Annotated in this window: 111 protein-coding genes and 2 riboswitches (2 of these 113 cut by a window edge); of the genes, 77 read left to right on the forward strand and 34 right to left on the reverse strand. The window is 38.1% G+C overall.

The window, feature by feature from the left end:
- The 7 genes in view from sbnC to sbnI are tightly spaced (each overlapping or abutting the next) and all read left to right on the forward strand, a layout consistent with a single transcriptional unit that may run on beyond the window.
- On the forward strand, positions 1-115 hold the 3' end of the coding sequence (gene sbnC / locus CD138_RS02260; RefSeq protein WP_019168771.1) for a staphyloferrin B biosynthesis protein SbnC. It extends 1,661 nt beyond the left edge of the window; only the last 115 of its 1,776 coding nucleotides appear in the window; the start codon falls outside the window, past its left edge; it ends in the stop codon at positions 113-115.
- Positions 87-1,349, forward strand: coding sequence for an MFS transporter (locus CD138_RS02265; RefSeq protein WP_019168770.1), 1,263 nt, complete (start codon positions 87-89; stop codon positions 1,347-1,349). The genes sbnC and CD138_RS02265 overlap by 29 nt, the downstream gene beginning before the upstream one ends.
- Complete coding sequence (locus CD138_RS02270) at positions 1,336-3,054, forward strand: IucA/IucC family protein (RefSeq protein WP_019168769.1); 1,719 nt, start codon at positions 1,336-1,338, stop codon at positions 3,052-3,054. The genes CD138_RS02265 and CD138_RS02270 overlap by 14 nt, the downstream gene beginning before the upstream one ends.
- Positions 3,038-4,792, forward strand: coding sequence for a staphyloferrin B biosynthesis protein SbnF (gene sbnF / locus CD138_RS02275; RefSeq protein WP_019168768.1), 1,755 nt, complete (start codon positions 3,038-3,040; stop codon positions 4,790-4,792). The genes CD138_RS02270 and sbnF overlap by 17 nt, the downstream gene beginning before the upstream one ends.
- Entirely contained in the window at positions 4,789-5,574 is a 786-nt protein-coding gene (locus CD138_RS02280) for an HpcH/HpaI aldolase family protein (protein ID WP_019168767.1), read from the forward strand. Before sbnF ends, CD138_RS02280 begins: the two co-directional genes overlap by 4 nt.
- Positions 5,558-6,760, forward strand: coding sequence for a type III PLP-dependent enzyme (locus CD138_RS02285; RefSeq protein ID WP_019168766.1), 1,203 nt, complete (start codon positions 5,558-5,560; stop codon positions 6,758-6,760). The genes CD138_RS02280 and CD138_RS02285 overlap by 17 nt, the downstream gene beginning before the upstream one ends.
- Positions 6,757-7,521: a bifunctional transcriptional regulator/O-phospho-L-serine synthase SbnI gene (sbnI, locus tag CD138_RS02290; RefSeq protein WP_019168765.1), complete on the forward strand. Its 765-nt coding sequence runs from the start codon at positions 6,757-6,759 to the stop codon at positions 7,519-7,521. Before CD138_RS02285 ends, sbnI begins: the two co-directional genes overlap by 4 nt.
- Before the next feature lie 464 nt (positions 7,522-7,985).
- Here sbnI and CD138_RS02295 read toward each other — a convergent pair whose 3' ends face one another.
- Together CD138_RS02295 and CD138_RS02300 are read right to left on the reverse strand one after the other, a co-directional pair.
- Entirely contained in the window at positions 7,986-8,762 is a 777-nt protein-coding gene (locus tag CD138_RS02295) for a M50 family metallopeptidase (protein WP_241522232.1), read from the reverse strand.
- A 39-nt stretch (positions 8,763-8,801) separates the two neighbouring features.
- Positions 8,802-9,359, reverse strand: coding sequence for a sugar O-acetyltransferase (locus CD138_RS02300; RefSeq protein ID WP_019168618.1), 558 nt, complete (start codon positions 9,357-9,359; stop codon positions 8,802-8,804).
- Positions 9,360-9,593: 234 nt separating this feature from the next.
- Between CD138_RS02300 and tarA the strand changes: the two genes are divergently transcribed.
- Positions 9,594-10,415, forward strand: coding sequence for an N-acetylglucosaminyldiphosphoundecaprenol N-acetyl-beta-D-mannosaminyltransferase TarA (gene tarA, locus CD138_RS02305; RefSeq protein ID WP_019168617.1), 822 nt, complete (start codon positions 9,594-9,596; stop codon positions 10,413-10,415).
- Between the two features lie 214 nt (positions 10,416-10,629).
- On the opposite strand, the gene tagH is transcribed toward tarA, so the two are convergent.
- Positions 10,630-11,424 (reverse strand): teichoic acids export ABC transporter ATP-binding subunit TagH, encoded by a 795-nt coding sequence (gene tagH, locus CD138_RS02310; protein ID WP_019168616.1) that lies wholly within the window; start codon positions 11,422-11,424, stop codon positions 10,630-10,632.
- Positions 11,425-11,700: 276 nt separating this feature from the next.
- On the opposite strand from tagH, the gene CD138_RS02315 reads away from it, so the two are divergent.
- From CD138_RS02315 to tagD, 3 genes are all read left to right on the forward strand, one after another.
- On the forward strand, positions 11,701-12,504 hold the full coding sequence (locus tag CD138_RS02315; protein WP_019168615.1) for an ABC transporter permease: 804 nt from the start codon (positions 11,701-11,703) through the stop codon (positions 12,502-12,504).
- 74 nt (positions 12,505-12,578) lie between these two features.
- The gene (gene tarB, locus CD138_RS02320; RefSeq protein ID WP_019168614.1) at positions 12,579-13,670 is read left to right on the forward strand and encodes a teichoic acid glycerol-phosphate primase TarB; all 1,092 of its coding nucleotides are present in this window, start codon (positions 12,579-12,581) and stop codon (positions 13,668-13,670) included.
- A gap of 94 nt (positions 13,671-13,764) precedes the next feature.
- The gene (gene tagD, locus CD138_RS02325) at positions 13,765-14,163 is read left to right on the forward strand and encodes a glycerol-3-phosphate cytidylyltransferase (protein ID WP_019168613.1); all 399 of its coding nucleotides are present in this window, start codon (positions 13,765-13,767) and stop codon (positions 14,161-14,163) included.
- 123 nt (positions 14,164-14,286) lie between these two features.
- On the opposite strand, the gene pbp4 is transcribed toward tagD, so the two are convergent.
- Entirely contained in the window at positions 14,287-15,564 is a 1,278-nt protein-coding gene (gene pbp4, locus CD138_RS02330; protein ID WP_019168612.1) for a penicillin-binding protein PBP4, read from the reverse strand.
- A gap of 273 nt (positions 15,565-15,837) precedes the next feature.
- Here pbp4 and CD138_RS02335 point away from each other — a divergent pair, with 273 nt between their 5' ends.
- Positions 15,838-17,568, forward strand: coding sequence for an ABC transporter ATP-binding protein (locus CD138_RS02335; RefSeq protein ID WP_019168611.1), 1,731 nt, complete (start codon positions 15,838-15,840; stop codon positions 17,566-17,568).
- A 302-nt stretch (positions 17,569-17,870) separates the two neighbouring features.
- Here CD138_RS02335 and CD138_RS02340 read toward each other — a convergent pair whose 3' ends face one another.
- From CD138_RS02340 to CD138_RS02350, 3 genes are read right to left on the reverse strand one after another with little or no spacing between them, the layout of a single operon-like run.
- The gene (locus tag CD138_RS02340; RefSeq protein WP_019168610.1) at positions 17,871-18,029 is read right to left on the reverse strand and encodes a FeoB-associated Cys-rich membrane protein; all 159 of its coding nucleotides are present in this window, start codon (positions 18,027-18,029) and stop codon (positions 17,871-17,873) included.
- Positions 18,030-18,041: 12 nt separating this feature from the next.
- Entirely contained in the window at positions 18,042-20,036 is a 1,995-nt protein-coding gene (gene feoB, locus CD138_RS02345; RefSeq protein ID WP_019168609.1) for a ferrous iron transport protein B, read from the reverse strand.
- A complete protein-coding gene (locus CD138_RS02350) occupies positions 20,029-20,265 on the reverse strand; it encodes a FeoA family protein (RefSeq protein ID WP_019168608.1) in 237 nt (78 codons plus the stop codon). The genes feoB and CD138_RS02350 overlap by 8 nt, the downstream gene beginning before the upstream one ends.
- A 277-nt stretch (positions 20,266-20,542) precedes the next feature.
- Here CD138_RS02350 and CD138_RS02355 point away from each other — a divergent pair, with 277 nt between their 5' ends.
- The 9 genes from CD138_RS02355 to CD138_RS02400 all read left to right on the forward strand — a co-directional run bounded on the left by CD138_RS02355 (position 20,543) and on the right by CD138_RS02400 (position 31,392).
- Complete coding sequence (locus CD138_RS02355) at positions 20,543-21,769, forward strand: NupC/NupG family nucleoside CNT transporter (protein ID WP_019168607.1); 1,227 nt, start codon at positions 20,543-20,545, stop codon at positions 21,767-21,769.
- A gap of 466 nt (positions 21,770-22,235) precedes the next feature.
- Positions 22,236-23,069, forward strand: coding sequence for a YitT family protein (locus CD138_RS02360; protein WP_019168606.1), 834 nt, complete (start codon positions 22,236-22,238; stop codon positions 23,067-23,069).
- A gap of 390 nt (positions 23,070-23,459) precedes the next feature.
- Positions 23,460-24,263, forward strand: coding sequence for an ABC transporter ATP-binding protein (locus CD138_RS02365; protein ID WP_019166215.1), 804 nt, complete (start codon positions 23,460-23,462; stop codon positions 24,261-24,263).
- 25 nt (positions 24,264-24,288) lie between these two features.
- A complete protein-coding gene (locus tag CD138_RS02370) occupies positions 24,289-25,293 on the forward strand; it encodes a FecCD family ABC transporter permease (RefSeq protein WP_019168605.1) in 1,005 nt (334 codons plus the stop codon).
- Positions 25,290-26,306 (forward strand): FecCD family ABC transporter permease, encoded by a 1,017-nt coding sequence (locus CD138_RS02375; RefSeq protein ID WP_019168604.1) that lies wholly within the window; start codon positions 25,290-25,292, stop codon positions 26,304-26,306. The genes CD138_RS02370 and CD138_RS02375 overlap by 4 nt, the downstream gene beginning before the upstream one ends.
- Positions 26,307-26,472: 166 nt before the next feature.
- Positions 26,473-26,970: a hypothetical protein gene (locus tag CD138_RS02380; RefSeq protein ID WP_019168603.1), complete on the forward strand. Its 498-nt coding sequence runs from the start codon at positions 26,473-26,475 to the stop codon at positions 26,968-26,970.
- 327 nt (positions 26,971-27,297) lie between these two features.
- Positions 27,298-28,746, forward strand: a complete 1,449-nt coding sequence (locus CD138_RS02390; protein ID WP_019168601.1) for an MDR family MFS transporter — start codon at positions 27,298-27,300, stop codon at positions 28,744-28,746.
- 510 nt (positions 28,747-29,256) lie between these two features.
- Entirely contained in the window at positions 29,257-30,324 is a 1,068-nt protein-coding gene (locus tag CD138_RS02395; protein ID WP_019168600.1) for a YkvI family membrane protein, read from the forward strand.
- 42 nt (positions 30,325-30,366) lie between these two features.
- The gene (locus CD138_RS02400; RefSeq protein ID WP_019168599.1) at positions 30,367-31,392 is read left to right on the forward strand and encodes an alpha/beta hydrolase; all 1,026 of its coding nucleotides are present in this window, start codon (positions 30,367-30,369) and stop codon (positions 31,390-31,392) included.
- Positions 31,393-31,550: 158 nt separating this feature from the next.
- Here CD138_RS02400 and CD138_RS02405 read toward each other — a convergent pair whose 3' ends face one another.
- Positions 31,551-32,072, reverse strand: a complete 522-nt coding sequence (locus CD138_RS02405) for a GNAT family N-acetyltransferase (protein WP_019168598.1) — start codon at positions 32,070-32,072, stop codon at positions 31,551-31,553.
- A gap of 160 nt (positions 32,073-32,232) precedes the next feature.
- Between CD138_RS02405 and CD138_RS02410 the strand changes: the two genes are divergently transcribed.
- The 7 genes from CD138_RS02410 (at position 32,233) to CD138_RS02440 (ending at position 40,073) form a co-directional block, all read left to right on the forward strand.
- Positions 32,233-33,153: an NAD(P)H-binding protein gene (locus CD138_RS02410; RefSeq protein ID WP_019168597.1), complete on the forward strand. Its 921-nt coding sequence runs from the start codon at positions 32,233-32,235 to the stop codon at positions 33,151-33,153.
- A 5-nt stretch (positions 33,154-33,158) separates the two neighbouring features.
- Positions 33,159-33,839, forward strand: a complete 681-nt coding sequence (locus tag CD138_RS02415) for a response regulator transcription factor (protein ID WP_019168596.1) — start codon at positions 33,159-33,161, stop codon at positions 33,837-33,839.
- Positions 33,840-33,882: 43 nt separating this feature from the next.
- Positions 33,883-34,848 carry a sensor histidine kinase gene (locus tag CD138_RS02420; protein ID WP_241522231.1) on the forward strand — a complete coding sequence of 322 codons (966 nt, stop codon included), beginning with the start codon at positions 33,883-33,885 and terminating at the stop codon, positions 34,846-34,848.
- A gap of 105 nt (positions 34,849-34,953) precedes the next feature.
- Entirely contained in the window at positions 34,954-35,715 is a 762-nt protein-coding gene (locus tag CD138_RS02425; protein WP_019168594.1) for an ABC transporter ATP-binding protein, read from the forward strand.
- A complete protein-coding gene (locus CD138_RS02430; protein ID WP_019168593.1) occupies positions 35,705-37,603 on the forward strand; it encodes an FtsX-like permease family protein in 1,899 nt (632 codons plus the stop codon). The genes CD138_RS02425 and CD138_RS02430 overlap by 11 nt, the downstream gene beginning before the upstream one ends.
- An 836-nt stretch (positions 37,604-38,439) precedes the next feature.
- A complete protein-coding gene (locus CD138_RS02435; protein WP_014614598.1) occupies positions 38,440-39,057 on the forward strand; it encodes a DUF47 domain-containing protein in 618 nt (205 codons plus the stop codon).
- Between the two features lie 14 nt (positions 39,058-39,071).
- Positions 39,072-40,073 (forward strand): inorganic phosphate transporter, encoded by a 1,002-nt coding sequence (locus tag CD138_RS02440; RefSeq protein WP_019168592.1) that lies wholly within the window; start codon positions 39,072-39,074, stop codon positions 40,071-40,073.
- A gap of 405 nt (positions 40,074-40,478) precedes the next feature.
- Here CD138_RS02440 and CD138_RS02450 read toward each other — a convergent pair whose 3' ends face one another.
- Positions 40,479-41,300: a LysM peptidoglycan-binding domain-containing protein gene (locus tag CD138_RS02450; RefSeq protein WP_019168590.1), complete on the reverse strand. Its 822-nt coding sequence runs from the start codon at positions 41,298-41,300 to the stop codon at positions 40,479-40,481.
- A gap of 340 nt (positions 41,301-41,640) precedes the next feature.
- Between CD138_RS02450 and CD138_RS02455 the strand changes: the two genes are divergently transcribed.
- The 11 genes from CD138_RS02455 (at position 41,641) to CD138_RS02505 (ending at position 50,238) form a co-directional block, all read left to right on the forward strand.
- A complete protein-coding gene (locus CD138_RS02455; protein WP_019168589.1) occupies positions 41,641-42,261 on the forward strand; it encodes a Bax inhibitor-1/YccA family protein in 621 nt (206 codons plus the stop codon).
- Between the two features lie 18 nt (positions 42,262-42,279).
- A riboswitch (TPP riboswitch) is annotated at positions 42,280-42,388 on the forward strand.
- 79 nt (positions 42,389-42,467) lie between these two features.
- On the forward strand, positions 42,468-43,058 hold the full coding sequence (locus CD138_RS02460) for a thiamine phosphate synthase (RefSeq protein ID WP_019168588.1): 591 nt from the start codon (positions 42,468-42,470) through the stop codon (positions 43,056-43,058).
- A complete protein-coding gene (thiS, locus tag CD138_RS02465) occupies positions 43,059-43,259 on the forward strand; it encodes a sulfur carrier protein ThiS (RefSeq protein WP_019168587.1) in 201 nt (66 codons plus the stop codon).
- Between the two features lie 3 nt (positions 43,260-43,262).
- Complete coding sequence (locus tag CD138_RS02470; RefSeq protein WP_019168586.1) at positions 43,263-44,030, forward strand: thiazole synthase; 768 nt, start codon at positions 43,263-43,265, stop codon at positions 44,028-44,030.
- Positions 44,030-45,034, forward strand: coding sequence for a ThiF family adenylyltransferase (locus tag CD138_RS02475; protein WP_019168585.1), 1,005 nt, complete (start codon positions 44,030-44,032; stop codon positions 45,032-45,034). Before CD138_RS02470 ends, CD138_RS02475 begins: the two co-directional genes overlap by 1 nt.
- A 75-nt stretch (positions 45,035-45,109) precedes the next feature.
- Positions 45,110-45,826 (forward strand): YebC/PmpR family DNA-binding transcriptional regulator, encoded by a 717-nt coding sequence (locus tag CD138_RS02480; protein ID WP_026066855.1) that lies wholly within the window; start codon positions 45,110-45,112, stop codon positions 45,824-45,826.
- Between the two features lie 18 nt (positions 45,827-45,844).
- On the forward strand, positions 45,845-46,327 hold the full coding sequence (locus CD138_RS02485; RefSeq protein WP_019168583.1) for a cupin domain-containing protein: 483 nt from the start codon (positions 45,845-45,847) through the stop codon (positions 46,325-46,327).
- A gap of 558 nt (positions 46,328-46,885) precedes the next feature.
- On the forward strand, positions 46,886-47,482 hold the full coding sequence (locus tag CD138_RS02490; RefSeq protein WP_026066854.1) for a ribonuclease FAU-1 family protein: 597 nt from the start codon (positions 46,886-46,888) through the stop codon (positions 47,480-47,482).
- 87 nt (positions 47,483-47,569) lie between these two features.
- Positions 47,570-48,439 carry a LysR family transcriptional regulator gene (locus CD138_RS02495; protein ID WP_019168581.1) on the forward strand — a complete coding sequence of 290 codons (870 nt, stop codon included), beginning with the start codon at positions 47,570-47,572 and terminating at the stop codon, positions 48,437-48,439.
- Between the two features lie 80 nt (positions 48,440-48,519).
- Complete coding sequence (locus CD138_RS02500; RefSeq protein WP_019168580.1) at positions 48,520-49,725, forward strand: sugar efflux transporter; 1,206 nt, start codon at positions 48,520-48,522, stop codon at positions 49,723-49,725.
- 21 nt (positions 49,726-49,746) lie between these two features.
- On the forward strand, positions 49,747-50,238 hold the full coding sequence (locus CD138_RS02505; protein WP_019168579.1) for a DUF456 domain-containing protein: 492 nt from the start codon (positions 49,747-49,749) through the stop codon (positions 50,236-50,238).
- A 96-nt stretch (positions 50,239-50,334) separates the two neighbouring features.
- Here the strand turns inward: CD138_RS02505 and CD138_RS02510 are convergent, their stop codons facing one another.
- Positions 50,335-51,018, reverse strand: coding sequence for a DUF1129 family protein (locus tag CD138_RS02510; protein WP_019168578.1), 684 nt, complete (start codon positions 51,016-51,018; stop codon positions 50,335-50,337).
- Positions 51,019-51,113: 95 nt separating this feature from the next.
- Here CD138_RS02510 and CD138_RS02515 point away from each other — a divergent pair, with 95 nt between their 5' ends.
- From CD138_RS02515 to CD138_RS02530, 4 genes are all read left to right on the forward strand, one after another.
- Positions 51,114-51,569 carry a GNAT family N-acetyltransferase gene (locus tag CD138_RS02515; RefSeq protein WP_019168577.1) on the forward strand — a complete coding sequence of 152 codons (456 nt, stop codon included), beginning with the start codon at positions 51,114-51,116 and terminating at the stop codon, positions 51,567-51,569.
- Positions 51,570-51,638: 69 nt separating this feature from the next.
- Entirely contained in the window at positions 51,639-51,965 is a 327-nt protein-coding gene (locus CD138_RS02520; protein ID WP_019168576.1) for an SA0632 family lipoprotein, read from the forward strand.
- Positions 51,966-52,096: 131 nt separating this feature from the next.
- Complete coding sequence (locus CD138_RS02525) at positions 52,097-52,396, forward strand: hypothetical protein (RefSeq protein WP_019168575.1); 300 nt, start codon at positions 52,097-52,099, stop codon at positions 52,394-52,396.
- 200 nt (positions 52,397-52,596) lie between these two features.
- Positions 52,597-53,145, forward strand: coding sequence for a GNAT family N-acetyltransferase (locus tag CD138_RS02530; protein ID WP_019168574.1), 549 nt, complete (start codon positions 52,597-52,599; stop codon positions 53,143-53,145).
- Between the two features lie 255 nt (positions 53,146-53,400).
- Here CD138_RS02530 and CD138_RS02535 read toward each other — a convergent pair whose 3' ends face one another.
- From CD138_RS02535 to CD138_RS02550, 4 genes are all read right to left on the reverse strand, one after another.
- Positions 53,401-53,967 (reverse strand): LOG family protein, encoded by a 567-nt coding sequence (locus CD138_RS02535; protein WP_026066853.1) that lies wholly within the window; start codon positions 53,965-53,967, stop codon positions 53,401-53,403.
- 101 nt (positions 53,968-54,068) lie between these two features.
- Positions 54,069-54,515: a YaiI/YqxD family protein gene (locus CD138_RS02540; RefSeq protein WP_019168572.1), complete on the reverse strand. Its 447-nt coding sequence runs from the start codon at positions 54,513-54,515 to the stop codon at positions 54,069-54,071.
- Positions 54,516-55,505, reverse strand: a complete 990-nt coding sequence (locus CD138_RS02545) for a hypothetical protein (RefSeq protein WP_019168571.1) — start codon at positions 55,503-55,505, stop codon at positions 54,516-54,518.
- Positions 55,506-55,890: 385 nt separating this feature from the next.
- Complete coding sequence (locus CD138_RS02550) at positions 55,891-56,745, reverse strand: undecaprenyl-diphosphate phosphatase (RefSeq protein ID WP_019168570.1); 855 nt, start codon at positions 56,743-56,745, stop codon at positions 55,891-55,893.
- A 277-nt stretch (positions 56,746-57,022) separates the two neighbouring features.
- On the opposite strand from CD138_RS02550, the gene CD138_RS02555 reads away from it, so the two are divergent.
- Complete coding sequence (locus tag CD138_RS02555; protein ID WP_019168569.1) at positions 57,023-58,660, forward strand: ABC transporter ATP-binding protein/permease; 1,638 nt, start codon at positions 57,023-57,025, stop codon at positions 58,658-58,660.
- On the forward strand, positions 58,661-60,322 hold the full coding sequence (locus CD138_RS02560) for an amino acid ABC transporter ATP-binding/permease protein (RefSeq protein WP_019168568.1): 1,662 nt from the start codon (positions 58,661-58,663) through the stop codon (positions 60,320-60,322).
- Between the two features lie 388 nt (positions 60,323-60,710).
- Here CD138_RS02560 and mgrA read toward each other — a convergent pair whose 3' ends face one another.
- A complete protein-coding gene (gene mgrA, locus CD138_RS02565; protein WP_019168567.1) occupies positions 60,711-61,148 on the reverse strand; it encodes a global transcriptional regulator MgrA in 438 nt (145 codons plus the stop codon).
- A gap of 226 nt (positions 61,149-61,374) precedes the next feature.
- Between mgrA and CD138_RS02570 the strand changes: the two genes are divergently transcribed.
- From CD138_RS02570 to mdh, 4 genes are all read left to right on the forward strand, one after another.
- Positions 61,375-62,304: a CobW family GTP-binding protein gene (locus CD138_RS02570; RefSeq protein WP_019168566.1), complete on the forward strand. Its 930-nt coding sequence runs from the start codon at positions 61,375-61,377 to the stop codon at positions 62,302-62,304.
- Between the two features lie 26 nt (positions 62,305-62,330).
- The gene (locus tag CD138_RS02575) at positions 62,331-63,239 is read left to right on the forward strand and encodes an aldo/keto reductase (RefSeq protein ID WP_019168565.1); all 909 of its coding nucleotides are present in this window, start codon (positions 62,331-62,333) and stop codon (positions 63,237-63,239) included.
- An 82-nt stretch (positions 63,240-63,321) separates the two neighbouring features.
- On the forward strand, positions 63,322-63,603 hold the full coding sequence (locus CD138_RS02580; protein WP_019168564.1) for a hypothetical protein: 282 nt from the start codon (positions 63,322-63,324) through the stop codon (positions 63,601-63,603).
- Between the two features lie 244 nt (positions 63,604-63,847).
- The gene (mdh, locus tag CD138_RS02585) at positions 63,848-64,786 is read left to right on the forward strand and encodes a malate dehydrogenase (protein ID WP_019168563.1); all 939 of its coding nucleotides are present in this window, start codon (positions 63,848-63,850) and stop codon (positions 64,784-64,786) included.
- 122 nt (positions 64,787-64,908) lie between these two features.
- Here the strand turns inward: mdh and CD138_RS02590 are convergent, their stop codons facing one another.
- Positions 64,909-65,613, reverse strand: coding sequence for a CPBP family intramembrane glutamic endopeptidase (locus CD138_RS02590; RefSeq protein ID WP_241520310.1), 705 nt, complete (start codon positions 65,611-65,613; stop codon positions 64,909-64,911).
- A gap of 309 nt (positions 65,614-65,922) precedes the next feature.
- Positions 65,923-66,540 carry a DUF1361 domain-containing protein gene (locus CD138_RS02600; RefSeq protein WP_019168560.1) on the reverse strand — a complete coding sequence of 206 codons (618 nt, stop codon included), beginning with the start codon at positions 66,538-66,540 and terminating at the stop codon, positions 65,923-65,925.
- Between the two features lie 305 nt (positions 66,541-66,845).
- On the opposite strand from CD138_RS02600, the gene norA reads away from it, so the two are divergent.
- From norA to CD138_RS02620, 4 genes are all read left to right on the forward strand, one after another.
- Positions 66,846-68,012, forward strand: coding sequence for a multidrug efflux MFS transporter NorA (gene norA / locus CD138_RS02605; RefSeq protein ID WP_019168559.1), 1,167 nt, complete (start codon positions 66,846-66,848; stop codon positions 68,010-68,012).
- A 138-nt stretch (positions 68,013-68,150) separates the two neighbouring features.
- Positions 68,151-70,475 carry a CDP-glycerol glycerophosphotransferase family protein gene (locus CD138_RS02610; RefSeq protein ID WP_019168558.1) on the forward strand — a complete coding sequence of 775 codons (2,325 nt, stop codon included), beginning with the start codon at positions 68,151-68,153 and terminating at the stop codon, positions 70,473-70,475.
- A 22-nt stretch (positions 70,476-70,497) separates the two neighbouring features.
- Positions 70,498-70,983: a Cys-tRNA(Pro) deacylase gene (gene ybaK / locus CD138_RS02615; protein WP_019168557.1), complete on the forward strand. Its 486-nt coding sequence runs from the start codon at positions 70,498-70,500 to the stop codon at positions 70,981-70,983.
- A 143-nt stretch (positions 70,984-71,126) separates the two neighbouring features.
- On the forward strand, positions 71,127-71,306 hold the full coding sequence (locus CD138_RS02620; RefSeq protein ID WP_026066852.1) for a VraH family peptide resistance protein: 180 nt from the start codon (positions 71,127-71,129) through the stop codon (positions 71,304-71,306).
- A 45-nt stretch (positions 71,307-71,351) separates the two neighbouring features.
- Here the strand turns inward: CD138_RS02620 and CD138_RS02625 are convergent, their stop codons facing one another.
- A complete protein-coding gene (locus tag CD138_RS02625; RefSeq protein WP_019168555.1) occupies positions 71,352-71,555 on the reverse strand; it encodes a hypothetical protein in 204 nt (67 codons plus the stop codon).
- 111 nt (positions 71,556-71,666) lie between these two features.
- Positions 71,667-71,876 (reverse strand): DUF6007 family protein, encoded by a 210-nt coding sequence (locus CD138_RS02630; protein WP_019168554.1) that lies wholly within the window; start codon positions 71,874-71,876, stop codon positions 71,667-71,669.
- A 267-nt stretch (positions 71,877-72,143) separates the two neighbouring features.
- Between CD138_RS02630 and CD138_RS02635 the strand changes: the two genes are divergently transcribed.
- The 5 genes from CD138_RS02635 to CD138_RS02655 all read left to right on the forward strand — a co-directional run bounded on the left by CD138_RS02635 (position 72,144) and on the right by CD138_RS02655 (position 78,703).
- Positions 72,144-72,896 carry a DeoR/GlpR family DNA-binding transcription regulator gene (locus tag CD138_RS02635; protein WP_019168553.1) on the forward strand — a complete coding sequence of 251 codons (753 nt, stop codon included), beginning with the start codon at positions 72,144-72,146 and terminating at the stop codon, positions 72,894-72,896.
- Complete coding sequence (gene pfkB / locus CD138_RS02640) at positions 72,896-73,819, forward strand: 1-phosphofructokinase (RefSeq protein WP_019168552.1); 924 nt, start codon at positions 72,896-72,898, stop codon at positions 73,817-73,819. The genes CD138_RS02635 and pfkB overlap by 1 nt, the downstream gene beginning before the upstream one ends.
- 1 nt (position 73,820) lies before the next feature.
- Positions 73,821-75,719: a PTS fructose transporter subunit IIABC gene (locus tag CD138_RS02645; protein ID WP_019168551.1), complete on the forward strand. Its 1,899-nt coding sequence runs from the start codon at positions 73,821-73,823 to the stop codon at positions 75,717-75,719.
- A gap of 319 nt (positions 75,720-76,038) precedes the next feature.
- Positions 76,039-77,394, forward strand: a complete 1,356-nt coding sequence (locus CD138_RS02650; protein WP_019168550.1) for a hemolysin family protein — start codon at positions 76,039-76,041, stop codon at positions 77,392-77,394.
- Positions 77,395-77,725: 331 nt separating this feature from the next.
- Positions 77,726-78,703 carry a glycosyltransferase family 2 protein gene (locus tag CD138_RS02655; RefSeq protein WP_019168549.1) on the forward strand — a complete coding sequence of 326 codons (978 nt, stop codon included), beginning with the start codon at positions 77,726-77,728 and terminating at the stop codon, positions 78,701-78,703.
- Positions 78,704-78,981: 278 nt separating this feature from the next.
- Here CD138_RS02655 and CD138_RS02660 read toward each other — a convergent pair whose 3' ends face one another.
- The 5 genes from CD138_RS02660 to queC all read right to left on the reverse strand — a co-directional run bounded on the left by CD138_RS02660 (position 78,982) and on the right by queC (position 81,859).
- On the reverse strand, positions 78,982-79,236 hold the full coding sequence (locus tag CD138_RS02660; RefSeq protein ID WP_019168548.1) for a GlsB/YeaQ/YmgE family stress response membrane protein: 255 nt from the start codon (positions 79,234-79,236) through the stop codon (positions 78,982-78,984).
- Positions 79,237-79,320: 84 nt separating this feature from the next.
- Positions 79,321-79,905 carry a hypothetical protein gene (locus CD138_RS02665; protein WP_019168547.1) on the reverse strand — a complete coding sequence of 195 codons (585 nt, stop codon included), beginning with the start codon at positions 79,903-79,905 and terminating at the stop codon, positions 79,321-79,323.
- 148 nt (positions 79,906-80,053) lie between these two features.
- The gene (gene queE / locus CD138_RS02670) at positions 80,054-80,767 is read right to left on the reverse strand and encodes a 7-carboxy-7-deazaguanine synthase QueE (RefSeq protein ID WP_019168546.1); all 714 of its coding nucleotides are present in this window, start codon (positions 80,765-80,767) and stop codon (positions 80,054-80,056) included.
- On the reverse strand, positions 80,760-81,191 hold the full coding sequence (queD, locus tag CD138_RS02675) for a 6-carboxytetrahydropterin synthase QueD (RefSeq protein WP_019168545.1): 432 nt from the start codon (positions 81,189-81,191) through the stop codon (positions 80,760-80,762). Before queD ends, queE begins: the two co-directional genes overlap by 8 nt.
- Positions 81,188-81,859 (reverse strand): 7-cyano-7-deazaguanine synthase QueC, encoded by a 672-nt coding sequence (queC, locus tag CD138_RS02680; protein WP_019168544.1) that lies wholly within the window; start codon positions 81,857-81,859, stop codon positions 81,188-81,190. The genes queD and queC overlap by 4 nt, the downstream gene beginning before the upstream one ends.
- 78 nt (positions 81,860-81,937) lie before the next feature.
- Positions 81,938-81,985, reverse strand: a riboswitch (PreQ1 riboswitch).
- Between the two features lie 134 nt (positions 81,986-82,119).
- Here queC and CD138_RS02685 point away from each other — a divergent pair.
- The 7 genes from CD138_RS02685 to ltaS all read left to right on the forward strand — a co-directional run bounded on the left by CD138_RS02685 (position 82,120) and on the right by ltaS (position 88,648).
- Positions 82,120-82,713: an anthranilate synthase component II gene (locus CD138_RS02685; protein ID WP_019168543.1), complete on the forward strand. Its 594-nt coding sequence runs from the start codon at positions 82,120-82,122 to the stop codon at positions 82,711-82,713.
- The gene (gene pabB / locus CD138_RS02690; RefSeq protein WP_019168542.1) at positions 82,697-83,848 is read left to right on the forward strand and encodes an aminodeoxychorismate synthase component I; all 1,152 of its coding nucleotides are present in this window, start codon (positions 82,697-82,699) and stop codon (positions 83,846-83,848) included. Before CD138_RS02685 ends, pabB begins: the two co-directional genes overlap by 17 nt.
- A complete protein-coding gene (locus CD138_RS02695; RefSeq protein WP_019168541.1) occupies positions 83,845-84,459 on the forward strand; it encodes an aminotransferase class IV in 615 nt (204 codons plus the stop codon). Before pabB ends, CD138_RS02695 begins: the two co-directional genes overlap by 4 nt.
- A gap of 8 nt (positions 84,460-84,467) precedes the next feature.
- Entirely contained in the window at positions 84,468-84,677 is a 210-nt protein-coding gene (locus CD138_RS02700; RefSeq protein WP_019168540.1) for a hypothetical protein, read from the forward strand.
- A gap of 10 nt (positions 84,678-84,687) precedes the next feature.
- Complete coding sequence (locus CD138_RS02705; protein WP_026066851.1) at positions 84,688-85,371, forward strand: 5-oxoprolinase subunit B family protein; 684 nt, start codon at positions 84,688-84,690, stop codon at positions 85,369-85,371.
- Positions 85,368-86,372 carry a 5-oxoprolinase subunit C family protein gene (locus tag CD138_RS02710; protein ID WP_019168538.1) on the forward strand — a complete coding sequence of 335 codons (1,005 nt, stop codon included), beginning with the start codon at positions 85,368-85,370 and terminating at the stop codon, positions 86,370-86,372. Before CD138_RS02705 ends, CD138_RS02710 begins: the two co-directional genes overlap by 4 nt.
- 338 nt (positions 86,373-86,710) lie before the next feature.
- Entirely contained in the window at positions 86,711-88,648 is a 1,938-nt protein-coding gene (gene ltaS / locus CD138_RS02715; protein ID WP_019168537.1) for a polyglycerol-phosphate lipoteichoic acid synthase LtaS, read from the forward strand.
- Between the two features lie 348 nt (positions 88,649-88,996).
- On the opposite strand, the gene CD138_RS02720 is transcribed toward ltaS, so the two are convergent.
- Entirely contained in the window at positions 88,997-89,812 is an 816-nt protein-coding gene (locus CD138_RS02720; RefSeq protein WP_019168536.1) for a ZIP family metal transporter, read from the reverse strand.
- A 111-nt stretch (positions 89,813-89,923) separates the two neighbouring features.
- Here CD138_RS02720 and CD138_RS02725 point away from each other — a divergent pair, with 111 nt between their 5' ends.
- The 6 genes from CD138_RS02725 (at position 89,924) to CD138_RS02750 (ending at position 98,330) form a co-directional block, all read left to right on the forward strand.
- Positions 89,924-91,801, forward strand: a complete 1,878-nt coding sequence (locus tag CD138_RS02725) for an ABC-F family ATP-binding cassette domain-containing protein (RefSeq protein ID WP_019168535.1) — start codon at positions 89,924-89,926, stop codon at positions 91,799-91,801.
- Between the two features lie 9 nt (positions 91,802-91,810).
- Positions 91,811-93,592 carry a DNA helicase RecQ gene (gene recQ, locus CD138_RS02730; protein ID WP_019168534.1) on the forward strand — a complete coding sequence of 594 codons (1,782 nt, stop codon included), beginning with the start codon at positions 91,811-91,813 and terminating at the stop codon, positions 93,590-93,592.
- 252 nt (positions 93,593-93,844) lie between these two features.
- Positions 93,845-94,804, forward strand: a complete 960-nt coding sequence (locus CD138_RS02735) for an ABC transporter ATP-binding protein (protein ID WP_019168533.1) — start codon at positions 93,845-93,847, stop codon at positions 94,802-94,804.
- On the forward strand, positions 94,801-96,318 hold the full coding sequence (locus tag CD138_RS02740; RefSeq protein ID WP_019168532.1) for an ABC transporter permease/substrate-binding protein: 1,518 nt from the start codon (positions 94,801-94,803) through the stop codon (positions 96,316-96,318). Before CD138_RS02735 ends, CD138_RS02740 begins: the two co-directional genes overlap by 4 nt.
- Before the next feature lie 324 nt (positions 96,319-96,642).
- Entirely contained in the window at positions 96,643-97,692 is a 1,050-nt protein-coding gene (hisC, locus tag CD138_RS02745) for a histidinol-phosphate transaminase (RefSeq protein WP_019168531.1), read from the forward strand.
- Between the two features lie 101 nt (positions 97,693-97,793).
- Positions 97,794-98,330, forward strand: a complete 537-nt coding sequence (locus tag CD138_RS02750; protein ID WP_019168530.1) for a 5' nucleotidase, NT5C type — start codon at positions 97,794-97,796, stop codon at positions 98,328-98,330.
- Positions 98,331-98,434: 104 nt separating this feature from the next.
- On the opposite strand, the gene CD138_RS02755 is transcribed toward CD138_RS02750, so the two are convergent.
- The 5 genes from CD138_RS02755 to CD138_RS02775 all read right to left on the reverse strand — a co-directional run bounded on the left by CD138_RS02755 (position 98,435) and on the right by CD138_RS02775 (position 104,893).
- A complete protein-coding gene (locus CD138_RS02755) occupies positions 98,435-99,367 on the reverse strand; it encodes a diacylglycerol/lipid kinase family protein (RefSeq protein WP_019168529.1) in 933 nt (310 codons plus the stop codon).
- 136 nt (positions 99,368-99,503) lie between these two features.
- Positions 99,504-101,006 carry a peptide MFS transporter gene (locus tag CD138_RS02760; protein WP_019168528.1) on the reverse strand — a complete coding sequence of 501 codons (1,503 nt, stop codon included), beginning with the start codon at positions 101,004-101,006 and terminating at the stop codon, positions 99,504-99,506.
- 468 nt (positions 101,007-101,474) lie between these two features.
- On the reverse strand, positions 101,475-102,980 hold the full coding sequence (locus CD138_RS02765) for a peptide MFS transporter (RefSeq protein ID WP_019168527.1): 1,506 nt from the start codon (positions 102,978-102,980) through the stop codon (positions 101,475-101,477).
- 511 nt (positions 102,981-103,491) lie between these two features.
- Positions 103,492-103,992, reverse strand: coding sequence for a preQ(1) synthase (queF, locus tag CD138_RS02770; protein ID WP_019168526.1), 501 nt, complete (start codon positions 103,990-103,992; stop codon positions 103,492-103,494).
- Between the two features lie 19 nt (positions 103,993-104,011).
- Complete coding sequence (locus CD138_RS02775; RefSeq protein WP_019168525.1) at positions 104,012-104,893, reverse strand: DMT family transporter; 882 nt, start codon at positions 104,891-104,893, stop codon at positions 104,012-104,014.
- Positions 104,894-105,517: 624 nt separating this feature from the next.
- On the opposite strand from CD138_RS02775, the gene nrdI reads away from it, so the two are divergent.
- The 3 genes from nrdI to nrdF all read left to right on the forward strand — a co-directional run bounded on the left by nrdI (position 105,518) and on the right by nrdF (position 109,516).
- Positions 105,518-105,916 carry a class Ib ribonucleoside-diphosphate reductase assembly flavoprotein NrdI gene (nrdI, locus tag CD138_RS02780; protein WP_019168524.1) on the forward strand — a complete coding sequence of 133 codons (399 nt, stop codon included), beginning with the start codon at positions 105,518-105,520 and terminating at the stop codon, positions 105,914-105,916.
- Positions 105,879-107,984: a class 1b ribonucleoside-diphosphate reductase subunit alpha gene (nrdE, locus tag CD138_RS02785; RefSeq protein ID WP_019168523.1), complete on the forward strand. Its 2,106-nt coding sequence runs from the start codon at positions 105,879-105,881 to the stop codon at positions 107,982-107,984. Before nrdI ends, nrdE begins: the two co-directional genes overlap by 38 nt.
- Positions 107,985-108,553: 569 nt before the next feature.
- A complete protein-coding gene (gene nrdF, locus CD138_RS02790) occupies positions 108,554-109,516 on the forward strand; it encodes a class 1b ribonucleoside-diphosphate reductase subunit beta (protein WP_019168522.1) in 963 nt (320 codons plus the stop codon).
- A 190-nt stretch (positions 109,517-109,706) separates the two neighbouring features.
- Here nrdF and CD138_RS02795 read toward each other — a convergent pair whose 3' ends face one another.
- The 3 genes from CD138_RS02795 to CD138_RS02805 all read right to left on the reverse strand — a co-directional run bounded on the left by CD138_RS02795 (position 109,707) and on the right by CD138_RS02805 (position 111,630).
- Positions 109,707-110,021: a CHY zinc finger protein gene (locus CD138_RS02795; RefSeq protein WP_019168521.1), complete on the reverse strand. Its 315-nt coding sequence runs from the start codon at positions 110,019-110,021 to the stop codon at positions 109,707-109,709.
- A gap of 24 nt (positions 110,022-110,045) precedes the next feature.
- Entirely contained in the window at positions 110,046-110,975 is a 930-nt protein-coding gene (murB, locus tag CD138_RS02800) for a UDP-N-acetylmuramate dehydrogenase (protein ID WP_019168520.1), read from the reverse strand.
- A 136-nt stretch (positions 110,976-111,111) separates the two neighbouring features.
- On the reverse strand, positions 111,112-111,630 hold the full coding sequence (locus CD138_RS02805) for a GrpB family protein (protein ID WP_019168519.1): 519 nt from the start codon (positions 111,628-111,630) through the stop codon (positions 111,112-111,114).
- 110 nt (positions 111,631-111,740) lie between these two features.
- On the opposite strand from CD138_RS02805, the gene CD138_RS02810 reads away from it, so the two are divergent.
- The 3 genes from CD138_RS02810 to CD138_RS02820 all read left to right on the forward strand — a co-directional run bounded on the left by CD138_RS02810 (position 111,741) and on the right by CD138_RS02820 (position 114,596).
- On the forward strand, positions 111,741-112,634 hold the full coding sequence (locus CD138_RS02810) for an EMYY motif lipoprotein (protein WP_019168518.1): 894 nt from the start codon (positions 111,741-111,743) through the stop codon (positions 112,632-112,634).
- A 164-nt stretch (positions 112,635-112,798) separates the two neighbouring features.
- The gene (gene ytxJ / locus CD138_RS02815) at positions 112,799-113,119 is read left to right on the forward strand and encodes a bacillithiol system redox-active protein YtxJ (protein WP_019168517.1); all 321 of its coding nucleotides are present in this window, start codon (positions 112,799-112,801) and stop codon (positions 113,117-113,119) included.
- Positions 113,120-113,480: 361 nt separating this feature from the next.
- Positions 113,481-114,596 (forward strand): glycerate kinase, encoded by a 1,116-nt coding sequence (locus CD138_RS02820; protein WP_019168516.1) that lies wholly within the window; start codon positions 113,481-113,483, stop codon positions 114,594-114,596.
- Positions 114,597-114,712: 116 nt separating this feature from the next.
- Here the strand turns inward: CD138_RS02820 and pepT are convergent, their stop codons facing one another.
- A protein-coding gene (gene pepT, locus CD138_RS02825) for a peptidase T (protein ID WP_019168515.1) crosses the window boundary here: on the reverse strand, positions 114,713-115,343 show its 3' portion. It continues 593 nt past the right edge of the window; the window shows 631 of its 1,224 coding nt (coding positions 594-1,224); its start codon lies off the right edge, out of view; it ends in the stop codon at positions 114,713-114,715.

Here is a 115,343-nt window from a genome sequence, read left to right on the forward strand (position 1 = left end):
ACTTCCATTATTACATCAACGTGGTGATGGTGGTGGCAGTATGCCGTCAAGTATCGGTCGTGTTCCAAATCCAATGAAATGGGCAGATGACTATTCAACAGACTTGGCGACGTAATTTTAGAACACTATGGCTCGGCCAGTTTATTGCCATAGCAGGCCTGACAGTTTTAGTTCCATTACTTCCAATCTATATGGCATCTTTGAAAAATTTGAACGTCATTGAAATTCAGTTGTGGAGTGGGGTCGCTATTGCGGCTCCGGCGATTACGACAATGCTCGCCTCTCCGTTATGGGGGAAGCTCGGTGATCGATTGAGCCGAAAATGGATGGTGTTGCGTGCATTATTTGGCTTAGGATTATGCCTTTTACTCATGTCTTTTTGTACGACACCGTTTCAATTTGTACTTGTACGGTTGTTACAAGGATTATTTGGAGGTGTAGTCGAAGCTTCAAGTGCCTTTGCAAGTGGTGAAGCACCTGAATCTGAGCGCGGTGCTGTACTCGGTAAATTACAAAGTGCTGTGAGTGCGGGCTCTCTCGTGGGTCCCCTCATCGGCGGTGTCCTTGCGACGATGCTCGGTTTTCAAGCGCTCTTGTTATTGATTGGCCTTGTCACTTTGTTCATGAGTATTCTCGGCATCTTTTTCTTAATTGAAACGACGCAGACACCTATCAATTCAGAGCAACCTCAAGTTAAAAAAAGTATTCGACAATCTATGAAATGTTTGTTGTGTACCCAACTCACTTGTCGCTTTATTATCGTCGGCGTATTAGCTAACTTTGCGATGTATGGCATGATGACCGCTTTGGCACCGTTAGTGAGCACAGTCAATCAACTCCAAATTGATGATCGTGCGGCAGTCGGTATTTTACAGTCAGCGTTTTGGACTGCTTCGATGATCAGTGCACCTTTTTGGGGTTACTTTAATGATAAAGCTTACGTCAAGAATGTCTACATTGTCGCAAGTGTTTTATGTGGTATGAGTGTCCTTTGGCAAGGCATGGCGACGGATCTTTGGATGCTTGGAATTGCACGTGTGTTACAAGGTTTGACATATAGTGCGCTTATTCAAAGTGTGATGTTTGTTGTCGTGAATGCGAGTCATCAACAACTTAAAGGCACGTTTGTAGGCTCGACAAATAGCTTTTTAGTTGTCGGTCAAATTGTCGGCAGTTTGAGTGGTGCGATGGTCACGAGTTATACCGAACCGGCGACAACCTTTATACTGATGGGCGTTATTTTTGCATTCAGTAGCACGCTATTATGGACTTCACATATTAAAAACCAAAAAATCAGCCCTGTATTGACGGGTTTCTGGGAGGTTAAAGAGCAACGTGCAAAATTTTAAGATGAATAAACGCGCTGAACATGCTGCGTTAGAACGACTTTTAAATATTTATTTTAGAGAAAAAGGCTGTCAACCGATGAAAGAAGGGACGTCTCAATGGCGTGTCATATTAAAAGATGATCTGACACTCCACGGAAAGTTGCGCTATATTTCGCCGATGGGGCATCACATGTATGATTCAGTCATTTACCTAGAAGGAATAGGGCACGTCTCACAACTGACACCCCTTCAGGCTATCCAATATTTGCTTAAAGCAATTGCGTATGATGAGACGTCACCAACTGAGACAACCGTTGTAGAAGCGGTCTATGAAGATATCTGTAACAGTATTTCGCGAACAACACGTTATCTCGATCAAGCGAGACGTCACGCACCGCCTCATCCGAATCATTATATCGCTTCAGAACAATCACTGTATCTTGGACATCCATTTCATCCGACGCCGAAAAGTGCAACTGGTTTTACTGATGAAGATATTGAACAGTACGCACCAGAATGTCATGTTGCGTTCCAACTCCATTACTTAGCGGTAGACCCGGCGTTATTAGTCGAACGGTATGTGCCGAATTACGAAGCGCGCGTTGATGAGACTATTCGTCAACTGGCACAAGTGGAAGATGGGGAATATACCGCAACGTATCACATACTGCCAGTTCATCCGTATCAAATTGAAGTGTTGAAGCAACAACCGACAATTCAGCAACATATCGCCAATGGTACTATTCAAGATTTAGGGCAACGGGGGCATTTTGTTTATCCGACGTCCTCTGTGCGAACAGTCTTTGTGAAAGCACTGAATATTTATTTGAAATTGCCGATCCAAGTTAAAATTACGAACTTTGTCAGAACGAATGACTTTGAACAAATTGAAAGAACATTGGATGCGGCGGAAATCGTTGCAGCCATCAAGCCCGATTATGAAACAGAGACATTTAAATTGATGTTCGAACAAGGTTATCGAGCGCTACAACCAGACAATCACGCGACCATCGATATTTTGGCGAATAGTGCGATGATTGTGCGTGAAGGAATCGAACAATATGAATCTCTTGAAGAAATACATGTCTTGGCGAGTTTGTTTGAAACGATGCCGGATGATCCAACTTCAAAATTAGGACAAGCATGGTTGCGCAGTGGATTGTCTAGTGAAGACTGGCTGGCACTGTACTTAAACCAAGTCATTTGGCCGATGTTAGAATTATTTGCGCATACAGGGATTAGTCTCGAAGCACACGTCCAAAATACACTCATTGCGCTAGAAGAAGGCCGTCCGACAGTATGTTATGTGCGCGATTTAGAAGGCATTTGTGTGTCTGAACGTATCGCAACTGAACAAGGCATGATTCCACATCAAATTAGCGCGGAAAGTCCTGTCGTGTACACCCATCATGAAGCATGGCACCGTTTTAAATATTATGTCATTGTGAATCATTTGGGCCATCTTGTTTCTACATTAGGAAAAGCAGCAGGCCACGAAGATCAGCTTTGGCAAACAGTCAATCGTACATTTGAAACGTGGCAGGAACGTGCACAAGGTCATGAAATTTTAATGCAATGTTTAGAAGATTTACGCTTCAATCCGACATTTGCAGCGAAAGCGAATTTGATGAGTAAATTACAAGAACGTGGTGAAGACCCGATTTATATTAAAATTCCTAACCCGATAAGTCAGGAGGAGGACAGCATTTATGAAACATCTGATTGAACAAGTGAGGCGACGTATCATGCAACAGTTGGTGACGTCACTCATTTATGAAGACGTGGTGCGTTATGATCGAAAGGCGCTGGATGATGAAGGTTGTTATACGTATGAGATTGAAGGTGAAGCGGCGACTTATCGTGTACAAGTACAACAGTCCGATAGTTTTGAGCGATTGACGTTGATCTCTCAAGTTTGGCGTATCGTTGGTGAAGATGAAGTGGAAACCCTCAATTATGTTCAACTTTTAAGAGATGTGCATTTTACTTTTGAAAAAGATGAACAAAAATTAGAAGACTTTATCATTGAATTGTTGCAAACCGAATTAAAAGACACACAAGCGCGACGCTATCGTGCTCAACAGTCGGACATCGCATTAACGACATTTGATGATTACGAATCTTATGCAATGGAAGGGCATATGTATCACCCGAGCTACAAGTCACGTCTCGGTTTTACCTTGACGGACAATGAACGATATGGTCCAGATTTCCGACCGTCATTTCAATTGCAGTGGATTGCAATTGCACCAGATTATGTAGAAACGACTGTATCTCATAGTGTCGACACGGTTGCATTGCTCAAGCGTCAACTCGGTTCAGCAACGTTGGCGGCTTTTGAAGAGACGCTCCAACAGCATGGGCATTCACTTGAAACGATGGTATTGATACCGGTACATCCGTGGCAATTTGAACATATCATTCAAGTCGAATTTGCTGAAGCGTGGATGCTTGGAGAGATGTTATGGCTTGGAACATGTGATGAAATGTATGTGCCACAACAGTCGATTCGCACACTTACACCTACCAATCGTGACAAATATTATTTAAAAACACCGATCAGCATTACGAATACATCAACCAAACGCGTTTTAGCCCCACATACGATTGAAAACGCAGCACAAATTACAGATTGGTTGAAGCATATTCAGTCAGAAGATACGTATCTTCAACATGATTTAAAGACGATATTTCTTGGCGAAGTGTTAGGACATGCTTATCATAATCCAACCTTGTCCGAGGCAAAACAACAGCGTATTTATGGCGCATTAGGTGTGATTTGGCGCGAAAACTTGCATCATTATTTAGCACCGAATGAGTCTGCGATCCCATTTAATGCGCTCTATTCAATGGGTGCTGACAGTCGACCACTGATTGATGCATGGATGACGAAATATGGTACGCAACAATGGATGGCGCAATTTTTAACTGTCGCAGTAACGCCAATGATTCATATGTTGTATTACCATGGTATTGCCTTTGAATCACATGCACAAAATATGATGCTCATTCATGAAGAAGGCTGGCCGACACGTATTGCATTGAAAGACTTTCATGATGGCATTCGCTTTAAGCCGAGTTTGTTAAGTGAAATCGCCCAGAATCCACAATTACGTGAGACACCTGAAGCCCATCGCAAAGTGAACCAAAACTCATTTATTGAAACAGAAGATGTGGCACTCGTCCGTGATTTTCTACATGATGCCTTTTTCTTTATTAATATTGCAGAAATCATTGACTTTGTTGCACGTCAATATGAGATGAAAGCATCCGAACAATGGGAAATCGTACGTGCTGTCATTTCACAGTATCAACAAACATTCCCAGATCTTCCGAATTATCGTCAATTTGATTTATTTGTTCCGACGATTCAAGTGGAAAAATTGACGACACGCCGTTTACGCGAAGATGTTGCGTTACGTCTTCACGAAGTAAGCAATCCATTAAGGAGGTCCGAACAATGAGACAACTTTCACTTAAACGCAACTTAGCAGAAGGAAAAGTGCAGTACGGATTGATGAATTCGATTCCAGATCCGCTCGTTATCGAAATTATCGCTGCAAGTGGCTATGATTTTGTCGTCATTGATACAGAACATGTCGCGATAAACGATGAAACGTTAGCGCATATGATTCGTGCTGCTGAGACGACCAATATTATTCCGATAGTCCGTGTGACTGCCGCAATTGAACGTGACATTATTAAAGTGTTAGACATGGGTGCAAGAGGTATTGTTGTTCCACATGTGAATGACCGTGAAACAGCAGAACGTATTGTGAAGTTGAGTCGTTATTATCCAGAAGGGTTGCGCAGTTTGAATGGCGGACGGATGGCGCGGTTTGGTGAGGTTCCTTTGAAAGAAGCGATGGCTGAAGCGAATGCGTCTATATGTGTGATCGCAATGATTGAAAATATGAAAGGCGTCCGTGCGATTGATGAAATTGTACAGGTGGATGGTTTGGATATGGTCATTGAAGGTGCGGCCGATTTATCACAATCACTTGGCATCCCTTGGGAAACACGTCATGACCAAGTGCAACAAGCGATTCAGCATGTGTTTACGACTACGAAAACAGCAGGTAAGCAATTTTGTGCTTTACCTCGAGATGACCAACAAGTTCAACGATGGCAACAACAAGGTGTCCAATGTTTTCTGATGGGAGATGACCGTGGCAAGCTGTATCGTCATTTAAAACACAATTTAGCACAGTTGAAAGAGGTGACGACACATGACGGCGATTCATAAATGCGTCCATCGACTGAAGCAACAAGGCCCACTCTGTCATTTTATTTATGATATGGATGCACTAGAGCAACATCTTGAGCGTGTGACATTACAGTTGCCTGACAATTGTGAGATGTATTATGCGATGAAAGCGAACAGTGAGCCCGCTATTTTAGCAGCCATTCAACCCCATGTCGCTGGATTCGAAGTCGCTTCAGAAGGCGAAATAGAAAAAGCTTTAGCGCATACAACAGCTGAACATGTCATTTTTGGTGGACCTGGAAAGACCGATGAATCTTTACAATATGCGATTCAACAAGAGATTCGACGCATTCATGTCGAAAGTTTGTATGAGTTAGAGCGCTTAAATCACTTACTTGAGCGTGAAAATGCAACGATGTCCATCTTGCTCAGAGTGAATTTAGCAGGACCATTTCCCGCTGCGACGTTACATATGGCAGGTCAACCGACGCAATTTGGTATTGATGAAACAGAGGTCGATACTGTGATTGAAGCAGCGAAAAATATGCCACGTATTCAATTGGAAGGCTTTCATTTCCATTCAATTTCCAACAATTTAGACGCAGCACTGCATTTACAAGTGATGGCACTCTATTTCCAAAAGGCAAAAGCATGGGCAGCACAACATGACTTTACGTTGCAACATCTCAATGTCGGCGGTGGCATCGGTGTCAATTATGCGGATTTAAATGAACAATTTGATTGGACGTATTTCACGACAGAACTGGCCGATTTGATAGAAGAAGAGCAGCTGCAACAGATGACTTTAAACTTTGAATGTGGTCGTTATATGGTCGCGCATATCGGCTATTACGTGACTGAAGTATTGGATATTAAACGTGTACATGGTGCATGGTTTGCCATTTTAAAAGGGGGCACACAACACTTTAGGCTGCCTGTTTCATGGCAACACAATCACCCGTTTGAAATACTGCCGATGTCTGAACAAGCGAATGAAGTTACATCTAGAACGATTGAACAACAAACTGTGACCCTCGTCGGACAATTGTGTACACCGAAAGATGTTTTTGCGAAAGACGTGGAGATACAGCAGTTGTCTACAGGTGATGCTGTCATGTTCACGTATGCCGGTGCGTATGGTTGGTCGATTTCACATCATGACTTTTTAAGCCATCCACATCCGCAATTCGTATATTGGTCAAGTGAAAAGGAGGGAGAATCATGAAACAGGTTTACGACACATTGCAACTCATTCCAGTCGACAAGATTGACCTCCACGAAGCATTTGAACCGAGTCGATTAGAAAAAACGAAAGAGAGCATTGAAAAAGAGCAGCATTTACGACACTCTGTCCTCGTCGTAAAAACGTTATTCGGACGCTACATGGTCATTGATGGCGTACACCGTTTCATGAGCTTGAAAGCATTAGGTTGTGAAGTCATTCCTGTACAGGTGATCCAACGTACGCAATACTCTATTGGCAGTTGGCATCATAAAATCCCTAATGGTGCGTGGTGTGACGGTCTAGCTGATGAACCCATGCTACCGTGGACGACAGAAGTCCGCGATGAAGCCCCTTTTATTACGATGTGCGATCAACAAACGGAACATTATTTATATGTGGCTGATTTAACTGCAGATAAGCTCGATATTTGGAAGAAGGTCGTCAACAGCTATAGTGCAAGTTGCAAAGTGGAACGTGTCCCACATAATGCCTGTTTGTGCCTCGAAACCAATGATATATTAATGAAATATCAACCTCTAAAAATTGGAGAAATTGAAGCTGTCGTGCAAAGAGGACAAACAGTACCCGCTGGCGTCACACGTTTTAACATTGCAGGGCGTTGTTTGAATCTACAAGTGCCACTCCATTTATTGAAAAATATGAATCAAGCGAGCCAGGAGAAGTGGCATACGTTTTTACAGAAGAAAATTGAAAGCATGCGTTGTTATACTGAAAAGATTTATTTGATAGAAGCGGAATAACATCATCGTTGCAATTGATTTGAAGTAGGAACAAGGAGCTGGAAAACGAAATTCAGCTCCTTTTCCTACGATATGAGAAAATTAAAAATTGAAAATGTAATATCAATTAAAGTGAATCGGGGTTAAAATTTTTAATTTTTCCATCTTAAAAGCTTACTTCATTGATTCGCAACATATAAATTCAAGTTGCTAAAATGGGCGAGACTCCTGAGGCAAGTCCCCTAAGATCGCGAGCCCATGATAGCAATTGTGAAGATTTACCAAGGTGATCAATGAGAATAATTTGATTAAATATATCAAGATAAGACAACTAAAAATTATGTGTCCCATCCCCTGTTTTCCTTTCTAGTGGTTTTATAGTGCATTTACAAATATAAAACAGTTGAAAAATGAGGATGTGTTCGACATGCAAATGATTGCATCAAAAACATCAAAAACTTTCTATGTCGCGCGTCCTTGTCTCTTTATAGCAGTGTATGTTGGATAAAGTAATAAATAGCTAAAAAGTTGACGATAATCCACAGACTTGAAAAGAAAAGGGTAGGCAGCTTCGTTAACATTTTTAATGCTGTCCCATCCCACTCAGGTTGAGGTCGTGCGAATGTCAGTTGTACAATCGTCATAGTAGATTGAATAATTTCGCCCAACAGTGTCCCGAGTATGAAATGGTATACAAACATGTAAATCAACGAATAGTTCGTTAAGTTTTCAGACTGTATGCCCAAATAGCCAATCAGTATTAAAAAGGCAATGATGAGTAACGGAACAGCTTTTCTTGATGTTTTCCATGTAAAGTAAATGAAAATAAGGACATACAGCATAATAAACAATGCACCTTGTCCCTTACTTTGAATATACAAACCTAAAATGAACATGATTGGTGACATGAGATAGCCGCCCAATGTTGTGATAATATGGCCTGAACGGCTTCTACTTGCTGTGACAGCGTATCCTTGCTGACCTGTGGCATTACGCTCATGTCTCGTTGCGACAACGACAAAATCTCTCACACGCCCACCTGATAATCGATTAAACAGAACGTGGCCGAATTCATGTGTCAAAACTGGAATGTAGTTCAACGCAATATCTAATAATGAAAATATAGGACGGTATGCATAATGGCGGCTTACGAGGTAGAGGCCTGTAATACAGATCAGTAAAATCATTGAAATAGGGATGGGTGAAGTGACCCATGAATAACCGTGCATAGGTGTCAATCCTTTCGCAAAACTTAACTTCATTATAGCGGGATGATTGCTGTTGAACTATGGACTTAAGTCCTAAAGTGTATCATCCAGTTGACGTATGATTTTAGCAGGATTGCCAGCAACAACTGTATATGCAGGTACATCACGTGTGACGACGCTCCCTGCAGCAATAGTGGCCCCGTGATGAACTGTGATGCCAGGTAAAACAATGACGCCAGCACCAATCCACACATCATCTTCAATGGTAATTTTTTGGCCTTGTTCAATTCCTGTGCGACGCTCTGCTGGGTCAAGCGGGTGATTGACAGTAATCAGTTGTACGTTCGGCCCGATTTTGACGTTATTACCAATGAAAATTGGCGCAATATCAAGCCACGTATTGTGCGTATTGACATAAACATTGTCACCTAAATGAATATTGTAGCCATAGTCAAAGTAGAAGGGCGGTTCAATGTAACATTGCTGTTGCACCTGACCTAAGATGTGAGACAAGTAGGATGCACGTTGTTCAATATCGGTTATTGCATTGTAAGTATTACGCGCTGCTGCAGCTTGTTGACGGTCATGTACAAGTGTCGCATCGCTCGGATAATAGGGTAATTCACGTATCATTTTTTCTTTTTCAGTCATAGGTAGGCTTCCTTTCTAAGATGTCGACTTGATTCGATCATCAATGTATCAAAAGTGGACATCTAAAATGTTAAACACAGTGTATCATATATGGGACTTTGGGATGAACTTTGAATAAAATGTATGATTTAGCTTGATTTTGGTGTAAAATGTGTTAAAGTGACATCAATATGATGTAAACATTATGTAAAATAAAATGTCATTGAAATTAAATGAAAGATTGAAGGTGAGACTATGGCTAAAGCATTGCCTACTGGTCATCATGAGGGCACTTTTCCTAGTCGTGACACTACAGTAGAAGAACCCTTTACGTTTAAAGAGAAAAAAGCACAAGTCCAAGTCATGGATGTGATGTTTGATAACGTCACATTAATGGACATGCATCAAAATATTTTAAAATATATGCACACTGAAACGAAACATAATTTATTTATTGTGACGGCTAACCCAGAGATCGTCCATTATGCATCGGAAAACCCGATATATGCACAAATGTTGAAACAAGCAGATTTTATCGTTCCAGATGGTACGGGAATTGTCAAAGCTGCTCAGATATTAGGTCAACCTTTACAAGAGCGTGTACCGGGTATTGAAGTGATGGAAACATGTTTAAATATTGCTGATTTAGAGCGCAAAAAAGTGTTTTTACTTGGCGCGACATCACCGGTTGTTGAAAAGGCAGCACGACGTATTCAGCGTCAATATCCACATATCGACATCCAAACACATCACGGGTTTATCGATATTACTGACCAGAAAGTAATCGAACAAGTACGTGACTTTAATCCGGACTTCATTTTTGTAGGTATGGGGTATCCAAAGCAAGAACAATGGATTCAACATAACCGTCACCATTTTGACCATACCTTAATGATGGGCGTTGGTGGCTCAATTGATGTTTATAGTGGTGAAGTAAAACGTGCACCATACGTATGGAGAGCGATGAATTTAGAATGGGCCTACCGTGCGTTGACAGATATTAAGCGCATTCACCGTTTGAAAAGAATTCCTAAGTTTGTTGTCGTTGTATATAAACAAAAGTATTTAAACAAATAGAATAGTGTATCATAGAGCGAGTTAAACCATTGCAATTTTTATTGTCACGGGTTTGACTCGTTTTTTGTGTTAAGTTCATAATCATTATAAAAATGGAGGAATAATTCAGGGTGGAAAGGGGTAAAAGGTCACTGCATCGACCACGATACAAAAATGTTTCATCGTAATCGATGCAGTGTAGGATGCTGGATATCATCAATCTATAAGAAAAAAGTTATTTCACTACGAAGCGATTTTCATCCAAAGATTGACGAAATGCTTTTTGTTCTGCAGTAGATTTTTTCTTGAAATCCTTTAAAAAAGCTTCATATTTAGGAAGTACTTCTTCCACAGAACCAAAGTCTTTCAGTTGTCCTGCTTCAATCCAGGCAATTTTTGTACAAAATTCTTTCACTTGGCGTAAGTTGTGGCTAACAAAGAAGATGGTTTTTTCATCTTCTTTAAATTCATAAATCTTATTCAAACTCTTTTGCGTAAACGTTTGGTCACCCACAGACAATGCTTCGTCAATGACAAGAATTTCTGGATTGATTGTCGCACTTATGGAAAAGCCAAGTTTTGAGCGCATCCCACTTGAATATTTTTTTACGGGTTGATAAATAAATTCACCGAGTTCGCTAAATTCTACAATTTCAGGTGTGAGTGCTTTAATTTCATTTTTTTTAAAGCCCATGCATAACATTTTGAACTCGATATTTTCCATACCTGTTAAGTTGCCATTGAGTCCGGCGTTAATTGCGATAACACTTACGTCGCCAGTTTTATCAATGTGCCCATGTGTCGGTGAGAGCGAACCACCAATCATATTACTTAATGTCGACTTACCAGAGCCATTAATCCCGACTAGACCAACCACATCACCTGCGTAGGCTTGGAATGAAATGTCTTTAAGTGCATAAAATGTTTTGTTTTTATGTTTTGGCCATAAAGCATCTTTAATTCGTTCTTTATTATTTCGATAAATACGATATTCTTTAGTCACTTCGTTAATACTGACAGTTGGATTCATCTATGAACAGTCCTTACATTGATAATATTGAAATGAAATTCGGTTTTTGCTTCCATCATCTTATGTCTATACATTATAATATATTACTAAGTGGTTGTTAAATTTGTGAAGCTATTGTAAAGTATTATGGATACAATGTATTTCATTTTACTTAAATCAACTTAGCTTTTCAATTAAAGAATAGGCGATGAGACATACTAGGTCAAATATTAATACATCATAGTTTTGATAATTGACTTTAGGTGGATGATCGTGCATGTGAAAGCGTGGTAAATTATGAATTCTGTTATTACCGTAATGAAAGAACATTTTAAAAGTTTTTATCTGATTCAGCGGTTAGCACAATTCCAACTTAAGATTTCAAATCATAATAACTATCTCGGATTAGCTTGGGAGATTATTAATCCGGTGATACAAATTATGGTTTACTGGTTTGTCTTTGGTTTTGGGATTAGAAGTAACCATCCTGTCGATGGTGTACCATTTATTTATTGGTTGCTGGTCGGAATTAGTATGTGGTTCTTCATTAATCAAGGTATTTTAGAGGGAACAAAATCGATTACGATGAAATATGGACAAGTGGCAAAGATGAATTTCCCACTTTCTATCATTCCGACATACATCGTGACAAGTAAGTTGTATGGCCATTTAATGCTTGTACTTGCGATTGTCATTTTATGTACAGTGAGTGGTATTACACCAACAATTTATATTTTGCAACTGTTCATCTACATCCCGTTTGCGTTTTGTTTTACGTCAGCAGTGGCACTTTTAACGTCAACATTAGGGGTGCTTGTTCGTGATACGCAAATGGCAATGCAAGCTTTATTAAGGGTTCTTTTCTATGCTTCTCCGATTCTTTGGACACCTCCACCTGGATCGTTAGCGGAAAAGATTTTAATGTTTAATCCTATTTATTTTGTAGCGGAGAGTTACCGTGCAGCTATACTATTTCATGAATGGTATTTTATTACGCATTGGAAACTGGCACTGTTTAATGTGTGCGTTACGGCGATGTTATTTATTATTGGTTCGATATTACATATGCGCTACAGAGATCAGTTTGCAGATTTTATGTAATGAGAACAACCCCTCGATACATTAGATTTGTGTTGAGGGTTTTCTTTTAAATAACATTTTAGGGTGGTGAAGAAATGATGCGCTATTATATTAAAGCCATTTATATTTATATGGTAGCTTGTTTGAGTCGACTACACAGTTCATTCCGTATCGACAGAAAACACATTGTATTTTTAATGACTTTTAAAGAAGATCAATTACCCATTATTGATCAATTAAGTGAACGCGGTTTTAACATTACTGTTTTTGCAAAGCCTAAAGATTTTCACTATTTAGAAAACAGATCAAATATTACGTATTATCCCCTGAAACAATCTTCAACTTTAAAGCAATTAGCCGCATTAGCTACTGCAAAAGTGGTGTTTATAGACACTTATTATTTAATCATGGCAGGATGGCGTAAAAAAGAAGGTCAGACCGTCATTCAAACGTGGCATGCGGCAGGTGCATTGAAAAAGTTTGGTTTAGAGGACCATTCAGTAGATTTGAATCGAAAGGAACATGTCGCGCAATATGATGCAGTGTATCAAGCGACAGACAAATATTTAGTCGGTGGTCAGCAAATGGCAGATTGCTTTGAAAAGGCGTTCGGTGCACGTTATGAACAGTTACTGAGTTTTGGGAGTCCAAGATTAACGACATACCGACACATTGATCGACAAGCACATCAACAAAAGCTCAAAGCACAACTAGGCATTCAAAACAAAGTCGCAGTCTATTTACCGACTTATCGTGAAAACGGACAAGCGAACCGTACGATTGATAAAGAAACGTTTGAGACTGCGGTACCTGGTTATACGTTGTTGAGTAAATACCATCCTACCGTGGCAGCATCGGCAGAAAATATTAAAATGTGTACGCTGGATCTTGTCATATTAGCAGATTTAATTATTACAGATTATAGCTCTTTAGCGATAGAAGCCAGTATTGTCAATACGCCAACAATATTTTACGTGTATGATGAGGCGGAATACGAAATCGTTAGAGGGCTCAACCAATATTATTATGATATCCCTCAAGAATATAAAGCATATGATGAGCGCACATTGTATCATCGTATCAATCAAGGAGAGTTACAACCATTATTCCAAAAATGGCACCAATATAATACGAGTGAAAGTTTAAATCAAGTGGTCAACTATGTAGAAAAACTCGTGAGAATTTAGCGTAAAAACTGGATATTTTTAGGAATTGATAAATGTTTATGCTATAATTCAACAAAATGAAGAAAATATTAATCAATATTAAGGAGGTGTAAAGATGAAACGTGTCATTACATATGGAACGTATGATCTTTTACACTATGGACATATCGAATTACTGAGACGTGCACGAGAAATGGGGGATTACCTCGTTGTAGCACTTTCAAGTGACGAGTTCAACCGCATTAAAAATAAAAAGTCATATTACAACTTTGAACAACGTAAAATGATGCTTGAATCGATTCGTTACGTAGACCTTGTGATTCCTGAGAACGATTGGGGACAAAAAGAATCTGACGTTGAAAAGTATGAAATCGATACTTTCGTTATGGGGCATGACTGGGAAGGCGAATTCGATTTCTTAAAAGATAAATGTGAAGTGATTTACTTGAAACGTACGGAAGGTATTTCTACGACACAAATCAAGCAAGAATTATACGGTAAAGATGCAAAATAAGATGAATAAAAACAAGTAGGGACTGAGTGGTATTTTTCAGTCCCTACTTGTTTTTTAATGTATGTGGATCGATGGTGGTAAAACTTTGCGTGTGATGGTGGATAATGTACGTCTATCGCGATTTTATTTTCTCAATAACGACTTCAACAAGCGACGCAAAAGAAGTGCGAGGACGAGTACGATGACAAGAGATGCAAGTGTCGTTAATACTGGAAATGCATGCCAGCTTGAGACAACCGCAGATTTAGACTCATAAATGAATGGACTTTCCACTTTCACTGTCGGCGGTCCATCATTTTTTGTTATGAACTTCCGAGGATAATCAAGATGTACTTGACTATCTTTGACAACAAAGTCATAAGGTTCAGACATGTCTTTCGGTACAACATCGTATAAATCTTCAGTGACATAATACGATTTTCCGTCTATTTTATGTTTGCCTTTGGACAATATTTTTTTATAGTCATATTGTGAAAATGTATAATTAATGGCGCTCGCACTCATCATGTTGCGCTGTTTTTCTCCACCGAGATGTTTATAATCTCCAGCACCCATAATGATATGAAAAATACGGAATTTTCCACGTTTTGTTGTTAATGAGTTGTTGTAGTCTGCAATGTCACTCGAGCCCGTTTTTAACCCATCTGTGCCCGGTAAACTCATACTGCCGCCTTCTAAGAGGTCGTTAAAAGTATAGTATGTGACGCCGTGTTGTGTAGGTGCAATTTGTTTAGTGAAATGTAAAATTTTTGGTGTATCTTTAACAACATGCTGGGCAAGAATGGCATAGTCACGTGCTGAAGATGTTGAAGATGATTCATGTTGGTATTTCTTTGGTGCGAATTCCAATAATAAGCGGTTTTCTGCACCAGTAGGATTCACATAGTGGGTGTGCGTCATACCTAGAGATTTGGCAGTGTCATTCATTTTATCGACAAAGTCTGATGTGTTATCTGAAACTTGATTGGCTAAAATCAGTGCAGCTGCATTACTAGAAGCGGAGACTGTAATTTGAAGTAATTCTGCAATCGTGTATGTTTCACCAGGATAAAGTTTTGTATTACTTAACTCTGGTAAGGTAGACATCCGATAATGTTGGTCAGTGATTTGAACCGTGTCGTTTAAAGATAATTTCTTTTCTTTAACAGCTTTTAGTGTTAAGTACATTGTCATCAGTTTGGTCATAGAAGCAGGATACCATTGTTGCTCACTTTGAAAATCGTACAAAATTTGTCCAGTTTGACTGATGTTCATCACGCCCTCTGGTTGATATGCCCACGTGACAGGGTACCCACTTTGTTGTGCAAGTTCGACCGGTGTGGGTGTATATGCACGTGCAAAAGGTGTTATAATGGTGGAAGCGAAGAATACAACCACAATGGATAATATTATTTTTTTCATATGTGTTCCCTCAATCTAAAAAACTATAAATGATAAACAACATGATTCATTCTACCACAAAGTTTAATCTTTATAAATTTTAATGCAGACTCATGTGATGAGATTGAGAGAAGATATGAAACTGAGTTAGGATGTTGTGGTCACTTTGAGAACGGTCTATTGATAGGTGAAAGTAGAGAGAATTGTAAATGTGGTAAGACTGACTTCAGAGTGAATGGAGACTAAGGGATGTCTTATGACATGACTATAACGAAAATAAAGAGGTATGAAGTTATGAAAGCACGCAACCCGCTTGTATTTTTATTGAAGAAAATTTCATGGCCAGTGGGTCTGATTATCGTGGCCGTGACGATTGCTTCATTAGGTAGTTTGACTGGATTGTTAGTACCATTGTTTACAGGGCAAGTGGTCGACAAATTTACTTTTGAATCAATTAGTCCTACGTTTATCGTCGCCTTAGTAGCGGTGTTTTTAGTGAATGCTGTGTTAAGTGGTTTCGGTTACTATTTACTGAATAAAATTGGCGAAAAAATCATTTATGCGATTCGTTCCGTCTTATGGGATCATATTATACATTTGAAAATGCCGTTTTTTGATCAAAATGAGAGCGGACAATTGATGAGTCGTTTAACAGATGATACGAAAGTCATCAATGATTTTATATCACAAAAGTTGCCAGGGTTTTTCCCAGCGGTGATTACATTGATTGGCTCGTTAATTATGCTTTTTGTCTTGGATTGGCAAATGACACTCCTTACATTTATTACCATTCCAATTTTTATATTAATCATGGTACCACTCGGTAAAATTATGCAAAAAATATCGACGAATACACAAACAGAAATCGCGAATTTTAGTGGGTTACTGGGTCGTGTATTGACAGAAATGCGCTTAGTTAAGGTGGCCAATACCGAGAAACTAGAATTGGATAAGGCACATAGTAACCTGAAGAAAATTTATGATTTAGGACTGAAACAAGCGAAAATTGCTGCGGTCGTTCAGCCGATTTCAGGGATTATCATGCTCATTACGATTGGGATTATTTTAGGTTTTGGCGGTATGCGGATTGCTTCAGGGGCGATTTCAGCGGGGACACTTGTCGCTATGATTTTTTACGTATTGAATTTATCCATGCCTTTAATTAACTTATCTACGCTCGTCACAGATTATAAAAAGGCAGTAGGGGCAAGCCAGCGTATTTATGAAATTTTGCATGAGCCGCTTGAAGTGATTGATGCACCGAATTTACAAAATGAAATTCCAACTGGTGACTTGAAATTTGATCATGTCCACTTTGGTTATGACGATACGCCAGTACTTAAAGATGTGTCATTTAATGTGTTGCGCGGTGAAGTAACCGCATTTGTGGGGCCTTCTGGTTCAGGGAAAAGTACGTTGTTCAGTTTGATTGAACGGATGTATGACATTCATCAAGGGGGTATCTACTATGATGGTACTTCCATTTATGACCTTTCGTTAACAGATTGGCGCAGAAAGATTGGTTACGTGATGCAAAGTAATGCGATGATGAATGGAACCATTCGCGACAATATTTTGTATGGTGTGGATCGAGAAGTATCTGAAGACGAATTGATACACTATGCCAAACTTGCGAATTGCCATGAATTTATTATGGAATTTGAACAAGGTTATGACACAATTGTTGGGGAACGTGGATTGAAACTGTCAGGCGGTCAACGTCAGCGTATCGATATTGCGCGAAGCTTTGTGAAAAATCCGGACATTCTACTGTTAGATGAAGCTACTGCTAACTTGGATAGTGAAAGTGAACGTAAAATCCAAGAAGCACTCGATATTTTAATGGAAAACCGTACGACGATTGTCATTGCACACCGTCTTTCTACAATTAAGAAGGCTGGACAAATCATTTTCCTAGACCATGGAGAGGTGACAGGTAAAGGTCGCCATGAAGAATTAATGCAAAATCATGCGAAGTATCAACAATTTGTTGAGACGCAAAATTTAACGCAATATCAGAAGTGATGATATTCATGCATACATTTCAAATATGAAGAAGACTGGGCATTTGAAGCCACGATTTTAAAGTGCGCTTTCAACCCAGTCTTTTTATTTGTATTGATAGTCAGCCTTTCGGGAGCCGTACTACGTAATCTTTGTTAAACATGAGATTTCTGTACTGCGTTCAAAACCCGCCAACGCTTTGCCTATATAATAATTCAATCAAGCGTTGGTTCGTTGAGATAAGTCCTAGGAAAGGGAGAATCGTTTAGCAATCAAGTGTTGCTCAAACGTACATCTCAAGCTTTGTGCCCAACGCCACTTTGTTACTGCAAATGTTTCGGTAAACTTTCAGTCGGACAACTTTTACTACATTCACACGCACTACATTTCCCCTGCTTTGACTTTTTGAAAAACCGTACAATGACCGATACAACATAGCTGACAATCAACAAGACGAACAATAAATTAATCAATAATGTCATTTTCAACGCCTCCTATAAAAAATACGAACCGATTTGGTAAACTAGGAACGATAAGATATATGCGATGACGAAAGGATACGTCACAGCAAGCATTGTCCATTTCCATGAAGGGGTTTCTTTACGTATCGCAGCTACTGTTGCTAAACATGGTGTGTAAAGTAAAATAAAGACCATAAATGAATAGGCAGAGAGTGCTGTGAAATGTGTCGATACGGTCGAGACGAGACTATTTTCACTGACCGCAAAAATAATGGCCATCGAACTAATGATAACCTCTTTAGCTAAAAACCCAGGAATCAATGTGGCAGCAGTTTGCCATGAACTAAACCCAAGTGGTGTAATGAGTGGCGCAATCGCCGCACCAATCATGTGTAAGAAGCTTTGGTCGACAGGGACATCAATACCGGATGGACCTGTGTAATTGAGTAACCAAATCACAACGGAACCTGCAAAAATAAATGTTCCTGCTTTTTTAACAAATCCTTTTCCTTTTTCCCAAGTGCTACGCCACAATGTTTTAATAGAAGGTAAACGATAGGGCGGTAATTCAATCACAAAAATAGACGTGTCTTTTTTGAGTACTGTTTTGGATAACACCCAACTGACAAGTAATGCGACGACAATGCCTAATACGTAAAGGCTTAACACGACAAGTGCCTGATGTTGTGCGAAGAAAATCGCTACGAACAGACCATATACTGGGAGGCGGGCAGAACAAGACATGAACGGTGCGATTAAAATAGTCGTAAGGCGTTCTTTTTCTTCTTCGATACTACGCGCAGCCATAATACCGGGCACGTTACAACCAAAACCGATGATCATTGGAATAAAGGATTTGCCGTTCAGACCAAATTTTTCCATCATGCGGTCCATAATCACAGCAATGCGCGCCATATAGCCTGAATCTTCCAGTAACGAAATGAAGAAAAATAATACTAAAATTTGTGGAATAAACACGAGTACACCACCGACACCCGCAATAATACCGTCTGTCACTAAGTCTTGAAGTGCAGGATAAATACCGATTTTATCCATTAAATTAACCGTTTGATCAGTTAAAGGGCCTCCAAAAAAGGCGTCCAATTGATCAGAAAGGGGTGTGCCAATCCAAGTAAACGTAATTTGAAAGATGAGCCACATCAATCCTAAAAAAATAGGGATACCCAACACTTTATGTGTGAGCAATGCGTCGATACGTTCAGTCATATGTTGACGTTCTGAATTTGGATAAGTCACCACTTCAGCGAGAATAGCATCGATATACTGTTGACGACATTTCAAAATATGCTGTTCAATGTCGATAGCATGCGCATGTTTAAACTGGGAAATCAATGTTTCAAATTGTTGAATCGTTTCTGCATCTAAATAGTTCAACACAGCTGGATTGTTGAGTAAATATTGAATAGCTAAAAAGCGATGATGACGTTTTTCCAATGAAAGTGTGGCTGGCAATGTTTGGATGAGTTGTGCCAATAAATTTTCAAACGCATCACCGTAATGGATTTTTAGAGGACGTCGCGTTGAAACATGATGGTCGGCAAGCGCATTGAGCACTTCATCGCTTCCTTTGCCTGTACGTGCAATAACAGGGATAATTGGAATGTGCAATTGACGCATTAAACGTTGATGGTCAATCCGAATCCCGCGTTTATTTGCGACATCAATCATGTTCAAACCGATGAGTAACGGTGCGCCATATTCTAACAATTGTACAGTGAGATTAAAGTTGCGCTTAATTTGGGCCGCATCGATAATATTGATCATACCGTCGAATTTTTCATTGAGTAAATAATCTGTCACCACAGATTCGTCACGAGAAATCGGGACTAAGTCATAAATACCGGGTAAGTCGATGAGATGACCGGATTGTTTCTTAAGTTGACCGACCTTTTTATCAACTGTGACACCGCTCCAGTTGCCTACATATTCATATGAACCTGTTAAAGCATTAAATAGGGAAGTTTTACCAACATTCGGATTGCCTAAAATACAATATGCATTACTCATAAGCATGCTCCAATCTAATTTCACATGCATCGCAGTTTCGAATACAAATATGTTGACCGTTCACTTTTAATGTACATGGACCTTTGAATAATCCTTTTTGATGTACAGAAATTTGGCATCCTTCTACACAACCTAAGGCACGTAAACGATGCTTTAAATGGACATTGTTTGTATCTAAAGCTTTGACGCGATATAACTTTCCAATCTCAGCATTTCCAATATGTAACATACCCACACCTACTTAACGTTAATGATAATCATTTTCACTTAATTATAGAATAAGACGGTTTTCATTTGGAAGCAATAACTTTTTGACACCAAATGTGAAAAAATATCGAATTTCAATCGAAACATTTTATGATAACAAAATAAAAAGTGAATAAAATCGCATCGTGTTTAGATATTTTATACTTAAATGATAGTGAAAAAAATATATTCTCAGTCAGTAAACGTCGTGGTATACTAATGATGTTAAAAAACAGTTGAAAGGTAAGAGGTATCTCCTTATGTATTTGATTATTAACATTATTGGGTTGTTGGTGTTTTTAGGGGTTGCATTTTTATTCTCTCGTGACCGCAAAAATATTCAATGGGCTTCTATTGCGACACTTGTTGTCCTTAACTTGATTTTGGCATGGTTCTTTGTGTATTTCCCAGCTGGTACGCTCGTCGTTAAAAAAGCAGCTGAAGGGATTTCTTGGGTTATTGATGCATCGTTTGCAGGGATTGGCTTTGCATTCCACAGCTTCACAGCACCAAAACAATTGGACATGGCAGTAGCGGCATTATTCCCGATTTTATTAGTTGTGCCACTTTTTGATATCTTGATGTATTTACGTATTTTGCCATGGATTATGCGTGGTATTGGTTGGGTACTTGCAAAAATTACACGCCAACCTAAATTTGAAGCATTCTTCGGTATTGAAATGATGTTCTTAGGAAATACTGAAGCACTTGCGGTTTCAAGTGAACAGTTAAAACGTATGAAAGAGACACGTGTACTGACATTAGCGATGATGTCTATGAGTTCAGTATCTGGTGCGATTGTCGGTGCTTATGTCACGATGATTCCTGGTGAACTCGTATTGACAGCAATTCCTTTAAATATCGTCAATGCGATGATCGTTGCTTCTATTTTAAACCCTGTGAAAGTTGAAGTAGATGAAGATGTCATTTACGATTTACGTGCAAATGAAGCGCGTCAACCGTTCTTCTCGTTCTTGGGTGACTCCGTACTGAATGCAGGTAAATTAGTATTGATTATTATTGCATTCGTTATCAGTTTCGTTGCTTTAGCAGAATTAGCTGACCGTTTAATTCACCTTATTACGGGCGGTATTGGTCACTTGTTCAATGCGAACGGTAGCTTCGGTCTTGACCAAATTTTAGGTGTATTCATGTATCCATTTGCATTATTACTTGGACTTCCATTTGATGAGGCATGGTTAGTTGCACAAAATATGGCGAAGAAAATTGTAACGAACGAATTTGTTGTTATGGGTCAAATCGCAGGAGAAGTGAATGACTATGCACCTCACCGTCGTGCAGTCATTTCAACATTCTTGATTTCATTCGCAAACTTCTCAACAATCGGTATGATTATCGGTACGTTAAAAGGTATTGTAAATGAAAAAACTTCTGACTTTGTATCTAAATATGTACCAATGATGTTATTAGCAGGTATTTTAGTATCATTATTAACAGCTGGTTTTGTAGGTTTATTTGCTTGGTAAAATCAACCATGCGTGAATAAATCACAACCTTTTATCCATAGAGAGGCTTGGACACAACAATGTCTGAGCCTCTTTTCTTATGTGAGTCAGCCGCATTCAATGAGAAACGTAAAAAGAAATGCACAAAAATAGAGCAGCCCAGCTGATGCTGAACTGCTTTAGACGGGAAATGAATAATTTTGATTGATATTCGAGCATGATATCAATCTCGAGCAAAAAATCTCTTGTACTATAAAAAACACAAAGGAGATGGCCTCTTGTTGACTAGATACCTAGCAACAAATAAGGTAGTTTCTATTATACACACTTTACAATTAGAAGTAAACAAAATATTCAGAAATTTAAGATTTTATTTTACCCATGAGTACTGGAGTTGCCACACAAGGGGTTCGCTTTGTCACAAAGTTGTGATAGTATGGCTTATGACGAATTAGAAATGATATAAAAGAATGGGAGGAATCATTGGGTGAGCAGAACAATTAGAGATTTGTTATTAGTTATCGTTGGCGCATTTATTTTTTCAGCGGGGGTTAATGCGTTTGTTATCGCTGGTGATCTCGGTGAAGGTGGCGTGACAGGTCTTGCTATCGTGCTTTATTACGCGTTTCATTGGTCGCCTGCCATTATTAACTTTGTCGTTAATGCGGTATTGATTGCAATAGGATATAAATTTTTAAGTAAAAGAAGTATGTATTTAACGATAGTGGCTACGATTTTAATATCTGTATTTTTGAGTTTAACTCAGAGTTGGCAGGTTCAATCAGATGACATTATTATTAATGCCGTGTTTGGCGGTTTTTCAGTCGGCTTAGGTATCGGGATTATCGTTTTGGCCGGTGGAACGACAGCTGGAACGACGATTTTGGCACGTATTGCAAATAAGTATTTAGACGTGAGTACGCCATATGCATTACTCTTTTTTGACTTAATTGTCGTATTAATTTCATTGACAGTGATTCCGTTAGATCGCGCACTTTTAACTGTGATAAGTTTATATATCGGTACAAAAGTGATGGATTTCGTTATTGAAGGGTTAAATCCTAAAAAGGCAGTGACGATTATTTCGAAAGAACCTGACCGTATTGCTAAAATGATTGATGAAGATATCGGTAGAGGTGTGACTATTTTAAATGGACGCGGTTATTTCTCAAAACAAGAAACAGATGTGCTTTATGCCGTCATTAGTAAAACGCAATTATCACGTACGAAGCGCTTGATTCGTAAAATTGATCATAGTGCTTTCGTTGTTGTGCATGACGTGCGTGATGTTTACGGTAACGGCTTTTTAGTAGAAGATTAAAAATTAATGTAAGCTGGGCATTACAATGGTGTCTCAGCTTCTTTTTTATGTGTGATTGGCGTATTGAAGAGGCAAAGCGGTTAAAAAGCAGCTTTTTTGATATGTACCCAATGTTTTATTTTAAGTACATACAAATTTTTAGATGAATGTGTAGACACAAGTATGTTGACGAAGTTCGATTAAGATGATTTTCAGTTAGAAATTTTTGATAAATGATGATATACTGGCATATATGATAATGATTATCAATTGCATAAAATGTATATAGATTTTTTAAATATTAGGGAGTGAAAAGCTCACAAGTTCGTTAGTGAGTGTATACAGTAACGCCTTAACTTGCACCATGAGTCGTGTGCAAGGGCGTAATCGTTTTAAGAAAGAAGGATGACGATGAGTAGATTAACAGGTAAAGAGGTTACAATCGGGTATGGTGACCGTGTCATTGTTGATAATTTAGATGTCGCAATTCCAGATGGTGCCATTACTTCAATTATTGGACCAAATGGATGTGGTAAGTCAACGCTATTAAAAGCACTTTCTCGATTATTAAATACTAAAAGTGGTGAAATTTGTTTAGACGGTAAAAATATCCATGTCCAGTCAACGAAAGAAATAGCTAAAAAAATTGCAATATTACCTCAGTCTCCAGATGTGGCGGATGGTTTAACGGCTGGAGAGCTTGTTTCTTATGGTCGTTTTCCACATCAAAAAGGCTTTGGTCGTTTGAACGAAGAAGACAAAAAAGCGATTGATTGGGCGATGCGTGTGACAGGAACAATCGATTTTAAGCATCGTGCAGTGAATGATTTAAGTGGTGGGCAACGTCAACGTGTATGGATTGCGATGGCGCTCGCTCAAAAAACAGATATTATTTTCCTTGATGAACCGACAACATATTTAGATATTTCGCATCAACTTGAAATTTTAGAGCTCGTACAAGAATTGAATGCTGAACACGGGACGACCATTATTATGGTATTACATGATATTAACCAAGCGATTCGTTTTTCAGATCACCTCATTGCGATGAAAGATGGCGATATTATTAAACAAGGGAATACGCATGAAGTGTTAACGAATGAAATTTTAGAACGTGTATTTAATATCGACGCAGAGTTAAGTACAGATCCGCGCACAGGTAAACCGATGCTCGTGACATACAACCTCTTGTGTAAACATTATGAAAAAGCCTAAAAGTTGGATAAACGGAGTATAAAACATGTTGAAAAAAAGAGTGAATGTGAAGTGGAATGATGCGGTGCAGTTTACCTGTGCCGTTATCGTATTGTTTATCGTGTTTATCATCGCAACTTTATTAGGTGAAGCACGTGTGAATTTAAGTACCATTTTTGAAGCGGTTTTTCATTATAATCCGAAAATTCAAGCACACAATGTGATTTCAGAAATTCGAATTCCTAGAAATATCGGTGCTGTGCTTGTAGGGATGGCACTTGCAACAGCTGGTGCCGTTATTCAAGGTGTGTCTAAAAATGGACTCGCAGACCCCGGCTTGATTGGTTTAAATGCTGGGGCTTCTTTAGCTTTAGCGCTCACCTTTGCCCTGTTTCCCGGCGCGTCATTTATAGCACATATTGTCGCTGGTTTTTTAGGTGCGATGTTAGGCGGCGTTGTTGTGATGACAATCGGTGGGTCTAGACGAGATGGTTTTAACCCTATGCGTCTCATTTTAGCTGGTGCTGCAGTCAGTGCGCTGTTAACGGCATTGAGTCAAGGTATTGCGCTCATTTTTCGTCTCAATCAATCTATTAATTTTTGGAGCGCAGGTGGTGTATCAGGCACAAATTGGCAACAAATTCAAATCAGTGTGCCTATCATTTTAGTATGCTTAATTTTATTGATATTGATGAGTCGACAATTGACCATTTTAAGTTTGGGTGATGCATTAGCTGTAGGACTAGGCCAAAATATTAAGCTGATTCGCGCAGTAGCTTTAATTTTATCGATGTTACTCGCAGGGGTTTCTGTTGCGATGGTCGGACAGATTGCATTTGTGGGCCTCATTGTTCCACATATCGTACGTTTTTGGGTCGGTACAGATTATATTAAAGTACTTCCGATGACTGCGGTGGTAGGTGGTACGCTTGTCTTAGGTGCAGACCTTGTGGCGAGACTGTTAGGTGAAGCGCCAATGAGTGCGATTATCTCCTTTATCGGTGTGCCTTACTTTTTCTATTTGATTCGTAAAGGAGGGCGTACGCTATGATTCATCCGAATTTAAAACGTAAGCAGTTGTTGACATTCATGAGTGCGCTCATACTTTTGATACTCGCAATCGCATGGAATTTAACGACGGGTGAATATGCGATGTCATTTTCGCAAGTGATTCAAACGTTGTTAGGACAAGGTGATGCGGCAGACCAACTCATTTTAATTGATTTTCGTTTACCACGTGTCGTTATTACAGTGCTTGCGGGGATTGCGTTAAGTATGAGTGGTGCTGTATTACAAAGTGTTACTAAAAATCCACTAGCTGAACCCGGTATTTTAGGCATCAATGCGGGAAGTGGTTTTGCGATTGCGCTATTTATATCTTTAGGTCAAATTCACGTGGATCAATTTGTCTACGCTTTACCAATTGTGAGCATGGTTGGAGGCATAGGAACAGCGCTTGCAATTTTTATATTAAGTTACCAAGGCGACAAAGGACTTTCACCGGCAAGTATGGTATTAATCGGTGTCGGGATGGCCACTGCATTATCTGGTGCGGCGCTTACAATTATGGCGACCTTTAATAAAGAACAATCTGAATTTATTGCAACCTGGCTAGCTGGTAATATATGGGGAGATACATGGCCGTTTGTATTTGCCTTTTTACCATGGCTCATTGTTTTAGTGCCTTTGTTATTCTTTAAGGCGGAAACACTCAACATTTTAAATACGAATGATACAATTGCTAAAGGATTGGGCATTCGACTCAATAAAGAACGGTTCATTTTAGTTTTAATAGCCGTGACGCTTTCAAGTGTTGCAGTTGCAGTCGCTGGTGCAATCGGGTTCATTGGTTTAATGGGGCCTCATATTGCAAAATCCATCGTCGGTCCGAGACATCAACTGTTCTTGCCGATAGCTATTTCAATAGGGGCATTGTTGCTCGTTGTTGCAGATACACTCGGCAAAATACTCTTACAACCGAGTGGCCTACCTACAGGACTCATCGTTGCTGTGATTGGTGCACCGTATTTCTTATATTTGATGTACCGCACACGTTCTGTATAATTTCAGTCTCAAGATTGAAGTATATTTCTATAAAATATGTTAAAATGTTCATTGTATTAAAAAATTTGATAAAATTGGACTTAATGTGATTTGCCAATCTGTATTCTTTTAGCAAGTATGTTAAGATGAGAGTGATTGGACTATGGCACATTCAGGAGGACAAGCCATGCAAGATTTAATAAAGAGACATGTCTTAAACGGCGAATTTGATGCAGTGAAACACTTAATGTCTGCCACTGATTTTTTAGAATTTGAAGAAGCCTATATTTCCAGTGCATATGAAGATGAAAGTGTGATGTATTACACTTGTTTGTTGTATATGATTAAAGAAGAGGAAACATCTGAAATCCACGACTTAGCTTTTCTATTACTCGTATATCCTTTAAGTGACGTGCCAGGCGCAATAGATGCCGCATATTATCATGCCGAATCTTCTATTGATTTGACAAAGGGTAAAGAGGTGAAGAGCTTGTTGCAAATGTTATTGTTACATGCGCTTCCGGAACCTGTGATTTCTGATAAAAAAGCTTTCGAAATTTCGAAACAAATCTTGAAACTTGATCCGAGCAATAAAGTAGCACGTAATGTATTGAAAGATACAGCGAAACGTATGGATCAAGTCGTAGTTGATTTTGACCAGTTAAGTCATTATAAAGATGCATAAGTTTTTGAATATGAACCATTCGATGTGATTCAAGCATTGGATGGTTTTTTCGTTGTTGGGACATTTTAATATTTGCGGTTTGGATGAAGTTTGTTCATATGATTGCGCGAATCTGTTTCTCTATGAGGCTAAATGGGTTAAAAAATATTTATTTCAATTAATGGTTTTGAGGAATAGTAAAATCGGGAATACGAATGGTGCATTTCGAAATACAATACCGATGTTTAATAAAATTGAAATGAATCAATGAAAAGAAAATTGTATATGTATCTATTTGTTGTCGAATTGTGTATAATAAACAAGTTCGAAAAAAGAGGGAGTTGAATTATGGAAGGTAAAAATTATTCAAAAATTATAATGGCGGTATTTCTCATCGGGGCATTTTTCATGATTTTAAATGAAACGTTATTGAATATTGCACTGCAAGAGCTGATGCACTATTTTGATATTTCGAGAACAACCGTACAATGGATGGCGAGTGGTTTTATGATGATTATGGGGATTGTCTCACCACTCTCTGCGTTAATTATCCAATGGTTTACGACAAGACGATTATTTTTAGGGCTTATCGTCATTTTTACAATAGGTTCATTCGTAGCAGGTTTTGCTGTGAATTTCCCGATGTTATTAACAGGGCGAATGATTCAAGCAGTGGGAACTGGGTTGATGATCCCGCTCATTATGAATGCGATGCTACTTTTATTTGATGAGTCAGTGAGAGGGCGTGTCATGGGGACGTTTGGTCTGATTATTATGTTTGCACCAGCAATAGGCCCCACTTTATCAGGTGTTATAGTGGATTATTTAGGATGGCGTTGGTTATTTTTTATCGTTATTCCATTTATGTTATTCACATTTGTATTTGCATTCATTTTCTTAAAAAATGTGGGAGAAGTCACACGTCCCAAAATCGATGTGTTGTCAATCATATTATCAACAGTCGGTATTACAGGATTAATTTACAGTGTATCCAAAGTGAGTTCAGTTGATGGAGGCGTATTGAATTGGGAAATTGCTCTGCCACTCATTATTGGGCTCATCAGTACAGTGGCTTTTATACGTCGACAATTCATTTTAGATGAACCGATTTTAGATTTTCGAGTGTTGCAATATCACAATTTCCGTAAAGGGATGATTATTTTCGTCATCGTCATGATGAGTATGTTTGCGTCTGAAATTGTTATGCCAATGTATTTACAAGGACCAATGGGATTCTCGGCTAAAGTTGCAGGGCTTATTTTATTGCCGGGGGCGCTGTTAAACGGCTTTCTTTCACCATTTATGGGTGGTCTGTTCGACAAATTTGGACCACGTAAAATGGTCATTCCGGGCTTGTTTTTACTGTTAGCTGTAGCGATATTCTATACGACAATTCATCCAGGTATTCCGGTTTATGTATTTGTCATTGCTTATATGGTACTCATGATCGGTATTGCTTCAATTATGATGCCAGCAAGCACCAATGGTTTAAATGCGTTGCCACAGGATAAGTACCCACACGGCACAGCCATTTTTAACGTATTACAACCGATTGCAGGTGCGACGGGTATTGCGGTGTTTGTAGGTATCGTTTCAGGCGTACAAAATAACGAAATCTCAAAACACGAACATGTAACCCAAGCCGTTCTCGATAAAGCGATGACGATGGGGATGCACACTGCTTATATTTTCGCAATTGTATTGATTCTGATAGGTATTTTCTTCTCGTTTAGATTAACAAATGCATCGAAAGAAAAGAAATTACAAGAAGCAGCTTCACAAGCTTCAGATCAATAAACAAACCGTACAATTAGAGGCTAGGAAATGAATTTTTCTTAGTCTCTTTTCTTATGTATGGGCATTCTGAAAAAGTAAGATGTGCAATAGCATGTTGCTCCGGTTTTTCAATAGAATGACCGTCAATATTCAAAAGAACATTTCTATGACATTATGTATGGGGGCGGGAGATTGAAAATTTTATGTCCTATCCCTAATGTTTCGTAAAAAATAGGTATTTTAGTTTTTTTGAAGAAAAATAATGCAATTTTTTCATGTTTTTTTGCATTGTTATAAGAAATAGCGTTTTATTTTTCTTAAAATATGAATAAAGATACAAAATCAATACATTATAGCGTTTGATTATTCGATAATGGGTATAAAAAATAGGCGAAAAATGAATTTGATGATGCTGTGAGCCCTGTTGTATCAAAGGGTTTAGAGATTTTTGAAACTTGATAAAATTTGAAAATAATGAATGAATATGTTTTAATGTTTAACGTGTTTTGCTAACGAGGAGGTCAAAACAGTATGAAAAAATATAGTGAAGCTATAAAAATAGCTTTTGCCTATGTAGGTGTAGTGGTCGGTGCCGGCTTCTCTACAGGTCAAGAAGTACTGCAATTTTTTAGTCAGTTCGGTATCTATTCCTATATAGGTGTGGTGATTTCAGGGTTAATCTTGACGTTTATCGGACGCCAAGTTGCGAAAATCGGAACAGCTTTTGACGCGGAAAACCATGAATCAACACTAGAGTATTTATTTGGTAAAAAACTTGGACTTATCATCGATTATGTTTTAATTTTATCATTGTATGCTGTAACAATTACGATGATTGCAGGTGCAGGTTCAACATTTAATGAAAGTTTCGGCGTACCCACATGGCTTGGTGCATTGATCATGTGTATTGTTGTTTATATTACGTTGTTAATGGACTTCAATAAGATTGTTAGTGCGTTAGGTATTGTGACACCTGTATTGATTGTGTTAGTTGTACTGATTGCCGCAGCGTCATTATTCCAAGGTTCTACTCCGTTATCAAAAATCAACAGTGTCGTGGAAAACCCAAGTTTGGGCGTAGCGATTTGGAATGGCTTTAACTATGGTGGTTTAGCATTCGCAGTTGGTTTTAGTACACTTGTAGCTATTGGTGGCGATGCGTCTAAGCGTCTAGTCTCTGGTTTAGGTGGTTTAATCGGTGGCGTTGTGTATCTTGTATTATTAGGTTTAATTAACTTTGCGCTACAGTCTGAATATACAGAGATTAAAGACTCAGCAATTCCAACATTAATTTTAGCAGGAAAAATTTCACCTGTTTTAACGTTTATACTTTCTATCGTCATGTTAGCAGTGATGTATAATACGATTTTAGGTCTATCTTATTCATTTGCCGCACGTTTTACATCGCCTTATACGAAGCGCTATTATATCATGATTTCTATTATCGTCCCATTAGCTTATGCATTGAGCTTCGTAGGTTTTGAAGGCTTGATTGCTATTGTGTATCCAATGATGGGGGTTATCGGTCTATTTATCGTTATTGCAGTAGTCGTGAAATATTTATATAGAAAATCACAAGATAAGAAATTCATTGCTTAATTAATAGGATATGTTACAATTCTTCCGAAAGGAAAGATTGGAATGACAAATCGTAGAAAAAGATGGATTTTGATTACCGTCATTATTCTTATTGTTATAGCCGGTCTAATAGCCGGCTATTTTTTTGGTTCTCATGCAACGAAAGAGGCTGAGAATAAAGTTTCGATTCAAAATAAAAATGTTTCTGCTTTTGAAAATATTACATATATGGAAGGACTGCCCAACAGTCAACTTGATATTTTGATGCCGAAACATGTGAATGCGAACGATCAACTGCCCGTCATCTTTTGGGCACATGGTGGTGGATTTATCGCTGGAGACAAGCAATATAAAAATCCTTTGTTGGCGCAAATTGTTGAACATGGGTATGTTGTAGTGAATGTCAATTATGCGTTGGCTCCGGAATATCAGTATCCAACACCGCTCATTCAAATGGACAATGCAGTGCGTTTTATTAAACAACAAGAACAAGAACTACCGATCAACTTAGATGAAGTGATTATTGGTGGGGACTCTGCGGGTGCACAAATTAACAGCCAATATACAGCGATACAAACGAATGCTCAATTGCGTGCTGACATGGGATTTAAGCAGCAATTTAAGCCCGAGCAACTCAAAGCAGCCATATTTTTTGGTGGCTTTTATGATATGCAAACCGTACGTTCGACTGAATTTCCGAGAATTGATTTATTTATGAGAAGTTATACGGGTGTTAAAAATTGGGAGTCACGATTTAAAAATATTGCTGAAATGTCGACGAAAAATCAAGTTACCTCTGATTTTCCAGCAACTTATTTATCGGTTGGGGATGCAGATCCGTTTATGAGTCAAAATGTTTCTTTTGCAGATGCGTTAGAAAAGGAAGGCGTTGTTGTAGAACGCTTTTTCTTTGACGGCTCGCATCATTTGAAACATCAATATCAATTTCATTTGCAAAAACCTGAATCTAAAGAGAATATTCAACAAGTATTGAGCTTTTTAAGTCGAAATACATCTAACACACAAGTGAATACAGAAGTAAAAGATGATATTCATACAGAAATTAATCTAAATCCATATGAGATGTAGACAATGAAGAAAAGACTGATGAGGCATTTCAGCGTCTCATCAGTCTTTTCTTAAATTTTATTGAATACTAAAGCAAACTCATTCATCAAAAAGTTTTAATGAATGAACGATGCGCTTAGTGATTCTCAATTGGAAATGGTACACTAAACATGTCAACGTCATACAGTTGTACCATCATTTAATAAATAAGCCATGATGAGCTCATTGTAATATTGGCCTTGAATTTTTAAAGTGTGGCGCATTTCTCCTTCAACTTTAAATCCGGCACGTTCGTATAAGTGAATGGCTTTTTTATTTTCAGTAACGACAGTGAGTGTGATTCTCGTGATGCCATGGTTTTGACACCAGTTTTTGCAATGTTGAATTAACTCAAACCCGATACCTAAGCCTTGGAATTGACGTAGTACCGCCATAGAAATTTCTGCTTGATGTTCAATGCGACGGAGTTTTTGAGTTGTTACCGTCAAATAACCGACTAATTGATGTTCATTTTCTGCGACGAGGATAGTGAGATGGGGCGAAGTGATGACAGCTTCGATACGTGAAATTGCGTTTTCTAGTGAAGGCATATATTCACCTGGATCGTAAAGCATGTATTCTGATTCTTCAAAAACTTGTTGCATCAGCGTAGTCAATGCTTCCACATCATTGATACTGACTTCTCTGATTGTTATCGTCATGCCTACACCTCCATTCAGTACATATTAATAGGACACGTTGTTGGAAAAGCCTTAAGCTTATTGTATCTTAATTTAATAAATATAGGAAATTTCTAACGTGCAGAATTGAATTTTGAAAAATGGATTAAAAATTATCAATGAATAGAGAAAGGAGTTTTTTATGAAACCGCATGTGTTATTAGCTGGAGGTACAGGCTATATTGGCCGAAGTTTAATTGGAAACTTGCATGATACGACGATACTACATACCATGTCACAATACCCTAAAAGTCAAACACACGACGATATTACAGTTATAAAAGGCGATATATATCATTATGTGGATGTGTTACGTGCAATGGAAGGCATGGATATCGCGGTTTACTTTTTAGATCCGACGAAACATTCAGCCAAATTAACACGCGCATTGGCCAAAGATTTAAATTTAATTGCAGCAGATAATTTCGGACGTGCGGCAGCAGAACAACAAGTGAAAGAAATCATATATGTGAGTGGAAGCCAGTTCGATAATGAGACCGTCAAGCAACTTGGCGCGTACGGTGTGCCAGTTAGAACTACCACACATGCCGTCAAACGTCCGCATATTTCTGTTGAATTTCAAACGTCTAAATACAATGATATTCGTATTGCGCACCATATGCCAAGACCACAAACCTGGAGCTTAGCACAATGGATACAACAATTACGTATTTGGCTGTCAGTCACACCAGGTACGAGAGTTACTGTTGAACAAGATGGCCAGCAATTTAAAGTGTATCGTAAAAATCGTGCGCAGTTGCTAATGCAGTTAGAGCTAGAAAAAATAGACGATGATTTGTATCGATTGGTGATGACAAAAGGGCGTTTAGCACGATTAAATCAAGGGAAGCGTATGCAAATTGAATTTCGTTATATTCGTCAATTCGATTTTGTGATTGTGCATGTCTTTGATTTTATTCCGAGTGCGCTATGGCCAGTCGCATATTTTGTTGAAGTGCCATTTATTCAAATGATGCTGCGTGGTTTTGACACGAAATGCCGCATTCATCATTTTCAATATCGTAAACAAAACGGAGAGGACTTACGTTACACAAAGGACTGATGAAAATGGATATACTCCTTGTAGAAGATGATAAAACTTTATGTCAACAAATTACCGAAGCATTAGCCAGTTGGGATTTTAATGTGATAAAAGTGCACGATTTTGATGCGGTCTTACAAACGTATCTGGACCATCAACCACATATGATATTAATGGATATTACGCTGCCTAAATTTGACGGCTTTTATTGGACACGACAGATTCGGCAACATTCCAGTGTGCCGATTATATTCATTTCGTCGCGTGATAGCCCAATGGATCAAGTGATGAGTATGGAAATTGGGGCCGATGATTATGTACAAAAGCCATTTCATATGCCTGTACTCATTGCGAAACTGCAAGCCATTTTTCGACGTGTGTATCAATACAATCAACAAGAACGTCGCACGATGATATGGCAAGAGGCGGTCGTCGATTGGTCTAAAGGCACAGTGACGAAGCAAGATGATGTGACTTATTTATCCAAAACAGAAATGTTGATTTTAGAAGTGCTCCTCAAACATAAAAATGAAATTGTTGCCCGAGAAGATTTAATGACAGCACTCTGGGATGACGAAGCGTTTGTCAGTGATAATACGTTGACGGTGAATGTGAATCGCTTGCGTAAAAAACTTGCGGCAATGGGCATGCCGTCAGTCATCGAAACTAAAGTTGGAAAGGGATATATTGCGCATGATAACGTCTAAATGGTTTTTATATTTCCTGAGAGAACGTAGCGCCTGGATTTTAATGTTTGTCGTTTTTGATGTCATTTTGTTGTGTTTTGGATTTTTAGATGATGACATCCCGTATAGTAACTTATGGTATATCATCGGTGTGAAATGGATTGTCAGTTTGTTCTTTTTAATACGTGCATCTATGAAAGAGACGCGTTTTTATATGCATTTAGAGACTTTTGAAGAGATTGAAGCTTTCCAACAAAATCAACTCGCGGAAACGCCTTTTGAAAAAGTGACACTGATGTATTTAGAGACAAAGATGACGCAATTACAACAATCAATCGGAGAGCAACAGCACAGAATTGATCTCAATGAACAAAGTATGACGGAATTTATTCACGATATAAAAACTCCTGTGACGGCGCTTAAACTTTTGATTGAAAAAGAAGGAAATCACATGAGGAAACAACAACTGATGTACGAATGGGCGCGCATCGATTATATGTTAGATCAGCATCTATTTTTAGTGCGACTCAATCATCAAGCACATGACATGTATTTTGAAAAAGTGACATTGCGTGGACTTGTTATTGATGAAATACGACAGACGCGTCATATCGCGATGCATAAAGGGATGGGCTTTAATGTCGACATTCCCGAAACGACAATGGTGTATACGGATAAACGATGGATGCGGATGGTCATTCGTCAAATTATTTCAAATGCGATGAAGTATTCTGAGCAAGCGGATATTGATGTGTTTCAAACAATTGAGGATGAGCATGTCGTATTACATATTCGTGATTATGGGGTAGGTATTGCGAAACATGATATGCCACGTATTTTTCAACGTGGTTTTGCAGCTCAAAATGGGCCTGCGATACAAACGTCATCGGGCATGGGACTTTATTTAATTGAAGCGGTCCGTAAAGCACTTGGCATTCATATCGATGTCACGTCTCAAGTGGGTGAAGGGACAACGGTCTCAATCCGCTTTTCAAAACAAAATGATTATCTTGCACGCATGTCAAAGTGACAAAACTGTCACATGAGGCATGCGTTTTGTCACGTGATTCGAACGATTTTATTGTTAATGCGCGATAAAATAACAGTATCAATTCAGCGTAAAGGAGTGTTCGACGTGTCTATTTTAAAAGTGAGTCACGTAAGTAAAATATATGGCAATAAAAAGCAATCATTTGAAGCGTTAAAAGATATACAATTTACAGTTGATAAAGGGGAATTTGTGGCAATTATGGGGCCTTCAGGTTCTGGTAAAACGACTTTGTTAAATGTGATCAGTTCAATCGATAATGTAACAAGAGGAACCATTGAAATTAACGGTCAAGATATTACGAGAATGTCTAATAAGCAATTATCCTATTTCAGAAAAAAAGATGTCGGGTTTATTTTCCAAGACTATAACGTGTTGCATACATTAACTGTTCGAGAAAATATTATGTTGCCACTTTCCATTACAAAACTGAGTCATCAAGAAGCAGAAGCTCGTTATCAAGAAGTGACAGAGGCATTGGGGATTACTGAAATCGGTAGTAAATACCCTGATGAAATTTCAGGTGGTCAAAAGCAACGTACTGCAGCCGCGCGTGCACTGATTAGTAAACCAGCGATTGTATTTGCTGATGAACCGACTGGCGCCCTAGACTCTAAAAGCGCGCAAGACTTGTTAAAACGTTTAGAGACGATTAATCAACAAATGGAAACGACGATTGTCATGGTCACACATGATCCCGTTGCGGCGAGTTATGCGAATCGCGTCATTATGTTAAAGGACGGTCAAATTCATACGGAGTTATTCCAAGGCGATCAACCTGCCTCACAATTTTATCAGGAAATCATTCACAACCAGAGCGTATTGGGTGGTGTGAAACATGCGTTTTAGTGCAATTGTCCTCAAAAACTTCAAACAAAACTTAAGACATTATAGCATTTACTTGTTTTCATTGATGCTCAGTATCGCACTTTATTTTAGTTTTGTAACTTTAAAATATACGGATGACATTTCCAGTGCAGAAGACGCAAAATTGTTGAATGCCGGTGCAGGTATTGGAGAAAAGTTCTTATTTGTGATTATTATCATATTTTTGATGTATGCGAATCGTTTGTTTATTAAACGACGGACGAAAAGTTTTGCGCTATTTCAACTCATCGGTTTATCACGTAAAGATTTGATGCGCATGATGATGTTAGAACAAGCGGTCATTTTTATTGGAACAACAGTCATAGGATTGATTTTAGGATTATTTGGTTCACGATTATTACTATTAATTGTTAAAAAAACAACGCATATTCCAATCGATATTAAAATATTATTCGAACCTAAAGCGTTGACCATTACAATGATATTAATTGTCATATCCTTCATTTTAATTATGGTACAAAGTTTCGTGTTCATTAAGCGCCGTTCGATTATTCAATTGATGTATGATGTGCAACAAAGTGAAGCCACGCAACCGAATATTACGAAAGCTGATGTGATTTTTGGTTTACTTGGTATTGTCATGATTGGTGCGGGTTATTATTTATCAACTATCATGTTAGAGCACATTGAACTCATCGTTGTCTCTGCCCTTTCTATACTCTTTTTAACTGTTGTGGGGGCATACTTGTTTTTCAGAAGTTCAGTGTCATTAATATTTAAATCGTTAAAAAGAAGTAAACGTGGTTATGTGAATGTGACGGATGTTGTATTTACTGCGTCGATTATGCACAGAATGAAAAAGAACGCCTTCTCGTTAACTGTCATCGGCATTATTTCGGCGATTACGATTACGTTATTATCTTTTGCGACAATTGGTAAAGCGAATATTGAGAATAGTGTCAACGGCGAAGCACCGCATGAGTTCACGTATGTAGATGAAACTGATGCGCAAAAGTTTGAAGCGTATTTAAAAGCGAAAAATATTTCATATGACAAAGTGACACAACATGTGATTCAAGTTCCTATTATCGATGCAAGTCAAGGTTTGCGTAAAGACTATAACCGTATACCTGTTGTCAGTGATGCAGAAATTAAAGACATTGATGTGAAACCAGGTGAAATGACATTAGTCAATTATTTAAAAGTATCAGAAACTTTCATAGGATTAGATGAAGGTGTGACATTAGACTTAGGGCGTAAAGAGAAACATGCACCATTGAAAATTACAGAAGCATCTCCATATAACGTGATATCTATTCGAGCAACTTTCGGGTTACCAGTTGCAGTGGTCGATAGCAAAGTTTTCAATACACTCAAAGAAACTCAAATTAAAGATGAAAACGATCAACCGATGACACAAGTTGGCTTTGATTTGAAAAATGAGAAAGATGTTGCGGCGGCTGAAAATGCGAATCTCAAATTCAATAAATTGGTAACACAATCTCGAACATCGTTAGAAAAAGAACAACTGGCATTTTCAGGTATGTTTTTGTTCGTGAGTGGTTTCCTAGGTATTGCCTTTTTAATTGCGGCAGGATGTATCATTTACATTAAACAAATGGATGAAAATGAAGATGAAATGGCAAACTATCAAATTTTGCGTAAAATGGGATATACGCATCAAGATATGTTTAAAGGTTTAGCATTGAAAATCGCCTTTAACTTTGGATTGCCATTGATTATCGGGCTAGGTCATGCTTATTTCGCAGCACGTGCCTTCAATACATTGATGAATGGTGTGAACTTTACACCTGTAATTCTTGCAATGGCGGTATATGCAGTGATTTATTTGATATTTGCAGTACTTGCTTACTACCATTCAAGACGTGCGATTAAATTTTCGATTTAGCAATATGAAAGGGGATAGGAAGAGCATGTTCAGGTAGTATCAGAAGCACATCCTTATCCCATCTTTTTATCGTTGAGGGACCCTCGTTATTTTTGCAGATAACGGGGGCTTATTTTTGTTTGTGGGGATTCATTACTGCTATGATGATGGACCTCATGTTTTAACAAGCTGAAAGTCAAAATTTAATGGGTTGTAGGCTCTGTTTTAATGTTTGAATCATGTACTGCATTTTGAAGCAATATTGAACACGATAAGGGTACGTTTGTTAGACCCTATATCATATAGGTACAACAAGCATAGGAGCAATCTTTACAATACATATGTAGAAAGGCAGCAATAGGATTATGATCTTTTGAAATTGAGCATCTAAAATTTCTCTATATCGACAACAATGATAAGTTTTTATTATCATGTTAAAATATATAAATGGGTCAAATAATGCGAATAAAAAGCTTAAAACAATTTTCTCATAGTTTAATAACTTTACAAAAACGACATATTTATGGCAATTCAAACAAAAAAAGTTACGAAATACTCTGTAGGTTGTCATTTCAGACTTGTCAAAAAATGTAACCCATGTCTGATTTCAAAGCTTCACAAAATAAAATGTTAAGGTTTTGTAAATTTAATTGTAGCTTCTTTAAATATGTGCTATTTTCGAATAGGATTATGAAAAAATGTGAAAACTTTGGCTACCAATAAATTTGAAAGTTAAAAAGGTGATGTTGCCTGCACGTTATATTTTGAGTTAACAAAGGATTAACAATATTTTATAATTAAAGTAACATAACTTTTACAATAGTGATTTAGGTAATCGCTGAATGGAGGATTTTAACATGATTAGGAAGAAAAAGGATAAGTTCATGGAGCGTCTAGAGGATATGATTTTCAATTTAGACCGAGCTGCAATTGAATTCGGTAAAATGGATTTCAATACACATTTAGATTTGCGAGCTTATGCTGACAACGTGAAGACGTATGAGTCACATGGTGATGAATTGATGCATCAAGTGATTACAGACCTCAATCAAACATTTATTACACCAATCGAACGTGAAGACATTATGTCATTGTGTAATGCGATTGATGACGTCTTAGATGCGATGGAAGAAACGTCCGCTATGTTTGAAATGTACTCAATAGAATATACAGATGAATATATGTTAGAGTTTGTAGATAATATTCAAAAAGCAATTGGGGAAATGAAATTAGCAATTGGCTTAATGACAGAGAAAAAGCTTTCACATATGCGTGTGCATTCAATTAATATTAAAGAATATGAAACAAATTGTGATGGTATTTTACGTCAATCCATTAAGCATATCTTTAATAGTGAAACAGACCCTGTCACTTTAATTAAGATCAAAGACATTTATGAAAGTTTGGAAAATATTGCTGACCGCTGCCAAGCTGTTGCGAATAATTTTGAAACAATCATAATGAAAAATAGCTAAGGGAGTCCTCATTTATGGAGTTTTTGTTGCTTATTACAGTAGCTATCATTATCTTTTCGTTATTATTTGATTTTATTAACGGATTTCACGATACAGCGAATGCCGTAGCGACAGCAGTATCGACACGTGCTTTAACGCCAAGACAAGCCATTTTCTTAGCGGCTATTATGAACTTCGTTGGTGCTTTGACCTTTACGGGTGTGGCTTCAACAATTACAAAAGAGATTGTGGACCCATTTACATTAGATAACGGATTAGTCGTTGTATTGTCCGCGATCTTAGCAGCCATTGTGTGGAATTTAGTGACTTGGTATTACGGTATACCGAGTTCGTCTTCACATGCGTTAATTGGAGCGATTGCAGGTGCGGCCATTGCTTCTGCAGGATCAATTAATGTATTACACTTTCAAGGGTTTACAAAAATCGTCCTTGTGTTAATTTTGTCACCAGTGATTGCGTTTATTGTAGGTTTTGTAATGTATACGATTGTTAAACGTGTGTTCAAAAATGCAAACTTAACACGTGCGAATCGTAACTTCCGATTTTTCCAAATCTTCACTGCGTCGTTACAGTCGTTTTCACACGGGACGAATGATGCGCAAAAATCAATGGGTATCATTACAATGGCATTAATCGTTGCGAATATGCAAACAAGTGTCGAACCTGCATTGTGGGTAAAAGTTTCCTGTGCTGCAGCAATGGGCTTAGGTACAGCAGTTGGTGGTTGGAAAATTATTAAAACTGTTGGTGGTAATATCATGAAAATCCGTCCAGCGAATGGGGCGTCAGCAGATTTAGCATCAGCGTTAACGATCTTTGTCGCATCATCGTTACATTTTCCATTATCGACAACACACGTCGTTTCATCTTCAATTCTAGGTGTGGGCTCATCGAATAGAATTAAAGGTGTACATTGGAATACAGCGAAACGTATGATTGTGACATGGGTGATTACATTACCTATTTCTGCACTGCTTGCAAGTGTGTTTTACTTCATTTTAAATTTATTCCTATAAGGATGAATGAGATATTAACAAGGAGCTGAGATATAAGTCTTGGCTCCTTTTTGATTTCAGTAGATTTTGAAGGTGGAGAGAGGGGATGGTGTCAATATGAAGATATTATTATAACAGAAAACGTATTGACCTTCACTTTGAATTTTCACTCACATTCAATAAAGAAGGGACGAATTGTTAAAAACGTGAAGAAAGGCTGGGTAGTGAGAAGTCAAGCGCTTGAAAAATATGAAGCACTGTTTAAGTCATAGTCAACGCATCCTTCGTCTTTATAAATCAAGTCGCTCATCTATTTTGATGAATCGAGAATACGCAAGGGTTCCGTTACATTTTTATTGGAAGGCAAAAAAAGATTAACTAATGATGTTCGTAAACACCATAGTTAATCTCTCTTGTCTCACTATATTAATGAATATAATTGTATGATGAAGCAATTGATGCTGGAATTGTACGATAATCTTGTTGTCCTGGTGGTGTATTGTAGTTCATTTCTGAAATTAAAATGCTACCATCACTGTTGACACGTTCGACAAAAGCAACGTGACCCACTGGACCTTCATAGTTTTGCATGATTGAACCTACTGTTGGATTATGGTCTACTGTATAACCATCTGCTGCGGCATTCGCTGCCCAATGATCAGCATTCCACCAATACGTACTAATCGGTTGACCGATTTGTGCACGGCGATCAAACACATAGTATGTACATTGCCCCCAATCATATAGGTTTTGGTGGCTGAATGTTGGTGTGTTGTATTGACCACTTGTTGCGATACTGCCTGTTCCACCGGCACCACCTGTTGCTTTATAACTGCTTGTCCCACCTGGGATTTGAAGTTGTTGGTTAGGATGGATTAAGTAGCTAGATAATCCGTTCACACGCATTAATTCTTGAACTGACACACCGTATTTTGTGGCAATAATATTTAAAGATTCGCCAGCTTGTACAGTGTATGTACCTCCAATTTGTTGAGGCACAGTAGCTGAAGATTGTGTACCACTACCGCCACCTATAGATAAAACTTGGCCAGGGAAGACCATGTTGTTTTGTAATTGATTAGATTGCTTAAGTGCATCCACTGTTGTTCCATATTGTTGTGCGATGGACCAAAGTGAGTCACCAGCTTGGACTGTGTATTGCGTTGACGCGTCGGCATCTTGATGATTGAGCATAGCGACGGCTGCCGCACCTGAAGTCAACGTACATGCGAATGCGAGTTTTTTCAATGTATTGCCTCCTTAGTTACACGAATGATATGATGTGCTGAGCAATGAATAACGAAATGTGTAATTTGATTATTAATTCAATCATTATGATAACAAAAATATTGGAACATAGGGGAGATGTTACGAATCTGTAATGTTGTAAAAAATATTGTTTTGCTATCAAGTGGGACTTGAATGTTGTCACAATCCAATTTATAGAAAATTTGGTTTGTGAGTCTTATGAGATAATTAAAGTTTTTGTAATATAAATGTATCGTATATTGATGTTTATCGTATATCGTTTCAGAATTTGAATATCCTTTGACATATCGTAAAATAGAATGAAAGGAGGCAAAATGAGATGACAACACGGTATCAATCCCGCTCTGCTTATAGTAAAGTCTGGTTATTTTTTATGTATTATTGGCTGATTTTTGGGATTTCAACATATTTTGGACAATTTTTACCAATAGCTTGGCGACAACCACTATCTATCGGATTGCTCGTCTTAATCTTAGCTTCTATGGTGCTTCAACGTGTGCGCTTTAGTGGCCCGATTATTTCTCACATCTATACAATTGTCGTTGGATTATTATCTTATGCAACATTCATGTATACATTACAAGATCTAGGCGCAACTTTATTTTTCAATATGGTCATTTTAGCCGTATCCGGATTTGTAGCTTTTGGTATCCTCGGCTATTTTTGGATTGAAGATGCATCGAGCTTAGGAAAATATTTATTCGTTACATTAATCGCGCTCATATTAGCGAGTCTTGTCGGTTGGTGGATTCACAGTCCAATCTATTTCACGATTATTGCTGTTGTAGGGTTATTACTATTTTTATTGTATACACTTTATGACTTCAATCGCATGAAACGAGGTCAGTTTTCACCACGAGAATTAGGCTTTAATTTATTTTTAAACCTTTTCCACATTATTCGATATGTGTTAGAATTAGCTCGTATAGTGAGACGCTAAAATAATTGAATATTTGAAACAATCCACTGGAAGTGCCGTTGATAATGGCTGAGATTGAAATGATGATTTCAAAATTCCTGAACCTGATCCAGTTCGTACTGGCGTAGGAAAGTGGCTGTATTCGTGTCAAATGAGGCTACTTTTCTGTTGTATTTAACAGGGGAGTAGTTTTTTTATTATAAGCATTGTGGGAGGTGAGAAGGGCGGTGATTATAGTCATTACACCGTATGTTGAATTAAATGATTGGCATATCAAACGGCTGTGCACGATTGAAAGTCAGATTGTTGGTGTGATTTTACGAACACCTATGGATGGACAGCAACTCAAGCGATGGACTATCCAATTATTGGCGAACGGCTTTCCAAAATCTAAAGTTATCATGCATACAGATTTGGCATTAGCCATCGAACTCGGTATTACAAATGTACATTTTAAAGAGGGGGATTCGCGTGCAGCGATGTTGAAAAAGAAATGTCCGCACTATCAAGTGAGTATGTCGACACATTCAGCAGCGATGGTTCGCGAAGCAAAGACACAACAATTAGACTTTGTGTTGTTCGGTCACCTTTTTCCGACCGCGTCAAAACCTGAAGTACCACCACGGACGCAAACTGAAATCACGGATGTATTGGCTATTGAATTCCCGATAGTCGCATTGGGAGGTGTGACAGCTGATACAGTGCATCAAGTAGCATCTCATTTTACAGGAATTGCGTGTATTAGCAGTGCATTTGGCCATGAACTTCAACAATTTGACAAGATGACCCAAAAATGGAGATTAAAGAAGGTGGAATAAATGGAAGTTTTTGTAAATGGAGAACAGCAACAATTTGAGGAAGGCACGACGGTGCAAGACATTTTAGACCATTTCGGTATTGAAGCGAAACGGATGGCTGTCGAACGTAATGCAGCAGTTGTTAAACGCTCGGAATGGTCAACAACCGAAGTACGACAAGCAGATCAATTAGAATTGTTAGAATTTGTAGGAGGCGGTTAACAGATGTTTAAAATTGGAAACTTAACTTTTAACTCGAGATTATTTTTAGGAACTGGAAAATTTGAAAACGAAGCCATTCAATCTAAAGCAATTGAAGCATCAGAAACAGAAGTACTCACTTTTGCGGTAAGACGCATGAGTTTATATGACAAAAATTTACCGAATCCTCTAGCGAATGTTGATTTATCAAAATTTACGACGTTTCCAAATACAGCAGGGGCAAAAACAGCAGAAGAAGCTGTACGTATCGCTGAGTTAGCGCGTGAAGCTGGCGTGTGTGACATGATTAAGGTCGAAGTGATTGGCGATGATGATACATTACTTCCAGATCCACTAGAAACGTATAAAGCTTGCGAAATTTTATTAGAAAAGGGTTATATTGTTTGCCCCTACATTTCAGATGATGTCGTGTTGGCGAAGCGACTCGAAAGTTTAGGTGTGCATGCTGTGATGCCACTTGCTTCTCCTATTGGTACAGGGCGTGGTATTACTAATCCATTGAACCTCCGTTATATTATAGAAAAGTGTGAAGTACCCGTTATTGTTGATGCAGGCATTGGTTCAGCCAAAGACTGTGCGGAAGCGATGGAACTCGGTGCAGATGCGATATTGCTCAATTCAGCCGTCTCACGCGCACAAGATCCAGTTAAAATGGCTGAAGCAATGAAAAAAGGCATTGAAGCGGGCCGTTTGAGCTATGAAGCAGGGCGTATTCCGATTCGTTATAATGCGGTTCAATCAAGTCCGTCAGAGGGGCTAGGCTTTTTATAATGGAACGTTATCATAGACAAATGCGCTTCCAACATTTCGGGGAGTCTGGTCAACGTCAATTACAACAATTGCACGTATTTGTCATAGGTGTTGGTGCTTTAGGCAGTGGTATTGCAGAACAACTGGTGAGAAGCGGTGTGGGCAAGCTTACCATTGTTGATAAAGATGTGGTGCATTTATCCAACTTACACCGTCAAAGTGGCTATGTTGAAGCAGATGCGGAAGCGATGAAGCCGAAAGTGTTTGCGCTTAAAGAACGCCTTGCCATGATGAATCATGAAGTGACAATTGAACCGTTGTATGAAGAAGTGACAGCACGAAATATTGAAGGCATCCTTGAAGCGTTACAACCTGACATGGTACTCGATGGACTCGATCGTTTTGAAACACGCTATTTGGTCAATGAAGCGACCCGGAAATTGAACATCCCTTATATTTATGGTGCAGTTGTAGGCAGTCAATTGAGTGTCTTTCCAGTGAGTCATGATGGCCCGTGTTTACATTGTGTCATGCCGGACGTGCCTGAGACGATGGAAAGTTGTGATCTTAATGGGGTTCTGCCACCCGCTGTTCATTTGGCCAGTAGTTTTGTCGTGGCAGAAGTTTTTTATTACTTGATGCACGGCGATTTTTCTTACCAAATGACGACAAGTGACATTGATCAAGGTAAAGTGAAAAAACTTTCGATTCAAAACCTTAAAGAAGCGGATTGCCCTGTATGTGCACAACGTCAGTTTACACGACTACAAAATAAGCAGCTCGAGACTACGCAGCTGTTATGTGGGGGTGTGTATCAATTCAGGTTGGCACCAGAACAATTTGAAGCCCCAATATGTCAAGAAGTCGCGATACTAATTGATAATGCTTTTGTTAAACGCTTTCGACTAGAATCTTTTGAAATGACATTCTATCAAGATGGGCGATTATTAGTTTATGGTGCAGAGGACATCCACTCAGCACGATCCATCGTTCGACAACTCTTTGAATATCCCATTTCTGTGTAGAATGTTGCCATAGTCTAAATTTTACATGTATAATAAAGGGTACTCAAAAAAGTATTTGAAAGCGAGATGGAAGTCATGGGACGTAAATGGAATAATATTAAAGAAAAGAAAGCGCAAAAAGACAAAAATACAAGTCGCATATACGCTAAATTTGGTAAAGAGATTTATGTAGCTGCGAAATCAGGTGAACCTGATCCTGAATCTAATCAACAATTAAAATTTGTCCTTGAACGCGCGAAAACTTATTCTGTACCCAACCATATTATTGATAGAGCGATTGAAAAAGCAAAAGGTGGCGGCGAAGAAGACTTTGATTCACTCCGTTACGAAGGTTTCGGTCCAAGTGGTTCAATGGTGATTGTGGACGCCTTAACGAACAACGTCAATCGTACAGCTTCTGACGTGAGAGCGGCTTTCGGTAAAAACGGCGGAAATATGGGCGTATCTGGCTCAGTAGCTTATATGTTCGATCATACCGCTACATTTGCATTTGAAGGCTTTGATGCGGACACAGTACTTGAAGCTTTAATGGAAAACGATATTGATGTACGTGACGTCATTGAAGAAGGTGGCTTAACGATTGTATACGCAGAGCCTGATCAGTTTGCGACTGTACAAAAAGCTTTGGCACAATTAGGTGTTACATCATTTGAAGTCGCTGAACTTGAAATGTTACCACAAACTGAGGTTCAACTTTCAGTAGAAGATCAAGAAACGTTTGAAAAATTAATCGATGTATTAGAAGAGTTAGAAGACGTTCAACACGTTTATCATAATGTAGAACTTGCATAGTCACTGGAGGTCAATGCCATGGAAGCACAAGAATGGGTGCGCCATCTAGATTTAACCCCTCATCCAGAAGGGGGCTATTATCGCCAAACCATTTTAAGTCCGGATACGACGAATGAAAGACCGCACTATTCGAGCATTTATTTTCTACTCGAGGATAAAAACATTTCACATTTCCATCGAATTGATGCAGATGAGATTTGGTATTATCATGCGGGTGAGACGTTGACGATTCATATGATTTTTCCAGATCATACGTATCAAGCAGTGCAATTAGGACCAAATGTGGCAAATGGCGATGTATTGCAATATGTTGTGCCAAAAGGGACGATATTTGCATCATCTATCGAACGTGAAAATGCATTTGCTGTTGTCGGTTGTATGGTGCAACCCGCGTTTCAGTTTGAGCATTTTGAGTTGTTCACACAAGCGGAATTGTTGGCATGGTATCCGGAACATGAAGCGATTATTCGTAAATATGCGAAGGTTTCGGTGGAAGGATAGGTTGATTTGAAAGACTGATGAGATGTTGGTGTCTTATCGGTCTTTTTTGTTTTCACAAATGATAGTGGGGGATATGTCATAAGCTTTGTCATTGAGAGATTGCTGAACCATCACTCGCTTTCTTAGGGGCTGATTCTTCAACTAACCCACGCTAGATTTTAAAGTAACATAGTAGAAGCGTTGGTGGATTTTCCGAATCAGCTCATCCCTCAAGCGTCTCGGATGGTTCAAGCAATTCTAAACCGCGACTGACTCATAAAACATGAAAATGCGAAAACAAAAAGTATGATGTCTATTGAATGAGAGGGATTCGGCGAGGCGTTCTTAGGGGACTTGCCTCAACTCAATTTGGCTTGATTGGGACGTACATTCAATTGGCATCAGTGTATAGAAATATAACGACCGTTTGAGTGGAAAAAGTAGTGTTCGACTGCGAGGGCATCATGTTTTGGTTTATAAATGTCTCTGAATGAACAGTAATTTTATATTATAGTATAGTTGCAACAAGTGACATCCTACTTCGATTTATATATAATGAAAAAAAGGGAGTTGGTGGCTGTGAAAGTGAAATATATTGACAAACGTCACTGGCGTCGCCTCTTAGACCATGATTATATCGAAGTTAAAGTCAATAACAATAAATTTAAAGGCATAATAGGTTTAATTTCAATTAAAAAGGTGAGAGATCCTTTAGAGGTGACTGTTGTAAATCAACGGATGGTAGTAGCTGATGATGGCTATCAATGGCTACAAATCCTGCCAGAGAAAAAGCGTTACAGCATGACAGTAATGTTCGATGATAAAGGTCAACCTTTGCAATACTATTTTGATATTAATTTAAAAAACATTATCCAAAAAGGCAAGGCACGGACAATTGATTTATGTTTAGATGTGCTTGCATTACCAGATGGACAATATGAACTCGTGGACCAAGATGACTTAGAGCGTGCATTTAAATCGAACCAAATTACGCGAAAGCAATATCATGAAGCTTATGTGATTGCACATCAATTAATGATTCAAATTGATGAGGATTTTGAGAGCATTCAAAATAAAGCAATGTATTGTTATCACAAAATTAATCGCAAATACCAAAAGCAAGAAAAGTATAAACAGTTTGAAACATCAAATGGAGATGGTTTTCACACACCGTAACAACCACCACTGTGTGCTGTGAAAAGATTTCTGCACACTGGACAATGATCTTGTCTAGTGTTTCTTTTATTTTGAGGAGGCTGTACGATGAAAATTGATGATTATCGGTTATTAATTACTTTAGATGAAACACGCACACTGAGAAAAGCGGCTGAACGTCTTTATATTTCACAACCTGCTGTGACCCAACGTTTGAAATCCATTGAACGTCATTTTGGTGTGGACATTTTTATTCGTACGAAAAAACAGTTGATTACGACGACGGAAGGTGCGATGGTCATTGCCCATGCGAAATCCATGCTGAAACAAGAGCGTCTATTCCAAGATAAGATTAAGGCGCATGTCGGTGCAATTAATGGAACGTTATCGATAGGCTGTTCTTCTTTAGTCGGTCAAACGGTCTTACCAGAAGTGTTGAATCGATACACTGCTGAGTTTCCAAACGTTGAAATTCAATTACAAGTCGGTTCTAGTGATCATATTAAAGCAAATCATAACGATTACCATATTATGATTGTGAGAGGTAATCCGTTACTCAATATGCACAACGATCACTTGATGGATGATCAGCATTATTTCATCTTTCCAAAAAATAAAGAAACGGAATTACATAAGTTGCCTTTTATTGAATTTCAAGCAGACCCGGTTTATATCAATCAAATTAAGACATGGTATCAACAGCATATGTCCCAGGATTATCATGCGCGAATTAAGGTGGACCAAGTGGCGACCTGTAAAGCATTGTTGTTGAGTGGCGTCGGGGTGACAATTTTACCGGAAATTATGGTAAAAGATTTAGATGAATCTCAATTTGAAATGTTAAAAGTAGACGTAGAAGAGCAATCTTTAGTCCGTTCTACATATTTAAGTTACGACATGAGTATGGTACAGTTACCTCAAGTGAGTTCATTTATTAATGTGTTTAAGACATATTTACACATTGAAGATATCGAATAAAGACATGTGGTGAATAGAAAAAGAGTGTAAAGCATGACGTCATTCAATATCAATTTTAAATATATAAAGGGAGAACACACATGTTTCGTGAATTGTTAACGATTAAAAATTATAAGTTATTTATTGTGAATATGATGCTGATTGGGATGGGCATTGCAATTACAGTTCCATTTTTTGTCTTATTTGCAACGAATCAGTTGGGGATGACAACCAATCAGTTTGGATTGTTATTAGCGTTGGCAGCCATTAGTCAATTTACGATGAACAGCATTGTCGCGCGTTTTTCGGATACACACGCGATTAATCGAAAAGTACTGATTATTGCAGGTTTATTAATGGGTGCCATCAGTTTTAGTTTGCCATTTTTTGTGCATTCCATTGTACTATTTATTATTTTGTATGCCATTTTTCAAGGGCTATTCGCTCCGGCTATGCCCCAACTTTATGCTTCGGCAAGGGAGTCTATTAATCAATCTACATCGAGTAGTCGTGCGGTATTTGCCAATTCAGTTTTACGTTCCATGTTTTCATTTGGTTTTTTATTTGGTCCGTTAGTGGGAAATATTTTAAACCAATCATGGGGCTATAGTGGTTTGTTTGGCGGGACTGTCGCGATTATTTTGACGACGCTACTTCTTCAAGTTTTCTTTTTCAAGGATGTTAAAGCGAAAAAGCCCATTCGAGATAGTGTAGAAACAGAACGAAACGCACCATCTATGTTGAAACATCGTTATTTAATCGTCCCGTTTGTTGCTTTTGTGTTGCTACATATTGGTCAGTGGATGTACACACTCAATATGCCGCTTTTTGTGACACAATATTTAAATGAAGAAGAAAAATATGTAGGTCACCTTGCAAGTTTATGTGCCGGTTTAGAAGTGCCATTTATGATTATTTTAGGCATGGTCGCAAGTAAAGTAGAGACGCGGACGTTATTAGCCATTGCGGCAGTGTGTGGGAGTTTATTTTTCGGTAGTATAGGCGTATTTGAAAGTGTCCATACGATGCTCGTTGGCCAAGTGTTACTGGCAGCCTTTTTAGCGGTATTACTTGGTATAGGCATTAGTTATTTTCAAGATGTTCTACCGCAATATCCAGGTTATGCGTCGACGTTATTTGCCAATGCAATGGTGATCGGTCAATTGTTAGGGAATTTATTAGGTGGCGCAATGAGTCAGTGGGTTGGCTTAGGCAATGTCTTTTATGTTTCTGCGCTTTCATTGGCGTGTGGTTTTGTGTTAATTTTATTTACTAAGAAAAGTAGAAAAACAGTTCAAACTGTGTAAATAAGGAGTTGACATACAGTAATGTCAGATGTGATTTTATGGGTACTCGTTTTAGCGGCATTCGTATTGGCATTTATCGGTTTAATCAAGCCTATCATTCCAGCAATTCCCGTATTGTGGATTGGCTTTTTGATTTATCAATTTGGCATTAATGGTGCCACGTTGTCCTGGATTTTTTGGACAGCAATGATGATATTCACGATTTTTATTTTCGTATCAGACTTATGGCTCAATCGCTATTTTGTGAATCGATTTGGGGGGACGAAAAAAGGTGAGTGGGCCGCATTAATTGGTGTGCTTGTGGGGGTGTTTGTCCTACCGCCATTTGGTGTGGTGATTGTGCCATTTATCGCTGTGATGATTGTTGAAATGATGCAGTCTAAAAATTTAATGCAAGCAATCAAAGCGAGTATTGGTTCACTTATCGCATTTTTCTCTAGTGCCGTGATGCAAGCCATGCTTATGTTTGTCATGATCATTTGGTTTTTCATCGACGCGTTACTCATCAATTAAAGTCGTATTCCCAAAATAAAAAAAGTCAGGTGAATGAATGGTAAACGCGCCATTCATCAACCTGACTTTTTTAATGGGATACACGCAATTAAAAATCTATCGCCAAGACGCACTTTTAGCACGATCGTCATTTTTGTATTTCAACATGCCGAGTGGAACGATGACAAACGAAGCAATAATAAATGTCCAGTTACCAATATGGATATATGGACCGAATTGTAAAAAGTTTTGCGGGAAAAAGAAAATAATAAAAATTAATAAAGTAAGGGCTATTAATACGACATAGCCAATCAGCCAAGCGAAACGCGAATAGTCAAAAGCTTGAAGTTGTATCATTTTAAAACAAGACCAAATGAATAAAAAAGTGACAAATATTCCGGCAACAAAAGTAAGCGGAAAGGTATACAAATAAACACGTGTATCATTAATAAAAAATCCTAAAAAACCTTTTAAGAAGCAGAATACACCTAATAAAAAGACGATATGTTGTAAAATATAATGACAAATATTTTTAAAAGTATGATTCGGCATCTCTTTTATTGTTTGAATGGCATGTTTTTTAGGTTGATGATCAAAAAATTCCATCGCATGGAGACCTTTGTTTTCAGCTTTAAGTAAATGATCTAAAATACGTTGCAACACTTTTTCGGAGTCATGTGCATTGACGCGCATATCCGCACGAACATAGGTCATGTAACTTTCAAAGATTTGGCGATCCGTATTGTTCAGCCGTAATGATTTAACATTATTTTCTTTCATCAGTTCATTCGTCGTTTTCATCGGTCAAGCACCTCCTCAAGTTTAAATCATAATGAACTGTACTTATTATGACGATATTCATGAGATAAATCAATCCTAAATGAAAGGAGAGGGTGATGATTTTACTTACACCTGAAGATAGAGACTACATTCATCTGGTAGCAGTCCAGCATGTTCAACTGTTACAATCAGATACTTTAATGCGAAGTCAAGGCACGCAAATGGAAATTGCACTTTATGAAGAAATGATTGCTTATCGATTACGTTATGCAGGCGATTGGATTGGTGTTTTGACTGATGCGCATCAACATATGAAAGCCTATGCATGGGCACACTATGAACCGACAAATGCGCAAGTGACCATTGAATCTTTATATGTTGATCCTGAATTTCGACAACAAGGATATGCGACTGAACTTAAGCGACAGATTGAAAAGTGGGCTCAATCGAAAGGCGCACGCCAAATTATCGGTACAGTACAACAATCCAATCAAGCGATGCTGCAACTAAATAAAGCACTAGGATATCGCGTGGAAAAATATATTATGTCAAAATCATTAGAAGAGTCATAAGCATTATGCGAATCTGTTTAAACCATGATAAAATAAAGTGTAAGTCATTCTAAATGGAGAGAAATAACTATGAAGAAACAACTTATCGCACTTATGGGGACAGTCCTATTGTTATCAGGGTGTGGCAATAGTGAAAAGGAAAAACTACAAAATGAAATTAAATCGTTAGAAGACGAACAAAAAGAATTAAAACAAGAAAATAAAAAGTTAAAAGAACAAAGTGAAAAATTAGATCATCAAATTAAAGATCTTGAACATTCTATTGATAACGCGAAAACTTCGGATGATAAGAAGAAAAAAAGCAACAAAGACAGCAAGAAATCAACAAAAACTAAAAAAGACGCAAAATCTACAGAACAATCAAAAGATACGTCTGATGCTCAAGAAAAAAATTAATTTAGATGATGAGTTTAATGTCATTTTGATATCTTAAGCTATTGACATGACCCGCAGTGAATCGCGTTTGATGTTGAGAAGGATAGGGTATTAAAAACACATATATTACGGAGAGAAAAGAGGGCTATCGTATGTACGAAAAAGAATTTAGATTATTAGAAGGTCGTGACATGTCACTGATTGAACTTGGACGTGAACTTGAAAATATTACAGGGTATTCAATTATTGATTCTACAGGCGAGTTGCAACGTTCCATCGCTTTGAAACCTAATTTTAATCACGACTGGGAAACGTATACGGCGACATATCGTTTGAATCATAAAAATGATTTTGTTGATGCCGTATTTACAACACAGAAAGGTCAAAACCCAGAACGATTAAAAGAGGTCCCTGTGACGATTCAATTGATGAGCTATATTTCAAGAGCGTAATGAAGTGGATAGCCCATCAACAATGGGAAACGCAGGATACGTCTGATTGATAAAGGTATAGGATGTTGACTGAAAATGCGCCCAGTGAAACTTTTAGAAATCAAATACATCACTGAGGCGGGGAGCTGAAATCACACGCAATATGAGTGGTTTCTGACCCGCTTCTTTTTTTGGATATACGGTTAAATGGGGGATGCACAATGACAGTTTATATAGAGACAAATCGATTGAAATTGAGAGACTGGCAAGATGAGGATTTGCTACCATTTCAGCAATTGAACGCAAACCGCCAAGTCCGCCAGTATTTTCCAAGCTTATTAAGTTACCAAAAAACAGCACTGGATTTTGAAGCGATGAAATCCTATTTAAAGCAACATCAGATAGGATTGTTTGCAGTGGAGTTAAAAGCAACGAAAGAATGGATTGGTTTTATAGGGGTAAATTATATTCCACAAACAGTTGATTATCCTTTTGAAGAGCTTCCGTTTTATGAAATTGGTTGGCGGTTATCACCTGAAGTTTGGGACAATGGGATTGCAACAGAAGGGGCAGCAGCAGTGCTCGATTACGTAGCTGAACGTGGTGTGAGTGAAGTATACGCGATGGCAGCGAAAGTGAATCATGCTTCGATACGTGTGATGGAAAAAATTGGCATGACACATTATGATGATTTCGAGAAACCTGGATTGAGTGAACATCATGTACTAAAGTCACAAGTCCGCTATAGAAAACAGTTAAAAGAAGCTTAAGGTTTTTGATCAAGGGGACATCAAAATCTATAGTTTGTGATGATGTTTTGTTTGAGGCTAAATTGGCCTCTTTTTTGTTTGCTCATATTTCAAAAAATAGAAGTAAAAGTTTGATGGGACACGTGTATAGAGATAACAAATAAAATAGAGAGGCAAATCGAAAGCAGCCATTTACAAAATAGCGTAGTTGAAATAGACACATATGATGGGTGTTGCATACGACATCTATTCCAACAACGCTAGAAACGACGGAATTTAATCATATGTACGTGTTGAAATCGGTTTGGCGTTTTGAAGTCCTTCTAATAATGCTTGAGGCGTTTCATATACACCGGCAAGTTTTTCGTACTTTTGATCAATAAACCCTTCGCGAATCATATGCGCGATTAATGCTTCTAAAGGTTTGTAAAATTGTTTGATATTAAAAATACCAATCGGCTTATGATGCAATCCAATTTGGGCCCAACTATAAACTTCAAAAAACTCTTCAAGAGAACCCGCGCCACCTGGAGCAATGACAAATGCATCAGCAAGGTCTGCCATTTTTTGCTTACGTTCATGCATGGAATCCACTAAAATCAGTTCAGACACTTTTTGACTCGTAATTTCGCGTTCGTCTAACAAGCGCGGCATCACACCTATTGCATGTCCACCATGATCTAATACGCCGTCCTGTATCGCACCCATAATGCCCACAGAACCCGCACCGAATACAAGTTCAATACCTTGTTCAGCAAAGTATTGACCTAAAGCATACGCTTCTTTGACATATGTCTCATCCAATCCTTTACTTGCACCACAATAAACTGCTATACGTTGAATCATTTTTCATCGCTCCTTGTTTAAAATAGTCTTTATTCATATTCTAAAACAAAAAGAAGTGCATGTGTAACAAAATAAGAAATGTTGAAACACATACACAGCTATGGGGTTTGAATGCAATGGCGAAATGAAGTTTCAAAGTTAAGTCGTTGTTTTTGATCGAATGCAGGTGGCCCTTTATGATGACGTTTTGTTTTTCGACGTGCTTGCTGATGAAAGTACCGTTGTGCAAGTAAGCGGTCAATGTTTTCAGGCGTATAAATGTGGCCGTTATGATGCAAAACGTGTTTGACTTTTTCTAAGACGAGGCTGGCCAACCCATAGTCTTGTGTGACAACAATATCATTGGGTTTGGCATGTTGGAGCAACATAAAATCAACAGCATCACGCCCGCCATCGATATATTTAACTTCAACATGCGAAGGAAAATCCTGAACAGTAAAATGACTATAGCTACGAAATAAGTATACAAAAATGCCTGTCTCAGCCGTGATTCGAACGATGGAATCGACGACTGGACAAGCATCGCCATCTATTAATACGCGCATTTATCGTCCTTGCTTCTTCATTGATTTTTGAGATGTGTCATTTAACTGTTGATTTTGTCTTAATGTGTCACTGTCTTGCACTTGGCGCTCCATATTTTGATAATGTTGTTCATATAAAGGTGCATTGTCTGAAGTAGTTTCGACTTGACCTGGTTTACGCGTTGTAGGTTGATTTTCGCCAGTGGAACTTTGTGTTGTTTGGAGTTCAGATAGCGTCGTAATGCGCTGCTTTTCTTGTTGATATTGTGACTGAACTGTCTTGTCTGACGTTACTGAACTATTTGTAAGTGTTGCATCTGGCGTATGCCCAGCCTGTTCTTCATACTTCTTCATATCTTTCATATTTTTCTTTAGCGCTTTTTCACGTGCTTTGGCAGCTTTTTCTTCTTTTTTATGACGTTGTTCGAGATGCTTTTTTAAGTTTTTATTCATTTTGTCGACTTCTTTTTTGTTGCGTTTTTCAATTTTTTCAGCACGCTTCTCAGTTTTAGCATCGAGTTGTCCTGGTGTATGGCCGACTTTTTCTTCATATTTTTGCATTTTTTTCATTGTTTTAATCATTTGTTTTTGACGTTGATCCAATGCTTTATCTTCTTCTTTATGACGTTCGGCAACGTGTTTTTCTAGGTTTTTCGCTAATTTATCAATTTCTTTACGATTTTCTTTAGCGATTGCTTTGCCACGCGCACGTACATTCTCAGGACGATGGTAACGTTGGATTTCTGCTTCTTTTTTCATTACTTTATTGTAATCATGACGACGTTTTTTCGTTTGAATCGTACTTTTTAAATGGCTTGACCCTGAAACGACAGTGTCTTTCACAGAATTCGCTACACGGCCTGTTTGATGTGCCACAGTTTTAGAAGTATTCACGGTTGTTTGTGTCACTTTTTGGACATCGGGATGTTCTTTAAATTTTTTACGCTCTAAGATGAGTGGGACTAGAAATACAGGTAAAACATTGATCATCATTTTAATGGTTTTATTCATGAACGTTGCCTCCAATTATGAGTATACTTATGATTTTTTACCCTTTTCGTTGCATCGATAAACGCTAAAGGGTGAACGTCGCACTTTGTTGGACGCTAAAATTCGATAAGTTAAGCTCAATTCGTATTGTAATATTATTGTACATTTTTTTTGATGAAAATTTAAAAAGTCAACTCGGTTATTCGGCATTTTAAAACTATGGGTGATAGGTTCACTTAACTGCAGTGACGATAACGACATCTTTTTTCAGCTATATGGCCTCATGCAAATGACTCAAAATATGCGATGTACACAGTGTTAAAACACTATCAGTATTGCAAAATAAAAAAGTGGGGCTAGACACTCGTGGTCTCAACCCCTTTCTTATACTTTAATGCATATTCGATTATTTAATGATGCCGAAATACACGACAGCAATGACGACAACAAGTACAATACGGTAAATCGCAAATGGTAATAATTTAACATTTTGAATCAATTTCAAGAACAGTTTGATTGAGATAAAACCGAAAGTAAAGGCAGCTAAGAATCCTAAAATATAGAATGGGATATGTGCCAATTCGATATAATCTAAATGTTTAATAATAGATAAGCCACTTGCTGCTAACATGACAGGGACTGCCATAATGAACGTGAAGTCAGAAGCAGATTTGTGGTCTAATTTCATTAATACCCCAGTTGAAATTGTCGAACCAGAACGCGAAAACCCTGGCCACATGGCAACGGCTTGAGAAAGTCCGATGACAAATGCTTGAAAATAAGTGATTTCATTCAAGGTTTTTGGATTTTTAACATTAAGACTAAATTTATCAGCAATAATCATGTAAATCGCACCGAGGAATAAACCGATCAGTACAGTTGGCACGCTAAATAAATATTTTTCAATCAAATCATCAAATAATAGACCTAGTACACCTGCTGGAATCATTCCTATAAAAATGTGTAAGAGATTTAAACGACGTGGTTTCGAACGACGACCAGGCTGTTGTTCTGGTGCGTATTTACCGATATGTAACATTTCGAAATACTTGTGACGAAAAATCCATGCTGCAGCAAAAATTGAACCGAGTTGTATGACGATTTTAAAGGTAAAAGCAGATTGTGATCCTAAAAACTCTGTCGATTTCAACCACATATCATCGACTAAAATCATATGTCCTGTTGAAGAGACGGGAGCGAACTCAGTCAATCCTTCAACGATACCAAGAATAATGGCTTTAATTAATTCGAAAAATAACATACAGGAACCCTCTTTAATCATTTTTGTGTAAATTTTTATATAACATAGCATATGATAGCATATTCGCAATTAAGATGTCTTATCATAACTAAAATTTTTTGAAAGATACATCTTGAGCAGTAGAGAAGGCATTGGGGGTATTGTTGTGGATATAGTACAGTGTCATTTCAAGTGAAGCATCTCAGACAAAAAATAGTCGAATTTTTTCACGTGAAAGGGATACTTTAAGCATGTAAAATGGAGAAATGACACATACAAATGGAGGCGGAAATTAGAGATGAAACAACTACATCAGTGGGCTAAGCAATTTTATATCTTGCCTGTATTCATGGCTATCGTTTGTATTGGTCTTGCACTTTCAGTCGTTGCGCAAAATGTGACGATTGGTATCATTTTAGAACGCATACTCACGCAACAATCTACAACATGGTCGGTCATGATTGGATTTCTAGCGTTCGTATTGATATTACGCGCAACTTTAGATTTTGTGAATGGATGGTTAGGGGAACGGCTGGCACATCGCGTTCGACAGACGATTCGGCACCGCTTATTACATCAAGTGTCTCGACAAGCAGTTGGTGAAAGATTGACGATGGCGACGGAGACCTTGTCTGAAATGTTGCCGTTTTATCGCAACTATTTACCTCAAGTATTTAAATCGACATTTATCCCACTTGCTATCATTGTAACGATGCTTTTTGTGCATATACCCACAGCTATAATTATGCTCGTTACGGCGCCATTTATTCCTGTTTTTTATATTGTTTTTGGTTTGAAAACACGTGATGATGCGAAAGATCAAATGACATTTTTAAATCAATTTGGTCAACGGTTCTTAAGTTTGACGAAAGGTTTAGTCACTTTAAAACTGTTTAACCGTTCTGAACAAGCAGTAGCAACGATTAATGATGAGAGCACACAATTTCGTGATAAGACGATGACGATATTAAGAAGTGCATTTTTATCTGGTTTAATGTTGGAATTTATTAGTATGTTAGGCATTGGTTTAGTTGCCTTAGAGGTTGGTTTAAGCTTGATTGTATTCCAATCGATACATTTCGGTACCGCTGCCATTGCGATGATTATGGCGCCAGAATTTTATAACGCCATTAAAGATTTAGGTCTCGCCTTTCATACAGGAAAAGAAAGTGAAGGCGCTAGTGACGTCATTCATGCAGCTCTTGATGAACGCGAAGATAAGTCGGGACATGAAATCGGTGTTGATGAAGAGCAAATGCCACTCATTCAAGTCCGAAATCTTCAATATCACTATCCGAATACGACGTCTCAGGTATTAACAGAGATGCATCTTGATATTTTTGAAGGTGACCGTATTGCATTAGTGGGTCCAAGTGGTGCAGGTAAATCCACATTCGTACGCTTGTTGATTGGCGAACTATTGCCTCAAAAAGGGGATATCACCTATCAACGTCACGGGATGAAAATAGGTTATCTTTCTCAAAATCCGTATATTTTTAATGCAACCATTGCAGAAAATGTCGCTGTATTTAACGATGTTCCTGCTGAAAAAATCATTGCAGCGTTGGAAGCGGTACAGCTCATGCCAATTGTCGAGAGGTTTCAGGATGGTATTGAAACGTTGATTGGTGAAGGTGGAGAAATGTTATCCGGTGGTGAAATGAGAAGAATAGAGTTAGCAAGATTGTTATTGATAGACCCTGATTTTGTCGTTTTAGACGAACCTGTCGCAGGGTTGGATAATGAAACAGAACAAGTCATAGGACAAACATTAGACCGTCATTTTCAACAAACTACGCGTTTAACCATTGCACACCGTCAGTCTACCATTCAACATGCGACACGACGTATTTATATTGCAGACGGTACGATTCAGTCGGATGATGATCAGATTCAACTTTCGTTAACCCGAACGCCAAATGGAGGTGGACAGTAAATGAAACTTCAACAAGTCATCAATATTAAGTGGGACAAAGATATTGTTATGGCCATTTGTATCGGTGTATTAGGAAGTCTTGTTGCGCTCGGCATGTTCTTTTTAAGTGGCTATATGATTACTCAAAGTGCTTTAGGCGCACCATTATACGCATTAATGGGTTTGATTGTAACGGTAAAATTATTTGGATTTATACGTGCGATAGCCAAATATTATGAACGATTACGCTCTCACCGTGCAACTTTTACGATGTTAAGGGATGTACGTGTTCAGCTCTATCGTGCGCTTATCCCGATTGTCCCTGATGTCTTTCGTAAATTCCGATCAAGTGATTTACTTGGTAGAATGGTGACGCAAGTGGAAGCATTGCAGAATATCTATTTACGCGTCTATTATCCACCTATTGTCATTGGTATAACGACGCTCATTTCAGCAGTGACTTTAATTTATTTTTCATGGGTACATGCCATCGTTTTAGTCGTTACAATCATCATTTCTTTATTCGTTTTGCCCGCATTACGGGTGAAAAAAGCGACACGTGTGCGACTACATGTTGATCAAACAGGACAACGATGGATGCATACGTATTTTGACTATATATTAGGTTACGATGAGTTGAAACGTTTTAAGAGTGAACAAAAATATCATGCACAGGTAGTCGATCATGAAGTGGCATTTAGCCAAGCAGAGCATTTGTCACAACGAAGTCACCTCATTTACGACTATATCCGTCATTTGATAAGTATGGCAGCATTACTCAGCAGTATCGTGCTCGCTGTCGTAATGGTCGCACAACAACAAGTAGATATCATCTATATGACGAGCATTATTTTAATGATATTAACTTTATTAGAACAAGCTGTGCCAATGAGTCAAGTCGCTGATTATAAAAGCGAGACGGATTTAGCACAACAAAGCTTATCAGAAGTGATGGGGCATCAAAAAGGAATGATTAGAAAAGAGAAGGTAGATGTCCAAGATATTTCTGCCGGTTCATCTCTGTTCACATTGAAAGATGTTACACTTTATTACGAACATCAACAACGACCTAGTGTACAACATTTAAACTTACGCATTCATAAAGGTGAACATGTCGCTATTGTTGGGGCATCTGGTTCAGGTAAATCAACGCTATTACAATTGTTAATGGGATTGTATACACCTAGTGAAGGTCAAGTTTTAGTCGGGGACCATGATCTGCATGAATTAGACATGCCACAGTATTATCATCAGCTCAATACATTGTTACAACAACCGCATTTTTATGACGGTACAGTATATGAAAATTTATTGACTGATATTTCAACGCCTCAATGTCGGACAGTGCTTGATCAATTACATTTGCAACATATTGGGTTAGATCGAATGGTGACATTCAATCAAAATACATTGTCGGGCGGTGAATTTCAGAGACTAGCATTTGCGCGCCTGATGTTGCGAGATTGTCCGATTTGGCTACTTGATGAACCGACGACAGCATTAGATATTGAAAATACACAAGATATCATGAACCAAATGCATCAACAAGCGGAGACACTCATCGTTTCAACACATGATGTACACTATTTAACTCAATTTGATAGAATCATACAAATGCAAGAAGGGAAAATTATAGGAGATATGACACCGGAAGAGTTTTTAGCTGAGAAAGTTCATAGATAGGTAGGTTATATTCATTCAATGATATAAAAATGAATACGCTGTTTTAAGCATGTCGAAAGCGTATTCGAGAAACGTAAGAAGAAATCATCGTTATGCCGGCAATGAGATATGTAAAAAAGCGCTCAGAATGTCGATAGTGGGCATTCAAGCGCTTTTTAAGTGATGGTTATGTATGTATAGATAAACTAAGGATGTCTCAGTCAAACAAAAATGATAAGCTTTCAATATAGTTTTATCATATTAAAAACGTTATAGATTTTAATATCAATAATAACAAGCCCCAATACTTTCTTCATGTTAAAATTGATATTGGCCCCTAAAACAAGTCTATCTATATCAATACGAAAAGGCTTCTTATGAGCGGGAAGTAGTGACCGATTTCAGTCGTTTACTTACTTTCATCAAAAGCTGTAATGACTTTTTCTAATAATCGAGTAAGTTCGTTGATTTCTTCAGGTGTTAAAGAAGAAGCTTCTGCAACGAGTTGAGATGCATTTGCTAATTCTGGTTCCATAGCTTTACTTTTCTCAGTTAAATGAACAAATACTTCGCGTTGGTCGATTTCAGAACGTTCTCTTTTAATCAAATCAGTTTGTTCCATACGTTTTAATAAAGGTGATACGGTCCCAGTATCAAGGGCTAAGTCTGTTACGACTTTTTTCACATTTACTGGGGACTGGTTCCATAAAATTTCTAAGACTAAAAATTGCGGATACGTGAGCTTATATTTTTTGAAAATCTTGTTTGAATAATAGCGATTAACTTGCCTTTGTGCATTATACAAACTAAAACATACTTGCTCTTTCAAGTTTAAATGGTCAGACATAATTAGTTCTCCTCCAGACATTCTATCCGTTTTCTCTTTTTCTATCATGAATGGGAATCCGTCCATAATCGAGTGATTTAAGCCGTTCTTACCTAAATCTATGCTATTCTTAAAATGTAGCATGCAGTAATTTTAGAAGATAAAGTGTACTTTATCAAGTTTAAAGTCAGACATATACATACATTGTAACAGATTTGTAGATTTTTTGAGAGAAAGGATTAAATTTATGTTTAAAAAACAAAAATCACTCATATTGATACATGGATTTCTTGGAAGTGGCAAAACCACATTCTTAAATCATTATATGACGCAAATATTAAAAAAAGATGAGAAAGTTGCACTCATTGTAAATGAATTTGGTGATTTTGATGTAGACAGCCATCTTTTGAGTCGATTTGATGTACAACAATCAGCCTTACAAGGATGTATTTGTTGTGATATTCAAAACGAATTAATTGCACATTTGTACGAATTAACAAGTGATGCTGAGGTGGATTACATCATTGTAGAAGCTACGGGTGTCGCGAATCCAATTGATATTTTGGTTGCCTGTCAAGACCCTTTATTAGCGCATGCATTTTCATCAATCGAAACAATAGGCTTAGTGGATAGTGTTAGATTTATGAAAAGACATGAAAATACCGCGCAAACGAAGGCGTTAATGGAAGATCAAATTCGTGCGAGTCAAACGGTACTAATTAATAAAGTAGATTTAATTGAAGATGAAGCTCAACTTCAAGTGATGATTGAAGAAATCAAGAAGTTATCACCGAAAAGTCGCATTGTTCTGACGCAATATGGTGAAACATTGAAAACTATTGAAAAAGGTGCGAATGCACAAAATATCGATGTGGCGACGTTTCACAGTCATACACATGCGCACTATACGAGTTTACAATACAATTTCGACAGCCCGGTTGCGCAAGAGGCACTCGTTCAATTTATTTTAAGGCTACCCGACAACGTATTGCGCTTAAAAGGTTACATTCGCTTGCGTGAACAGCCTGAAGAGACTTTCTTGATTCAATATTCAGAAGGGTTGCCGTCTATTGAAAGTGTGGGCAATCTGAAACTCCCAACATCGATTATAATTATAGGTGAGCAATTAGATAAGGCCATGTTAAGAAATCAATTGGATATGTTACAATTTACTTAATAATGGATTATTTAAGGGGTGTTTCAATGGATCAAATCACTATCAATCAACATGTGAAATATTCTAGAATCATACAAGGTTTTTTTCGAGCGCACCAATGGCAGAAATCAACACAAGAGATGAACCGTTTTATCCATGAATTGGTTGAACGTGGTGTGACAACGATGGATCATGCCGATATTTACGGTCAGTATACAGTTGAGAAATTGTTTGGAGACGCATTAGCTTTGTCTCCTGAATTGCGTGATCAAATTCAAATCGTCACTAAATGCGGGATTGTCTTACCAAATCAAATTTATCCAGAGCAAACCGATCATCGTTATGATTTAAGTAAACGACATATTAAACGCGCTGTAGAACGCTCTTTAAAATCGTTTCAAGTCGAGTGTTTGGATAGTTTACTGATTCATCGCCCGTCACCACTGATGAAACCGTGTGAAATTACCGATGCATTAAAAGACTTAGTGAATGAAGGCAAATTGTTGTCATTTGGTGTTTCTAATTTTCAGCGGCCACAATATGAGTTGCTCAATCGTTGTTTAAAAGACGACAAATTTCATATAGCGGTGAATCAAATTGAAGTATCTCCATACCATTTAGAAGCGTTTCATGATGGTACAATTGATGATATGTATCGTGAAGGTGTAAAATTGATGGCTTGGGGACCTTTTGCGGGTGGTCGATTGTTTGATGAAAACGATCCAGTAGCTTCTCGCGTACTCCCGGTATTAACACGTATCGCAAAAACACATCAAACTTCAATTGCAGCAGTAGTGTCTGCGTGGTTTAAAAAGCATCCCGCTGACATTATGCCGATTTTAGGAACCGAGCGACTTGAACGTGTTGATGAAGTGATTAATGGTCTCCAACTTGAATTACATGACCAAGAGTGGTTTGATATTTATACTGCTGCACAAGGCTATGACATTCCATAAAATTGTCACATATCTAGGAAGTCACAGCACAGCAATCTTTAGTACAATTAAACGTAATTATTAGGAATTGAGAGGGAAAGATATGACAGAAGAGGAAAAATTGAAGCGCAGTCGTTTTAAACGTAATGTCATCGCGATACCGTATATTATTTTTGGTATTATCGTTGCATTAATGTTTATCTTTTCACCAGATATTGTTTGGCTCGTCACTATTTTTGGTATCTTTATGGTGTATAACGTTATTGCGATGTTTGTTGCTTTTTTATTCAAATATGGGCGCACCACATTGTATTTACTGATGATGACCTTATTGATGGCGGGAGCATTTGCGCTATATCTATACATGTTACTTAAATATCATTAGGTGACTGTTAGCACGCATTTACAGGGATTTCTCTTTGTAGGGCGTGTTTTTTTGTATGTCATTCAGAAACTATTTTTTATTTCAAATCGTAATCCTTTACTCTAAAAATTAAGTGTCATCATCTTATTTTTATTTCTTTAGCATTTGTCACAAAGATTACATGTAAAAATGTGAATGGTGTTATACATTTACAAAAATGCAATGATATAATAAAAGTGATGAAAGACAAGGGGGTTTTTGGAATATGAGACGAAAAAAGGTTTCAATTATTGGATCAGGTCATACGGGCGCAACACTTGCATTTATTATTGCTTCTCATGGAAACGCGGATGTGTTGATTGTTGACCGTGAAAAGAATGCGTCAGTGATGAAAGGAAAAACGTTAGACATGCAACAAAGTGGGTCTATTTTAGGTTTTAATGTGTATGTCAATTCAACGGTCGATTATGCAGATACGAAAGACTCGGATGTCGTCGTGATTACTGCAGGAGTTCCTCGTCAACCTGGGATGAGTCGTGACGATTTAGTCCAAACGAACGAACAAGTGATGGTCGAAGTGACGAAGAAAATTGTACAATATTCACCCAACTGTACGATTATCGTCTTAACGAATCCGGTTGATGCGATGACGTATACAGTTTATCGTACATCAGGTTTTCCAAGTGAACGTGTAATCGGACAATCAGGCGTGTTAGATACTGCAAGATTTAATACATTTGTTGCGGAAGCCTTAGATGTTGCGGTGAATGATGTGACAGGATTGGTGTTAGGCGGCCATGGGGATACAATGGTGCCTTTAGTGCGTCATAGTCAAGTGAACGGTGTCCCACTTAATGAATTATTACCACCTGAAAAAATGGAAGAAATTGTTGAAAGAACGCGTAAAGGTGGCGCAGAAATTGTTCAACTGTTAGGCACGGGTTCGGCTTATTATGCGCCAGCAGCAGCAGTGTATGAAATGTTGATTGCAATTTTAGAAGATCAAAAGCGTGTATTGCCAACGATTGCATATTGTCAAGGGGAGTATCAATTAAATGATATTTATATCGGCGTGCCGACCGTATTAGGTGCAAACGGTGTGGAGCGTATCATTGAATTAGAATTAACAGATGAAGAAAAAGCACAGTTGAAACGCTCAGCTGAAGCGGTTGAAAATGTGAAAGCGACATTGAAAAGTGTATAGGAGATTGGTTTGTAGAACCGTGTGGCACGCTTTCATTCGTACATTTCAACCCACATGCCATTGAAATCATTTTATAAAAGCAACCCCTCGTCGTTTTAGGTTGGACGAGGGGTTTTTAGTCATTATGAAAAGATTTGGAAAAGGACGCCAACAAATGCAAGTGAATTGTTAAACATATGCAAGAAGATAGACACAGCAATATTGCAACCACTTTTAATGTAAGCGACGACGAACATCGTTGCTAGGAAAATATAAGGTACAATTTCAAGTGGGTGGTGAGCGGCGAACATATGTAAGCTTGCAAAAATAACGATAGAAATTAAACCAGTGAACAGGACGCCCCATTTTTTACCGAGCTCCCCAATAATAATATGACGGAAAAGCAATTCTTCAGTGATTGGTGTCAAAATGGCTAAACTTAAAAATACGAGTGGTAACCAAGCAGGTTGATGGAAAAAGACCATGAGTGCTTCTTGGTTGCCAGTTTCTTTAAATTGCCACGCTTCAGGTGAAAATTGTAACGCATAAGTGAAAATCATGTTCGCAAGCATATAGATGACATATATGCTGATCATCAGTTTGATATGCTTTTTACTTTGTGAAATTGCGCCGATGATTTTAGTTTTCAAACCGTGACGATGTGACCATGCCAAATAAAGTATGACAAAGACCGACGTCAGTATTCCGACGAGTAACAGTGACATTGAGACGGATATATGTGTGTAAGGTATTAAAAAAAGACTGAACACATTACCAATAATGATTTGTGCTAAAAAATAGATGACAATCGCCCATAAATCACGCCAGGCGACTTGCTTTGAAGACATATTCATCATTTTCCTCCTAGGTCCTTTGCTTCTACAATCATTAAATGCCAAATAGCAATAAATATAAACTTATGAATTGAAAGCAAGTAAGAATATAACTGTATTTTAGCAATAATTTTACTTTAAAGGGAAGTTGCCAGTTTGGAAAATATCGTTCGTAATACAACATTTGAATCCCAAATACTGCAATGCCCAAAGGAAATAAGAGCATGACGAGGGGCCAAAATTTTCGCCAGCCGATGTAATAGTAAAATACAGTGATAAGAAGTTGAAAGATGACTATCGCACTGATGAGTAATGCTGTTGAAATCATGACCTGCTTCGAACTCCTTTCACAAATAAAAATAGTAAAGCTTGTATCAATATGATCAATGATATAAAAATAAGAGCCTCAAGATTCAATGATTCCAATGTTGAGGCGATGACAGAAAATGGATGATTAATAATGTGGACACTATGAAAACGTAAAAAGCGTCCTACAAATATACCGAGTCCATTCAACACCATTACGCCAAATAGGGCAATGATACGTAAAAATGTGGATTGTATGAGATGATAGATTTCCAACACAATGAGCACATAACAATAAAGTGCGAAGATGACTGATGAGATGAGCAATGTGAAATGGAGCCATTCATATAAATTGAGTTCCGCTAAAAAGTTAAATGCAAATTGATTCAAATGGATTAAATCTGTCACCATGTAAAACGTATTGGGCAACATTAATATGAAAATGAGTAAATATATAATGAAAAGCGGCCATTCAAAAGCGCGCTTAGGTATGAACAGTTTAATCAAAAAAGCCAATTCTAATGGAATGTAAGCTAAAGATACATTGAGTGTTAAAAATTTGAGCTGATTGGGAATAAGTATTGAAATAAGTATTAATACCACATAAGTGATTCGCGCAATGTATCGGGCATTCATGGTGATACCTCCTTCTGTAAGGTATATAGCATAACTGTTAATTTCGACGGTTTCAAACTTTTTACAGTCACTGAAAGCGGAATCGGTCTCGAGTTGTAGTCATGGCTGTGGTGTCTCATTTTCTATCTATACATCGATTCAAATAAGTGATAGCAGTCATCATGAATTTGAAATTAAAGTGGTGCAAAAATATTGATGTTTTTAATTTTAAAATCTATTCATTTTAGTGCTTCAAAACTTTCTTTTGTAAATTGAATGTTATATAATGTTGTAATATTTTGAATGAAGCGAAAGGAGTGGTGCATTTGAAAAAGCAATTCATTATCTTATATTTAAATATTTTCCTCGTCTTTTTAGGCATAGGGCTCATTATTCCTGTCTTACCTGTTTATTTAAAAGATTTAGGGCTGTCAGGTGCAGATCTAGGAATACTTGTTGCCGTTTTTGCACTTGCTCAAATGTTGATTTCACCTTTTGGCGGGACGTTGGCTGATCGATTAGGTAAAAAACTCATTATTTGTATTGGCTTAGTTTTATTTAGTATTTCTGAGTTTTTATTTGCAGCAAGTCATACTTTTTCATTGCTGATTGTATCTCGTATCCTTGGTGGCTTTAGTGCAGGGATGATCATGCCAGGGGTCACAGGTTTGATTGCGGATCTCTCTCCACCAAAAGATAAAGCACGCAATTTTGGTTACATGTCTGCGATTATTTCAGCAGGTTTTATTTTAGGACCAGGGATCGGTGGATTCTTAGCTGAGATTTCGCATCGTTTACCATTTGTTTTTGCGGGTGTGCTTGGAGTTTTAGCATTTATTTGTACGTTAGTGTTCGTTCAATCACCAAAACATACAACGACACAAGGCTTTCCGCAGTTTGATAGTACAGAACTCGGCAAAATTAATTATAAAGCCTTTATTACACCGGCTATTTTAACGTTGATTTTGGCATTTGGCTTATCTGCATTTGAAACATTGTTCCCATTGTATACGGCAGATAAAATGAATTTCCAACCCGCTGATATTTCGATTGCGATTACAGGTGGCGGTATTTTTGGCGCGATTTTCCAAGTGTTTTTATTTGATAAAATGATACGTCACATGAGTGAACTGATATTTATTATTTATGCTTTAATTTATTCGGCTTTTGTCCTCATGCTACTGATTTTTGCGCATAGTTATTGGCACGTGATGTTGATTTGCTTCATCGTGTTTATCGGATTTGACTTAATTCGACCTGCTTTAACGAATTATTTCTCCAATATTGCAGGGAATCGTCAAGGCTTTGCGGGTGGACTGAATTCAACATTTACGAGTATGGGGAATTTCATTGGACCACTGATTGCTGGCGGTTTATACGATGTGAACATTGAATATCCGTTATACATGTCCATTATATTTATGTTACTCGGCTGTATTGTGATTATGATTGAAAGACAGTTACGCCGTCATCAAAATTTGAAACAATCTTAAATAACGAAATCAAAAGTAAAATGGAACAGTAGATCGCGCATTTGACACATCATCACAACAAGGGTGTCATGCGAGCATCTACTGTTTTTCATGTTATAATGTTGGAAATTGAACTGAAGAAGTAGGAGCGAATACGTGATGCACATTAAAATATTAGGCTATAACATTTTTCAAAAAGGTGGCACAACGCGAAGTAACCTTAACTTAATCCAAAGTTTTTTGCGTGCAGGTCATCAAGTAACATATGTCAACTACATGCATTTTCGTCAACGGCAAGTAGCTCAATTGAAAGCAGAAGAAGGACCGGCAATTGAAGACGTACAGTTTAGCGCATTTCGTGGGGCAGAGACGTTAAATCAAGCAGATTTGCTCATTTTAACACGTGAGGACTTTTTCAAATTTGCTCGAGAAGTGAAGCATCGTGCGCCACACATGCTTATTTTAGGCGAGATCCACAGTCCATTAGCGTATATCAACCCGCAAATGGATCTCGCATTAGAAGCACTTGATGCGGTGCGTGTGAGTACGCCGAAAATTACCGAAGCGTTTCAACAGCGATATAACTATCCGTACGTTTTTCCGATGTATGTGAATCATCAGCATGTGCAGTTTCAACAGCAACCGGTTCATCAAACGCACAATTTATTAATGAAAGCGCGTTTTGAAGATGAAATTAAAGATATTTCGTATGTGTTAAAGCTGATGCGCTATCTCGTGTATACACAACATGAAACAAACATCCATCTTTATTTACAAGGCTATGGGCCATCATTGGAACTATACGAAAATCTCGTGGTGGCTTATCATTTAGAAGATTATGTCCATATTAACGGACCAGAGCCGACAGATTATATTTACGTGTCGACGTCGCCATATGAAACATTCGGCTATTCTATTTTAGAAGCTATGGCACAAGGTAATCGTGTTTGTCTTTATCCAGGCGAGGACGATGTGTTGAAAGATATTTATGCGCCGTTTCATGCGGTCACTTGGATCACGAAATCATTAGAAAGTGACGCTGAGAAAATTGTAGCAATGGTCAATGGTACGTACACGGATGTAGAACGTGAAGCAGATGTTGAGACTTTCCGTAAACAACTCGCGCAAAGTCATGATACGGAGGCGTTAATCCGTCAAACTAAAGCCATTGCAGCACAGCATACAATCGATGTGTCACAAATTGCAAAACCGAAAATGAAAGCCCGTTATCAATACGTACAAAATACGGCTAAACATATAGCAGTTAAAGTGAAAGAGACTGCAGAACAAGCACCGAAAAGTCCGTTTCGCAAAGGATCGCGATTGTATCAATTGACACGTAAAGGGCTCTTTAACGTTGAAGCACAAGTGAAAAAATTTCAAAATCAACGGCGTCATGTGTCTGACAAGGCTGTGTTTATTGAATCATTCCATGGAAAAAACTTTTCAGGAGATCCGAAAGCCATTGTATGTGCGATAAAGCGCATGTATCCTGAGTTAACCATCTATGTGAGTGCGGCAGATCCGTTAGTGGAAATGGAAATCCGTAGCTATAACATGACACCTGTACGCTTTGGCACACGTGCTTATATCCGTGCTTTCGAACAATGTCGTTACGTTGTGATTAACGGTAATTTGTGGGACAGATTGGTCAAACATCCTGAGCAACAAGTCATTCAAACATGGCATGGTTTCCCACTCAAACGAATGGTGAACGATTTGGTAGACGCTGTTGAACGTGAAAAACAAGCCCAACAATTTGCGCCACGGATGCAAAAGTGGGATGTCTTGTTATCATCTTCGGAACGCTATGAAACTTATATTCGCTCAGCATTCCGACTTGATACGCACCCGAATTTAACGATTTTACGTGAAGGGGCACCTCGAAATAGTTTGTTAATACGCTATCAAAATGACGAAGCGAAATGGTTGGACATTCAAGAAAAGTATTTATTTCAACGTGATGCATCTAAAAAGTACATTTTATTTTGCCCGACTTGGCGTAAAAATGTACGGGAATCTGTGTCAGAATTAGATATTGTCGGACTGTTGGAACGACTTCCTGCATCTTATGAAATGATTGTGAAGTTGCATCCGAATGAAGGGCATTTACGTGAACGCTATCAAAACTTACATCCGCGTGTGCATTGCTTTTTTAATGAAATGGTGGACATCCAAGAGTTATATTTAATCTCAGATGTCCTCATATCAGACTATTCATCAGCCATGTTTGATTATGCGCATTTAAATCGTCCTATTTTAATTCTTGATGAAGATACGGTAAATTATCAACAAGATGTCGGTTTTTATTTTGATATACATGAATTTCCAAGTATTCAAAAAGTGACGCCGGATGTTGAAAAAATTCAAGAGTATATTGAGTCGACGTCAACAGTGGACCACCAAGCGGTCATTACACAATTAATGACGTATGATGCACTGGATTCTGATGAACGAGTTGTGCAATCGATATTCGCACGATAAATGATAGAAAGAAGGTATGGTTATGGCGAAACAAAAGAAAACGAATGCGATGCGTCAATTGGATCGAGCGAAAGTAGATTATGATATTCGAATGTTTGAAATCGGTGAAGGCCATCTTGAAGGTCATGAAGTGGCGGCGCTCATCAATGCGAATAGTGCAGAAGTGTACAAAACGCTCGTCCTTGAAAATGCAGACCATGAACACTTTGTCTTTGTCATTCCAGTGACAGCGCATTTAGATATGAAAGCAGCAGCGGCAGCAGTAAACGAAAAGAAATTGCATTTGATGCCACTTGATGATTTGAAGAAAGTGACAGGCTACGTGCGTGGTGGTTGCTCCCCAATCGGAATGAAGACACATTTTCCGACAGTCATTAATGATACGATTGGGTTGCTCGACAGGGTCTTTGTGAGTGCAGGGCAACGTGGTGTGCAGATGGGCTTAGCACCGCATGATTTAATTGACATGAGCCGTGCAGAAGTGAAAGATGTTATACAATCCCATTAAGTAAGACATAATACTTTGCCACAGTTGTTATATACAACAAATGTCTGACAATGAGATAAGCCTCGGGACTCAGGTGTTCAGCGATGCGTACATGATAGAATGGGGATGTAGCGAAGTTAAAAATGACGAATATGGAGTTGTTGATGATGAGAGTCAGAGATTATTTTGACCGTATTAAAGAAAATTTGTTAGATATGAAGGTCGGTTCTAAAAGTTTTGTGATTATGATTGTGTCAATGGTGTTGTTAAGTATGATCTTTACGCCATTTATCGGTATTCCAGCTGGTGCTGTCATCGGCTCTTATGCGTATGAAAGATATTAATATCATAAAATAAAAAAAGAAGCGTGATGCGACGAAAAAGGTCGGTCACGCTTCTTTTTTTAGCTTGTATATGATGTAAATGTCAATGATAATAAACGTCCAGAAAACGAGTAAACTGACAACACTTAACATGAGTGCAATATTTGATTCTTTTGTCATAATATTTACAATGTCCAATACGACAAAACCTATAAAAATCACTAGAGAAATGACTAGCGAGGTCAGCCGTGCTTCTTTACTTTTTAGCATCACCACGTCCCCCTTCAATCTCCTATTTATCTACTATTATTTTAACAAAAGATTGAAACTATTTCGATTGAATAACGTGGTCATGATGACATTGCCCACGATCCTAATCTTTCAATGACGCTCACTTTTGAACCGATTCTTAATTGTATTGAAAAGATAGGCTGCTCCCAACGCACAGAATACGACAATGATGATATTGATGAACCACTGCCACCAATGCTCTGACGGGAGATAAGAAAAGAGTACAAAGAAAGGAATAACAAAAATCAAATCCAAAATGCCGATACCTGTCAATGCTTCATCAAGTCGATCCTTTTTCAAATTTAGCACGCTCCTTTTGCGTATCATGTATTGATATAACATGTGATCCACTTAACCTTATCATAGCATGACTGCATGATGATGAATAGTGATTTCATGTATCTCAACCCAAGCGAAAATGAAAGATTTTAAGGGTATATTTGATTGATTGTGACTGAAATTTGTCCTTTTTTATTGTTTCGTGACTGTTTTTGAAAATTAATGACCGAAAATGGTTGATTTATGAAAACGGATACACTATAATGTAACTGAATTGAGGTGATAAAGTTGTTAACGGAAAAAAGGCATGAACTGATACTGACTGCATTGGAACAACATCAGTTCCTATCATTGCAACATCTTATTGAATATACAGGCTCAAGTGCCTCAACGATTCGACGTGACTTATCAAAACTTCAAGAGGAAGGTAAGTTGACGCGCGTACATGGGGGCGCGAAGTTAATTGGCGAACAAAAAGAACCTGAACTTCATGAGAAAAGAACACAACATATTGAAGAAAAGGTCGAAATTGCAAAAAGAGCGGCACAACTGGTCAATGATGGCGATTGTTTATATTTGGATGCCGGTTCAACAACTTTAGAAATGATTCCTTTTTTAACAGCGAAAGAGATTACAGTGATCACGAACGGTTTGTCTCACGTTGAAGAGTTATTGAAAAAAGGCATTGCGACTAAAATTATTGGCGGCGATGTGAAAGCTAACACGCTCGCGGTAGTTGGAAGTCGTGCAGTCTCGTTTTTACAACATTATCGCTTTAATAAAGTTTTTCTAGGTGTGAATGGAATCGATTGTGAAGCGGGACTTACCACACCGGATGAACGTGAGGCGATTGTAAAAGAGACAGCGATGATGCACGCACAACAAACGTATATATTGGCGGATGCATCAAAGTTCAATCAACAATATTTAGCGGCGATTCACACGACAGAGCAACCGATTTTGATTACTTCAGAAAAAGCGCGTCATATACAGAATTTTGATGTTTATGACCATCATTTTGAAATATTAGGAGGCAAATGATGATTTATACAGTGACATTCAATCCATCTATTGATTATGTCATGTTTGTAGATGATTTTGCTGCGGGAGATTTGAATCGTACGACAGCCACTGCTAAATTTGCGGGTGGTAAAGGGATCAACGTTTCTCGCGTTTTACAAACATTGCACGTTCCTTCAACGGCTTTAGGATTCATCGGTGGTTTTCCAGGACAATTTATCGAAAACACGCTCAAAGCAGAAGGAATTCATACGGCATTTACACACGTTGATGAAGATACACGCATTAATGTGAAGTTAAAGAGTCAAGCTGAGACAGAAATTAATGCAGCTGGTCCACATATTACTGAGGCACAAGTTGCGACGTTATTCGAACAACTTCAAGCGACAACAGCAGAGGACATTGTCGTTGTAGCCGGAAGTGTGCCTTCAAGTTTGCCGGACACGATTTATATCGATATTGCAAAAATCACACAACAAACCGGCGCAAAACTCGTTGCTGATGCTGAAAAGTCTTTAATCGAAGGGATTTTACCGTATCATCCTTTATTTATTAAACCCAATCAACACGAACTTGAAGCGATGTTTGACACGAAAATAGAGACAGATCAAGATGTGTTGACGTATGCGCGACGTTTAGTTGACAAAGGGGCACAATCTGTCATCGTATCACTTGGTGGCGATGGCGCACTTTATGCAGACAAAGATGTGGCATACAAGATTCAAGCGCCACAAGGTCAAGTCGTGAATACGGTAGGTGCGGGTGACAGTACAGTAGCAGGGATGATTGCAGGGCTTTCACAAAATCTCGCGTTACCCGATGCTTTGACATTAGCGATTGCATCAGGTTCTGCGACAGCTTTTAACGATGATTTAGCACAATTTGACACAATTCAAGAACTCCAAGCACATGTGACGATTCAACCACTTAATGAGGAGGGGTAACATGAGAATTACTGAGTTACTCACAAAAGAGACAATCGCAATGGACCTTTCAGCGACTACGAAAGATGGTGCCATTGACGAACTGGCACAACAATTAAATCAAGCAGGAAAATTAAATCATTTAGATGACTATATCGCAGCGATTCACAAACGCGAACAACAAAGTTCAACAGGTATCGGTGAAGGCATTGCGATTCCACATGCGAAAGTAGAAGCGGTAAAAACACCAGCGATCGCATATGGTAAATCTAAAGCAGGGGTTGACTATGACAGTTTAGACATGCAACCCGCGCACTTATTCTTTATGATTGCAGCTCCAGCGACAGGCGAACAAACGCATTTGGATGCTTTAGCCAAATTATCGAGTGTTTTAATGGATGAAAGTGTGCGTAAAGCGCTATTAGAAGCAGATTCACCTGAGGAAGTACTCGCAATTATTAATAAAGCGGACGATGAAGCCACAGACGAAGAATCAGAAATCACAGAAGATCCTGCACCTATAAACGACGATGAACCTTATGTCCTCGCGGTGACAGCTTGCACAACAGGTATTGCACATACGTATATGGCACGTGATGCTTTGAAAAAACAAGCTGAAGAAATGGGCATTAACATTAAAGTTGAAACAAATGGTGCAAGTGGGATTAAAAACAGATTAACACAAGAAGATATTGACCGTGCGACAGGGGTCATCGTTGCGGCAGACGTTCACGTTGAAACCAATCGCTTTAATGGCAAAAACGTGGTTCAAGTGCCTGTAGCTGACGGGATTAAACGTCCAGAAGCATTGATTAATAAAGCGCTAGATACAACACGTAAACCATTCGTAGCAGACCAGCATCAAAGTTCAAATGATGATACTGAAAAATTAAGTGTCGGTAAAGCGATTTACAAACATTTGATGAATGGTGTTTCGAACATGTTACCGCTTGTCATTGCAGGTGGTATTTTGATGGCGATTGTGTTTATGATTGGTCCAAACGCAATGGATCCGAAAAGTTCCGAATATAACGCCTTTGCTGAAACATTATGGAACATTGGGAATAAGAGTGCATTTGCGTTAATCATTCCAATTTTAGCGGGTTACATCGCACGTAGTATTGCTGACAAACCAGGTTTCGCAGCAGGTCTTGTCGGTGGTATGTTGGCAGTTTCTGGTGGTTCAGGATTTTTAGGTGGGATTATCGCTGGTTTCTTAGCAGGTTATTTAACACAAGGTATTAAAAAAGCGACACAAAACTTCCCACAAATGTTAGAAGGGCTCAAACCAACACTTATTTATCCAATTGTTTCAGTGACTGTCACTGGTCTATTGATGATCTATGTTTTCAATACTCCGGTTGCATGGTTAAACAATGCCTTAATTTCAGGCTTGAACAACTTATCAGGTAGCAATGTGGTCATTCTCGGTATTGTACTTGGTGCAATGATGGCGATTGACATGGGTGGCCCATTCAACAAAGCGGCATACGTGTTCAGTACGGCAGCGTTGACATCAGGCAATGCAGCACCGATTACAGCAGCAATGGTTGGTGGTATGGTACCACCAATTGCACTTGCGATCGCGATGATGATTTTCCGTTCTAAATTTACAAAAGAACAACGCGGTTCAATCATTCCTAACTTTGTGATGGGTGCAAGCTTTATTACTGAAGGGGCTATTCCATTCGCGGCAGCAGACCCATTACGTGTCATTCCGTCTATGATGATCGGTTCAGGTGTTGCCGGCGGACTTGCGTTATTATTTGGTTCAAATATTAACGCGCCACATGGTGGTTTAGTCGTGATTATCGGTACAGATCCAAGTCACGCATTACTCACACTGCTTGCCATTTTAATTGGTGCAGTTGTCGGTGCAGTGATTTACGGTATGATCAAACAATCACCCAATAAAGCATAAATAATTTTTGAAGAGACACATGTATGGTTATGAATCATGCGTGTGTCTTTTTTTGATATACGAATCAAAGGCATCATGAAAAACAAGAAATTGTGCGTCTATTGTATAAAATGAGACTCAAGTCGCACAGGTTCACAGTATAATTTCACTCAAAGATATGATATGATAAAATTAATATTTTTGTGTCTGGAGGTTGCTCAATGGGAAGGATTTAGGAAATGTGAATATGACTTGTCGCTATAGCCAAATCAATACAACATTGCTTTCTATTGGGCAATGTCAATTAACGGAGGTGAATCCCTATCTAATAGGGAACTAATTGGATAGTACGACCATATTATACTTATTTATATTTTTTGCATTAATCGCTTTAACTACAGTCTTTGTAGGTTCTGAATTTGCATTAGTTAAGGTAAGAGCTTCACGTATCGAACAACTCATTGCTGAGGGAAATGGGAATGCACGTGTTGTCAAAAAAATGATTTCAAATTTAGATTATTATTTATCAGCTTGTCAACTTGGGATTACCGTGACTTCTCTTGGATTAGGTTGGTTAGGTGAGCCTTTATTCGAACGACTTTTACATCCGGTCATCGAATTGCTAAACATCCCTGATGCACTCGTCATGACGGTATCTATCGCAGTCGCTTTTACAATTGTGACATATATTCATGTCGTGATTGGTGAATTGGCGCCAAAAAGTTTAGCGATTCAATATACTGATCGTATCGCATTGCTTTATGCAAGACCGCTTTACTATTTTGGGATGATTATGAAACCTTTAATTTGGTTGATGAATGGCTCTGCACGTTTTATCATCCGAATTTTTGGTGCAGATCCGAATGCGGGCAATGAAGCGATGTCAGAAGAAGAGCTGAAAATCATTATGAACAACAGTTATCATGGTGGCGAAATTAATCAGACTGAGCTCGCATATATGCAAAATATTTTTTCATTTGATGAACGTCATGCCAAAGATATTATGGTGCCACGTACGCAAATGATTACGCTGAATGAACCTTTTAATGTTGATGAATTATTAGAGACCATTAAGGAACATCAATTTACACGTTATCCGATTACGGAAGATGGGGATAAAGACCACATTAAAGGTTTTATTAACGTGAAAGAATTTTTAACGGAATATGCGTCAGGTGTACCGATTAAAATTGGTCATTATATTCATGAATTGCCAATGATTTCAGAGTCGACACGTATTAGTGATGCACTTGTACGTATGCAACGTGAACATGTACACATCAGTTTAATTATTGATGAGTACGGTGGGACAGCTGGAATTTTAACGATGGAAGATATTTTAGAGGAAATCGTCGGTGAAATTCGAGATGAGTTTGACGATGATGAAGTCAATGATATTGTGAAGTTAGATGAACAGACATACCAAATTAATGGACGCGTGTTACTCAGTGACTTAGAAGAAATGTTTGGCATTGTCTTTGAAGATTCAGAAGACATTGATACGATTGGTGGTTGGCTTCAAGCGCAAAATACCGATCTGGAACAAGATGACTTTGTCGATACGGTACATGATCGTTGGGTCATTTCAGAAATTGAAAACCACCAAATTATCCATGTGTTATTGCGTTATGAATACAACCAAGAACGTATGAAAAGTGAAGATGATGAAGATGAATTCTTGAAAGATGAATCCTAATTGAGGACGTCTTTAAATAAGAATGAAAAGTATCAAAATTTTTGTTCTCAATTTCTTTAAGTGTAAAGAGAGTTAGAGGTTTATTGGATGACCCACCTAACTACAAAATAAGTATTTGCAAGTGTGTCAGAGTAATCGGAGACATGTGCACAAGTAACTGAACATCATTGAATGAAATTGTTTCTATGTAAAGCGGACATACGAAATCTAATCTGAACGTTAGAATTCTATGCCGCTTTTTTATTTTGAAAGCGAACGTTATGTTTTTCATGTAAAGGGGTAGAAGCAAGAGATAGTAGATAGAAAAAAGCGAATGGAGTAGGTGCACAAAATGAAATTACGTGTGATTGTCCCGTGTTTTAATGAAACGGACGTCTTACATCAAACGATTCAAGAAATATCAGATATACTAGAAAAAGATAGTGTCGAGCAATCTTATGATTACGACATGTTGTTTGTTGATGATGGGAGTCAAGATGATACAATCATGCTTCTTCAACAAGCAGCAGCACAGTCGTCACATGTGAAGTTTATTTCATTTAGTCGCAATTTCGGAAAAGAAGCTGCAATGATTGCGGGGTTTGAACATAGTACGGACTGTGATGCGGTCGTCATGATTGATGCCGATTTACAACATCCACCTGAGCTAATACCAGAGATGGTCAAAGCGTATCTCGAAGGCTATGATCAAATTATTGCCAAACGTAATCGGGATGGTGAACATGCATCGCGTAAATGGATGACGCGTTTGTATTATAAAATAGTCAATTATTTCATTGAGGATATAGAGCTAGAAGATGGCGTTGGCGATTTTAGAATGTTAAGTCAACGCGCTGTCCGTTCGCTCGTGAGTTTAAAAGAGTATAACCGATTCTCAAAAGGACTCTTTTCATGGATTGGTTACAACAGTAAGGTCATTCATTATGACAATGTTGAGCGTGAAGTAGGCGAATCGAAATGGTCATTCGGTAGTTTGCTCAATTATGCGATAGACGGTTTGATTTCATTTAATTATAAGCCGCTACGAACAATGATTTATTTAGGTTTACTTATTTTTGGTGTCAGTATGATTTACATTATTTATCTCTTTATTGATACATTGATTCATGGTATTGATGTGCCGGGTTACTTTACAATGATTGCGGCCGTGCTGTTTATCGGTGGTATCCAGCTCGTATCAATAGGGGTGATTGGTGAATATATCGGACGTATTTATTATGAAGTAAAACAACGGCCGAAGTATATTGTGGAGGCAGCGAATGTTCAAATGCCAACCTATCATGATGACGCCAAACAAGACCTGTCATGATAGAGGACTAGGTGAATTTTCCGGTTCAGCTGATGCCTCAGGAGTTTTGGCAACTTTTGAAGAAGTTTTCAAAATGAATCAAAGCGTTTTCGGGGTTGGGACATAGAAAATATTACACCTTCATCTATTCATAGATTTATGATTCATTAATGACCTTAAGTCGGAAAACGAGGATGAATGGCATACAAAAAAGGTGTAGATGATTGAAGTCTTTGAAAGAAGATTTCATCATCTACACCTTTATATTGTGATTAACACAGTAATTTTAGACGTATAGTCTATTTTTTACCACGCATTTTACCTAAAATTAATGAAGCTAATGCGATGAAAATGATTGAACCGATTAACGCTGGTAAAATGTATACGCCACCGAATTCTGGACCCCAATGGCCAAATAACCAGCTACCAATCGCAGAACCGATTAAACCTGCGATAATATTTCCGAGGATACCTCCTGGAACATCTTTACCTAAAATTGCACCAGCAGCCCAACCAATGAGACCGCCGACAATTAACATCACTATAAAACCCATAGTATATGCCTCCTTTATTTTCTGAACTTTATTAAGGCTCAATTAATACATACCACGTGCAACGGGTTTTTAATCATCTTTTTTTTAAATAAATATTTGTTCTAACAAAAAGATGAGGATGAGGCATGCGTAAATGATGAGATATAAGTACCAAAAAGGTGTTAATAACATCATGATAATCATGGATACTACAATGAAGCAAGCACCTGTGAACAACGGTTTTTTAATTTTCAAACGTCGATAAAAAGCTTCAAATCGCGGTGAATGTAACACACTAGAAAATTGTAAGATGGCACCAAATAAAAAGATTGCAGGTGCTAAATACGGCACAGACATATAAATCGATTGATCTGCTGTTTGGCTCATGACCACGAATAAAATGCTAATCATCATCGCGATAATAACAGTAAAAAATTTTTGGTTTTGAATTTTAAATGTACGCACATTGCGATCTAAATAAACTTGTAAGATAAACCATGTCAAATACATTAAAAAGCTACTCATCGTAATAAAATTAAGTTGGTTTAATAAAATAGGATTCAGTATACTATTCACAGTTATCGCAAATAAGAAAGCACTTAAACGCACGTATTGGTATTGATGTCGATACATATCAATGAGAAATACGCCAACGACGATAATGATATTTAAGATGACAAATAAGGCCATTGTGTTCTCCTAACTTTTCGCAATTCATTACACTATTATATCAATATCATTGTGGATAAGCATTTAATAACACTTTTAATGAAATAACAATTTGAGGACATCACGTGTAAGCTTTTTCAATGCATGCTGTCCCCAATAGCTATGTGCGCTAAACGCCTTTTTGATTGCTCCAAACCAATGTGTGCAGTTGTGGTAAGACGAATACTTCATTCATCTCTGCATCCGCTGTCACACGGTCGATTAACTGTTCGTAACGTTCGAGTAGTTTGGCTGTATGCTGTTCGACATGTTCTTCTAAATAAGGATTTCCCACTTGTAAGTAGAAAGGGATATCTGGATAACGATGGTGAATCATTTTCGCAAAGTCATAATCTGCATCATCAAATACGACGACTTTTAAATTGATACGTGATACGTCTAATTGTAATATAACTTCATCTAAGCGTGGTAAATCTTGCTGCATACCAGAACTTGGCGGCTTGGGTGAGAGGGTTAAGTCATTGATTTGGCGCATCCAAGGTTTGAACTGTGACCCTTGTGTTTCAAGTGCCGTGCGAATGTTATTGGCTTCACATAAATCTACAAATGACTGCAATCCTTTAATTAAAGCAGGGTTCCCGCCAGAAATGGTCACGTGATTAAAACGGTCGCCACCAATGTTTCTCAGTTGCGCTAAAATGTTTTCTGCTGCCATCATTTCAATTTCATCTTTCATACTGCCGTCCCAAGTGAATTTTGAATCGCACCAACTACAACGAAAGTCACAACCTGCTGTACGGACGAACATTGTTTTACGACCAATGACTTTACCTTCACCTTGAATAGTTGGACCGAAAATTTCGAGTACAGGTATTTTAGCCATGACGTTGCTCCTTATTTTTAGGGCGATATACGACATAGCTTGTAGGTGTCTCACGTAAAAACACTTGCAAGCATTTGGGTGCGTTTGGCAATTCTGCTAAACGTGTGCTAACAATGTCATAAATCGTTTGTGCCACAAATTCAGTAGAAGGACTTTTACCTTGAAATGGGGCTAAGTCGTTCAGAAGATAATGATCGAATTGGTCATGAATTAAACTTTTCAACTCACTAAAATTAATTAAAAAGCCCATGCTATCTAGTTCATCTCCAGCAATCGTTAAATTGACAAAGTACGTATGCCCATGCACACGTGTACACTTTCCAGCACGTTCGTCAGGAATGAAATGTGCTGCTGAAAAATTAAAGTCTTTATTCAGTTCAAACATATAATCATGGTCTACTTGTGGATACATTTGTTGCATCATTGGACTTCACTCTCTTTCTCAGCAAGATATTGGTCGAGACCGCGTTGCCTTAATTGACATGCTGGACATTCGCCACAGCCTTCTGCGATGATGCCGTTATAACATGTTAATGTACGGTCGCGCACGTAATCGAGTACACCTAAATCATCACTTAATGCCCATGTTTCTTTTTTATTGAGCCACATGAGCGGTGTATGTATGACAAAGTCACGATCCATTGCTAAATTCAATGTCACATTCATCGACTTAATGAAACTGTCTCGGCAATCGGGATAGCCGGAAAAGTCTGTTTCGCATACACCTGTAATAAGATGTTTTGCGCCGATTTGGTATGCTAATGCACCGGCAAATGATAGGAAGAGTAAATTTCGGGCAGGGACGAAAGTGTTCGGGACGTCATTATGGCTATCGATGGTCATATCGTGTGATGTGAGCGCATTCGGAGTCAGTTGAGAGAGTAGAGCCATATCTAACACGTGATGTTTTAATCCTTGATCTTGTGCGATTTCTTGTGCGACTTCGATTTCTTTCGCATGACGTTGACCGTATTCAAATGTAACCAGTTCAACGTCTTTAAAATGTTTTTTAGCGTAGAAGAGACATGTCGTACTGTCTTGTCCACCGCTAAATACTACAAGTGCCTTCTCGTTATTGAGCACTTCGGACATGGTTGATCGCTCCTTTTGTAGAGAAGCTCCTAAAATCAGGCATAAAAAAAGCCGTCACTATAAAAAATAGACGGTTGCAAGTGTCTAGTTTTTTATAGAGGGTTGGTAGCTAGGAACCTCTGCAATTCAATTATGTTCCATACTGTAATACATTTAGTATTATAAATCAAGTCGTGCCCTGCTGATTATCACTTCAACTTTGTCAATTAGGGCGACATTTGTGATAATAGAAGTATTAAAGAAAGAATGAGGCAAAAACTATGATAGTGATGATAGATAATCAAGATTCTTTTACGTATAATATTGTTGATTATGTAGAATATGAGAGTCAACAAACCGTCACGGTAATCGATGTCGAAGCCGTTTCTATTGCGGCATTAAAAGAGATGGAACCGACAGCAATCATCATTTCTCCTGGTCCTGGTGCGCCAGAAGATTATCCGATTCTTTTTGAAGTCGTGAAGGCATTTGAAGCAACGACGCCGATTTTAGGTGTTTGTCTAGGCTTTCAATTATTAGTGACGTATTATGGTGGGAAAATTATTCATGCACCACGACCTGTCCATGGGCATACGACACGCATCAGTCATGACCAATCACTACTGTTTCATGGGTTACCTGAACAGTTTGAGGTGATGCGTTACCACTCATTAATGGCAGATCCGACAACGATTGAGGCGCCTCTCGTTGTATCAGCACAAAATGAAGACGGCATTGTGATGGCAGTTCGGCATATGTCACGACCGATAGACGGGGTCCAATATCATCCCGAGTCGATTTTGTCTGAATACGGTCACGAACAAATACGTAACTTTTTGAGAAAAGCGGGGGTTCATCATGGTTGTGAAGTTTAATTATAAATATTATAACGATCCGGATACGACGACCACGTATCGCTATCATTTTGAAAAACCGCTTCATACAGGTATTGCGCGCGAACTGAATCAAGTCGGTCAAGTGGTTGATGAAGCGGCACAATACCAACAACAAGGGTATTACGTCGCACTATATTTGCCATATGAAGCAGCACCGTATTTTCATGAAGCGTATCAAACCTATACACCTGAAAATCATATTTACGCTGCGTATTATGTATTTGAGCAACCCGTTGACTCTGGACATAGTGCACCAACTGAACCGCAACAACATAGCGCGCGAGGTGCTCATTTTCAATTTATGGACAGTCCAAAGACGATTACGCAACATATTCGTACGATACACGATGAAATTACAGCAGGTTGGACGTACCAAGTGAATTATACGACACGTCTTAAAAGTTTCGATCAAATGTCGTTTTCAGCAATGTATGATCGTTTGACACAACAAACGAATGGCGACTATACGGTATTGATTGATACAGCCGAAGTGAAGGTGGCATCGATTTCACCAGAGCTCTTTTTCCAAGTAGGGGACTTTAGTGATCAAGGTCGTACAGTCGTCAGTAAACCGATGAAGGGTACGATGCCTCGAGGTGCGACGATTGAAGAAGATGAACGTCACGCAGAAATGTTGCGAGAATCTCAAAAAGACCGTGCTGAAAATGTGATGATTGTCGATTTATTACGTAATGATATTGCACGAGTGGCTGAACGGGGCAGTGTGAAAGTGTACCATCCATTTGCGATTGAACGTTACCAAACTGTATTCCAAATGACGACAATGGTCACTGGACGTGTTTCGGACACGACGACGTATCAAACGTTATTACGCGCACTTTTCCCGTGTGGTTCTATTACAGGTGCACCAAAAGTGAATACGATGCGCATTATTCATCATCTTGAAACAACGCCACGTCATATTTATTGCGGGGCTATCGGTTTGCTACACCCGAATGGACGCGCGATTTTTAATGTACCGATCCGTACCGTCGAACAAATTCATGACACATTGTATTACGGTGTCGGTGCAGGGATTACGATCGATTCTGACCCAGATCAAGAATATGCAGAATTTCATGCGAAAACGAAAATATTAGAGGGATTGCGATGAATTTATTTGAAACGATGCGACTGGACAATGGTGAAATACCAAGACTGGCTTATCATGCAGAACGACTACAGCGCGCAAGTACTGTACTTGAGCTCCCATTTGACGACGTACGATGGCAACAAACGATACAACAACTATACGAAGCGTACCCAACTGGCCAGTATCGTGTGAAGGTCATTCTTGAACCGTCTGGAGAATTTCGTGCAGAAGTAGGTGTGTTACAAAAAACGACAACGATGACGGCGCAATTTGTCCCAATGAAGCGAGACATTCCGGAATGGCAACGTATATACAAAACGTCAGAACGTGAGCATGTGGCGCATACTCACACAACGCAACTCGCTTTGTTTTTCGACGAAGATACGGATAAAGTGCTAGAATTTGATATTGGTAATGTCGTTATTACAATAGACGGCACGCATTATACGCCTGTGTATAAAAAAGATTTTTTACAAGGATGTATGCGACGTGCTTTGTTAGCTGATCAACAAATAACGGAAAAATATTTAACGACTGCGATGATAAAGGAAGCATTACAACAAGGCGGTCAACTGTGGATGATTAATAGTTTGCGTGAGTGGGTACCTATTACGCTTGAACAGATAAAGTAGGTGATTGTATGATTGGGCTCTATATTTTAGGTTTTTTGGTTGTGATGTGGATCGGTCAAATCGTGTCACAGCGGCTTGTTGCGCGGGAATACCGTCTATGGATCTACGTATGGATGCTGGGTGTCCTCATCATACAATGCATGCTCATTTATGGTTTTGTCGTAGAACTCTCCCAACATACAGGTGAAATTTTAAGTTTATTTTATGATGAAAAATAGAGGTGAAAAAATGAAAGTTTATAGTCAAGGAGATCAAGCGATTGTTGTTTCTTTAAAAGGAGATGTGACTCCTGCCGCTACTGAAAAGCTTCTTCTTATACGGCATTGCTTAATCAATCAAAATTATCCATTTATTACGGAAATCGTACCGACGGAAACGGACATGTTGATTTCTTATGATGCGCGGATGATGATGAAACATTTGAATATTGATTCGCCATTTTTACATATGAAAGCCATGATTGAGAACATTAATATAGATGACATGACTTTAGATAAAGAAATCCATTGTGTAAAGGTCCCAATTGTATATGGCGGGGCGAATGGACCGCACTTAGAAATGATTTTAAAAGAGTTGAATATGGACCGTCAAACATTTATTGAGATACATACAGGAACGGACTATTTTGTTTCGATGATGGGCTACTCACCAGGTTTTCCATACTTATCTGGTGTCGATCCGCAAATTATTGTGAATCATACCGCAGCTGAACCACGTTTGATTCCAGCAGGATCGGTTATTTTAGAAAACAATAAATGTGGCATTACTACGACTGAAACGTATAGCGATTGGCTCGTTATCGGTCATACGTCTTTGCCATTATTCAATCCCAAAAAGGAAGATTTCGCTTTGATTTCACTGGGGGATCACGTGAAATTTTTTGAAGTACAAGCAGGAGGTAACGACGCATGACAATCATCATAGAAGAGAGCGGATTATTTTCAAGTTTTCAAGATTTTGGACGTGAAGGTTATGAACATATGGGTGTTATTCGTAGTGGTGCTTTAGATGTGTTGGCGCACGAAATTGCGAATCGTTTAGTCGGTAATGACCGCAATGAAGCGACCCTTGAGATGAGCAATCAAATGGCACGTGTTCGCTTTACAGAACCGACGCTCATCGCATTGTCAGGGGCACAAGGTGTTGCGCATACAGATGACATGCGTGTACAAATGAATAAATTATATTTAATGAACAAAGGAGACGTGTTAGTTGTTGATCATCTACGTCGCGGTTCTCGTTTGTACTTAGCGGTTGCAGGTGGTTTTGAACTCGATCAATGGCTCGGTTCGACATCGACAGATACGATTTCTGGCATGGGCGGCTTTAAAGGGCGTCGTTTACAAGCAGGTGATACGATCGAACTGAAACGTGACTATCATACGCGACATCATCAGTTATTTAAAAACTTGGCCCAACGTAAGACGGTTGATTGGGGCGTTGATGGTTATGCCTTGTCATTTAACTACATATCAGACGTCGTGCATGTGATTCCGAATAAAGGCACAGAAGATTTTGAAGCGGAAGTGCTCCGTCAATTCACACACGGTGAGTATCAAGTGACGAGTAAAGCGAATCGTATGGGTGTCGTCTTAGAAGGGGCGCCGATTAAAGCGTATTATGACGATATGCCACCACACCAGTCTGTGAAACGTGGCACAATTCAAGTAAAAAAAGAAGGCGCACCGGTCATTTTGTTAAACGATCATTATACTTTAGGCAGTTACCCACAAATTGGTACGATTGCGTCATATCATTTGTCTAAAATTGCACAAAAACGTCAAGGTTCAAAAATTAAGTTTCAATTTATTGATGTGTTGCAAGCAGAACAAAACTTGGTGAAATATCATAAATGGCGTAAGCAGTTGTTCCAAGGTATCGAATTTAGAATGCAAAAAGAAATGTTGAAGTAATCATTGATGTGAGGACCTAAGAAATACTACTTGAGTCCGAGTGCAATATAAGTGCATTACAGTATAATGAAATACATTCGACGAGATGCGTCTATGCAAGATGAAGACGCTATGAAGCATTCATGAAGTCAATATGAAGGGGCAATGAATATCGTCATTACGAATGGTTTTGACTTGAAATTTTATGTTAAATCCTATATATTGATATATTGAAATTACTGTTGAATATTACAAAATGATTACAAAAAGCATAACAACTAAGTAGAATGTTTACAATCTTAGTGTAAATGATAAACAAATTGACTTTGAGGATTAGAATTAAATACGGGGGAACAATTATGGAAAAAGGAAAAAAGAAAATAGGCATTTTTACGTTTTTCCTACTCATGGTTTTAACAATCGCGTTAAAAACGTATTTTGCTTATTATGTGGACTTATCACTTGGCGTGAAAGGTTTAACACAAAATTTAATTTTATTAATGAACCCATACAGCTTAGTTGCACTTATTTTAAGTGTGTTCTTATTCTTTAAAGGACGTAAAGCGTTTTGGTTCATGTTTGTTGGCGGGTTTTTGCTCACCTTTTTATTATATGCCAATGTCGTGTATTTCCGCTTTTTCTCAGATTTCATTACATTTAGTACATTGAACCAAGTGAGTAATGTAGACTCTATGGGTGGTGCAGTAAGTGCATCATTCCAATGGTACGACTTTGTTTACTTCCTTGATCTCATCGTGTACTTATTTGTACTCGTGTTCAAACGTAACTGGTTGAGCCGCAATGTATTTCAGAAAAAGTTTGTACCTGTAGTGATGGCTACGGCAGTTGCGTTATTTTTCTTGAACTTAGCGTTTGCGGAAACAGATCGACCTGAATTATTAACGCGTACATTTGACCATAAATATCTTGTGAAATATTTAGGGCCGTACAATTTTACAGTTTATGATGGTGTTAAAACTATACAAAACAATCAACAAAAGGCACTCGCTTCTGAAGATGACTTAACAGAAGTATTGAATTATACCAAACAAAAGCAAGCAGAACCGAATATGGAATACTATGGAAAGGCTAAAGGTAAAAATGTGATTAAAATCCATTTAGAAAGTTTCCAAACATTCCTTATTAATAAAAAGATTCATGGTGAAGAAGTAACGCCGTTTCTAAACAAGTTGTCTTCAGGTAATGAGGACTTTAGATATTATCCGAATTTCTATCACCAAACGGGTCAAGGTAAAACATCAGATGCTGAGTTCACAATGGATAACAGTATGTATGGTTTGCCTCAAGGTTCGGCTTTTTCACTCAAAGGTGACAACACGTATCAATCATTACCAGCGATTATGCATCAACAGCAAGGCTATACTACGAATGTGATGCATGGTGACTATAAAACGTTCTGGAACCGTGACCAAGTGTACCGTCATTTCGGTATAGATAAGTTTTATGATGCAACATATTTTGACATGTCTCCAGAAAACTTAGAAAACCTTGGATTAAAAGATAAAGAGTTTTTCCACGAAGCAGCAGATTACTTATCTAAAGAAAAACAACCGTTCTATTCTCATTTAATTACGTTGACGAACCATTATCCGTTCACATTAAGTGATGAAGACGCAACGATTGCAAAAGGTGACACTGGTAACTCAACGGTCGATGGTTATATTCAAACAGCCCGTTACTTAGATGAATCAGTAGAACAGTTTATTAATGACTTAAAAGAACGCGGACTCTATGATGATTCAGTCATTATGATTTACGGTGACCATTATGGTATTTCAGAAAATCATAATAAAGCGATGTCACAATTGTTAGGCGAAGAGATTACGCCAGCGAAGTTTAATGACTTGAATGCAACAGGTTTCTGGTTGAAAGCACCAGGTGTAGAACCTAAAGTAGACGATACGTACGCAGGTCAAGTTGATGTTATGCCGACTTTACTTCACTTGCTTGGCATTGATACGAAAAATTATCTCATGTTTGGTACAGATATGTTATCTAAAGACCATAAAGAACTTGTACCATTCCGCAACGGTGATTTTGTGACGAGAGATTATAAATATGTAAACGGTAAAGCTTATAGTAACAAAAATAATCAACCGTTAGAAACGCCGCCAGCAGATCTTGATAAGAATAAGAAGCAAGTACAACATGATTTAGAAATGAGTGATAAAGTCTTGAACGGTGACTTATTCCGATTCTATGACAATCCTGATTTCGATAAAGTGAACCCAGCAGATTATAAATATGCGACGGGTCCAAAAGCAGATCAAAAATAATCACATCTTGGCAGGGAAGTGTACAAAACAGTACACCTCCCTGTTTTGTATGTCAGACTATAAAATTTAGGGTGCCTTTAAATGTGAGCATTGAATACAATGGTGCGCATAGACGCCTTTTGGAATTTTGACAACTCCCGTTATGGACTGGATACCTTAGGGTACGCCACTCGCTGCGACTCAGTCCATCTTTATTGAAGGGTATACAACACTTCGCAAGGGCACTGTACAGTGAGCATTCCGAGAGTGGTATATAGGGTCAAAGGGTGCGTGATGATATTGAAATGTCGCATTTATACACGAACAAAAAACCGTTCAATGTTTCTTCACATTGAACGGTTTTTAAATTTACCCTAAAGCAACGTCAAGTATCATCATAATAGTGAAGCCCACCATCAAGCTGAGTGTCGCAAGATCTGTGTTTTTACCAGCCTGTGAATCAGGAATTAATTCTTCAACAACGACGAAAATCATCGCGCCTGCAGCAAAAGCGAGTGCGTAAGGGAGTATCGGTGTCACAACCAACACTGCTGCTGCACCCACTGTAGCAAAAACAGGTTCTACCAGTGCTGACGCTTGTCCGTAATTGAAGGCTTTCCATTTGGATTGTCCTGAAGCATGTATCGGTAATGATAACGCAGCCCCTTCAGGAATGTTTTGAATCCCAATCCCAATTGCCAGTCCAAGTGCACCGAGTAAAGTCGCATGTTCATTTCCTGTCGCAATGCCACCAAAAGCAACGCCGATAGCGAGCCCTTCAGGAATGTTATGCAATGTGATCGCAAGTAATAAAAGTGTATTTTTATTTAAACTCGTTTCAACACCTTCCTGATGTTGTGATTCATCAGGTGCATTTCGGTGCATATGTGGAATGACATAGTCTAAAGAACGGATGAACACACCACCGAGCAAAAATCCAATGGCGGCAGGGAGCCAGGGTGCAGCACTATCCGAACTGCTTTCAATGGCAGGTTGGAGTAATGACCAAAAGCTCGCCGCAATCATAATACCGGCAGCAAAGCCTTGCATCGAATTCAACACTTTTTCGTTGACACTTTTAAAAACAAATACGGTCGCAGCCCCTAATGCAGTGAGTAACCACGTGATGATACCCGCAAATAATGCTTGTAAAAATGGGGGCATGTTTGAAATAGAATCCAACATTGAAATAGCTCCTTGTATCATTTGTTCTAAAAAAAGTGTATAATATATAGAACTGATTTAAGGTTAACAGATAAATGTGAGTAAATCTATAAGAAAAAGGGTGTATGTGTTGTGGAAGCCTATAAAATTGAACACCTCAACAAATCTTATGCGGATAAAGTCATTTTTGATGATTTACAGTTATCCATTTCTAATCCAGAGCGGATCGGATTAGTCGGCATTAATGGAACGGGGAAAAGTTCATTGCTCAAAGTCATCGCAGGTATGGATGAAGATTTTGATGCCGTTCAATCGCATCCGAAACAATATCGTATTCGTTATGCGGCACAAAATCATAACTTGGATCCAACATTAACAGTTTATGAAGCAGTTTATAGTGCGGATTCCAAAGAGTTACAAGTCATTAAACGTTATGAAGAAGCCACTGCACAATATGCAGAGCAGCAAACAGACAAAGCTTTTGACGCGATGATGGCAGCACAAGCCGACATGGATGCATACAGCGCTTGGGATTACAGTGCTGAAATTAAAACAATTTTATCGAAACTAGGTATTCATGATACGACACGCCGAATGAATGAATTATCAGGTGGTCAACAAAAGCGTGTTGTTTTAGCGCGTACTTTAATTGAAAAACCAGATTTATTATTATTAGACGAACCGACGAACCATTTAGATTTCGAATCGATTCATTGGTTGATTCAATTTGTAAAATCTTATCCGAAAACAGTGGTCTTTGTGACGCATGATCGTTACTTTTTAAATGAAGTGGCGACACGAATTGTAGAATTAAGAAACGGCAAGTTAGATACATATCCAGGCAACTATGAAGCTTATATTGCAATGCGAGCTGAGCGTGAAGAAATCGAAGCGCGTCAACAAACGAAGCAACGTGCACTTTTTAAACAAGAGTTAGCATGGATGCGTGCCGGTGTCAAAGCGCGAACAACGAAGCAACAAGCAAGGCAAGATCGTTTTCATGATTTGAAAGAACAAGTACAGTCTCATCAAACGCAAGACAAGGGGTCATTGAATCTTGCATATTCACGATTGGGCAAACAAGTCTTTGAACTTGAAAATGTGACGAAACGGATTGATGGTCGGACATTATTTGAAAATGTGTCGACATTGATTCAAAAAGGTGTGCAAATCGGCATTGTAGGTCCGAATGGCGTTGGAAAAACAACGATGCTGAATATTTTAGCAGGTGAAGATCAACAATTTGACGGCGTATTAAAAGTCGGTCAAACAGTGAAAGTAGCATATTTCAAACAAACGGATGAACGATTGAATCGGGATGTCCGCGTGATTGATTTCTTGCGTGAAGAAAGTGAGTTGGCACGGCAAAAAGATGGGACGACTGTTTCCATCACGCAATTGTTGGAATGGTTTTTATTTCCGAGTGCGACTCATGGTAAAAAAGTGTACAAACTTTCAGGTGGCGAGCAAAAGCGTCTCTATTTATTAAAGCTGTTAGTCCATCAGCCGAACGTATTGCTATTGGATGAGCCGACAAATGACCTCGATACAGAGACGTTAACCATTTTAGAAGACTATATTCAAACGTTTGGTGGTACGGTCATTACTGTGAGCCACGACCGTTACTTTTTAGATAAAGTCGTGGATTGTTACTGGTATATTCATGACGGTCAAATCGATATGATTTTAGGACAGTTTGAAGATTATTTAGCATTTCAAAAACAACTTGAACAAGCAGCAACACAAGTAGAATCCGTAAAACAGCAACCAGCAGTACAACCAAAGAAGAAAAAAGGATTATCCTACAACGAAAAACGAGAATATGACATGTTATTAGTGCGCATCGAGGAAACTGAATTGCGTCTGACTGAAATTGACGCAGAAATGATTGAAGCGAACGCAGATTATGCCAAAATCAAAGCATTAAATGAAGAGAAAGAAACGCTCGAAGCTCAATATGATACCGATATGACGCGGTGGAGTGAACTAGAAGAAATATTAGAACAATAGAGGGATAGCATGGAGCAAACATTGTCGCATTATTTTGGATACAAATCTTTTCGGCCTGGTCAAAAAGAGATTATTGAACGTGTATTGAATCATCAGCATACGTTAGGGGTTTTACCAACAGGTGGTGGTAAATCGTTATGTTACCAAGTGCCGGGATTAATGTTTAAAGGAACGACCATTGTCATCAGTCCTTTAATTTCGTTAATGAAAGACCAAGTGGACCAATTGACCGCAATGGGAATATCTGCGGCTTATTTGAATAGTAGTCTAAGTACGCAAGCACAAAAAGAGATAGAAGCACAATTGGTTAAAGGTGAGCTGAAATTTTTATACATCGCACCGGAACGTTTTGAACAAACATATTTTGAAATGTTGTTGCGACGTGTCGATATTTCACTCGTCGCATTTGACGAAGCACACTGTATTTCAAAATGGGGACACGATTTTCGACCAAGTTATCAAGCAGTTATTCAAAGAGTATTGGCTATGCCTCAACAGTTTTCGATTGTTGCATTAACAGCTACAGCGACGGCAGAAGTGCAACAAGACATTATGGAACGATTGATGATTTCACGCGAACATCTAGTCAAAACCAGTATTCGACGCCGTAATTTGAAATTCCAGGTGAACGGGACATACCAACGTCAAAAATTTGTATTGGATTATATTCAAAAACATAGTCAGAAGGCGGGGATTGTTTATTGTTCAACACGTAAACAAGTAGAAGCCTTGTATGAAGCGTTAGAAGACGCAGATGTTCCTGTATCATACTATCATGCTGGCATGACGGCAAAACAAAGAGATGAAGCGCAAAATGACTTTTTATATGACCGGACACGTGTAGTTGTCGCGACGAATGCATTCGGTATGGGTATTGATAAATCGAATGTGCGTTATGTCATTCATTACAATATGCCGGGTGATTTGGAGTCGTATTACCAAGAGGCAGGGCGTGCAGGTCGAGACGGTTTAGATAGCGATTGTATTTTACTGTACAGTGATCGTGATATTGGGTTACATCAGTATTTTATCGGTGCCTCGAAAGCGGATGATGATTACAAGGAGCGCATGGGTGAAAAATTGACTAAAATGATTCAATATACAAAGACGACGAAATGTCTTGAAGCGACATTAGTGCATTATTTTGAGCCAAATGAAAAACTTGAAGAATGTCAGCAATGTAGTAACTGTGTCGATAAAAATAAAACGTATAATATGACGAAAGAAGCAAAAATGATCATTAGTGGTGTCGCACGTTTACGTCAACAAGAAGGCTATCAAACGGTCATTCAGGTTTTGCGTGGTGAGGTTTCGGATTATATTCGTCATCAAGGTTATGAAAGCCTCTCGACGTATGGCTTAATGAAAGATTATACGACTGGCGAGTTACACCATTTAATCGATGAACTACGCTTTAAAGGCTTCCTCAACGAGCATGACGAAATCCTCATGTGTGATGCCTCGGTAGCAAAGTTGTTGAGTGAAGATACGCAAGTGTATACGACCCCGTTTAAACGTAAGTCGAAAGAAACCGTGCGTATTAATACCGTAGAAGGGGTCGATCGTACGTTATTTGAAAAGCTTGTCGAAGTCAGACGTGAAATGAGTGAACGTTTAAACATGCCACCGACGAATATTTTCACAGATTATACATTGGAAGCTTTTGCGAAAAGAAAGCCTGTCACAAAACAAGAAATGATTCAGATTGATGGTGTGGGTAGTTATAAACTGAAGCATTATTGTCCTGAATTTTTAGAAGCCATTCAAGAATATAAAATGCATAGTTCATAACACATCAGATGGAGCTAGGGGAAGCCCTGGCTCTTTTTTTGCAAATCAATCATTTTTATTAAGTCGGTTAGATTGGCAAATGATGGTCGATAGGGTGTGTGACATGACGATTTCACACACTTGGCAATTTCGAATGCAAATCAAGTTATTTTTGCAATAAATTGTGCTTTAATGAGTATAATCCTATTTGTTTAGGGTAAATGAAAATGTATAGAAAGAAACGAAATGAAAACAAAAAGATAGAGGGATTGTATGATAAAATTTAGCAATGTATCTAAGCGTTATGGTGACCGAGCTGTCGTCAATCAAGTGGATATGGAAATCAATGAAGGTGAATTTTTCGTCTTGATTGGTCCGTCTGGCTCAGGTAAAACGACAACAATGAAAATGATCAACCGCTTAATACCATTATCTGAAGGGTATATCTACTTTAAAAATCGCCCGATAAGTGATTATTCAGTATACGAAATGCGTTGGGATATGGGCTATGTGTTACAACAAATTGCGCTATTTCCGCATATGACCATTCGTGATAATATCGCACAAGTCCCATTGATGAAAGGTTGGTCAAAAGAAAAAATTGATGCCCGCGTCGACGAACTGTTATCAATGGTTGGACTTGAACCGGAGCAGTTTAGAAACCGAAAGCCTGAAGAATTATCAGGTGGTCAACGTCAACGTGTCGGCGTCGTACGTGCACTTGCAGTCGATCCACCTGTCATTTTAATGGATGAACCCTTTAGTGCCTTAGACCCGATTACACGAGAAAAATTACAAGATGACTTGTTAAAATTGCAAGATCAAATTAAGAAAACGATTGTATTTGTAACACATGATATCGAAGAAGCGTTCAAATTAGGCGACCGTATTTGCCTATTGAATCATGGTCAAGTGGAACAAATTGGCACACCGAATGACTTCATTAAATCACCTAAAAATGATTTCGTTTGCCAATTTTTAGGTGACTTAACGAGTGTAGTGCTGAATCATTTTTCACTTGGCAAAGTCGTTGAAATTGTAGGTGAAATAGCAACAGAAGAGCAGTTGAGTCAGTATCCTGTTGTCCATGCTGATCAAACAGTGAGTGACGTTTATGATGCGCTTGTACAACATGAAGCGGTCATTGTGCCTGTCGAAGGTGAACAGTGGTCTTTATCACGCCAAGACATCTTTAGCTTTTTATCAAAAAATCAGGCAGGTGAGACAGCATGAATACATTTTTAGAGACATTGAATAGTCGAAAAGGTGAGTTATTTGCTGCCTTACTTGAACACATCCAATTGTCATTTGTGGCATTACTGATTGCCGTGTTAATCGGTGTACCGCTCGGCATTTTGTTAACAAAAACGAAAAAAATATCTGAAGTTGTGATTAACATTGCAGCGGTCTTACAAACCATTCCGTCACTAGCTTTACTCGGTTTGATGATTCCATTATTCGGTATTGGAACGGTACCTGCTGTCATCGCCCTTGTTGTGTATGCACTATTACCGATTTTACGTAATACATATACCGGAATTACAGGTGTAGATCCTTCATTAATTGAAGCAGCTAAAGGTATTGGTATGAAGCCGATTCGTCGTTTAACTAAAGTCGAACTGCCATTAGCGATGCCGGTCATGATGGCAGGGATTCGTACAGCCATGGTATTGATTATTGGTACGGCGACATTAGCAGCATTAATCGGTGCGGGGGGTCTAGGTGACTTAATCTTACTTGGTATCGACCGGAACAATACATCATTAATTTTAATTGGGGCGATTCCAGCAGCGATATTAGCCATTTTGTTCGATGTGATTTTAAGAATTTTAAGTCATATTTCTTACCGTAAAATGTTAACGACACTCGGTGTGATGTTATTACTTATGTTGATGGTTACAGTTGCGCCACTTTTCTCTAGTCAAAATGAACGTATTACGATTGCAGGGAAGTTAGGTACAGAGCCTTCAATTATCACGAATATGTACAAGATTTTAATTGAGGATCAAACAGATTATACGGTGTCAGTGAAAGACGGCATGGGTAAAACTACATTTTTATTCAATGCATTAAAATCAGACGATATTGATGGTTATTTGGAATTTACAGGAACGGTATTAGGTGAATTGACGAAAGAAACGCCGAAGTCTAAAGACGAAAAAGAAGTGTATCAACAAGCGAATGCAAGCTTGGAGAAAAAATTTGATATGACGCTGTTGAAGCCAATGCAATACAACAATACGTATGCCTTAGCAGTGAAGCGTGATTTTGCAGAAGCACACAACATTAAATCGATAAGCGACTTGAAAAAAGTTGAAGATGACATCAAGCCAGGCTTTACCCTTGAATTTAATGACCGTGAAGATGGTTATCCTGCGATTCAAAAAGCGTATCATTTAAACTTCCAAAATGTGAAAAAGATGGAACCTAAGTTGCGTTATCAAGCTATTGAAAGTGGCGATATTAACTTAATTGATGCGTATTCAACAGATGCCGAATTAAAACAATATGACATGGTCGTGCTCAATGATGACCGTAAAGTATTCCCACCATATCAAGGTGCACCATTGTTTAAAAAGTCATTTATTGAAAAGCACCCAGGTGTTGAAAAAGCATTAAATCAGCTAGAAGGTAAAATCTCTGATGAAGAAATGCAAGAAATGAATTATCGTGTAGCTGAAAAAGACGAAGATCCGTATGAAGTTGCGAAAGCATATCTCGAGAAACAAGGTTTGATTGACAAATAGCACGATGATTGAATCATTTTTGCGATTAGGTTTACGGATGATTGATTGATTTTATAACAAATCGTATAGGAATGACTGGACTAGTGTGGCCTTTCAAAGTTTTTTGATGGGTTTCGTGGTCCAGTCTTTCTTTATTAAAGGTTACGCTTTGTTGTTATTATATTACACGAATGACATCGTATTTTTACTTCTGCTTGATCAAAAATTTTTATTCGAACATTCAATGGACTAAGAATTTATGTGTGGCTGCTCTAGCATTTTAAAGTGTTAAACGTTATACTAGTAAATATATTTTAAAAATTCTGATTTATGGGAGGTTTAGAAATGAAGTCTCAAATTTCTAAATTAAGTGCGTATCAACCTGGATTGTCACCGGAGAAGTTAAAAGAAAAGTATGGGATTGAAGGTGAACTTCATAAACATGCTTCTAATGAAAATTTATTTGGTCCATCTCCTAAAGCGAAACAAGCGATTAAAGACCATGTAGATGACCTCTTTTTATATCCTGAACCGAATGCGCCGTTGTTACAAGAAGCGATTGCCGCGCATTATGGTGTTGATAAAGCACAAGTTCTTTTTGGTGCGGGCCTTGATGAAATGATTGTGATTATTTCTAGAACATTAGTGCGCGCAGGAGACAATATTGTAACGAGTGCGGGGACGTTTGGCCAATATCTTCACAATGCAGTCGTAGAAGATGCGGAGACGATTCAAGTGCCACTCATTGATGGGGCGTTTGATTTAGATGGTATTGCAGCAGCAGTAAACGATAAAACAGCAGCGGTATGGATTTGTAACCCGAACAACCCAACTGGTACATACCATACACATGATGACATCGTGGCGTTTTTAGAAAAGGTTCCTTCACACATTCCAGTATTTATGGATGAGGCTTACGCGGAATATGTAACTGCGGAAGATTATCCGAAAACGTTAGAATTGATGAAGCAATATGGTAATGTCGCGCTAATGCGTACGTTCTCGAAGGCGTATGGTTTAGCAGGATTACGTATCGGCTATCTGATTTCTACGCCAGAATTAGCTGCACAATTAAATGTCATTCGTCCGCCATTTAATACGACACGTTTATCTGAACAAGCGGCATTGAAAGCGTTAGAAGATCAAGAATATCTACAACAAATCGTGGAAACGAACCGTGTTGAAAGAGAAAAATTCTTAAATCTTGAAACATCTTTAAAAATTTATCCGTCACAAACGAACTTTGTCTTTGTAGAAACAGATCGTGCGAAAGAATTAGATGAAACGTTATTACGTCACGGCATCATTGCGCGTCTATTCCCTAATGGTATTCGTATTTCATTAGGCTTCCCAGAACAAAATGAAGTCATTCGCAACGTATTGAAATCATTTTAATCTTTAAAAATGACATACGTGCTTGTGCGGGAATCATCAAATGCTTAGACCAAGTATGTTATGATAAAGCAGTGAGATGAATGTATACAAGGAGCGATAACATGAGAACTTCAATAGGGATTGATATGGATGAAGTACTGGCAGATACGATGGGCGCGATTTTAGATGAGTTGAATCGCCGTACACAATTAGGTGTGACAATCGATCAAATCGCTGGAAAGAAAATTTATGAAATCATGCCAGAACATACGAAAGAAATCCGGGATATTTTGGCATCAGATGGTTTTTTTGGCCGTTTAGATGTGATGAAAGATGCTCAAGAAGTTGTTAAAAAATTATCCGAGCACTATGACATTTATATTGTTACAGCTGCAATGGATGTACCGACATCTTTCCATGACAAATATGAATGGTTGCTGAAGCATTTCCCATTTTTAGATTCACAACAATTTGTGTTCTGTGGCCGTAAAGACATTGTCGCGACTGATTACTTAATTGATGACAATCCGCGTCAATTAGGGGGACATACAGGGAAGCCGTTGATGTTTTCAGCGCCACATAATGAAGGGAATACCGATTTTGAGCGTGTGAATAACTGGAAAGAAGTAGAAGCCTACTTTTTCGGTAAAGAAGCGTAGAATAAAAAATCACAAAAACAGATTTGATATTGTTTCTGAACACAATTAAAAGAGACGTTGGGGCAGTTCGTTCCTCAACGCCTCTTTTTTTATCGTTTTAAATGTTAGTTATCATTGGCTTGTCCTGGTTCTACCGTCAGTAATTCAATCGCTTGTGGAATGATTTCAATATTAACTGGTGTATCTAAAGCAATTTCACCATCGATATCCACGCGCATTGTTGGCTCAGTATGCACATGAATTTGACGACTTGGAATATGTTCGATATTGTCGCTAATTTCATTCCATGTCATACTATCGCGTAAACTAAAGATGTCTTTAAGAATGCTCATACTATAGTTATTAAAGATAAATGTATTCAGTTCACCATCACTAGGAGACATTTCCATAAGCGGAATTTTGCCACCACCTATGAAGCGACCATTGGCAAATAACAACATCGATGTTTCACCGGTATACGTTTGACCATCAATCTCTAATGTATAGTTAAAAGGCTCTGGATTTGAAAGTGTTTTAAGTGTTGATGTAATATAACTTAATTTGCCGAACAAGTCTTTAGATTTACCTTGTACATTTTCAGCATTTTGTACCATCAAACCGATACCAGCAAAGTTGAGCACATAGCGGTCCTCTACTTTCATCACATCGTATTTTTGAGGCGACGCTATCAAAAGGTCATGACTTGCTGGGCCAGCTTTTGTTGATAAGTTCAATGTTTTCGTAAAGTCATTAAATGTACCGCCCGGAATAATACCGACTGGGAGGTTTAAGTTATATTTTAAGACACCATTGATTAATTCATTGACCGTTCCATCGCCACCCAAAATAAACAAAACATCGATGTTTTCACGGTTGTTGTTTGATTGAATATGATGGCAGTATTTTTCAATATCACCTTCATTTTCGCTTAATTGAATGGTGAATCTTTTACAGAGCTGGGTAAGTGCGACAGTGACTTCACCTAGGCCTTCATGTATTTTCTTGAGGCCTGAATGTTGGTGATAAAAAAGAACGCCGTGTTCATATTTTGGTGCCATATGTTTGCTCCTTTCATTTCGCGTACACTTCATTGTATACCGCAATTGTGTGGATGTTAATCATGACAACTTCGATAGACTCAAAAAGGTGCGAATACGCGGGATATCCCAAACGTATACGCACCTCATTGTGATGTTAACGAATACCTTTCATAGCTCTTAAAATATATGGTGAACCGATGACGGCTAAGAGCGCGACAACGATAGCGATACCGCCAATGAGACCGAAATAGTTTTGGTTCCCAATAATCGGCTGAAGTTTCACAAGTTGTGCATTGATGGCTTGTGCCGTTGCATTAGTTAATAACCATAAACTCATCATTTGAGAGTTGAAGTTTTCAGGTGCAAGTTTAACAGCTGAACTGTTTCCAGTTGGTGAAATACAAAGCTCACCAATCACACAAATGATATATGACAAAATGATCCATACAAACCAAATATGCGCGTCATTGTATGCATAAATCACAACCATCATGAGTATGAATGAGCTACCTGCTAAAAATAAGCCGAGTGCAAATTTAATTGGTAAACTTGGTTCAAAACGACCCAATCTTCTCCATAACCAAGAAATGACTGGTGCGAAGACGACAATGAAAAATGGATTAATCGATTGGAACCATGTCACAGGAAATACACTTTCCCAGCCGAATAAGTTGAAAGCAAGGTCTGCCTTTTCATCCGCATAGACAGCGAGAACGTTCGCACCTTGTTCTTGAATAGACCAGAAAATAACGCCGACAACAAATAATGGAATGAACGCGATAACACGAGAACGTTCGACAGCTGTTGTATCTTTACTGACGATCATAATCGTAAAATAGACAAATGGTAATGCAAAGCCTAAAACTAATACGATTAAACTCACTAAATTAAAAGAAAGTGTTCCAGTTAAAGATGCGATGACTACGACTAAGACAATCGCAGCGATAATCAGCCCGAAAAGCATACCATATTTTTTCTTTTCTGCTGGGCTTAAAGGGTTAGGTGGCGCGATGCCGATACGTCCTAGATTACGCTTATGGAATAAAAGGTAAAATAGTAGTGACAGCCCCATACCGATTGCAGCAATTAAGAAACCACCATGAAAATTCCCTACATTTCTAAAATGATCTAATACGAGCGGTGAAATAAATGCCCCCATATTGACAGCCATATAGAAAATAACGAAACCTGAATCTACACGGCTATCATCTTTTGGATAAAGACGTCCTACGATATTGGAAATGTTCGGTTTCATCAGACCTGAACCTACAATAATAAAGAACATCGATGACAGTAAGCCAGTTAATCCAAAAGGTAAGCTTAAACAAACATGACCGATAATAATTAATATCGCACCGTAAAACATGGAACGTCTTGTCCCCAGTATTCGGTCAGCAACCCAGCCCCCTAGAATAGATGTCATGAAGATTAATGAACCATAGACGGCTATCAACGATTGAGCGAATGTTTTTTCGAGCCCTAATCCACCTTGACTGACGTTATAGTAAATGTAATAAATCAATAGGGCACGCATACCGTAATAGCTAAATCGCTCCCAGAATTCTACGGTATATAATACGCCTAAACCACGAGGGTGGCCGAAGAATCCCTTTTGTGGAATTTCTTGTACAGCTTTTTCGTGTGATAATTCTGACATTTCAATCAATCCTTCCTATCTGAACAAAACATGTAATAGAAAGTTTACGCCTGATGAAAATAAATAGCAATTAGTTTTTTAAAAATAATAAAATTTAAAAAATTCAGACATAAAATAAAGTCATATTTTGTTAAATTATACACTGTTGGTAGTGTAGTTAGTTAAGTCTAATATAGGTGTTCTATATGGGAACGAATGAAAATAAATCGTGTTTAATGTTTGAAATAAAAGGATAAGCTTTGTTATTGAAGAAAGTAAAAAGGTGATAAAGTACAAAAATAAAGATATTTGGAAATAATATGTGAATAGGGATTTGTGTTGTTTTGATGGTTATGCACCGTAGCAAAGGGGAGTTGAAACTGAAGTGTGTCCCAGTTACTCTAAAACTATAAAAAAGCTGTGAAGAAATGTAACAAAAATTTCTCCACAGCTTATCTTTATATGTGACATGTATAGCATCAATAAAGGTTATTTTACACCTTGCATTAAGTTTTTAATGAACGGTGATACTAAAATTAATACAAGACCAATACCTACTGCGAATAATCCTGAATAAAGGAAGTATTCGTTTGTGCTCATATGGACATAAAGTTTAACCATTTGCGCATTTAACCCTTGTGCCATAGCATTGGATAAAAACCAAATACTCATCATTTGTCCCGCAAAGGCTTCAGGTGCAAGTTTTGTCGTTGTTGATAATCCGATAGGTGATAAGCAAAGTTCACCAAAAGTAACAAGTAAGAAACTCGCCACTAACCAGAACGGATTGATCAAGCTATTACCATCTGGAATAATCATAATTAAATATGAAAGTCCGGCTAAGATAACACCTAGAGCAAACTTAATGACTGTCGGTGGATTATAACGACCTAGTTTGACCCATAAAATTGAAAAGATAGGTGCCAAAATAATGATGAAAAATGGATTTAAAGATTGGAACCATGCAGGTGGAATTTGAAAATCAATTAGTCCGCCTGTTACTTTTGCTAATTGGAGCTCAGTTTTCGTATCAGAGAACTGTGCTAAAACTGTTGAACCTTGTTCTTGAATCATCCAAAAGGCAACAGATGCGATAAACAATGGAATATAAGCAAAAACACGTTTACGTTCATGATCTGCTGTTTTTTTACTTAAAAGCATTCTTGTAAATAAGAAAATCGGTAAAAATACGCCTAAAACTGTAATGACGTTTGAGAACAGTCCAATTGTTAAGTGTCCTGTTGATTGGAGAATAAATCCTAACACAACAAGGATTACGACAATGCTACCGACAATCTTGATGAGTTTTGAACGTTCTTTCTTCGTTAATGGATCTGGTACTTCCACACCTGCAAGACCAAGTGATTTTTTATGTGTGAATAAATATGCCAATAAACCGAAAAACATCCCTACAGCAGCAATAGCAAAGCCGACATGGAAGCCGATATTAACCTGTACCCACCCAATGATAAGTGGTGACAATAATGCCCCTAAATTGATACTCATATAAAAAATAGTGAACGCTGAATCCATGCGTGCATCATTTTTATCGTACAACATACCTACTGTTGAGGAGATGTTCGGTTTGAGTAAACCTGTCCCAATAATTAAAAAGAGTAAGGCGATGAGCAACAAGACCAAACTATTCGGTAGTGCCATTAAAATATGACCAACCATAATGAGAATAGCGCCATAAAAGAGTGCGTGTCGTGTGCCGGTAATGCGGTCTGCAATCCAACCACCAATCACACCACTCATATAAACCAATGCACCATAAATTGAAACGATTTGAAGGGCGATGTCTTGGTCTAGACCAAATCCACCTTTAGCTACCGAATAATAAATATAGAAAGCTAAAATACCTTTCATACCATAGTAACTAAAGCGCTCCCAAAATTCTGTAAAGACTAGTGTACTTAACCCTTTTGGATGACCGAAGAAACCTGTACGTGGTGTACTGTTAAGGATTTCTTCTTTTGTATAATGCGAACTCATTGACTATTTCCCCCCACTCTAACCAAGTTAGACTTATTCTATAACTAATTGGTATCATACACAAGTAGTTTTTAATGTAAAGAACATTTTATAATATATTTTTATGGTTATGTAAATATATATAATTATTTTCTTGGTTTATCATTTATGTATTCACCGAATTTGTATTCCGACAAAATCAATAAAGTTTATCAGTTATTATAGCATTTTTTACAAGCTTAGCAATATCATATTTGAAATTGAGACAAAATGATTTTTTCAGTCAATAAAGTGGGACGTGTAGAATATCTATTTTGAGTGTGAAACTAAGAAAATGATTTGTAATAGAGCGTGCGATACGAATGCGAATGTCAGCATCATATCATTAAGAGGTTTTATACCATAATAGAAAATTGATAGAGAATGAATTTTAGTGTGCTCATAAGTGGGGGATGAGTGATAGTGGCATGGAAAAATAAAAAGAGAGGTCAGGACATGTTTTATGTCCACCTCTCAGTTAGGTGTTTGACTATTAACGATTATCGATTTTTTCTGGATACATGTCATGGTTCATGAGACGATGTTCAGCCATTTTTTCGTATTTTGAATTTGGACGACCGTAGTTAGTGTATGGATCGATGGAAATGCCACCACGGGGTGTGAATTTGCCCCATACTTCAATGTAATGTGGATCCATTAAATCGATTAAATCGTTCATAATAATATTCATACAATCTTCATGGAAATCACCATGGTTACGGAAGCTGAATAAATAAAGCTTTAAAGATTTAGATTCGACCATTTTGATATTTGGAATATAAGAAATGTAAATTGTCGCAAAATCAGGTTGCCCTGTGATCGGACATAACGATGTGAATTCTGGACAGTTAAATTTAACAAAGTAATCACGATTTTGGTGCTTATTATCAAATGTTTCTAGAACATCTGGACGGTAATCAAAGTTGTAAGTGTTATTTTGATTGCCGAGAAGTGTAATATCTTGTAATTCGTCTTTTGAACGTCCTTCTGCCATGAGAAAGGCCTCCTTTAAATTATTTTGATGGTTGTTGACGCTGCTCGGAACGTGTCGAACGTCGTGCTTTTTCGAATATATAATAGCTTGCACTTAAAATAATGATATAACCGATGATGGCGTATAAATCAGGTGACTCATTGAATAGGACGAAGCCAATCATCGCTGTGAAAATAATTGATGCATAGGTAAATATTGAAATATCTTTTGCCGGTGCGTAACTATATGCGACGGTAATACCAATTTGACCTACTGCAGCGGAAAGTCCTGCTAACACTAAGTAAACAATTTGAATCATGCTCATCGGTTCAAATGTAAATGCGACAAATGGAATCAGCACAATAACTGAAAAGAATGAGAAATAAAATACGATTGTGTAAGGCGCTTCACGTGTGCTTAATGCACGGACAGTCGTATAAGCCGAGGCTGCGAAAATCCCTGATAACAGTCCGATGAGTGCCGGAATGACTTCAGATGAAAATTCAGGTTGGACAACGAAAAGCATGCCAATCATTGCGATAATCATTGAAGTAATCTGATATTTTTGAATCAATTCCTTTAAAAAGATGAGGCTTAAAAGAATCGTCCAAAAAGGATTCAATTTCATCAAAATATCGGCATCACTTAACACCATATGATCAATTGCATATATGTTTAACAGTACGCCCATTAATCCTAGAACAGAACGTGTCATTAATAGAGGTTGACTGCTCAGTTTACCGAAGAAGGGCTGTTTATATTTAATAATAAAGAATAGGGGAATAAACATGGCTACGAAATTTCGAGCGAGTGATTTTTGAAATACGGGTAAATCGCCGGATAGACGAAAAAAAACTGCCATAAAACTAAAACCAATAGCAGAAATTAAAATAGCGATGATACCTTTCACTTTAGTATTCATGATATCGCCTCTTGTTGATAAAAATTTGACTTATACATAGTAGCATAAAATGATACAACTTGCATTATATCTTGCAATTTTACTAAAAGAAGATACAATAAAAGGGAACGTATGTTCTGTTTTAGCTGACTTATAAACGTTTCAGTTGAGAAAGTCAAGTGAGAAACGTGCTTTCAATCAGAAAATAATTTTTTTGTTCTTCTAGTGGTTGATATCATCGCTTTTGATGACAATGAGTGACAAAAGTTCCAATTTATCTCTTTAAATTAAGAATAGAGTTCTGTATAATGAAACACATAATATAGTATGAGCGAACGAAATGAAACACAACATATAGTGTTTGAAAGATGACTAACAACACAAGAATGGACAAAATCAATGAAGGTTTACACGATTTTGAACATTCTATTTCTTTGATTATCTACATATAGTAAGGGTGTCAATAGAGATCATTATTGGATATGAATAATGGGCGTTAGCAACTTTTTAACTTATTTTATGAATCAAACAATAGCAAATATACGTTCGTATTTTATTCAATAACATTTATATTGTGGATTAAGAAAAAGACGACATCAGCAACTACACGAATCATTTATCTCGTGAGAAAGGTGGTTATTCAGGATGAAAGTGGTATTTTATTCTTTTACGGGTAATGTGAGACGATTCGTTAAACGCACAGAACTTGATAACACACTAGAGATTAATGAAACCAATGCGTCAGAAGAAGTGACAGAACCTTTTATTATTGTGACAGGGACAATTGGTTTTGGTGAGGTACCTCAACCAGTCCAACAATTTTTAGAAATCAATCATGAACATTTAAAGGGTGTTGCGGCAAGTGGCAATCGTAACTGGGGAAATAACTTTGCGAAAGCTGGTACGACGATTGCAAATACGTATCACGTCCCTTTATTGATGAAATTTGAATTACACGGCAATAAACAAGATACAATGGAATTTAAAGAGAAGGTGGTCAATTTTTATGAAAACTATGGAACAAAAGCAGTACAAGCATATTGAACTTAATAACCAAGTGACGAAAAGAAATGAAAACGGCTTTTTTCAACTTGAGAAAGATCAAGAAGCACTTGCGGTTTATTTAGAAGAAATCCAAGATAAAACCGTTCATTTCGACAGTGAGATTGAACGCCTTCAATTTTTGGTTGATAACAATTTTTATTACAATGTGTTTGAAGAATACAGTGTAGCCCAACTGGTTGAATTGATTGCATTTACAACAGCGATTCCATTTCAATTTGCAAGTTATATGTCAGCAAGTAAGTTTTTCAAAGATTATGCATTAAAAACAAATGATAAATCACAATATCTAGAAGATTATCATCAACATGTGTTCATTGTGTCACTCTACCTTGCCAAAGGGAATGTTGACCTTGCAAAACAATTGATTCAAGCGATGGTCGAACAACGTTACCAACCAGCGACACCTACATTTTTAAATGCAGGACGTGCACGTAGAGGTGAGTTAGTTTCATGTTTCTTGCTCGAAGTAGATGACAGTTTAAACTCTATTAACTTTATCGATTCAACAGCTAAACAGTTAAGTAAAATCGGTGGTGGTGTAGCGATTAATCTTTCAAAGCTACGTGCGAGAGGTGAAGCAATTAAAGGCATAAAAGGCGTTGCGAAAGGTGTCTTACCGATTGCAAAAGCGCTTGAAGGTGGCTTTAGTTATGCCGATCAATTAGGGCAACGTCCAGGCGCGGGCGCAGTATACTTGAACATTTTCCACTATGATGTAGAAGAGTTTTTAGATACGAAAAAAATTAATGCAGATGAAGATTTACGTCTTTCAACGATTTCAACAGGTTTGATTGTACCGTCTAAATTTTTTGAATTGGCTAAAGAAGGAAAAGACTTTTTCATGTTCGCGCCACACACAGTAGAACAAGAGTACGGTGTCACATTGGACGACATTAATATTGAGGATTACTATGATGCGCTTGTAGCCAACCCAAATATAATGAAAAAGAGTAAAGATGCGCGTGAAATGTTAAATATGATTGCACAAACACAATTGCAATCGGGTTACCCTTATTTAATGTTTAAAGACAACGCGAACCGTGTGCATCCTAACGCTAACATCGGTCAAATTAAAATGAGTAACTTATGTACAGAAATTTTCCAACTACAAGAAACATCGATTATCAATGACTACGGTGTGGAAGATGAAATTAAACGCGATATTTCATGTAATTTAGGTTCATTAAATATTGTGAATGTCATGGAGTCAAATCAGTTTAGAGATTCTGTGCACACAGGTATGGACGCGTTAACAGTGGTGAGTGATGAAGCAAACATTCAAAATGCACCAGGTGTGAAAAAAGCGAATAGTGAATTGCATTCAGTAGGTCTGGGTGTCATGAACTTACACGGTTATTTGGCTAAAAATCAGATCAGTTATGAATCAGAAGAAGCGAAAGATTTTGCGAATGTTTTCTTTATGATGATGAACTATTATTCAATCGAACGTTCAATGCAAATTGCCAAAGAACGTGGTGAGACGTTTGCAGACTTTAATAAAACTGATTATGCAAACGGTCGTTATTTTGAACGTTATACGTCTCAAGATTTCTTGCCACAATTTGAAAAAGTAAAGGCATTGTTTGAGAACCATCCAATTCCGACACGTGAAGATTGGAAAGCATTACAAGCTGAAGTAGAAAAACATGGCTTATATCATGCGTATCGTTTAGCGATTGCGCCAACACAAAGTATTTCATATGTGCAAAACGCAACAAGCTCAGTGATGCCGATAGTAGACCAAATTGAGCGTCGTACTTACGGCAACTCAGAAACATTTTATCCAATGCCGTTTTTATCGCCACAATCAATGTGGTATTATAAATCAGCATTCAACATCGACCAAATGAAGTTGATTGATTTAATTGCTACGATTCAAACGCATATTGATCAAGGTATTTCAACCATTCTATATGTAAACTCAGAAATTTCAACGCGTGAATTGTCACGTTTATACGTATACGCACATCATAAAGGCTTAAAATCATTGTATTACACACGAAATAAATTATTGAGTGTAGAAGAATGTACAAGCTGTGCAATTTAATGTTGATATCAAATAAAGCGAATTGTGCTTTTAATATTATTCATACGCATAAAAGCTATGAGAAGTGGGCTAGGACATGAAATTTTTTGATTGCCATCATGGGCTCTTTTTCCTAGGGGACTTGCCTCAACTAAAATCGCCTTGATTGAAGGTACACTGGACGGAAGCCGAATTGGATTTTCGGCTGCGTCTGATCCCTCAGGAGTCTCGCCCATTTTAGCAATTTGAATTATAATGCTACGAATCAATGAGGCAAATATATAAAAGAAAAATCAAAAATTTTCAGTTCCATTAATCTTAACTTATTTTACATTTCCATCATTTGATTTCGCCTATTGTATGGAATGGGGCTGAGAAAACGCAATTATGTTCTAGCCTCTAAAGAAGTGACCGTATGTGGAACGGGTGATGACTGAACGTTCACATAAAAGGGTGTTCAGTCATCCTTACCAGAGTGAGACCGAGCGTTAAGCAGTCTGTCTCGCTCAACTTTTAAAAATTTAGGGAATGGGGCATGCGTTTGGCCCATTTGTTATATATCACAATATAGATAGGAGCAGATAAGGTCAATGATAGCTGTAAATTGGAACACACAAGAAGATATGACGAATATGTTTTGGCGCCAGAACATTGCTCAAATGTGGGTAGAAACGGAATTTAAAGTTTCCAAAGATATCGCAAGTTGGAAAACATTAACAGAAGCAGAACAAGAAGCGTTTAAAAAAGCATTGGCAGGCTTAACGGGTTTAGACACACATCAAGCAGATGATGGTATGCCGTTAATCATGCTTCATACGAAAGATTTGCGTAAAAAAGCCGTGTACTCATTTATGGGGATGATGGAACAAATTCATGCTAAGAGTTATTCGCATATTTTCACGACGTTATTACCTTCTAAAGAAACGAATGAATTATTAGATAAATGGGTCATTGAAGAACCGCATTTAAAATATAAATCTGAGAAAATTATTAGCAATTACCATAAACTGTGGGGGAAAGAAGCGTCTATTTATGATCAATATATGGCACGTGTTTCGAGTGTCTTTTTAGAAACTTTCCTATTCTATTCAGGTTTTTATTATCCGTTATATTTGGCGGGGCAAGGACGAATGACGACTTCTGGTGAAATCATTCGTAAAATTTTATTAGATGAGTCTATTCATGGTGTATTCACTGGTTTAGATGCGCAAAGCTTACGAAATGAATTATCAGAAAGCGAAAAACAAAAAGCAGATACAGAAATGTATAAGTTATTAGAAGACTTATATGCAAATGAAGAATCCTATACACGTAGCTTATATGAACCCATTGGCTTAGCTGACGATGTTATGAATTATGTCCGTTATAATGGGAACAAAGCACTGTCAAATTTAGGATTTGAACCTTATTTCGAAGAGCGTGAATTCAGTCCAATTATTGAAAATGCGCTGGATACATCAACGAAAAACCATGACTTCTTCTCAGTTAAAGGTGATGGTTACGTTCTTGCATTGAATGTAGAAGCATTACAAGACGAAGATTTCATTTTTTAATCATTAAAAAGTATTAAAGAAGAGTGAGGCAACAGTACGTTCGAAAGGACATGTTGTTTCACTCTTTTTTTGATGCATGTGCGTTTTGAGAAAAATGGAAATTATTTTAAGTCGTGAAAGGGGAAAACGAGAAGAAAAAAGAGTGGAGCCGGGACACAATTGAGTTTCCCAGCCCACTCCGAAAAGTACACTAAATTTCGAAATAATGATGATAATGAAACTTACAACGGTTGTTAAAATGCGCTTCACATTGAGGACAAGATTCAGTCATCATATAGGTTTCAATGGCCATCTCATAACCGCAAACACCGCATAGAATAGCGCGCTCATCAAATTCATCAGAATGCCAGCGCTTAGGACGGTGTTTTTCAGATTCATTGTGGCATTTAAAACAAGGATAATATTTATGACAACATTTAAACTTAATTGCGATGACATCGAATGGCGTATTGTAGTGAGTACAACGTGTTTCTTGGTCGACAGTCGCACCATAAACTTTCGGCATTGCATTCGCTCCTTAAACTTTTCTTTATTTGTCTAAATTTTCCCCAATAATACGTACTTCTCTTTCTAATTCAATTCCAAATTTTTCTTTCACGACATTTTGGACATGACGAATTAGGTTTTCATAGTCTGTAGCTGTCCCGTGATCCACATTAACCATAAATCCAGCATGTTTGCGAGAAACTTCGACACCACCAATACGATGGCCTTGTAAGTCAGCATTTTGAATGAGTTGACCTGCAAAATGCCCCGGTGGACGACGGAAAACGCTGCCACATGATGGGTATTCAAGCGGTTGTTTAGATTCACGTCGTTCTGTGAGGTCGTCCATCTTCTCTTGAATGTCTTCTTGCTTCCCAGGTGTTAGTGTAAATGCAGCTTCTAACACGACATAATGTTGTTTTTGGATAATGCTATTACGATAATCCAATTCAAGTTCGTTATGTGTTAATTTAATCAATTCCCCGCGTTCGTCAATCACAAGTGCGTAATCAATCACATCTTTCACTTCGCCCCCATAAGCGCCTGCATTCATATAAACAGCGCCGCCGATAGAACCAGGGATACCACATGCAAATTCAAGGCCTGTTAAAGCAACGTCACGTGCTTTTCGAGACACATCGATAATCGCTGCACCACTGCCGGCAATAATCGTCGCGTCAGAAGTGACAATGTGATTTAAAGAAAGCAAACTTAATACAATCCCTCGAATACCACCGTCTCTAATGATGATATTCGAACCATTGCCTAAATAGGTCACAGGTATGTCATGTTCATATGCATATTTTACGACTTTTTGTACATCTTCATAACGTTCAGGTGAAATATAAAAATCTGCATTCCCCCCAGTTTCAGTGTAAGTGTAGCGTTTCAATGGTTCATCTACCTTAATAATACTTGCAGGAATCAGTTTTTCTAAATCCTGTAAGATGCTAGAATGATTCACAAATAACATCCTTTCTTTTCGTTATAATTCATAGTGTTTTTGTCAATTTAAAAACAAATTCTCATATTTGATGGTCATTACAAAGTATTTTTAGACTTAATTATATTTTAACTGTTTTAATAGAACGCGTCATGTATGAACATTTTTATGTTGTGTATTGCTGCAGCTGTTTAAACCATTGCGTTTTTAAATTTTCATAGTCTCGGATAGGCATGGTTGACTGGTCGAGAGAGGCTTTTTGGTCTTTAAAAAATTGAATGGCTGCAGGGTGATGTGTTAATAGTTCATGAAATTGTTGATATTGTTGGAAAGTAGGTGTGTGCATTTGAATGATATGTAAACGAACTTCTTGCTTTAATTCATTAAGATTATTAAATTTTGCCATCACGACTTTCTTTTCATAGGCATGATGTAAGCGGTAAAATCCTACATAGTTTAATCGCTTTTCATCTAAGGATGTAATGTCGTGCAAATTTTCAACACCGACTAAAATATCTAAAATAGGTTCAGTTGGATAATTAAAATGAAAAGTACCGCCAATATGTTGTGTAAACTTTACCGGTGAATCTAAGAGGTCGAATAAAATGTGTCGGTATTTTTCATATTGTGTCGCATAAAATGATTGTTGATTGTCGGTCGTAAATGGTTGGACATGACGATACATATGATGGCCTCTTTGAGTATCCTGTTGCGCAATTCTGCATTACTATATCATATATTATTTTCAAGTTAAATATGTTTATGTATAATACGAATTGAATAAGAGGTGTAGCAATGGAAAAATGGGTGAAAATAATCATTTTAAGTTTTTTAATTGTTGGCAGTCTTACCGCATGTACGGCATCATCTCAAAAACAGATGCATGCATTTGATCAACAAATGAAGACGGTCTCTGAAAAAGAACGCATTGTGAATCAAACTTTGGAAGAAATGAATTTAAACCAACTTTATGATCTGAGTCAAACCGATACGACCGATGCGAATAAACGCGCTTTTGATCAACTGAAAAAACAAATTGACAACACGTTAAAACCAGCAATGAAAGCGTATCATCAGGAGGCTCAAGCACTTCCAGAAGAAAATAAAGATTTAAAAACATTGAAGTCTACATATTTAGAGGGCATAAAGGGTAAACAAAAAGTAATTGAAAAACTGGACCATTTTGTCGTACTCTGTCAAAACTCAATACGCGCCAATGAAAATATACTTGATTTCACACAACAATTTGAAAAGTATCGTAGTCGTGTGGAGACACAAATAAGTAGTGCGAAACAAACTACACAAGGTGCAGAAGATAGTGTGAAACTAGAAGCGCGCCTGGATGAAAATAATCGCTATATTAAAGATAAAGCAGAGACTTCTATCCGCGAAAAAGATGGAAAGGCACAAATGCATGCGATTCAAGATGAAGTCATTCCGTTAGTTCAAAAACAGATAAAAGCGCTCAATGAAATGCAATTACGAGATGAGACGGCGAATCGCGCACGGCAAAATGCGGTTCAAATGTATTACAGTCTCGAGCGCTACTATCAAGAACGTGTCAAAACGATTGAATATAATCAACAATTAGCCGAAACCAATATCCGTAAATTAATAACAAAAGCTAAAGATCTAGACAGCTACAACACACCGTATGAAAATCAGCGTGATCAAGTGAATTCAAAGTAATTGAAGGATTCTGTTGAGAGTTGATTGTTATGGTCGTTGAGTAGCGGATTAAAAATTAAAGGTTAACAAGCTTATATTATGTGTGTATAATGGTAAACATTGAGAAAAGTACTGAGTTATTTCAGATAATAGACAAACAGAAAATCTACTTAGAGGTGAAGAGAATGGCGATTAAGCTAACTTCGATTGACCAATTCGAACAAATCATTGAAGACAATCCATATATATTTATTTTAAAACATAGCAATACTTGTCCGATTTCAGAAAACGCATTTGATCAATTTAATAAATTTTTATATGAACGTGATATGGATGGTTACTATGTCGTCGTTCAAGAAGCGCGTGAATTATCGGATTATATTGCTGAAAAGACAGGCGTTCAACATGAATCACCTCAAGCCCTTTATTTCGTAAACGGTGAGGTAAAGTGGCATGATAGTCATAAAAATGTGAATGTCTCTGAACTTGCGAAAGCTGAAGAATAGGCGGACATTGTTTGCTACTTCTGAAGTGATGCGATGATGGATAGCCTTGAATAGTTTAAGCAATCAACGTTGAAAATGATGAGCAATATTTGAAATATATGAAAGCAACACACGCGATAATGCAAGATGTGTTGCTTTTTATTTTGATAAGCGTCATCAATATATAAGACCTATTGTTGTGAGGATAACAGGAGCTCGGCGATACGTGTAAAATCATTTCGTTCCGTTCGTTTGTACACTATTGAAGGTCAAGGCTATAATATAGAATAATGGGATGAATTGAGATATATTACATGAATACAATGTTGAATTTAAATTGAGATGTTGATGATAAATATTTGAAAGATAAGAGGGTGACCACATGAAAATATTAGTAGCAATGGATGAATTTAATCACATTATTTCAAGTTATGATGCAAACCGCTATGTCGAAGAAGGTGTGGCGAGTCAAATTGAGGATGCGGATATTGTACAAGTACCTCTTTTTAATGGAAGAAGAGAACTATTAAATGCGGTCTTTTTATGGAAGTCTGGCACACAATACCAAATTTCGGTACATGATGCAGCAATGCAAACTGTTGATGCAACGTATGGTCAAACAGAAGATGGCTTGACAATTATTGAAGCTGGCCAATTCTTGAAAGGGACGTTGCCACTTGTGCAACAAACAAGCTATGGTTTAGGCGAAGTCATGCGTCATGCTTTAGATAAAAATGCGCAACATATGATTATTTCAGTCGGTGCCATGGATACATTTGATGGTGGTGCAGGGATGTTACAAGCTTTAGGTGCACAATTTTACGATGATGAAGGTCGAATTGTTGACATGACAAAAGGTGGCGGTCAAATCAAACATGTGCGTCGTATCGATCTCGAAGGCCTACATGAAGGTTTGAAGCAGTGCCGGATTCAGATTGTAACTGATTTTGAGAGTAAACTATACGGAAAACAGAGTGCAGTCATGAAGACTTATCCAAATCTCAACATAGACCGAGAAGAAGCGGTGATTATTGATAATTTACTTTGGTACTGGAGTGAATTGTTCAAACATCAGCATCATATCGTGCTAGGTATGGTTGAACGAGGGGGTGCTGGTGGCGGCATTGCGGCGACGATGCAGGCGTTATTTAATGCAGACATCCATACGAGTCATGAACTCGTTGATCAAATTACAGGATTAAATCAATTGGTTAAACAAGCCGACTTGGTTGTATTTGGTGAAGGCATTGATGAACAAGACGAAATGATAGAAACATCCTCATTAAGAATTGCGGAACTTTGCCAACAATATGACAAGCCATCCATTGCATTATGTGGGACAACTGATAAATTTGAGCGATTTGAAGCGTTAGGTGTTACAGGTATGTTTAATACGTTTATCGACATGCCTAAAACATTGACGGATTTCAAAATGGGAATACAGTTGAGAAATTATGCGGTGCAAGCCGTTCGATTGTTGCGCACACCATTTAATTAGTGATGATATATGAATCAAAAAGAGACTGAATTTTTCAGTCTCTTTTTGATGGTTTAACTGGTATTGATTATTTTACATTCAGCACATACCACTATATTGTCTTCGGACGACAAGTCTTATTTTTCAGCTGCTTTTTGTACGATGCCTACGATGACTTGTACGGCTTGTGTCATTACATCAATCGATGCGTATTCATAAGGACCGTGGAAGTTATCGCAACCTGTAAATAAATTCGGTGTCGGTAAGCCCATAAACGAAAGTTGTGAGCCATCTGTGCCACCTCGAATAGGTTCTGTGTTCGGCGTGATATTAAGTTCAGCATAAACTGCTTTTGGAATATCGATAATATGTTGAAGTGGCGTAATTTTTTCTGCCATGTTTCGATATTGGTCATTGATTACGAGATGAACAGGATCATAATAATAACGTGCATTGATGTCTTTTTGAATCGCAATAAGTTGTTGCTTTCGATTTTCAAAAGAAATGCTGTCATGGTCACGAATGATGTAATGTGCTGTGGCTGTTTCAACGTTTCCATTCATTTCCATGAGGTGGAAGAAACCTTCGTAACCTTCAGTATGTTCTGGCACTTCATTGGCTGGCAACGCTTGGTGGAATGCGTGCGCTAAATTCAATGCATTGACCATTTTATCTTTTGCAGAACCAGGGTGCACATTCACACCTTCAAACGTAATTTTAGCTTCAGCAGCGTTAAAACTTTCAAATTGTAATTCGCCTAATTGACTG

Source organism: Staphylococcus intermedius NCTC 11048, assembly GCF_002902385.1.
Taxonomy (GTDB): domain Bacteria; phylum Bacillota; class Bacilli; order Staphylococcales; family Staphylococcaceae; genus Staphylococcus; species Staphylococcus intermedius.

What these genes read in the sequence shown, in the direction of transcription:
- CD138_RS02265 (WP_019168770.1), top strand. Translation starts at nt 87, where the DNA reads ATGACTATTCAACAGACTTGGCGACGTAATTTTAGAACACTATGGCTC.
- sbnF (WP_019168768.1), top strand. Translation starts at nt 3,038, where the DNA reads ATGAAACATCTGATTGAACAAGTGAGGCGACGTATCATGCAACAGTTG.
- CD138_RS02280 (WP_019168767.1), top strand. Translation starts at nt 4,789, where the DNA reads ATGAGACAACTTTCACTTAAACGCAACTTAGCAGAAGGAAAAGTGCAG.
- CD138_RS02285 (WP_019168766.1), top strand. Translation starts at nt 5,558, where the DNA reads ATGACGGCGATTCATAAATGCGTCCATCGACTGAAGCAACAAGGCCCA.
- sbnI (WP_019168765.1), top strand. Translation starts at nt 6,757, where the DNA reads ATGAAACAGGTTTACGACACATTGCAACTCATTCCAGTCGACAAGATT.
- CD138_RS02295 (WP_241522232.1), bottom strand. Translation starts at nt 8,762, where the DNA reads ATGAAGTTAAGTTTTGCGAAAGGATTGACACCTATGCACGGTTATTCA.
- CD138_RS02300 (WP_019168618.1), bottom strand. Translation starts at nt 9,359, where the DNA reads ATGACTGAAAAAGAAAAAATGATACGTGAATTACCCTATTATCCGAGC.
- tarA (WP_019168617.1), top strand. Translation starts at nt 9,594, where the DNA reads ATGGCTAAAGCATTGCCTACTGGTCATCATGAGGGCACTTTTCCTAGT.
- tagH (WP_019168616.1), bottom strand. Translation starts at nt 11,424, where the DNA reads ATGAATCCAACTGTCAGTATTAACGAAGTGACTAAAGAATATCGTATT.
- CD138_RS02315 (WP_019168615.1), top strand. Translation starts at nt 11,701, where the DNA reads ATGAATTCTGTTATTACCGTAATGAAAGAACATTTTAAAAGTTTTTAT.
- tarB (WP_019168614.1), top strand. Translation starts at nt 12,579, where the DNA reads ATGATGCGCTATTATATTAAAGCCATTTATATTTATATGGTAGCTTGT.
- tagD (WP_019168613.1), top strand. Translation starts at nt 13,765, where the DNA reads ATGAAACGTGTCATTACATATGGAACGTATGATCTTTTACACTATGGA.
- pbp4 (WP_019168612.1), bottom strand. Translation starts at nt 15,564, where the DNA reads ATGAAAAAAATAATATTATCCATTGTGGTTGTATTCTTCGCTTCCACC.
- CD138_RS02335 (WP_019168611.1), top strand. Translation starts at nt 15,838, where the DNA reads ATGAAAGCACGCAACCCGCTTGTATTTTTATTGAAGAAAATTTCATGG.
- CD138_RS02340 (WP_019168610.1), bottom strand. Translation starts at nt 18,029, where the DNA reads ATGACATTATTGATTAATTTATTGTTCGTCTTGTTGATTGTCAGCTAT.
- feoB (WP_019168609.1), bottom strand. Translation starts at nt 20,036, where the DNA reads ATGAGTAATGCATATTGTATTTTAGGCAATCCGAATGTTGGTAAAACT.
- CD138_RS02350 (WP_019168608.1), bottom strand. Translation starts at nt 20,265, where the DNA reads ATGTTACATATTGGAAATGCTGAGATTGGAAAGTTATATCGCGTCAAA.
- CD138_RS02355 (WP_019168607.1), top strand. Translation starts at nt 20,543, where the DNA reads ATGTATTTGATTATTAACATTATTGGGTTGTTGGTGTTTTTAGGGGTT.
- CD138_RS02365 (WP_019166215.1), top strand. Translation starts at nt 23,460, where the DNA reads ATGAGTAGATTAACAGGTAAAGAGGTTACAATCGGGTATGGTGACCGT.
- CD138_RS02370 (WP_019168605.1), top strand. Translation starts at nt 24,289, where the DNA reads ATGTTGAAAAAAAGAGTGAATGTGAAGTGGAATGATGCGGTGCAGTTT.
- CD138_RS02375 (WP_019168604.1), top strand. Translation starts at nt 25,290, where the DNA reads ATGATTCATCCGAATTTAAAACGTAAGCAGTTGTTGACATTCATGAGT.
- CD138_RS02380 (WP_019168603.1), top strand. Translation starts at nt 26,473, where the DNA reads ATGCAAGATTTAATAAAGAGACATGTCTTAAACGGCGAATTTGATGCA.
- CD138_RS02390 (WP_019168601.1), top strand. Translation starts at nt 27,298, where the DNA reads ATGGAAGGTAAAAATTATTCAAAAATTATAATGGCGGTATTTCTCATC.
- CD138_RS02395 (WP_019168600.1), top strand. Translation starts at nt 29,257, where the DNA reads ATGAAAAAATATAGTGAAGCTATAAAAATAGCTTTTGCCTATGTAGGT.
- CD138_RS02400 (WP_019168599.1), top strand. Translation starts at nt 30,367, where the DNA reads ATGACAAATCGTAGAAAAAGATGGATTTTGATTACCGTCATTATTCTT.
- CD138_RS02405 (WP_019168598.1), bottom strand. Translation starts at nt 32,072, where the DNA reads ATGACGATAACAATCAGAGAAGTCAGTATCAATGATGTGGAAGCATTG.
- CD138_RS02410 (WP_019168597.1), top strand. Translation starts at nt 32,233, where the DNA reads ATGAAACCGCATGTGTTATTAGCTGGAGGTACAGGCTATATTGGCCGA.
- CD138_RS02415 (WP_019168596.1), top strand. Translation starts at nt 33,159, where the DNA reads ATGGATATACTCCTTGTAGAAGATGATAAAACTTTATGTCAACAAATT.
- CD138_RS02420 (WP_241522231.1), top strand. Translation starts at nt 33,883, where the DNA reads ATGTTTGTCGTTTTTGATGTCATTTTGTTGTGTTTTGGATTTTTAGAT.
- CD138_RS02430 (WP_019168593.1), top strand. Translation starts at nt 35,705, where the DNA reads ATGCGTTTTAGTGCAATTGTCCTCAAAAACTTCAAACAAAACTTAAGA.
- CD138_RS02435 (WP_014614598.1), top strand. Translation starts at nt 38,440, where the DNA reads ATGATTAGGAAGAAAAAGGATAAGTTCATGGAGCGTCTAGAGGATATG.
- CD138_RS02440 (WP_019168592.1), top strand. Translation starts at nt 39,072, where the DNA reads ATGGAGTTTTTGTTGCTTATTACAGTAGCTATCATTATCTTTTCGTTA.
- CD138_RS02455 (WP_019168589.1), top strand. Translation starts at nt 41,641, where the DNA reads ATGACAACACGGTATCAATCCCGCTCTGCTTATAGTAAAGTCTGGTTA.
- thiS (WP_019168587.1), top strand. Translation starts at nt 43,059, where the DNA reads ATGGAAGTTTTTGTAAATGGAGAACAGCAACAATTTGAGGAAGGCACG.
- CD138_RS02470 (WP_019168586.1), top strand. Translation starts at nt 43,263, where the DNA reads ATGTTTAAAATTGGAAACTTAACTTTTAACTCGAGATTATTTTTAGGA.
- CD138_RS02475 (WP_019168585.1), top strand. Translation starts at nt 44,030, where the DNA reads ATGGAACGTTATCATAGACAAATGCGCTTCCAACATTTCGGGGAGTCT.
- CD138_RS02480 (WP_026066855.1), top strand. Translation starts at nt 45,110, where the DNA reads ATGGGACGTAAATGGAATAATATTAAAGAAAAGAAAGCGCAAAAAGAC.
- CD138_RS02485 (WP_019168583.1), top strand. Translation starts at nt 45,845, where the DNA reads ATGGAAGCACAAGAATGGGTGCGCCATCTAGATTTAACCCCTCATCCA.
- CD138_RS02495 (WP_019168581.1), top strand. Translation starts at nt 47,570, where the DNA reads ATGAAAATTGATGATTATCGGTTATTAATTACTTTAGATGAAACACGC.
- CD138_RS02500 (WP_019168580.1), top strand. Translation starts at nt 48,520, where the DNA reads ATGTTTCGTGAATTGTTAACGATTAAAAATTATAAGTTATTTATTGTG.
- CD138_RS02505 (WP_019168579.1), top strand. Translation starts at nt 49,747, where the DNA reads ATGTCAGATGTGATTTTATGGGTACTCGTTTTAGCGGCATTCGTATTG.
- CD138_RS02510 (WP_019168578.1), bottom strand. Translation starts at nt 51,018, where the DNA reads ATGAAAACGACGAATGAACTGATGAAAGAAAATAATGTTAAATCATTA.
- CD138_RS02515 (WP_019168577.1), top strand. Translation starts at nt 51,114, where the DNA reads ATGATTTTACTTACACCTGAAGATAGAGACTACATTCATCTGGTAGCA.
- CD138_RS02520 (WP_019168576.1), top strand. Translation starts at nt 51,639, where the DNA reads ATGAAGAAACAACTTATCGCACTTATGGGGACAGTCCTATTGTTATCA.
- CD138_RS02525 (WP_019168575.1), top strand. Translation starts at nt 52,097, where the DNA reads ATGTACGAAAAAGAATTTAGATTATTAGAAGGTCGTGACATGTCACTG.
- CD138_RS02530 (WP_019168574.1), top strand. Translation starts at nt 52,597, where the DNA reads ATGACAGTTTATATAGAGACAAATCGATTGAAATTGAGAGACTGGCAA.
- CD138_RS02540 (WP_019168572.1), bottom strand. Translation starts at nt 54,515, where the DNA reads ATGCGCGTATTAATAGATGGCGATGCTTGTCCAGTCGTCGATTCCATC.
- CD138_RS02545 (WP_019168571.1), bottom strand. Translation starts at nt 55,505, where the DNA reads ATGAATAAAACCATTAAAATGATGATCAATGTTTTACCTGTATTTCTA.
- CD138_RS02550 (WP_019168570.1), bottom strand. Translation starts at nt 56,745, where the DNA reads ATGTTATTTTTCGAATTAATTAAAGCCATTATTCTTGGTATCGTTGAA.
- CD138_RS02555 (WP_019168569.1), top strand. Translation starts at nt 57,023, where the DNA reads ATGAAACAACTACATCAGTGGGCTAAGCAATTTTATATCTTGCCTGTA.
- CD138_RS02560 (WP_019168568.1), top strand. Translation starts at nt 58,661, where the DNA reads ATGAAACTTCAACAAGTCATCAATATTAAGTGGGACAAAGATATTGTT.
- mgrA (WP_019168567.1), bottom strand. Translation starts at nt 61,148, where the DNA reads ATGTCTGACCATTTAAACTTGAAAGAGCAAGTATGTTTTAGTTTGTAT.
- CD138_RS02570 (WP_019168566.1), top strand. Translation starts at nt 61,375, where the DNA reads ATGTTTAAAAAACAAAAATCACTCATATTGATACATGGATTTCTTGGA.
- CD138_RS02575 (WP_019168565.1), top strand. Translation starts at nt 62,331, where the DNA reads ATGGATCAAATCACTATCAATCAACATGTGAAATATTCTAGAATCATA.
- CD138_RS02580 (WP_019168564.1), top strand. Translation starts at nt 63,322, where the DNA reads ATGACAGAAGAGGAAAAATTGAAGCGCAGTCGTTTTAAACGTAATGTC.
- mdh (WP_019168563.1), top strand. Translation starts at nt 63,848, where the DNA reads ATGAGACGAAAAAAGGTTTCAATTATTGGATCAGGTCATACGGGCGCA.
- CD138_RS02590 (WP_241520310.1), bottom strand. Translation starts at nt 65,613, where the DNA reads ATGTCTTCAAAGCAAGTCGCCTGGCGTGATTTATGGGCGATTGTCATC.
- CD138_RS02600 (WP_019168560.1), bottom strand. Translation starts at nt 66,540, where the DNA reads ATGAATGCCCGATACATTGCGCGAATCACTTATGTGGTATTAATACTT.
- CD138_RS02610 (WP_019168558.1), top strand. Translation starts at nt 68,151, where the DNA reads ATGCACATTAAAATATTAGGCTATAACATTTTTCAAAAAGGTGGCACA.
- ybaK (WP_019168557.1), top strand. Translation starts at nt 70,498, where the DNA reads ATGGCGAAACAAAAGAAAACGAATGCGATGCGTCAATTGGATCGAGCG.
- CD138_RS02620 (WP_026066852.1), top strand. Translation starts at nt 71,127, where the DNA reads ATGATGAGAGTCAGAGATTATTTTGACCGTATTAAAGAAAATTTGTTA.
- CD138_RS02625 (WP_019168555.1), bottom strand. Translation starts at nt 71,555, where the DNA reads ATGCTAAAAAGTAAAGAAGCACGGCTGACCTCGCTAGTCATTTCTCTA.
- pfkB (WP_019168552.1), top strand. Translation starts at nt 72,896, where the DNA reads ATGATTTATACAGTGACATTCAATCCATCTATTGATTATGTCATGTTT.
- CD138_RS02645 (WP_019168551.1), top strand. Translation starts at nt 73,821, where the DNA reads ATGAGAATTACTGAGTTACTCACAAAAGAGACAATCGCAATGGACCTT.
- CD138_RS02655 (WP_019168549.1), top strand. Translation starts at nt 77,726, where the DNA reads ATGAAATTACGTGTGATTGTCCCGTGTTTTAATGAAACGGACGTCTTA.
- CD138_RS02660 (WP_019168548.1), bottom strand. Translation starts at nt 79,236, where the DNA reads ATGGGTTTTATAGTGATGTTAATTGTCGGCGGTCTCATTGGTTGGGCT.
- CD138_RS02665 (WP_019168547.1), bottom strand. Translation starts at nt 79,905, where the DNA reads ATGGCCTTATTTGTCATCTTAAATATCATTATCGTCGTTGGCGTATTT.
- queE (WP_019168546.1), bottom strand. Translation starts at nt 80,767, where the DNA reads ATGGCTAAAATACCTGTACTCGAAATTTTCGGTCCAACTATTCAAGGT.
- queD (WP_019168545.1), bottom strand. Translation starts at nt 81,191, where the DNA reads ATGATGCAACAAATGTATCCACAAGTAGACCATGATTATATGTTTGAA.
- queC (WP_019168544.1), bottom strand. Translation starts at nt 81,859, where the DNA reads ATGTCCGAAGTGCTCAATAACGAGAAGGCACTTGTAGTATTTAGCGGT.
- CD138_RS02685 (WP_019168543.1), top strand. Translation starts at nt 82,120, where the DNA reads ATGATAGTGATGATAGATAATCAAGATTCTTTTACGTATAATATTGTT.
- pabB (WP_019168542.1), top strand. Translation starts at nt 82,697, where the DNA reads ATGGTTGTGAAGTTTAATTATAAATATTATAACGATCCGGATACGACG.
- CD138_RS02695 (WP_019168541.1), top strand. Translation starts at nt 83,845, where the DNA reads ATGAATTTATTTGAAACGATGCGACTGGACAATGGTGAAATACCAAGA.
- CD138_RS02700 (WP_019168540.1), top strand. Translation starts at nt 84,468, where the DNA reads ATGATTGGGCTCTATATTTTAGGTTTTTTGGTTGTGATGTGGATCGGT.
- CD138_RS02705 (WP_026066851.1), top strand. Translation starts at nt 84,688, where the DNA reads ATGAAAGTTTATAGTCAAGGAGATCAAGCGATTGTTGTTTCTTTAAAA.
- CD138_RS02710 (WP_019168538.1), top strand. Translation starts at nt 85,368, where the DNA reads ATGACAATCATCATAGAAGAGAGCGGATTATTTTCAAGTTTTCAAGAT.
- ltaS (WP_019168537.1), top strand. Translation starts at nt 86,711, where the DNA reads ATGGAAAAAGGAAAAAAGAAAATAGGCATTTTTACGTTTTTCCTACTC.
- CD138_RS02720 (WP_019168536.1), bottom strand. Translation starts at nt 89,812, where the DNA reads ATGTTGGATTCTATTTCAAACATGCCCCCATTTTTACAAGCATTATTT.
- recQ (WP_019168534.1), top strand. Translation starts at nt 91,811, where the DNA reads ATGGAGCAAACATTGTCGCATTATTTTGGATACAAATCTTTTCGGCCT.
- CD138_RS02735 (WP_019168533.1), top strand. Translation starts at nt 93,845, where the DNA reads ATGATAAAATTTAGCAATGTATCTAAGCGTTATGGTGACCGAGCTGTC.
- CD138_RS02740 (WP_019168532.1), top strand. Translation starts at nt 94,801, where the DNA reads ATGAATACATTTTTAGAGACATTGAATAGTCGAAAAGGTGAGTTATTT.
- hisC (WP_019168531.1), top strand. Translation starts at nt 96,643, where the DNA reads ATGAAGTCTCAAATTTCTAAATTAAGTGCGTATCAACCTGGATTGTCA.
- CD138_RS02750 (WP_019168530.1), top strand. Translation starts at nt 97,794, where the DNA reads ATGAGAACTTCAATAGGGATTGATATGGATGAAGTACTGGCAGATACG.
- CD138_RS02755 (WP_019168529.1), bottom strand. Translation starts at nt 99,367, where the DNA reads ATGGCACCAAAATATGAACACGGCGTTCTTTTTTATCACCAACATTCA.
- CD138_RS02760 (WP_019168528.1), bottom strand. Translation starts at nt 101,006, where the DNA reads ATGTCAGAATTATCACACGAAAAAGCTGTACAAGAAATTCCACAAAAG.
- CD138_RS02765 (WP_019168527.1), bottom strand. Translation starts at nt 102,980, where the DNA reads ATGAGTTCGCATTATACAAAAGAAGAAATCCTTAACAGTACACCACGT.
- queF (WP_019168526.1), bottom strand. Translation starts at nt 103,992, where the DNA reads ATGGCAGAAGGACGTTCAAAAGACGAATTACAAGATATTACACTTCTC.
- CD138_RS02775 (WP_019168525.1), bottom strand. Translation starts at nt 104,893, where the DNA reads ATGAATACTAAAGTGAAAGGTATCATCGCTATTTTAATTTCTGCTATT.
- nrdI (WP_019168524.1), top strand. Translation starts at nt 105,518, where the DNA reads ATGAAAGTGGTATTTTATTCTTTTACGGGTAATGTGAGACGATTCGTT.
- nrdE (WP_019168523.1), top strand. Translation starts at nt 105,879, where the DNA reads ATGAAAACTATGGAACAAAAGCAGTACAAGCATATTGAACTTAATAAC.
- nrdF (WP_019168522.1), top strand. Translation starts at nt 108,554, where the DNA reads ATGATAGCTGTAAATTGGAACACACAAGAAGATATGACGAATATGTTT.
- CD138_RS02795 (WP_019168521.1), bottom strand. Translation starts at nt 110,021, where the DNA reads ATGCCGAAAGTTTATGGTGCGACTGTCGACCAAGAAACACGTTGTACT.
- murB (WP_019168520.1), bottom strand. Translation starts at nt 110,975, where the DNA reads ATGTTATTTGTGAATCATTCTAGCATCTTACAGGATTTAGAAAAACTG.
- CD138_RS02805 (WP_019168519.1), bottom strand. Translation starts at nt 111,630, where the DNA reads ATGTATCGTCATGTCCAACCATTTACGACCGACAATCAACAATCATTT.
- CD138_RS02810 (WP_019168518.1), top strand. Translation starts at nt 111,741, where the DNA reads ATGGAAAAATGGGTGAAAATAATCATTTTAAGTTTTTTAATTGTTGGC.
- ytxJ (WP_019168517.1), top strand. Translation starts at nt 112,799, where the DNA reads ATGGCGATTAAGCTAACTTCGATTGACCAATTCGAACAAATCATTGAA.
- CD138_RS02820 (WP_019168516.1), top strand. Translation starts at nt 113,481, where the DNA reads ATGAAAATATTAGTAGCAATGGATGAATTTAATCACATTATTTCAAGT.